The 113,781-nt window shown below is 61.2% G+C and carries 102 protein-coding genes, 6 pseudogenes and 1 riboswitch (1 of these 109 cut by a window edge); of the genes and pseudogenes, 52 read left to right on the top strand and 56 right to left on the bottom strand.

Going from position 1 to position 113,781, the window contains the following annotated elements; genetic code table 11:
• Nucleotides 1-143: 143 nt before the first annotated feature.
• The gene (locus AC07Y0_RS25305) at nt 144-323 is read right to left on the bottom strand and encodes a GGDEF domain-containing protein (RefSeq protein ID WP_498680548.1); all 180 of its coding nucleotides are present in this window, start codon (nt 321-323) and stop codon (nt 144-146) included.
• A 14-nt stretch (nt 324-337) separates the two neighbouring features.
• Nucleotides 338-601 (bottom strand): annotated as a pseudogene (locus AC07Y0_RS25300) (integrase core domain-containing protein); the annotation flags it as partial.
• Between AC07Y0_RS25300 and AC07Y0_RS25295 the strand changes: the two are divergent.
• Nucleotides 598-900: pseudogene (locus AC07Y0_RS25295) on the top strand (integrase core domain-containing protein); the annotation flags it as partial. The pseudogenes AC07Y0_RS25300 and AC07Y0_RS25295 sit on opposite strands and share 4 nt — an antisense overlap.
• 185 nt (nt 901-1,085) lie before the next feature.
• On the opposite strand, the gene AC07Y0_RS25290 reads toward AC07Y0_RS25295, so the two are convergent.
• Complete coding sequence (locus AC07Y0_RS25290; protein ID WP_498680512.1) at nt 1,086-1,883, bottom strand: DeoR/GlpR family DNA-binding transcription regulator; 798 nt, start codon at nt 1,881-1,883, stop codon at nt 1,086-1,088.
• A 491-nt stretch (nt 1,884-2,374) separates the two neighbouring features.
• On the opposite strand from AC07Y0_RS25290, the gene AC07Y0_RS25285 reads away from it, so the two are divergent.
• The 6 genes from AC07Y0_RS25285 (at nt 2,375) to AC07Y0_RS25260 (ending at nt 9,521) form a co-directional block, all read left to right on the top strand.
• Nucleotides 2,375-2,887 carry a TRAP transporter small permease subunit gene (locus AC07Y0_RS25285; protein ID WP_498680511.1) on the top strand — a complete coding sequence of 171 codons (513 nt, stop codon included), beginning with the start codon at nt 2,375-2,377 and terminating at the stop codon, nt 2,885-2,887.
• Nucleotides 2,884-4,221 (top strand): TRAP transporter large permease, encoded by a 1,338-nt coding sequence (locus tag AC07Y0_RS25280; protein WP_498680510.1) that lies wholly within the window; start codon nt 2,884-2,886, stop codon nt 4,219-4,221. Before AC07Y0_RS25285 ends, AC07Y0_RS25280 begins: the two co-directional genes overlap by 4 nt.
• Nucleotides 4,222-4,269: 48 nt before the next feature.
• Nucleotides 4,270-5,364, top strand: a complete 1,095-nt coding sequence (locus tag AC07Y0_RS25275; protein ID WP_498680509.1) for a twin-arginine translocation signal domain-containing protein — start codon at nt 4,270-4,272, stop codon at nt 5,362-5,364.
• 127 nt (nt 5,365-5,491) lie between these two features.
• Nucleotides 5,492-6,904, top strand: coding sequence for an NAD(P)/FAD-dependent oxidoreductase (locus AC07Y0_RS25270; protein ID WP_498680508.1), 1,413 nt, complete (start codon nt 5,492-5,494; stop codon nt 6,902-6,904).
• Complete coding sequence (locus tag AC07Y0_RS25265) at nt 6,901-8,133, top strand: FAD-dependent oxidoreductase (RefSeq protein ID WP_498680507.1); 1,233 nt, start codon at nt 6,901-6,903, stop codon at nt 8,131-8,133. Before AC07Y0_RS25270 ends, AC07Y0_RS25265 begins: the two co-directional genes overlap by 4 nt.
• Complete coding sequence (locus AC07Y0_RS25260) at nt 8,133-9,521, top strand: FGGY family carbohydrate kinase (protein ID WP_498680506.1); 1,389 nt, start codon at nt 8,133-8,135, stop codon at nt 9,519-9,521. The genes AC07Y0_RS25265 and AC07Y0_RS25260 overlap by 1 nt, the downstream gene beginning before the upstream one ends.
• Before the next feature lie 958 nt (nt 9,522-10,479).
• On the opposite strand, the gene AC07Y0_RS25255 is transcribed toward AC07Y0_RS25260, so the two are convergent.
• The 3 genes from AC07Y0_RS25255 to traA are packed head-to-tail and all read right to left on the bottom strand — an operon-like array spanning nt 10,480 to nt 15,519.
• Complete coding sequence (locus tag AC07Y0_RS25255) at nt 10,480-11,643, bottom strand: conjugal transfer protein TraB (protein ID WP_498680505.1); 1,164 nt, start codon at nt 11,641-11,643, stop codon at nt 10,480-10,482.
• Nucleotides 11,633-12,199, bottom strand: a complete 567-nt coding sequence (traF, locus tag AC07Y0_RS25250) for a conjugative transfer signal peptidase TraF (protein ID WP_498680504.1) — start codon at nt 12,197-12,199, stop codon at nt 11,633-11,635. Before traF ends, AC07Y0_RS25255 begins: the two co-directional genes overlap by 11 nt.
• Nucleotides 12,196-15,519: a Ti-type conjugative transfer relaxase TraA gene (gene traA / locus AC07Y0_RS25245; RefSeq protein WP_498680503.1), complete on the bottom strand. Its 3,324-nt coding sequence runs from the start codon at nt 15,517-15,519 to the stop codon at nt 12,196-12,198. The genes traF and traA overlap by 4 nt, the downstream gene beginning before the upstream one ends.
• 248 nt (nt 15,520-15,767) lie before the next feature.
• Between traA and traC the strand changes: the two genes are divergently transcribed.
• From traC to AC07Y0_RS25225, 4 genes are all read left to right on the top strand, one after another.
• A complete protein-coding gene (traC, locus tag AC07Y0_RS25240) occupies nt 15,768-16,064 on the top strand; it encodes a conjugal transfer protein TraC (protein WP_498680502.1) in 297 nt (98 codons plus the stop codon).
• Nucleotides 16,065-16,068: 4 nt separating this feature from the next.
• Nucleotides 16,069-16,284, top strand: coding sequence for a type IV conjugative transfer system coupling protein TraD (gene traD, locus AC07Y0_RS25235; RefSeq protein WP_498680501.1), 216 nt, complete (start codon nt 16,069-16,071; stop codon nt 16,282-16,284).
• Nucleotides 16,271-18,163: a Ti-type conjugative transfer system protein TraG gene (gene traG, locus AC07Y0_RS25230; protein WP_498680500.1), complete on the top strand. Its 1,893-nt coding sequence runs from the start codon at nt 16,271-16,273 to the stop codon at nt 18,161-18,163. Before traD ends, traG begins: the two co-directional genes overlap by 14 nt.
• A gap of 112 nt (nt 18,164-18,275) precedes the next feature.
• Nucleotides 18,276-18,602: a hypothetical protein gene (locus AC07Y0_RS25225; protein WP_498680499.1), complete on the top strand. Its 327-nt coding sequence runs from the start codon at nt 18,276-18,278 to the stop codon at nt 18,600-18,602.
• Nucleotides 18,603-18,700: 98 nt separating this feature from the next.
• Here AC07Y0_RS25225 and AC07Y0_RS25220 read toward each other — a convergent pair whose 3' ends face one another.
• Together AC07Y0_RS25220 and AC07Y0_RS25215 are read right to left on the bottom strand one after the other, a co-directional pair.
• Complete coding sequence (locus AC07Y0_RS25220) at nt 18,701-18,997, bottom strand: helix-turn-helix transcriptional regulator (protein WP_028737638.1); 297 nt, start codon at nt 18,995-18,997, stop codon at nt 18,701-18,703.
• Nucleotides 18,998-19,014: 17 nt separating this feature from the next.
• Nucleotides 19,015-20,337, bottom strand: coding sequence for a type II toxin-antitoxin system HipA family toxin (locus AC07Y0_RS25215; RefSeq protein WP_498680498.1), 1,323 nt, complete (start codon nt 20,335-20,337; stop codon nt 19,015-19,017).
• Nucleotides 20,338-20,413: 76 nt separating this feature from the next.
• On the opposite strand from AC07Y0_RS25215, the pseudogene AC07Y0_RS25210 reads away from it, so the two are divergent.
• Both AC07Y0_RS25210 and AC07Y0_RS25205 read left to right on the top strand, forming a co-directional pair.
• Nucleotides 20,414-20,718: pseudogene (locus tag AC07Y0_RS25210) on the top strand (thermonuclease family protein); the annotation flags it as partial.
• 216 nt (nt 20,719-20,934) lie between these two features.
• Nucleotides 20,935-21,168, top strand: a pseudogene (locus AC07Y0_RS25205) (WGR domain-containing protein); the annotation flags it as partial.
• Between the two features lie 27 nt (nt 21,169-21,195).
• On the opposite strand, the pseudogene AC07Y0_RS25200 reads toward AC07Y0_RS25205, so the two are convergent.
• The 4 genes and pseudogenes from AC07Y0_RS25200 to AC07Y0_RS25185 all read right to left on the bottom strand — a co-directional run bounded on the left by AC07Y0_RS25200 (nt 21,196) and on the right by AC07Y0_RS25185 (nt 22,931).
• Nucleotides 21,196-21,610: pseudogene (locus AC07Y0_RS25200) on the bottom strand (hypothetical protein).
• Complete coding sequence (locus tag AC07Y0_RS25195) at nt 21,607-21,873, bottom strand: type II toxin-antitoxin system prevent-host-death family antitoxin (protein ID WP_498680497.1); 267 nt, start codon at nt 21,871-21,873, stop codon at nt 21,607-21,609. The pseudogene AC07Y0_RS25200 and the gene AC07Y0_RS25195 overlap by 4 nt, the downstream one beginning before the upstream one ends.
• Before the next feature lie 261 nt (nt 21,874-22,134).
• Entirely contained in the window at nt 22,135-22,305 is a 171-nt protein-coding gene (locus AC07Y0_RS25190; RefSeq protein WP_498680496.1) for a hypothetical protein, read from the bottom strand.
• Between the two features lie 317 nt (nt 22,306-22,622).
• Nucleotides 22,623-22,931, bottom strand: a complete 309-nt coding sequence (locus AC07Y0_RS25185; RefSeq protein ID WP_028737634.1) for a DUF736 domain-containing protein — start codon at nt 22,929-22,931, stop codon at nt 22,623-22,625.
• Nucleotides 22,932-23,431: 500 nt separating this feature from the next.
• Between AC07Y0_RS25185 and AC07Y0_RS25180 the strand changes: the two genes are divergently transcribed.
• Complete coding sequence (locus AC07Y0_RS25180; RefSeq protein ID WP_498680495.1) at nt 23,432-23,605, top strand: hypothetical protein; 174 nt, start codon at nt 23,432-23,434, stop codon at nt 23,603-23,605.
• A 10-nt stretch (nt 23,606-23,615) separates the two neighbouring features.
• Here AC07Y0_RS25180 and AC07Y0_RS25175 read toward each other — a convergent pair whose 3' ends face one another.
• The 5 genes from AC07Y0_RS25175 to AC07Y0_RS25155 all read right to left on the bottom strand — a co-directional run bounded on the left by AC07Y0_RS25175 (nt 23,616) and on the right by AC07Y0_RS25155 (nt 28,737).
• Nucleotides 23,616-24,542 carry an ArdC family protein gene (locus AC07Y0_RS25175; protein WP_498680494.1) on the bottom strand — a complete coding sequence of 309 codons (927 nt, stop codon included), beginning with the start codon at nt 24,540-24,542 and terminating at the stop codon, nt 23,616-23,618.
• A gap of 275 nt (nt 24,543-24,817) precedes the next feature.
• The gene (locus tag AC07Y0_RS25170; RefSeq protein ID WP_498680493.1) at nt 24,818-25,405 is read right to left on the bottom strand and encodes a hypothetical protein; all 588 of its coding nucleotides are present in this window, start codon (nt 25,403-25,405) and stop codon (nt 24,818-24,820) included.
• Nucleotides 25,406-25,796: 391 nt separating this feature from the next.
• The gene (locus tag AC07Y0_RS25165; RefSeq protein ID WP_028737631.1) at nt 25,797-26,096 is read right to left on the bottom strand and encodes a hypothetical protein; all 300 of its coding nucleotides are present in this window, start codon (nt 26,094-26,096) and stop codon (nt 25,797-25,799) included.
• Complete coding sequence (locus AC07Y0_RS25160; protein ID WP_498680492.1) at nt 26,093-26,986, bottom strand: DUF7007 domain-containing protein; 894 nt, start codon at nt 26,984-26,986, stop codon at nt 26,093-26,095. Before AC07Y0_RS25160 ends, AC07Y0_RS25165 begins: the two co-directional genes overlap by 4 nt.
• Nucleotides 26,983-28,737, bottom strand: coding sequence for a ParB N-terminal domain-containing protein (locus tag AC07Y0_RS25155; RefSeq protein ID WP_498680491.1), 1,755 nt, complete (start codon nt 28,735-28,737; stop codon nt 26,983-26,985). The genes AC07Y0_RS25160 and AC07Y0_RS25155 overlap by 4 nt, the downstream gene beginning before the upstream one ends.
• A 533-nt stretch (nt 28,738-29,270) precedes the next feature.
• Here AC07Y0_RS25155 and AC07Y0_RS25150 point away from each other — a divergent pair.
• Nucleotides 29,271-29,513 (top strand): hypothetical protein, encoded by a 243-nt coding sequence (locus AC07Y0_RS25150; RefSeq protein ID WP_498680490.1) that lies wholly within the window; start codon nt 29,271-29,273, stop codon nt 29,511-29,513.
• A 168-nt stretch (nt 29,514-29,681) separates the two neighbouring features.
• On the opposite strand, the gene AC07Y0_RS25145 is transcribed toward AC07Y0_RS25150, so the two are convergent.
• The 3 genes from AC07Y0_RS25145 to AC07Y0_RS25135 form a co-directional block, all read right to left on the bottom strand.
• Nucleotides 29,682-34,769 carry a helicase-like domain-containing protein gene (locus tag AC07Y0_RS25145; protein ID WP_498680489.1) on the bottom strand — a complete coding sequence of 1,696 codons (5,088 nt, stop codon included), beginning with the start codon at nt 34,767-34,769 and terminating at the stop codon, nt 29,682-29,684.
• 90 nt (nt 34,770-34,859) lie between these two features.
• A complete protein-coding gene (locus tag AC07Y0_RS25140) occupies nt 34,860-35,465 on the bottom strand; it encodes a DUF1419 domain-containing protein (RefSeq protein WP_028737627.1) in 606 nt (201 codons plus the stop codon).
• Between the two features lie 65 nt (nt 35,466-35,530).
• The gene (locus AC07Y0_RS25135; protein ID WP_498680488.1) at nt 35,531-36,568 is read right to left on the bottom strand and encodes a DUF3991 and toprim domain-containing protein; all 1,038 of its coding nucleotides are present in this window, start codon (nt 36,566-36,568) and stop codon (nt 35,531-35,533) included.
• A 210-nt stretch (nt 36,569-36,778) separates the two neighbouring features.
• On the opposite strand from AC07Y0_RS25135, the gene AC07Y0_RS25130 reads away from it, so the two are divergent.
• A complete protein-coding gene (locus tag AC07Y0_RS25130; RefSeq protein ID WP_498680554.1) occupies nt 36,779-37,372 on the top strand; it encodes a hypothetical protein in 594 nt (197 codons plus the stop codon).
• A 328-nt stretch (nt 37,373-37,700) separates the two neighbouring features.
• On the opposite strand, the pseudogene mog reads toward AC07Y0_RS25130, so the two are convergent.
• From mog to AC07Y0_RS25075, 11 genes and pseudogenes are all read right to left on the bottom strand, one after another.
• Nucleotides 37,701-38,220 (bottom strand): annotated as a pseudogene (gene mog, locus AC07Y0_RS25125) (molybdopterin adenylyltransferase).
• Between the two features lie 2 nt (nt 38,221-38,222).
• Complete coding sequence (gene moaA / locus AC07Y0_RS25120) at nt 38,223-39,260, bottom strand: GTP 3',8-cyclase MoaA (protein ID WP_498680547.1); 1,038 nt, start codon at nt 39,258-39,260, stop codon at nt 38,223-38,225.
• Nucleotides 39,250-39,798, bottom strand: coding sequence for a DUF2478 domain-containing protein (locus AC07Y0_RS25115; protein ID WP_498680487.1), 549 nt, complete (start codon nt 39,796-39,798; stop codon nt 39,250-39,252). The genes moaA and AC07Y0_RS25115 overlap by 11 nt, the downstream gene beginning before the upstream one ends.
• Complete coding sequence (locus AC07Y0_RS25110; protein ID WP_498680546.1) at nt 39,795-41,024, bottom strand: molybdopterin molybdotransferase MoeA; 1,230 nt, start codon at nt 41,022-41,024, stop codon at nt 39,795-39,797. Before AC07Y0_RS25110 ends, AC07Y0_RS25115 begins: the two co-directional genes overlap by 4 nt.
• Nucleotides 41,025-41,067: 43 nt before the next feature.
• Entirely contained in the window at nt 41,068-41,739 is a 672-nt protein-coding gene (can, locus tag AC07Y0_RS25105; protein ID WP_498680486.1) for a carbonate dehydratase, read from the bottom strand.
• A gap of 104 nt (nt 41,740-41,843) precedes the next feature.
• On the bottom strand, nt 41,844-42,761 hold the full coding sequence (locus AC07Y0_RS25100; protein WP_498680485.1) for a peptidylprolyl isomerase: 918 nt from the start codon (nt 42,759-42,761) through the stop codon (nt 41,844-41,846).
• Nucleotides 42,762-42,765: 4 nt separating this feature from the next.
• Nucleotides 42,766-43,482, bottom strand: a complete 717-nt coding sequence (gene narI, locus AC07Y0_RS25095; RefSeq protein WP_498680484.1) for a respiratory nitrate reductase subunit gamma — start codon at nt 43,480-43,482, stop codon at nt 42,766-42,768.
• A gap of 11 nt (nt 43,483-43,493) precedes the next feature.
• Nucleotides 43,494-44,207 carry a nitrate reductase molybdenum cofactor assembly chaperone gene (gene narJ, locus AC07Y0_RS25090; RefSeq protein ID WP_498680483.1) on the bottom strand — a complete coding sequence of 238 codons (714 nt, stop codon included), beginning with the start codon at nt 44,205-44,207 and terminating at the stop codon, nt 43,494-43,496.
• Nucleotides 44,207-45,745, bottom strand: coding sequence for a nitrate reductase subunit beta (gene narH / locus AC07Y0_RS25085; protein WP_498680482.1), 1,539 nt, complete (start codon nt 45,743-45,745; stop codon nt 44,207-44,209). The genes narJ and narH overlap by 1 nt, the downstream gene beginning before the upstream one ends.
• Nucleotides 45,742-49,500: a nitrate reductase subunit alpha gene (locus tag AC07Y0_RS25080; protein WP_498680481.1), complete on the bottom strand. Its 3,759-nt coding sequence runs from the start codon at nt 49,498-49,500 to the stop codon at nt 45,742-45,744. The genes narH and AC07Y0_RS25080 overlap by 4 nt, the downstream gene beginning before the upstream one ends.
• Before the next feature lie 17 nt (nt 49,501-49,517).
• On the bottom strand, nt 49,518-52,262 hold the full coding sequence (locus AC07Y0_RS25075; RefSeq protein ID WP_498680480.1) for a nitrate/nitrite transporter: 2,745 nt from the start codon (nt 52,260-52,262) through the stop codon (nt 49,518-49,520).
• Between the two features lie 234 nt (nt 52,263-52,496).
• On the opposite strand from AC07Y0_RS25075, the gene AC07Y0_RS25070 reads away from it, so the two are divergent.
• On the top strand, nt 52,497-53,231 hold the full coding sequence (locus AC07Y0_RS25070) for a cyclic nucleotide-binding domain-containing protein (RefSeq protein WP_498680479.1): 735 nt from the start codon (nt 52,497-52,499) through the stop codon (nt 53,229-53,231).
• Nucleotides 53,232-53,837: 606 nt separating this feature from the next.
• Here the strand turns inward: AC07Y0_RS25070 and AC07Y0_RS25065 are convergent.
• The 3 genes from AC07Y0_RS25065 to AC07Y0_RS25055 form a co-directional block, all read right to left on the bottom strand.
• A complete protein-coding gene (locus AC07Y0_RS25065; protein WP_498680478.1) occupies nt 53,838-57,185 on the bottom strand; it encodes an EAL domain-containing protein in 3,348 nt (1,115 codons plus the stop codon).
• Between the two features lie 234 nt (nt 57,186-57,419).
• Entirely contained in the window at nt 57,420-59,753 is a 2,334-nt protein-coding gene (locus AC07Y0_RS25060) for a methyl-accepting chemotaxis protein (RefSeq protein WP_498680477.1), read from the bottom strand.
• 771 nt (nt 59,754-60,524) lie between these two features.
• Nucleotides 60,525-60,932, bottom strand: a complete 408-nt coding sequence (locus AC07Y0_RS25055; RefSeq protein ID WP_498680476.1) for a hypothetical protein — start codon at nt 60,930-60,932, stop codon at nt 60,525-60,527.
• Between the two features lie 378 nt (nt 60,933-61,310).
• Here AC07Y0_RS25055 and AC07Y0_RS25050 point away from each other — a divergent pair, with 378 nt between their 5' ends.
• From AC07Y0_RS25050 to AC07Y0_RS25020, 7 genes are all read left to right on the top strand, one after another.
• A complete protein-coding gene (locus AC07Y0_RS25050; protein WP_498680475.1) occupies nt 61,311-63,599 on the top strand; it encodes a TonB-dependent receptor family protein in 2,289 nt (762 codons plus the stop codon).
• A gap of 170 nt (nt 63,600-63,769) precedes the next feature.
• A complete protein-coding gene (locus AC07Y0_RS25045) occupies nt 63,770-64,243 on the top strand; it encodes a hemerythrin domain-containing protein (RefSeq protein ID WP_498680474.1) in 474 nt (157 codons plus the stop codon).
• A gap of 102 nt (nt 64,244-64,345) precedes the next feature.
• The gene (locus AC07Y0_RS25040) at nt 64,346-65,389 is read left to right on the top strand and encodes an ABC transporter substrate-binding protein (protein ID WP_498680473.1); all 1,044 of its coding nucleotides are present in this window, start codon (nt 64,346-64,348) and stop codon (nt 65,387-65,389) included.
• An 11-nt stretch (nt 65,390-65,400) separates the two neighbouring features.
• Entirely contained in the window at nt 65,401-66,207 is an 807-nt protein-coding gene (locus AC07Y0_RS25035) for an ABC transporter permease (protein WP_498680472.1), read from the top strand.
• Between the two features lie 2 nt (nt 66,208-66,209).
• Nucleotides 66,210-66,953, top strand: a complete 744-nt coding sequence (locus AC07Y0_RS25030) for an ABC transporter ATP-binding protein (RefSeq protein ID WP_498680471.1) — start codon at nt 66,210-66,212, stop codon at nt 66,951-66,953.
• Nucleotides 66,950-68,170 carry an NnrS family protein gene (locus AC07Y0_RS25025; RefSeq protein WP_498680470.1) on the top strand — a complete coding sequence of 407 codons (1,221 nt, stop codon included), beginning with the start codon at nt 66,950-66,952 and terminating at the stop codon, nt 68,168-68,170. Before AC07Y0_RS25030 ends, AC07Y0_RS25025 begins: the two co-directional genes overlap by 4 nt.
• A gap of 2 nt (nt 68,171-68,172) precedes the next feature.
• Nucleotides 68,173-69,375 carry an NnrS family protein gene (locus AC07Y0_RS25020; protein WP_498680469.1) on the top strand — a complete coding sequence of 401 codons (1,203 nt, stop codon included), beginning with the start codon at nt 68,173-68,175 and terminating at the stop codon, nt 69,373-69,375.
• A gap of 10 nt (nt 69,376-69,385) precedes the next feature.
• On the opposite strand, the gene AC07Y0_RS25015 is transcribed toward AC07Y0_RS25020, so the two are convergent.
• The 4 genes from AC07Y0_RS25015 to AC07Y0_RS25000 form a co-directional block, all read right to left on the bottom strand.
• The gene (locus AC07Y0_RS25015; RefSeq protein WP_498680468.1) at nt 69,386-69,811 is read right to left on the bottom strand and encodes a hypothetical protein; all 426 of its coding nucleotides are present in this window, start codon (nt 69,809-69,811) and stop codon (nt 69,386-69,388) included.
• 29 nt (nt 69,812-69,840) lie between these two features.
• Entirely contained in the window at nt 69,841-70,014 is a 174-nt protein-coding gene (locus tag AC07Y0_RS25010; RefSeq protein ID WP_498680467.1) for a hypothetical protein, read from the bottom strand.
• A gap of 316 nt (nt 70,015-70,330) precedes the next feature.
• Nucleotides 70,331-70,726: a radical SAM protein gene (locus AC07Y0_RS25005; RefSeq protein ID WP_498680545.1), complete on the bottom strand. Its 396-nt coding sequence runs from the start codon at nt 70,724-70,726 to the stop codon at nt 70,331-70,333.
• 14 nt (nt 70,727-70,740) lie between these two features.
• The gene (locus tag AC07Y0_RS25000) at nt 70,741-71,061 is read right to left on the bottom strand and encodes a radical SAM protein (RefSeq protein WP_498680466.1); all 321 of its coding nucleotides are present in this window, start codon (nt 71,059-71,061) and stop codon (nt 70,741-70,743) included.
• A 583-nt stretch (nt 71,062-71,644) separates the two neighbouring features.
• Here AC07Y0_RS25000 and ric point away from each other — a divergent pair.
• Complete coding sequence (ric, locus tag AC07Y0_RS24995; protein ID WP_498680465.1) at nt 71,645-72,301, top strand: iron-sulfur cluster repair di-iron protein; 657 nt, start codon at nt 71,645-71,647, stop codon at nt 72,299-72,301.
• A 339-nt stretch (nt 72,302-72,640) separates the two neighbouring features.
• Here the strand turns inward: ric and AC07Y0_RS24990 are convergent, their stop codons facing one another.
• Nucleotides 72,641-72,892, bottom strand: a complete 252-nt coding sequence (locus AC07Y0_RS24990) for a helix-turn-helix domain-containing protein (RefSeq protein WP_349816304.1) — start codon at nt 72,890-72,892, stop codon at nt 72,641-72,643.
• On the opposite strand from AC07Y0_RS24990, the gene AC07Y0_RS24985 reads away from it, so the two are divergent.
• On the top strand, nt 72,875-73,051 hold the full coding sequence (locus tag AC07Y0_RS24985; RefSeq protein ID WP_498680553.1) for a hypothetical protein: 177 nt from the start codon (nt 72,875-72,877) through the stop codon (nt 73,049-73,051). The genes AC07Y0_RS24990 and AC07Y0_RS24985 overlap by 18 nt on opposite strands.
• A gap of 133 nt (nt 73,052-73,184) precedes the next feature.
• On the opposite strand, the gene AC07Y0_RS24980 is transcribed toward AC07Y0_RS24985, so the two are convergent.
• The gene (locus tag AC07Y0_RS24980) at nt 73,185-73,463 is read right to left on the bottom strand and encodes a hypothetical protein (protein ID WP_498680552.1); all 279 of its coding nucleotides are present in this window, start codon (nt 73,461-73,463) and stop codon (nt 73,185-73,187) included.
• A 74-nt stretch (nt 73,464-73,537) separates the two neighbouring features.
• Nucleotides 73,538-73,667: riboswitch (cobalamin riboswitch) on the top strand.
• A gap of 83 nt (nt 73,668-73,750) precedes the next feature.
• On the opposite strand from AC07Y0_RS24980, the gene cobT reads away from it, so the two are divergent.
• The gene (gene cobT / locus AC07Y0_RS24975; RefSeq protein ID WP_498680464.1) at nt 73,751-74,812 is read left to right on the top strand and encodes a nicotinate-nucleotide--dimethylbenzimidazole phosphoribosyltransferase; all 1,062 of its coding nucleotides are present in this window, start codon (nt 73,751-73,753) and stop codon (nt 74,810-74,812) included.
• 162 nt (nt 74,813-74,974) lie between these two features.
• Here cobT and AC07Y0_RS24970 read toward each other — a convergent pair whose 3' ends face one another.
• Nucleotides 74,975-76,141, bottom strand: a complete 1,167-nt coding sequence (locus tag AC07Y0_RS24970) for a cytochrome P450 (protein WP_498680463.1) — start codon at nt 76,139-76,141, stop codon at nt 74,975-74,977.
• 173 nt (nt 76,142-76,314) lie between these two features.
• Here AC07Y0_RS24970 and AC07Y0_RS24965 point away from each other — a divergent pair, with 173 nt between their 5' ends.
• Entirely contained in the window at nt 76,315-77,016 is a 702-nt protein-coding gene (locus AC07Y0_RS24965) for an MOSC domain-containing protein (RefSeq protein WP_498680544.1), read from the top strand.
• Between the two features lie 132 nt (nt 77,017-77,148).
• Here AC07Y0_RS24965 and AC07Y0_RS24960 read toward each other — a convergent pair whose 3' ends face one another.
• From AC07Y0_RS24960 to metB, 4 genes are all read right to left on the bottom strand, one after another.
• Complete coding sequence (locus AC07Y0_RS24960) at nt 77,149-77,592, bottom strand: CBS domain-containing protein (protein WP_454748957.1); 444 nt, start codon at nt 77,590-77,592, stop codon at nt 77,149-77,151.
• Nucleotides 77,593-77,661: 69 nt separating this feature from the next.
• Nucleotides 77,662-77,952 carry a hypothetical protein gene (locus AC07Y0_RS24955; protein ID WP_154721056.1) on the bottom strand — a complete coding sequence of 97 codons (291 nt, stop codon included), beginning with the start codon at nt 77,950-77,952 and terminating at the stop codon, nt 77,662-77,664.
• Nucleotides 77,953-78,185: 233 nt separating this feature from the next.
• Nucleotides 78,186-78,857: a 5-formyltetrahydrofolate cyclo-ligase gene (locus tag AC07Y0_RS24950; protein WP_454748955.1), complete on the bottom strand. Its 672-nt coding sequence runs from the start codon at nt 78,855-78,857 to the stop codon at nt 78,186-78,188.
• On the bottom strand, nt 78,857-80,044 hold the full coding sequence (gene metB, locus AC07Y0_RS24945) for a cystathionine gamma-synthase (RefSeq protein WP_498680462.1): 1,188 nt from the start codon (nt 80,042-80,044) through the stop codon (nt 78,857-78,859). The genes AC07Y0_RS24950 and metB overlap by 1 nt, the downstream gene beginning before the upstream one ends.
• A gap of 118 nt (nt 80,045-80,162) precedes the next feature.
• Here metB and AC07Y0_RS24940 point away from each other — a divergent pair, with 118 nt between their 5' ends.
• On the top strand, nt 80,163-81,002 hold the full coding sequence (locus AC07Y0_RS24940) for a LysR family transcriptional regulator (protein ID WP_498680461.1): 840 nt from the start codon (nt 80,163-80,165) through the stop codon (nt 81,000-81,002).
• Here the strand turns inward: AC07Y0_RS24940 and AC07Y0_RS24935 are convergent.
• Both AC07Y0_RS24935 and AC07Y0_RS24930 read right to left on the bottom strand, forming a co-directional pair.
• Nucleotides 80,999-81,346 (bottom strand): DUF488 domain-containing protein, encoded by a 348-nt coding sequence (locus AC07Y0_RS24935; RefSeq protein WP_498680460.1) that lies wholly within the window; start codon nt 81,344-81,346, stop codon nt 80,999-81,001. The genes AC07Y0_RS24940 and AC07Y0_RS24935 overlap by 4 nt on opposite strands.
• Nucleotides 81,347-81,349: 3 nt before the next feature.
• Entirely contained in the window at nt 81,350-81,940 is a 591-nt protein-coding gene (locus tag AC07Y0_RS24930; protein WP_498680459.1) for a carbonic anhydrase, read from the bottom strand.
• Nucleotides 81,941-82,182: 242 nt separating this feature from the next.
• Between AC07Y0_RS24930 and AC07Y0_RS24925 the strand changes: the two genes are divergently transcribed.
• The 7 genes from AC07Y0_RS24925 to AC07Y0_RS24895 are packed head-to-tail and all read left to right on the top strand — an operon-like array spanning nt 82,183 to nt 87,097.
• The gene (locus AC07Y0_RS24925) at nt 82,183-82,647 is read left to right on the top strand and encodes an RrF2 family transcriptional regulator (RefSeq protein WP_498680458.1); all 465 of its coding nucleotides are present in this window, start codon (nt 82,183-82,185) and stop codon (nt 82,645-82,647) included.
• Nucleotides 82,641-84,299, top strand: a complete 1,659-nt coding sequence (ccoN, locus tag AC07Y0_RS24920) for a cytochrome-c oxidase, cbb3-type subunit I (protein WP_498680457.1) — start codon at nt 82,641-82,643, stop codon at nt 84,297-84,299. Before AC07Y0_RS24925 ends, ccoN begins: the two co-directional genes overlap by 7 nt.
• Nucleotides 84,300-84,301: 2 nt before the next feature.
• The gene (gene ccoO / locus AC07Y0_RS24915; protein ID WP_498680456.1) at nt 84,302-85,036 is read left to right on the top strand and encodes a cytochrome-c oxidase, cbb3-type subunit II; all 735 of its coding nucleotides are present in this window, start codon (nt 84,302-84,304) and stop codon (nt 85,034-85,036) included.
• 1 nt (nt 85,037) lies between these two features.
• The gene (locus AC07Y0_RS24910; protein WP_498680454.1) at nt 85,038-85,208 is read left to right on the top strand and encodes a cbb3-type cytochrome c oxidase subunit 3; all 171 of its coding nucleotides are present in this window, start codon (nt 85,038-85,040) and stop codon (nt 85,206-85,208) included.
• A 2-nt stretch (nt 85,209-85,210) separates the two neighbouring features.
• Nucleotides 85,211-86,089, top strand: a complete 879-nt coding sequence (ccoP, locus tag AC07Y0_RS24905; protein WP_498680453.1) for a cytochrome-c oxidase, cbb3-type subunit III — start codon at nt 85,211-85,213, stop codon at nt 86,087-86,089.
• Nucleotides 86,086-86,295: a hypothetical protein gene (locus AC07Y0_RS24900; RefSeq protein ID WP_498680452.1), complete on the top strand. Its 210-nt coding sequence runs from the start codon at nt 86,086-86,088 to the stop codon at nt 86,293-86,295. Before ccoP ends, AC07Y0_RS24900 begins: the two co-directional genes overlap by 4 nt.
• Nucleotides 86,296-86,311: 16 nt before the next feature.
• Nucleotides 86,312-87,097 (top strand): DUF2189 domain-containing protein, encoded by a 786-nt coding sequence (locus AC07Y0_RS24895; RefSeq protein WP_498680451.1) that lies wholly within the window; start codon nt 86,312-86,314, stop codon nt 87,095-87,097.
• Nucleotides 87,098-87,134: 37 nt separating this feature from the next.
• Here the strand turns inward: AC07Y0_RS24895 and AC07Y0_RS24890 are convergent, their stop codons facing one another.
• The 4 genes from AC07Y0_RS24890 to AC07Y0_RS24875 all read right to left on the bottom strand — a co-directional run bounded on the left by AC07Y0_RS24890 (nt 87,135) and on the right by AC07Y0_RS24875 (nt 91,344).
• A complete protein-coding gene (locus AC07Y0_RS24890) occupies nt 87,135-88,508 on the bottom strand; it encodes an ATP-binding protein (protein WP_498680450.1) in 1,374 nt (457 codons plus the stop codon).
• Nucleotides 88,505-89,167: a response regulator gene (locus AC07Y0_RS24885; RefSeq protein WP_498680449.1), complete on the bottom strand. Its 663-nt coding sequence runs from the start codon at nt 89,165-89,167 to the stop codon at nt 88,505-88,507. Before AC07Y0_RS24885 ends, AC07Y0_RS24890 begins: the two co-directional genes overlap by 4 nt.
• A gap of 123 nt (nt 89,168-89,290) precedes the next feature.
• Complete coding sequence (locus AC07Y0_RS24880; RefSeq protein ID WP_498680448.1) at nt 89,291-89,764, bottom strand: hypothetical protein; 474 nt, start codon at nt 89,762-89,764, stop codon at nt 89,291-89,293.
• A gap of 317 nt (nt 89,765-90,081) precedes the next feature.
• Nucleotides 90,082-91,344 carry a GGDEF domain-containing protein gene (locus AC07Y0_RS24875; RefSeq protein WP_498680447.1) on the bottom strand — a complete coding sequence of 421 codons (1,263 nt, stop codon included), beginning with the start codon at nt 91,342-91,344 and terminating at the stop codon, nt 90,082-90,084.
• Nucleotides 91,345-92,183: 839 nt separating this feature from the next.
• Between AC07Y0_RS24875 and AC07Y0_RS24870 the strand changes: the two genes are divergently transcribed.
• From AC07Y0_RS24870 to AC07Y0_RS24840, 7 genes are all read left to right on the top strand, one after another.
• Nucleotides 92,184-92,741: a TetR/AcrR family transcriptional regulator gene (locus tag AC07Y0_RS24870; protein WP_498680446.1), complete on the top strand. Its 558-nt coding sequence runs from the start codon at nt 92,184-92,186 to the stop codon at nt 92,739-92,741.
• The gene (locus AC07Y0_RS24865; protein WP_498680445.1) at nt 92,738-93,124 is read left to right on the top strand and encodes a TetR family transcriptional regulator C-terminal domain-containing protein; all 387 of its coding nucleotides are present in this window, start codon (nt 92,738-92,740) and stop codon (nt 93,122-93,124) included. Before AC07Y0_RS24870 ends, AC07Y0_RS24865 begins: the two co-directional genes overlap by 4 nt.
• Entirely contained in the window at nt 93,121-94,314 is a 1,194-nt protein-coding gene (locus AC07Y0_RS24860; protein WP_498680444.1) for an efflux RND transporter periplasmic adaptor subunit, read from the top strand. Before AC07Y0_RS24865 ends, AC07Y0_RS24860 begins: the two co-directional genes overlap by 4 nt.
• Entirely contained in the window at nt 94,311-95,513 is a 1,203-nt protein-coding gene (locus tag AC07Y0_RS24855; protein ID WP_498680443.1) for an ABC transporter permease, read from the top strand. The genes AC07Y0_RS24860 and AC07Y0_RS24855 overlap by 4 nt, the downstream gene beginning before the upstream one ends.
• A gap of 1 nt (nt 95,514) precedes the next feature.
• Complete coding sequence (locus AC07Y0_RS24850) at nt 95,515-96,225, top strand: ABC transporter ATP-binding protein (protein ID WP_498680442.1); 711 nt, start codon at nt 95,515-95,517, stop codon at nt 96,223-96,225.
• A complete protein-coding gene (locus tag AC07Y0_RS24845; RefSeq protein ID WP_498680441.1) occupies nt 96,212-97,270 on the top strand; it encodes an alpha/beta hydrolase in 1,059 nt (352 codons plus the stop codon). The genes AC07Y0_RS24850 and AC07Y0_RS24845 overlap by 14 nt, the downstream gene beginning before the upstream one ends.
• 194 nt (nt 97,271-97,464) lie before the next feature.
• Nucleotides 97,465-98,877, top strand: a complete 1,413-nt coding sequence (locus AC07Y0_RS24840) for an efflux transporter outer membrane subunit (protein ID WP_498680440.1) — start codon at nt 97,465-97,467, stop codon at nt 98,875-98,877.
• An 88-nt stretch (nt 98,878-98,965) separates the two neighbouring features.
• On the opposite strand, the gene AC07Y0_RS24835 is transcribed toward AC07Y0_RS24840, so the two are convergent.
• The 5 genes from AC07Y0_RS24835 to AC07Y0_RS24815 form a co-directional block, all read right to left on the bottom strand.
• Nucleotides 98,966-99,238: a hypothetical protein gene (locus AC07Y0_RS24835; RefSeq protein WP_498680439.1), complete on the bottom strand. Its 273-nt coding sequence runs from the start codon at nt 99,236-99,238 to the stop codon at nt 98,966-98,968.
• The gene (locus AC07Y0_RS24830; protein ID WP_498680543.1) at nt 99,235-99,492 is read right to left on the bottom strand and encodes a permuted SH3 domain-containing protein; all 258 of its coding nucleotides are present in this window, start codon (nt 99,490-99,492) and stop codon (nt 99,235-99,237) included. Before AC07Y0_RS24830 ends, AC07Y0_RS24835 begins: the two co-directional genes overlap by 4 nt.
• Before the next feature lie 550 nt (nt 99,493-100,042).
• Nucleotides 100,043-100,582, bottom strand: coding sequence for a hypothetical protein (locus tag AC07Y0_RS24825; protein ID WP_498680438.1), 540 nt, complete (start codon nt 100,580-100,582; stop codon nt 100,043-100,045).
• 39 nt (nt 100,583-100,621) lie between these two features.
• On the bottom strand, nt 100,622-100,990 hold the full coding sequence (locus AC07Y0_RS24820; protein ID WP_498680437.1) for a hypothetical protein: 369 nt from the start codon (nt 100,988-100,990) through the stop codon (nt 100,622-100,624).
• 265 nt (nt 100,991-101,255) lie between these two features.
• Nucleotides 101,256-101,612: a hypothetical protein gene (locus AC07Y0_RS24815; protein WP_498680436.1), complete on the bottom strand. Its 357-nt coding sequence runs from the start codon at nt 101,610-101,612 to the stop codon at nt 101,256-101,258.
• Between the two features lie 183 nt (nt 101,613-101,795).
• Between AC07Y0_RS24815 and AC07Y0_RS24810 the strand changes: the two genes are divergently transcribed.
• The 9 genes from AC07Y0_RS24810 to AC07Y0_RS24770 all read left to right on the top strand — a co-directional run.
• Complete coding sequence (locus AC07Y0_RS24810; RefSeq protein ID WP_498680435.1) at nt 101,796-102,407, top strand: TetR/AcrR family transcriptional regulator; 612 nt, start codon at nt 101,796-101,798, stop codon at nt 102,405-102,407.
• 14 nt (nt 102,408-102,421) lie between these two features.
• The gene (locus tag AC07Y0_RS24805) at nt 102,422-103,852 is read left to right on the top strand and encodes an MBL fold metallo-hydrolase RNA specificity domain-containing protein (RefSeq protein ID WP_498680434.1); all 1,431 of its coding nucleotides are present in this window, start codon (nt 102,422-102,424) and stop codon (nt 103,850-103,852) included.
• Nucleotides 103,849-104,631, top strand: coding sequence for an LOG family protein (locus tag AC07Y0_RS24800; protein ID WP_498680433.1), 783 nt, complete (start codon nt 103,849-103,851; stop codon nt 104,629-104,631). The genes AC07Y0_RS24805 and AC07Y0_RS24800 overlap by 4 nt, the downstream gene beginning before the upstream one ends.
• 57 nt (nt 104,632-104,688) lie before the next feature.
• Nucleotides 104,689-105,723 (top strand): HlyD family secretion protein, encoded by a 1,035-nt coding sequence (locus AC07Y0_RS24795; protein ID WP_498680432.1) that lies wholly within the window; start codon nt 104,689-104,691, stop codon nt 105,721-105,723.
• A complete protein-coding gene (rbbA, locus tag AC07Y0_RS24790; protein WP_498680431.1) occupies nt 105,720-108,482 on the top strand; it encodes a ribosome-associated ATPase/putative transporter RbbA in 2,763 nt (920 codons plus the stop codon). Before AC07Y0_RS24795 ends, rbbA begins: the two co-directional genes overlap by 4 nt.
• Nucleotide 108,483: 1 nt before the next feature.
• Entirely contained in the window at nt 108,484-109,608 is a 1,125-nt protein-coding gene (locus AC07Y0_RS24785) for an ABC transporter permease (RefSeq protein ID WP_498680430.1), read from the top strand.
• Nucleotides 109,609-110,046: 438 nt separating this feature from the next.
• Complete coding sequence (gene arcD / locus AC07Y0_RS24780) at nt 110,047-111,516, top strand: arginine-ornithine antiporter (protein ID WP_498680429.1); 1,470 nt, start codon at nt 110,047-110,049, stop codon at nt 111,514-111,516.
• A 26-nt stretch (nt 111,517-111,542) separates the two neighbouring features.
• Complete coding sequence (locus AC07Y0_RS24775) at nt 111,543-112,775, top strand: arginine deiminase (RefSeq protein WP_498680542.1); 1,233 nt, start codon at nt 111,543-111,545, stop codon at nt 112,773-112,775.
• 18 nt (nt 112,776-112,793) lie between these two features.
• Nucleotides 112,794-113,781, top strand: partial view of an ornithine carbamoyltransferase gene (locus tag AC07Y0_RS24770; protein WP_498680428.1) — the 5' portion only. 14 nt of this gene lie beyond the right edge of the window; the window shows 988 of its 1,002 coding nt (coding positions 1-988); its start codon is at nt 112,794-112,796; the stop codon falls past the right edge of the window.

The raw sequence follows: 113,781 nt of genomic DNA, 5'->3' as shown, positions 1-113,781 counted from the left end.
CGCACAATCCCCCACACGGTCCCGGTCACACAGCTGGCAATCCGCTCCCGCTGATCTGGCCGGGCCTGGAACAGCACTCAACATAGGCTGAGCCCCCGCGGCAACTTCTTCGATTCCTGTTGACGCCAGAAGCGTGGAGCTATTTATCCACAACCGCGGATGCTGCCAACAGAATTCCAGATCACAACCTGATTGCGGCCCGAGTTTTTCGCTTCGTAAAGGACGTTGTCTGCAAACTTGATCATGTGTTGGGGAGCAAGACCACCGTCGCTGATATCTGCCACCCCAATACTTATGGTCACGGAGAATGGCCTGCTGCCGATTTGCGGACACGAGGTTAAGCTAATCCCACCTTGGTTTCAAAGTCATTGGGGCTGAGATAGCCCAGTGTCGAGTGGCGGCGCTTCGGATTGTAGAAGCGCTCGATGTAATCGAAGATATCCGCTCTGGCGTCGTTCCTCGTGCGATAAAGCTTCCGTGCTGTTCTCTCCGTTTTGAGCGATGAGAAGAAGCTCTCCATCGCGGCATTGTCCCAGACATTTCCAGAGCGGCTCATCGAGCAGGTGATGCCGTGATCGGTCATGAGACGTTGAAACTGCTCAATACGTGTCGATTAGATATTCCGAGCGCTTGGCGGAAGCTGGCATAGAGCCTTCTGTCGGAAGCGTCGGCGACAGTTATGACAACGCCCTCGCCGAGACAATCAACGGTCTCTACAAGGCCGAGGTCATCCATCGGCGCGGACCATGGAGGAGCTTCGAGACGGTGGAATTCGCCACCCTGGAATGGGTCGACTGGTTCAACCACCGACGACTTCTGGAGCCCATCTGGAATACACCGCCAGCCGAAGCTGAAGAACGCTATTACACCATGCTGGACGAAGCAGCCATGGCCGCATAACTTAAACGAAATGGCCTCCGGCAAACCCGGGGCGGTTCACCGTCTTCTGGCTTCTTTAAGGCGGGGCGCCCGAGTCCTGCACATGGGCATCGAACATTCAGTTGCCACGAGCCATGTAGACGCCCTCGGGCTACTCACGGTGCCATCTGAACCACGTTGCCACGCCCGCTCACGCGTCGTCAAAGTCAGCCGCTGACGATTCGTACATTGGCTGCCGTCAGGGCCCGCGTCATCGCCTCTGAAGGTTGTGAATCCGTGACGACGGTGTCAACGCGCGCTAACGGGGCGACTTCGAAGACTGCCCGACGGTCGAACTTTGAGTGATCGGCGAGCACCGTGACGGACTCGGCGCGCACAATCATTGCCTTCGCCATTTCGGCCTCTTGAAGGTCGAAATCCATGACGCTCACCGAATCGAGCGCCCCGACGGTAATAACCGCATGACGGGCCCGGAACTTACCCACCTGTTCGAGCGCAAGGGGGCCGAGACTTTCCCCGGCGTCTGAACTGTAGGCTCCCCCGATCAGATAGAGGGTGTGGCTCTGATTGACCGCCAGGGTGGCGGCGATGCGGGGCGAATTGGTCACGACGACGAGGCTGTTCAGGCTCACCAGGGCTTCTGCGAGCGCCACGGTCGTGCTGCCGGTATCGATGAAAAGGGAATCGCCTGGGTGGAAGAGACGACAGGCGGCGCGCGCAAGCCTGCGCTTCTCTTCGGCGTTCTGTGCAAGACGGTGCGCAAACGGGCCTTCCTTCTCCACAGAGACAGAGACGGCCGGCGTTATCACTGACCGGGCGCCGCCATGAAATTTTCGCAGTCTCCCAGCGCCGTCGAGTTGCGTGAGGTCTCGGCGGATTGTCTCTTGCGAGACGCGCAGAGCCGCAGCCAACGCGTCCACCGTCATCTCACCGGTGCGACGGACAAGGGCGATGATCTTTTCCCGGCGTTCTGACGGCTGCACTTCGGAATTTCCTCTGATCATGCGACCACGATTCTGTCGCGCCCGTCTTGTGGACGATTTTAGCACAGATTGCACGCGGCGACCGAACAGTCAAACAAACCATCGAAGTGATGACCGAAATAGCAAACATGCTTCCTCGAAAACTGACCGTTCGGGCGATTATTGAAAGTTTGGTCTTTATTTCGAGAAAAAACCGGCTAAGCTATCTGGGTGCGAGACACCGAAAAGGGCCGCATCCACGCCACTGGGGCGCAAAGGGGAACGAGATGACCATTTCAGAGATGCACGGCAGCCGGCCCTAGAGGTCGGAGGTGATATTTGAGGCTTGGGCGGCGCATCTTCTTGCCGCCTGCCGCGGAGGCCTGCCTTCCGTTTGAACGTTTTGCTGACATGTAAGAACGCGGAGTCGCGCGCTGGCTCCGTCAGATGAACTTTGCGCGCTTTAATCGCCTGTGACGGAGCAGAAGTTTGATCATCCATCTTAATGAACCGCCTCTTGCCGGAGGATTGCCATGCATCCGCTGATTATCGGCTATGTTCGCATTACTGACCGGATTTCGGACTATGTCGGCTATCTCGCCGCCTCGCTCATCTTCATGATGGGAGGCACGCTGATCTTCGATGCGATCACGCGCAATCTCATCAGGATGCCCGTGCACTGGGCGGTGGAACTGACCCAGTTCACGCTCGCCGCCTATTATTTCATGGGGGGGCCGCTTACGCTCAAGAACGACGCCCATGTTCGTATGGACCTTTGGTACTCCACCCGTTCCCACAAGGGCAGGGCACGGATCGACCTGGTCACGTCGGTCTGTCTGATCTTCTATCTCGGTGTTTTGCTGGCGGGCGGTATCTCGAGCCTGATCTATGCAATCGAAACCAATGAAAAGCGCTTTTCGATCTGGAACCCCTCGGTGATTCCTATCAAGGCCCTGATGGTTGTGTGCATCGTGCTGATGCTGATGCAGGCGTTTTCCCTTGTCTTCAAGCACATTGCCACGATCCGTGGAAAGGAGCTGGCATGAGCTATGAGATGATCGCGCTGCTGATGTTCGCGTCAATGGTGCTGCTGCTCGTCACGGGTCAGCGCGTCTTTGGTGCCATTGGCTTCGTCGCAGCAGGCGCCGCATTGCTGCTGTATGGGCAAGGTGCTGTCGAATTGCCGTTCAACCAGGTGTTCAAGCTGTTCAACTGGTACGCCATGCTGACCCTGCCCATGTTTATCTACATGGGCTACATCCTGTCGGAATCGGGGATAGCCGAAGACCTGTACAAGATGTTGCATGTCTGGTTCGGGCGCGTGCGCGGCGGTCTTGCCATCGGCACGATCTTCCTGATGGTCATCATCTCGGCGATGAACGGTCTTTCCGTTGCCGGCATGGCCATCGGCGCCACCATCGCGCTGCCGGAAATGCTGCGCCGCGGCTATGACAAGGTACTGATATCCGGCGTCGTACAGGGCGGCTCCTCGCTCGGCATTCTCATCCCACCGTCGGTGGTCATGGTGCTTTACGGCATGATCGCCCGCCAGCCGGTTTCCAAGCTGTGGTTCGCCGGCCTCGTTCCCGGCCTGCTGATGGCGGTTCTCTTCGTGATCTATATCGTGATCCGCGCAAGACTGAATCCGAAGCTTGCACCGACGGTTCCGGAAGAAGAGCTGAACATGCCGCTTCGCGAGAAGCTGGCGCTCGCAAGGGCTGGCATCATTCCCTTCGCCATCTTCTTCTTCATGACTGGCCTCTTCGTCTTCGGCTATACCAGCCTGGTCGAGAGCTCGGCCGTTGGCGCGACATCGGCGACGCTAGCCGCCATCCTGAAGGGGCGCTTCACTTGGACGCTGGTGCGCGAAACCTCGATGAAGACGCTCGCGGTTTCCTGCATGTTCATGTGGCTGATCCTTGCCGCACTTGCTTTCGGTGCCGTTTTCGACGGGCTCGGCGCGGTCAAGGCCATCGAAACCCTGTTCATCAAGCAGTGGGACCTCGACCCCTGGACCATCATCATAATGATGCAGATCAGTTTCATCGTCATGGGCATGTTCCTCGACGACACCGCGATGCTTGTCATCGTAGCGCCGCTCTACATCCCTTTGGTGAAGGCGCTGGATCTCGGCTTCGACAACCAGCTCATCTGGTATGGCGTGCTTTACACCATCACCTGCCAGATCGCCTACATCACGCCACCCTTCGGCTACAACCTCTTCCTGATGCGCTCGCTGGCGCCCAAGGAAATCACCCTCATCGACATCTACAAATCCATCTGGCCCTTTGCGGCGATCATGGCGTTGACCATCGCGCTGGTCATGATTTTTCCGGAACTGGCCCTCTGGCTGCCCGAGCAGATGAAGGTGAAAGGCTGAGCCTAAGGGGTCAGCCACCCATAACGATAACCTCAAGAGGAGAATGACATGACAGACGACACCAAGAAGCAGAGTCCATCGGAAAAGATCCTCGCGACACGTCGCAATTTCCTGACCAAGGCCGGCATCGGAGCAGGTGCAGCCGTCGCCGGTTCGACGCTTGCCGCGCCCTATGTCAACGCACAGAGCGGCCCGATCAAGTGGCGTCTCCAGACCTATTCCGGCGCCCCGCTCGGGGCACACGTCATCAAGCCGCAGATCGAGGCCTTCAATAAGGCCGCCAATGGCGAGATGGAGATCGAGCTCTATTACGCCGACCAGCTCGTGCCTACCTCCGATCTCTTTCGTGCGCTGCAGGCCGGCACCATCGACGCCGTGCAATCGGACGAAGCGACGATGGCATCGCCGGTCGATATTGCCGTCTTCGGCGGCTACTTCCCCTTCTCCACGCGCTACAGCCTCGATGTGCCGGTCCTGTTCAAGTATTACGGCCTGAAGGAAATCTGGGAAGAAGCCTATGGCGAAGTCAAGGACGTCACCTGGCTTTCGGCCGGCGCCTGGGACCCGCTTCACATCTTCACCGTAGACAAGCCGATCAAGAGCTTGGCCGACATGCAGGGCCTGCGCGTGTTCGGCGTTCCGACCGCCGGCAAGTTCCTATCGCGTTACGGCCTCGTACCCGTCACCATCCCGTGGGACAACGTCGAAGTCGCTCTTCAAACGGGCGAACTCGACGGCGTCGCCTGGTGCGGCTTTACCGAGGCCTATGAAGTCGGCTGGGCGGACGTCTGCAAATACGCGCTGACCAACTCCGTCACAGGTGCATGGTTCGGTTCCTATTTCGCCAACTCCGCAAGCTGGCAAAAGGTGCCGCCGCATCTGCAGGAACTCTTTCTTATCACCATCGACCAATCTCACTACTATCGGGACGTGTGGTATTGGGGCGGCGAAGCCAAGCTGCGTGTCGAGGGCGAGAAGATGGAGCTCACCTCGCTGCCGAAGGAAGAATGGGCTCAGGTCGTCAAGGATGCCGAAGGCTTCTGGGACGAGATTGCGTCTTCCAGCCCGCGTGCCGGCAAGGTGGTGGACGCCTTCAAGAAATACGCCGCTACGATGGAGAAGGCGGGCTATCCGTACCGCTGAGCGGTCGAAACGCCTCGTGTAAGGCCTTCCAGGGGCAGGACGAAAACCGGCGGCGCGGCTTGCGCGCCGCCACGATACGAATTTCCCCGGCATCACCACCGGAAGACACGCATGAAAGGGAGCGGGCATGCTCCAGGCGAGCGCACCAGCGAAACCGCTGGTAATTTTCGACGTGGCTATCATCGGCGCCGGTGTGGTGGGCTGTGCGGTCGCGCGGCGCTTTGCGGCTGCGGGTGCTCGTGTTGTTCTGATCGAAAAAGGCGCCGATATCCTCTCAGGCGCCTCCAAGGCCAACAGCGCCATCCTGCACACCGGCTTTGACGCGCCACCGGGCAGTCTGGAACTGGAACTGGTCAAGGCCGGGCGCCAAGAATATCTGGAAATCCGCGAGAGCCTCAGTCTCAGGATCGTAGAGACCGGTGCGTTGGTCTGTGCCTGGAACCCGCTGGAAGCCGACAAGCTCGAGGCGATCGAGGAAACCGGCCGCGCCAACGGCATTTCCGAACTCAGGCTGCTGACGGGGAGCGCCGCACGCTCGACCATGCCCGGTCTTTCTGAAAGCCTTGTCGCGGCCATCGAGGTGCCGGGCGAGCATGTGATCGACCCGTGGACAGCGCCACTTGCCTACCTCACGCAGGCGGTCGCAATGGGTGCAGAATTCCTCAGGAACACCGAACTACTGAAGGGCACGTTCGAGGGCGAATGGACGCTCGAAACGTCTTCGGGTGAGGTGCGCGCCCGGTCCGTCGTCAACACCGCCGGCCTTTACGGTGATGCGGTGGACGAAAGGCTAGGATTTGTTCCCGAATTCACCATTCATCCGCGCAAGGGCCAGTTCGTGGTGCTGGACAAAGCGGCCTTCCGGCATGTCCCGCGCATCGTGCTGCCCGTGCCGACCGAAATCACCAAGGGCATCGTCGTCTGCCCCACCGCGTTTGGCAACGTCATCATCGGACCCACTGCGGAAGAACAGGACGACCGGGTCCGCGCCACCGTCGAGGCCGAAACGCTGAAGGCGCTTCTGGCGCGCGGAGCGGAAATCGTACCTGCGCTGGCCGACATTCCAGTCACCGCCGTTTACGCCGGACTGAGGCCTGCGACTGAACAGAAGGCCTACCGCGTTGCCTGCCGACCGGAAGCCCACGCGATCACGCTCGGCGGCATCCGCTCCACAGGCCTTTCTGCCGCACTCGGCCTCGCCCGCCATGCGGTCGAGCTTCACGCCACCTTCGGGCAAACGCTGACGCCACCAGCTTCCGCCCCCTCCATCGTTATGCCAAACCTCACAGAAACCGAAGAGCGCGACTGGCAGCGTCCGCATCACGGCGAAATCGTCTGCCATTGCGAACTGGTGACGCGCCGGGAGGTGGAAGCGACTTTCGCCAGCCCCGTGCCGCCGGGAGATTTCGGAGGCCTGAGACGGCGTACCCGCGCCGGAATGGGTCGCTGCCAGGGCTTTTACTGCAATGCCCATCTCGCCGCCCTGACCGCCGGCAAGCTGGCGACGCCGCTTGCCGTCGATGAAGGAGAGGCGAAATGAGTAGTGCTTTCGACGCGGATGTTATCATCGTCGGCGGCGGCCCTGCCGGTGTTGCGGCTGCACTTGAACTGAAGAAGCGCGGCGTCGGCCAAGTGATGCTGCTGGACAGGGAAAACACGCTTGGCGGAGCGACCCGCCATTGTAGCCACTCACCCTTCGGCATGCGCGAGTTCGGCCGCGTCTATTTCGGCGCCGCCTATGGCGGGCGCCTGCAACGAGAAATGCAGGCGGCGGACGTCGATATCCGCCCGCAGCATTCCGTCGTTTCGCTCGGCGAAGATGCAAGTCTCATTGTCACCTCACCGCGCGGGGTCGAAGTGCTGAAGGCCAGGCGCGTAATGCTAGCAACCGGCGCACGCGAAATGCCGCGCTCCGCCCGGCTGGTTTCCGGCGACAGGCCCGCCACCGGTATCGTCACCACCGGCGCGCTGCAGTCCTATGTCGCCTTTCACCATCTGATGCCGTTCCGGCGGCCGCTGATCGTGGGCTCGGAACTCGTCTCCTTCTCCGCCGTGCTGACCTGTCTGACCCATGGCGCGCGGCCGGTGGCGATGATCGAGCCGGAGAGCCGGGTACTGGCGCGTAAATCCTTCACGCTGTTTCCGGCGCTCGCCGGCATTCCCTTCCATGCCGGCGCGGAGATCGTTGACATCAAGGGAGCAGGCCGCGTCGAGGGCGCGACCGTCCGGCTGGCGGATGGTTCCACTCGCAGCTTTTCCTGCGACGGCGTGCTTTTCACCGGGCGCTTCACGCCAGAGGCGGCGCTTCTCATGCAGTCCCCGCTCGGCGTTGCCCCCGGAAGCAGCGGCCCCGCCATAGACCAGACGGGGCGGATGGCGAACCCGCTCTATTTCGCCGGCGGCAATGTGCTGCGCGCCATCGAGACCGGCGGTTGGGCCTTTCGGGAAGGGCAGGCGGTCGGCGCAGCACTTGCCGCCGATCTCGCCCGCGATCCGGCCGAAGCAGAGCCCATGCCCGTCACCTTTGATGCGCCCCTGAAGCTCGTGGTTCCGAACCTGCTGAGGCGGGGAGAAAGCGCGCCCGCCTTCCGCGATTTCCAGCTTCGTTTTCTGCGTCCCGTTAGCGGCCGGCTTGCGCTCGAACTCGATGGTCGCGAGACCTGGAGCAGGGCGGGAGTGTGGCTGCCGGAGCGCCGCATTCTGGTTCCGGTTCCTGCAGGGGCCGCCGAAGCGGGGCGTGTCCATTTCGGTTTCAGGGAGCAAGGCTGATGCGTGTCGCCGCCATCGATCAGGGTACGACCTCTACCCGCTGCCTCGTCGTCGAAGATGGTGGGCGCTTCCATGTCGCGGCAAACCGCCGCCATGGGCAGCATCATCCGGCTGCCGGCTGTGTGGAGCATGATCCAGAGGAGTTGCTCGCCAACATTTTGGCGGTGCTTGCCGCCGCTGGAACCGTCGATGCCATCGCTATCGCTAACCAGGGCGAAAGCTGCCTTGCCTGGGACGCAGAGACAGGCAAAGCCCTTTCGCCTGTCATCGTCTGGCAGGATGCGCGCACTGCCGACGCGCTTGCGGCCCTTGGCCCCCAGGCTGAGGAGCGATCGAAAGCGGTATGCGGCCTGCCGCTCGATCCTTATTTTTCGGCGAGCAAGCTCGCCTGGCTGCTGCGCAACATACCCTCCGTCGCCTCGGCCCATGCCGCGGGTCGGTTGAGGCTCGGCACCACGGATGCCTTCTTCCTCGACAGGCTCGCCGGTACCTTCCGCACGGACCTCGCCACTGCGTCCCGCACCGGTTTGCTTGATCTTACCGTCGGCAATTGGAGCGCCGAAATGTGCGCGTTGCATGGCGTGCCGATCGAATGCCTGCCCGAGATTGCCGCCGTCGATGCGGGTTTCGGCGAGATCGGAGGAGTGCCCGTGCGGGTCTCGATTGTCGACCAGCAGGCCGCTCTGTACGGCCACGGCTGCCGCAAACCGGGCGACTGCAAGGTTACTTTCGGAACCGGTGCCTTCCTGCTGGCCGTGACGGACGGACTGACGTCCGGCACCGGCGGCCTGATTCCGACCGTTGGTTGGCAGAAGAAGAGCGAACACCCCGTCTACGCCATCGAGGGCGGCGTCTACGATGCGGGGTCGGCGCTGGAATGGGCGAAGCGCATCGGTCTCTACACAGATGTATCCGAACTAGACGGGTTTGAAGGCTCTTCGGCATTGTCTCGAGGTCTTGTCTTTGTGCCAGCCCTTTCGGGGCTCGCAGCGCCGTGGTGGGACCGGCAGGCCGCGCCCCTTTTCATCGGTATGAATCATGCGACAGATCGGCGCGATCTTGTCCGTGCCATTCTGGAAGGTATCGCAATGCTGACGGTTGGCTTGATCAAGTCCGCGGGCAAGGCTGCTGGGACAGCAGCGATTTCAATTGATGGCGGTCTGTCGCAAAGCGGGTCGTTTGTCCGGTTTCTCGCAGCGGCCAGTGGGCGGACCATCTCAGTTCCTTCCACCCACGAACTCACTGCGTTGGGCCTGGCCGAACTGGCCGGCATCGACGGTTCCGCGATACGTATGGAGGCTCGGTTGGTTTCTCCGGCCGAACCAATATCCGAAGCTGATCATGATCGTTTTGCTGAGGCGGTGCGAAGGGCGCGGGATTGGCATTAGCCGGAACGAGGATGTGCCATCGCGGCAGCCTGCGAGGCCTGGTGCCGAGGGAGCTTCCGCGACGATTACTTCAGCCATCTCCAAAGCTGTATGGTTTATGATGGGTGTATTGCACCTTCCCTCTCCAAACCAGGAAAAGGAGCGAAGCATCGAGCGATCGCAGGTCTCTGACACCGTGAAAGATCTTATTCTTGCAGCAGGCCGATCATGGCGTGCCTGTTACGGAGACCTGCTGGAAGGTGGATCGGTCAGTCGGCCTATTTCGATCGGGGCAAGCGTGGGCTGGCCTGTCTGCGGTTGATCTCTGACCGCAAGCGCTCGCCCTCTTTCAACCTTGAGTAACTTCAAAAAAGAACCGCCCCCGAGAAGGAGGCGGCGACTGGGGAAATCAGCAGATCCCTTTGGGGAAATGAGAGTATTGCATAGACCGACCGCAGAATACATCCGCATGGCTTCACTGTTTCGTTACAAGCATGATCTAGAATGCAGGAACCATATGCAGCACGATGTCTCCTGCTGAAAGGCGCGATAATGCTGTCGTTGAGCGAGAGCCCGTCCCTATGTAGGACGTTGGCCCCGATCTGGTCGCTGAACCGGCGCTTGCGATAGCGTGCCAGGCACGAGCAAGAGGCCGCCCGCCGCTGGTGCGGCGAAAAGGACGGAAAGGTCACGGGGCATCGGTGAACTGAGTCGGGCGTTGGCTCGATCCCGAACGCGAGGCGATGGATCCGTGAGGCCACGTAGCTCATCAGCACCACGGCTGTTCCTGCGCGCCCCGCGATTAAGAGGTCGATTTCGCACTTCCTAGCGAGCCTGGAGTGAACCCCTCGGGCTGGACCACGGGACAGGGAAGACCCGACGGCGGCGCGTGACGACATCATTGAATCGCACGATCGCTTGCACGACCGGGGCGGTGAGGGAAGGGCTGTCCCTCCTATCGTCCTGCGCGCCGGGGCTGTCAGGTATTAAAAGCAAGGACGAGGGGCTTGCCGAACAGACGCGCCCAGGCGGTGGCGGAGGCCCGCTGGATGGAGACGATGGATGTGCCACCCGTCCACCAGCCGTTGCCGACAGCGACGATCATGTCTGGATCTCGCAGCATGGAGTGCAGGACCGGCCAGACAAGAAGCACTTCGTAGCAGATGAGCGGTGCAAGCTTGCGGCCGCCCAGATCGACGACGGGGTTTGAAAAGAGGTTCGCCCGCACGCCACCGGTCTTGCCCATCCATGACAGCCATGGCTGCCACATAGAGCCGGGGACAGGCATGCGCTCGAAATAGACGATGCGGCCGCCGAGGCGGGAAACCGCGACGAGCACATTGTCATAGCCCTCAGCATTGATGACGACCGCGCCCGCGAGCATGGTCAAGGGCTGATCCTCGAGAGCTGTCGTCCACAACCGCTCGACCGTCGGCGTCCAGCTGCCGATTGCGCTTTCCGGCAGCACGACCGTCCCCACGCCGCCCGCTCCGCGTTCACGTGCGATCGCAATCAGAACCCGCTGCCGGGCAAGACCCGCGTCTCGTCCAATTGAGGCGCCGAATTCGAGATCGACACCCTGCCAGTCTTCTGGCACTTTAGGCATTGTCCAGACTGCGGCGGACCAGAGCCAGAATCCAGCAAGCACAATAACGACTGCCGGCCTGATGGGGCTTGTGAGCCCCATCAGGCCGGCAGTCGTTGCGACAAGCCCCCACCACCCCCATTCCGGAAAAACCACGCCTGCGGCCGTGATCGGATGCGCCCATCCGGCGATGCCAAACGGCGGAATTGCCATGAACAGGCACGCAAGCAGATAGCGAAGGGGCCGCCGTCCTTGGCTTGGTGTCCAGAGCAGGGTGTGAACCGTGACGAAGCTCCCCGACGCCACAAGCCAGAGCAGCAAGCCGGGCCACAGATCCGACTGATAGAAGGCGGCGACCCCTTGCGGCAGCCCCCGCGACGCCGCCAGAAAATAGGCGGCCGACACGAGCGCCGCGGTCCTCCTGCTTTCAGCGAGCGACCAGAGGACCGGAAAGGCGAGCGCGACGGGAAAAAGCAGGACAAGACCGCTCCATGCGATCCAGCCGGCGATGGCGGACAAGGCCGGCAGCACCAGTGTTCGGATGAGTTCACGGCGCATGGGTCAGAACCTCCTGCGCCAGTCCGAGAATTCCAGAAGCGGGCAGGGGACCGAAATAGCGGGAATCGTAGGAGCTCCTGAAGCCGGAATGGAGAAGCACAGAGCCGTCCGGGACCACGCCACCGGAATAGGCCGACAAGGGGCGTCCCTTTGCATCGGCCTTCGCGATGGTCGAATGGGCGATGACGACGCCATCGACGCGAATGTCTTGTCCGACTTCGACCCTCTGCCCGGCCGTCGCAATGACCGTCTTGATCAGCGGCGCGACACCGCCGGCGCACAAGCCGGCCCGCAGGTAGGATCTCCGACGCGCGATACGGATTTCAGGGGTGTCGGGCGGGCAGATGAAGACGAGGTCGCCCACCGCAACCGGCCGGTCGAGCGGCTCGATCCGCCAGAGCCCGAGCGGCGCGCTGGGCGTCATGTTGATCCTGTAACCACCGAGGTAGCCCACCGCGCAGAATGTGCCAGGCGCAGCCGCAGCAAAGAGCAGGATGGCGAGAACGCTCTTGCCCTCGGTTCGAACGGGACTGCCCGTGCGCGCGCGCTTCGTCATTGCAGTGAAAGCCCCAAACTCTTGGTCTGCCTGAGAGACTCGGCCTGCTCGAGGGCAGTTGCCGCGCGCTGGTGCGCGGCAAGCCTCTGAACCGCACGCATGGCATCCCAGGCCTGTTGCACTTGCGCCTTCTGGCCCGCGCCCATACCCAAGGTCAGTCTCTGGAACGTCTCGCCATCGGCGTCTCCGGCTGTGATCGTCAGGAAGGTCCGCTCGCCGAACCGTTTGCAAACCGCCTTGGCGAAATGGTCGAGCTCGGCCTTGATGTCTCTGTCGGCCAGGGTGAAGGCCAGCGCTGAAGGCAGATCGTTTCGGCCAATCGCATTGCGCACGCGTTCGAGTACTTCGCCGGCGCGGGCCGAGAGCGCCGGAATGTCGATCGACAGCGTCTGGCGCCGGGCAATCTCTTCTCCCCGATAGAGCCGCTCGGCGCGCTCTCTCAGGCGCAGAAAATTCTCAAGGCTTGCGACGAGGATGGGTGCGTTCTTCAAGGCGCGTTGGCGATCCTGTCTATCCGCGCGGTTGACGATGAGACCAGCCTTGCCCTTCAGCCTGCCAAATTGCTCGGGCTCCGTGGCAAGCCTCGCCAGCGTCGATCTGGTGAGAGGCTCATTCGTCAGCAACGCATCGACATTGATCGCCTTGAAGGCGGCCTCCGGCGCTGCATAGACAAGATGGAAGCGGGTCGAGACATCCTCCCACTGCCGTTTCAGGACGGTGTCGGCTTCGAGCTTGTCGGCGACCACCTGTTCAAGCGTCCTGGCAAATGTCGTGATGCCGGCAACCATCGGCTTTGCCTCCTTGGCGAGGTCGTGGATCGAATGCTGGAGCGGGTTGGTTTTCGTGAGGGGGAGGAGGCCGAGCCTGGCGCCGACAGCGGCCAGGCGGCTTGCCAGATCAACGAGTTTCTGTTTTTGCCGGACCGTCCATTCCAGCCGGTCGCGCATCAGCGTACGCGCCACATGAACGAGATGCAGGCCGCGCGCTTCGGCAAAGCGCAAGGCCTGGGCGTAGAGTGCGCCCCTCTCGTAATCGAGCGTCGTTTCCTTGGCGTTCCGGCGCGACAGGATGGGGACGAGGCCGCCGGCCTTGGCAAAGGAGCGGCGGCCGTAGTAGACGGCGAGATCCTCGCGGTGGCGGGTCATGGCGACATAGGCCAGATGGCGGTCGAGCGAGAGCGAGGCGAGCACCTTTACCCGATCGACCGTCGCGCCCTGGGCCTTGTGGATCGTGGTTGCGTAGCCGTGATCGAGATTGCCATAGAAGCGGCTCTCGACCACGACCTGCCGGCGATGTTCGCCCATCCCGATCTCGGCGGTGATGCGGTTTGGTGCAGCTTCCACCACCCTGCCCAGCATGCCGTTCTTCACGCCAAGCGAGCCTTCGTTTTTCAGGAAGACGATCTGGTCGCCGGCGGCAAACCGGCGATCGCCATCCTCCGTATTGAAGACAGATCCCTCGCCGACCATGCCGCGCTCGACGAGTTTCGCGCGCGCCATCTCATTCAGCATCACCACATCGCGTCTGAGATGCGCGAGGATCAGCGAGGTTTTGGCCGGATCATAATCGCGGTTCCAGTCGGCGATGAGTTGGCTCACCGCCTGGTCCTTCAACTCGGCACCGAACAGCCTCCCATGGGAGCGATAGGTCTCCACCGCCTTGCCGACCCTGCCACGCGCCAGATCAAGCGAGGCGTCGCGCATCCACTGCGCGCGCTGGCGGTAGATCGTTTCGAGCTCGGCATAGCCGATCCGCTCAGTGATGGCGCGAAACGGCGCACCCGCCTCGATCGGCTGCAGCTGTTCGGGATCGCCGACCAGAACCAGCTTGGCGCCGGACCGGGTGACGGTGTCGACGATCAGCCCCATCTGCCCGGACGAGACCATGCCGGCCTCGTCCAGCACGAAAATGGTCCTGTCGTCGAGCTGGTTTTGGCCCTTGCTCCAGGCCAGCTCCCAGGAAGACAGCGTGCGCGAGGCAATGCCTGCTTCGCTTGAAAGGCCTTCGGCGGCTTTGCCGGCCAGTGCCCCACCGACCACGCGGTATCCGGCGGTTTCCCAGGCCTCGCGCGCTGCCTTCATCATTGTGGTCTTGCCGGCCCCCGCACGGCCGATCACCGCGGCGATCCGCTCAGGCCCTGAGACATGAGCGATAGCCGTTCTCTGCTCCTCAGACAGGCGGGCATGGCGATCCAAAGACTGTTCCAGCACCGCGTCCCGGACGCCATGCGAGGACTGACGGCCAAGCCAGAGCGACTGCGATCCCACCCGGGCCTCAAGGCGGATGAGCGCCCGGGTCGTGTACTTCGCCGGCGCCTGGTTCCCGGTGACAAAGTCGATCCGTTCACGCGTTAGACGCAGTGTCTCGGGACTTTGCAGGATGCTTACCATCAGGTTCTGGAAGAGGACCGCATCATCGATATAGCGATGCAAGACCCTGGCCACATCCTGGGTTTCGAACACACTCTTTTCCCGGGAGATTAGGTCGAGCACGATTTCCGGACGGCGCGCGATGCGGCGCGCATTCTGCGCCCGGCGCTCTTCCTGGAGGTCACGCCTTTCCAGCGAGCGAGCCTCGGCGCTCTGCGTCATCTTGCGCTCGACCGCCTTTGTCCCGACACCGAGATGGACGGTGGGCGTGAGCTCGATGCCCTGTTTCTCGAACGAGCGGCCATCGACACGGATGTCGAGACCGGCAAGCGTCAGATGCCGGTTCTGGCAGGCGAACCAGCCCTCGCGAAAGACGTTGAAATCGTCCGAGCCGCCGGCCCAGAGCGCGTAGACAATCCGGCCCGCATCATTGCGAAGCGGCTGGCCGTCCTCTCCGGCTAAGGCGACCTTCTTCTGCCCGAACCCGTCCACCGTCAGCGGCCGCAAGGTCATCATCAGATGCACATGCGGATTGCCCGGATTGTCATGGATCACCCAGTCGGCCACCATGCCCTTCGCTGTGATATGGCGCTCGACGAAATCCCTGACCAGGGCGATGTTCTGTTCACGCGAGAGCTCGAGCGGCAATGCCATGGTGACGTCCTTGGCGAGCTGCGCATCAGACCGCTTCTCGAAGGCCTCGACCCTGTTCCAGAAGGCTTCCGATGCCCGGGCGACAGAGCGGTCGGCGATCATGGCCCGCAGCCATTGCGGGGCATCGACCGGCAGCGCGAACTCCTCGTGCGCCAAACCCTGCTTGGCGCGGTAATCAACCGTCCGGCCTTCCCGCTCATAATCCATCTTCGCGCAATGCCGGTAGGCTGCCGACATGACGGCACTGCGGCCGGAACCCCGGGCGACGATGCTGACGGAGAAATGCGGAACGGCCACGACAGAACTCCTTCCCCGGTTGGAAACAAAACCCGTCGGTTCGACGAGCCGCGGCCCCGCCAGACGCTTCGGCAACACGTCGCGATAGCGACGTATAATTGCGCCCTTGGATCCGCTCCTTTGGAACGGCGGGATCATGCGCAACGGCGCTCACTTCGCCAACTCGCAGATTTGCGAGTAGATCGGCATGCCGATCTGCGGGACTGTCGTGACATCCAAGGCGAACCGTCAGACAAGGACCCGACCAGATGAAAAAGCCATCCTTCAAGCTTCGCGAAGAAATCGCGAGACTCCAGGAACAGCTGAAACATGCCGAAACGCGTGACGCCGAGCGCATCGGCCGGATCGCCCTGAAATCCGGACTGGGAGAGATCGCGCTCGACGAGGCGGAGCTTCAAGCCGCTTTCGAAGACGTGGCCAGGCGGTTTCGGGCAAGCCCACGCCCCTCGAGCGGTGAACCGAGAGGCGGAGAGGTCGGCGGCGCCAGTTCGAAAGACAAGACGGTCGCAACTGGCGCGCCTGCGAGCGGCCCTGGCGAGGCTTGAACGCATGGCCCGAACCATCTCATCCGACGCCCGCAGACAAGATACCCGCGAGAAGATCGCGCTCGGCGGACTGATCGTCAAAGCCGGCCTGCGCTTTGAAAAACGCGCGGTCCTGCTCGGCGCCCTGGTCGAGCTCAGCCACCTCCTGAAATCCGACGAGCACGAAAGGACCCGTCTGACGATGATCGGTGTGAAGGCGTTCGGCGATGAAGGCGAGTAGGATCGCACTCGTCATCGCACCGTTTGTGCTGATGGTGCTCATCACCATGGGCCTGGGCGGGATCGAACAATGGCTTGTCAGCTTCGGCAAGACGGAGGCTGCACGTCGCCTGCTCGGTCGCGCAGGGGTCACCTTACCTTACATCCTTGCCGCCGGCAGCGGCACCGCCTTCCTGTTTGCCGGCGCCGGGTCGGGCCAAATCAGGTGGGTTGGTTGGGGTGTCGTCACAGGGGCGGTCGCCGTCATATCGATCGCAGCCATGCGCGCCACATTGCATCTCATCGGCTCTTCGGCATCGGCGCCGACGGCAAGCGCCGTTTCTACCCAAATCGATTGGGCAAGCTTGATCGGCGCAGCAGCGGTCCTGATGGCGGGGTGCTTTGCCCTGCGTGTCGCCATCATCGGCAATGCGGCATTCGTTAAGGCGGAGCCGAAGCGCATCCGCGGCCGGCGGGCGCTGCATGGAGAAGCCGAATGGATGTCGATGCAAGAGGCGGCCGGGCTTTTTCCGGCATCGGGCGGGATCGTCATTGGCGAGCGCTATCGTGTCGACCGGGATGACGCGGCGGCGCAATCCTTTCGCAGCGATCGGGCGCAGACATGGGGGCTTGGCGGCCGCTCGCCGCTGCTCTGCTTTGACGGGTCGTTCGGTTCCTCCCACGGGATCGTCTTTGCCGGCTCCGGCGGGTTCAAGACGACCTCGGTGACGATCCCCACCGCGCTCAAATGGGGCGGGACGCTCGTCGTGCTCGATCCATCGAATGAAGTCGCCCCGATGGTTTCCGGCCATCGCGGACAAGCCGACAGGGCGATCCATATCCTCGATCCGAAGCAACCGCAGTCCGGCTTCAATGCTCTCGACTGGATCGGCAGTTGCGGCGGAACGAAGGAAGAAGACATTGCCGCCGTTGCCTCATGGATCATGAGTGACAGCGGGCGTGCGACCGGCGTGCGCGACGACTTCTTTCGAGCATCTGCTTTGCAACTGCTCACGGCGATGATCGCCGATGTCTGCCTGTCGGGCCAAACGACAGAGGAAAACCAGACTTTGCGGCAGGTCCGCACCAATCTCTCCGAGCCAGAGAAGCAGTTGCGCCGGCGGCTTCAGGACATCTACGCGAATTCGGGCTCCGAGTTCGTCCAGCAGAATGTTGCCACTTTCGTCAACATGACACCCGAGACCTTCAGCGGCGTCTATGCCAATGTGATCAAGGAAACGCACTGGCTGTCCTATCCGAACTATGCGGCGCTGGTTTCCGGGTCGAGCTTCAAAACGCAAGCGCTGGCGAGCGGCAATACCGACGTGTTCATCAATATTGATCTCAAGACCCTCGAAACCCATTCGGGTCTGGCGCGGGTCATCATCGGTTCGCTACTCAACGCGATCTACAATCGCGACGGCGCTGTCGAAGCCCGCGCGCTGTTTCTCCTCGATGAGGTCGCGCGCCTCGGCTATATGCGGGTCCTGGAGACCGCCCGCGACGCCGGTCGCAAATACGGCATCACGCTCACCATGATCTATCAGTCGATCGGGCAGATGCGCGAAACCTATGGCGGCCGCGACGCCGCAAGCAAATGGTTCGAGAGCGCAAGCTGGATCTCGTTCGCCGCGATCAACGACCCCGAGACTGCCGATTACATCTCGCGCCGCTGCGGGACGACCACGGTGGAGATCGACCAGATCAGCCGCAGTTCCCAGCCGAGGGGATCGTCCAGAACACGCTCGAAGCAGCTTGCAGCGAGGCCTCTGATCCAGCCTTACGAGGTCTTGCGCATGCGTACCGACGAACAGATCGTGTTTACCGCCGGCAATCCGCCGCTGCGCTGCGGCCGCGCCATCTGGTTCAGACGTGAGGACATGAAGGCCTGTGTCGGTTGAACCGGTTCCAAAAGCCCGCCTCGCGTCTGGATAGGGTAAATTCGAGGAGCTCCGATTAATCCGGATCGAAGGGATCGGCAATTATGCTGCCCGCCAGTGCGGGAGAACAGGGTTGCACCGCGAAGACGGTGTCCGTCCACGCCGTGGTGGGCGCTTCCAGCCACGAGCGACCCGCCGGTTCTCAAAATCGAGGGCCGGCGGCACCGGTGCTGCGCGCTTCGGCAAGGCCAACCCGCTGCAGTTGGTCTTGATGCTGATTATTGCCCTTGCCGGGTACGCGACGGTGGGTCGAGCCGGTCCCGTCGACCGGCACGTTGCGTTTGTTTCCACGCAGGCTGCAGATCAGCTTTCGGCATCCCTTGCTGTGAAAGGGGCACCGGAAAGCCAACCGCTCAGATCGGAAAAGCAATTCACGTTCTTCGAACGCAGGGATGCCTGATTGAGATTTCATCTCCCGGCGGGCGACAAGGCTAAAAATCAACGGGTAGTGCTGGAACCAACCAATTCGCCAAAGGGCTCGCGGAGCTTTAACAATGATTAGTTTGTCCGGTCCGCCTGGGCATTCTTGGGGACAAAACCAACCCCGAACCCGAATAGCCGACCAATCTTCTCTAAAGTTTCCAGGGTGGGATTGGCCGTTCCCGCTTCCAGTTCCGCAACTTGGCGCCTGGAGAGCCCAAGCGTTTTGGCGAACTCCTCCTGGGTCATGCCGAAACCTTTTCGGATATCTGAAACGGCTCCAGGCAGCCTTAAGTCACCCGTTCGAGCACGCTCCGCCAGTGTTCGCCGGTTTTCGAGGATCTCGTCTTTCGTCGGTTTCTTCCAGCGAGCCATTCAGCTGTCCTCCGGCATCAGGAGCGCGCCGCCAGAACGCTATCCGCGATTTCGGTGCAGCGTCCCATTGCACGCTCCAGAATTTCGCGAGGCGCGCCCATGTCTTTCGCTTTGTCCGGCACCTGCTGCAGGCGTTCGGCGAACTCACAAAGTGCGGCCGCAAGAGCCTTCCGCTCAACAGGACCAGGCATCAGTTCGGCGCAAATGCTCGTCCAATCGGGAAGATGATCGCGACCACCGTCACGCATCATCGCCCATCGGGTGGAGCGGACGATCCCCTCTTTAGCCAATCGCATGGGTGCGAAATCAAAGAGCGGAGATAGACGGATCGTGCCGTCCTGGTGCTTGCTGAGAGCCGAATTTCGGCCGTGATTGTCGGGATTGCCCAGTGCCAGATTGGCGATGTCGCGCTTCAGGTATTCGGCTATGTCCGAGAAGGGATCGGCCGAATATTGGCGCAGAACGTCGATATAGGCTTCATGGGTGCCGACATGGCCGAAATCGGCAACGCCGATCGCGGATACGAGGCTTTCCTGGCCCAGGCGGATAGTTCCGTCGCCTTCTCTCTTCTTCCGGTCGAAACGGGGAATGATCAGGACGCCTTCGGCATAGGTCGACGGTTCGCTGACATTCAGACCGATCTCTTGAGCGATCCGCGAATAGAGGGCTTCGCCTTCGAGGATCAGGCGGTCCACAGGCTCGTTGCTGCGTACCAGCTTGACGATGACGTGGCGCACGGCCTCATCATCGGTGACGAAGCTGTCGGGATAATAGAGCCCGTCATTCGCCTGCGTCATGGAGACCTTCGGCCATTCGCCTTGCAGACCGCTGGAGCCGGAGGCAAGCATTCCAAAGCGGTCAGCGACTTCCATGAAGCGATCCGACCGCTCGAGGATTTCCGCTTCCGTCACCCCTTGGCGCTCAACACCCCGCAGCCGTTCCGTTTCGGCCTCTGCTGCTTCCTTGATGCGGATATTGCCAATGCCGCCCGCCGCCGATCGCAGAAGCAACGGGAGATCGGAAGCGCGCGAGCCTTCCGCAAGGCCGAGGTGATCGGCAAGCTTTCGTCTTGCATGTCCCTGGGGCATGAGATCCAGGAGGAACGGCGGCCAGCTGCGGCTATATCGATTTTCGAGATCAACGGGATATCGGACCGACAAGGCGCGATGGTCGCGGACCGTCTTTCGGGCCGCAAACTCCGCTGATGCCACAGTGACGAAATAATCGAGATCGTAGTCGACGATCGACGCGCCCTGGAATCCGGCCGCGTCGTCCTTGATTTCCAGTGTCGCGGCGTGATGCCACTCACCGTCAAAATGGGTTTGGAGTGTCAGGTGCATTAATGGACCCCTTTGATGGATCATTTAATGCATGTTTTCAAATTATTCAACCCATCATAATGGGTTGAATGATAGCGATTGTGTGGTGGACGGTGATACCTTCTGGTCCCGGGGGCAGAAGATCCAGATTGCCGGCACTGACACGCCGGAGCTGAGCCCGCTCCGGTGCGAGGCGGAACGGGTCAAGGGGGGAGGCGGCGAATGCCCGGCTTCTGGCCCTTCCGAACGCCGGGAGCTTCTCGCTTTCGACGGGCCTGCGCGATGAAGACGGATATGGACGAAAGCTTCGAACCGTCTTGCGAGAAGGACACTCCCTCGGCGAGGTGCTGATTGCGGGAAGGGCTGGCGAGGCGATGGGACGGCGCACGGCGCGGCTGGTGCTGGCGATCTTCCTCAAGCCATTATACCACTCCGCCTGGCCCGGAGACGTCCGCAGACAAGGCCCGGCTGGAACGCGACCGAGCGCCGGCAATGCCCTCGTCATGCCGTACTCCGCATTGCGTCCGGCCCATTCCATCACGAACATGAATCGACGGCGTGCAACCGATTCATAAGTGTCGTTGGACGTGATGGGCGCGATGAACGATTCTTGTCCACATGATCTGCCAGACCTATCATCTCTACATCGAGCGCAAGGATCCGACGAAGAACATGGCCCGCTTCTACGCCATGGAGATTTCGGAAACCCTGTTCGGGGACGCGTGCCTCACACGACGATGGGGAAGGATCGGAACATCCGGGCAGTGCATGGAACATCACTTCAAGACTGAAGGTGACGCAGTGAAGCTCTTTCTGGATATTACGCGACAGAAGAAGGCCCGCGGCTACCGCTGCTGGTGGCCGCGTTGCGAGACGGCGCTATCTCGAACGGCTGACCTCGGCAGAAGACCTCCGGCGGGCGATGAACTCCTTCAGGAGCGGCAGGAAGAATGCCTTGCTGAAGCGGCCGATCGGCGGTTCAGGTTCAAGGTAGAATGACCGGCCGATAATGTCGCTATTGAACTCGTCGAGAATGATCCAGAGACGCAAGTCGACATCGAGGCCGGCGCGGCGTTTTTCAATAGCTGGTATTTCCACTGCGAACCGGTTTGGCTCCGGCTGCTTCGTCGTGATGGGAAAGAATAATACGAGATCCCCGTCCGCTCGCGCTATCCGGACGCCGACTGCCACCGGTCGGTTCTTGCGCCCTCCGTTTCCCAGTGTCCGCTTCGCGACTCCATAGATAGGGTTAACGGATGACCGCTGCTGCCTGGATTTCATCATATCCGCTCATCGGCTTGTCTCGTCACTGTCGGCATAAGCGTCTACAGCGCCTTCAAAATCGGCAAGCAATGCGTCGGACATGGTCTCAATCGTGCCGACAGCGCGCATATCGGACTGGCGCATCAGGCGCTCGTAGTCCTCGATATTCAGCAGAACCAGCCGCGGCTTGTTGCGTTGAGTAATGGTAACCGGACGGCGCAAGGCCTCGGCGATGATGTCGCCGGACTTCCGGGAGAGGTCACTTGTCGTGTAGGAACCCGTCCTGTTCGTCATTTGCTCTTGTCCTTGCTGAAACCATAGTGGACCTGACATATAGCATCACCGTCAACAATTACAGCATATACAGCATTGCTGTAAACGCTGAATATGACGTACCCTATGTACGGACAGGATGCGTGGAATCCTGCTGCCAAGAGACCGTGCTGCACCACTCCCGTTGGCGATAACCACTATAGATTAGAAGCCGGTGCATCGCAGCGCGGCCTGACGCCACTGCTCGTTGGCGGCCTCTCCGCCGCGAATGATCTACCGCCCTTAGAAGGGCGGCTCGGCGTCAATGCGACCGTCCTGTTCCGCGATTGCCACGGCCCGCTCCGCCTCCGCCAGTTCGGGCTCACATTCGATCTGGCGGCACTCGGCGCCATCAATGGCATTGCGCAGTTCGGCCCGCAGTTCCTCGATCTGGATTTCGATTGCATAGATCATCTTCGTCTCCTTGACGTTTGTGAAAGATGACCCGCGGTTCCGAGCTGGGGGATGGCGGGGTCAGGGATCGCCATAGCGACCGGCATAGCCGGGGAGTGGGGGAGCCGATTTCCAGGGCAGCCAAAGGCTGCGGGAGGAAATTGGGGGAACCGCTCATCCTTGAGGACGGCATTCCGCTTGGTACTATCGCTCATTCTGAGCAGCTTCCCCGCTCTCCGCATGGCACCAGAAAAGCCAGTCCTGGCTCGACGCCGGGACTGGCTTGGCTTTCTCGGGCGGAGAAGAGGCCCCGCCGGTGGCGGAGCCTCACGGAACCTTTAGTCCCGGTTGGGGCGGGACCAGATCAGCTGGTAGCCGTCTTCGCCTTCCACCTCGGCAAGCGTTGCGTAGATCGGAGCCGGGAAGCTCGGGTCGTCGAGCTTGACCGAGAGATAGTCGCGGCCCTGCTCGGATGTCTTCTGCCAGGCGGCGCCGAGTTCGACATTGCCGGCATAGATGCGGAAGTGCGGGCCCTTGTCGGAGGCGCTCTCGACGCGGGCGATGCGGGCCTTGACGTTGAGGGCGAGGGTGCGGATCGAGCCGTTGAAGCCGTTTTCGGTGGAGGTGAAGGTGCCGATGGTTGCCATTGTCCTATTCCTTTTCTGGTGTATCGGGCCGCGCCCATCGCGGCCTCGATGGCTGTCGCAAAGACCGGGGACGATCGGACCGCACCCAGCCGGAGTCCCCATCGCGCTCGCGCATTGGGGTGACGATTGGGCCGCAATGAAATGGAGGACGGCAAGTCGCAGATTTGTTAGTGGGAGAGGAGGAGACCGCAGGTCTCCGGGGTAAGAAATCTAAAAGACTGCCGTTGCGGGAGGACGATCGAGGCAAAGCCGGTCTCCGGTCAGACATGCCTCATCGAGCCCGCAGATGGGGTGCCGGAGACTTGGACGGGAAGGAATAAGGCAAGGGCGGTTCAGACACTCTCGCCTGGGCACGAACGGCATCTGGCGCCGCCATGCCGACAAGACCCTCGTCTGCACGTAGATCGGTCGGGGACAGTGCCTTCCGGCTCATGGCTCGCCGCTTGCCCCACATGCCCGGTGCGATATCGTTGCGCTGCGAATCGCTGTCTGGAGGATCAATGCGTCAGCAGAACAAGCCGTTCATCATTGAGCGCAAACCGTCCCGCAAAACCAAGCCCGATGCCGAGAAACCATCGATCTGGGGGAGGCTCGACGCCGACATCGCGCAAGGCCTGAAGGACCAAAAGGATGCGGACCGGTCGGCCGCCACCGGTAGTGACGACCGCGCCTGATCGGGGGTGCTCACGCCGCCTCGGCGACTTGCTCCCCTTCGGGCTGCAATGCGTGCAGGAAGCTGACGGCACGCTGCGCGTGGGCTGCGGCCTGGAATATGGCCCGTTTGTCGCCGGCAAGCACCGTCAACCACGATTGCAGGTAGGATGCATGGTCCTGCCGCGGTTCCAACTCGGGCGCGATGCCGAGATCGGCGCATAAAAAGCAGCTTCCAAGTTCCGCGACGAGCTCTTCCCGTGCGCGCTCCGTCCGGTCCTTGGCATAGCGAGAAAGGTCGCGCCCGACGCGGGAGGGCGCCGCGGTCCAGTGCGTGGCCTCATGGCTGAGGACCGCCACATATCCGGCAGCATCGCGAAACGCCTCAAACGGCGGCATCTGGATATAGTCCATGGCAGGCGAGTAGTATGCCTGGTGGCCACCGTGCCGGATGACCGCGCCAGTATTGCGAAAGAAGCGATCGGCCTTTTCGATCCGCTCGACCGGATCGGGGACCTGAACCGGTGGAGCGTAAGAGCTGTCGGGCAATCCCTCGATCTGCTCGATGTTGAAGACGGTATACGCCTTCAAGAAAGGGATCTCCCGATCGACCTCATTGCCGTTTTCGTCGGCTTGCGCCTTGGTAAACCGACTGGCGAAGACAACCGTCGAGCCCGTTTCACCCTTCCGGACAGCCCCTCCCAGTTCGAGCGCCTGCTTGAAGGTCATCCACATCGGCGAGGCAAAGCCCCGCGCCATGCCTTCCGACCACAGGAGCAGCACATTCATGCCTGAATAGGGCAAGCCGTTGTGCCGCAAAGGGCGAGAGATCCGGCCCGGCGTGTTGGCGGCGCACCATGGTTTCATCCAGGGGCGCACGCCCTGTTCGAGATCCTCCACAATCCGCTCTGTTATCCGCATGTAAATGTCTTCGCGATTGGTACCCTTATTCCTGCTCATGGCCTCTTTCTCCGTTTCCAGGACCGCGCCTGTCGCGGTCCGTCGCGGAGGTCCGAAGTCAGGGGCCGATCGAGGCCCAAGCACCGGAACGGCCGCAACAGCGTGGAGGACGGCAAAGCCGTTGCTTGGGCTTCAGGCTCCTGTAGGACCACCGACCGGGACGGGCCGCGCCCGGCGCATCCGCAGCTGTTGACATCGACAGGAAAAAGGCCGGCGCCCGTTGGCGCCAGCCGCAAAAAGGAGAGAATTGGCGGGGCGTGACCCCGCCAGCGCGGTTATCCGAACGCCGCCATCTGCGCTTCGGCCGCCTTTCGATCGAGGGATGCACCTGGATTCTCGATCGGGCGATCAAAGGGCTTCCAGGTCTCGCCGACGACATGTTCGTAGGCGGCGACGGCCCCCTCGGCCGCCATGCGCAGCGCGTGGGACTGGACGCCCATGTCGGCCGCAAACTCGCGCTTGCGCTGGGCGGCGCTGTCATAGCCGACCGGACCATCGAGATCCTCGTCACGGGCGTCGTTCGACGCCTTGGCCGTTGCGTCGCGCGCTTCGGTCACGGCGCGGGAGTAGAACTGTCCGGCGCCGTGCGCCGATCCGACGAAAGCCCCGACGATCCGTTGCAGGTGGATCTGCATCGCCTTCTCGCCCAAGCCTTCCGAAAGGCTGTCGGCGGTCTCGACGATCAGCCGCTCATGCAGGCTGCGGATGCCATCGCTGTCGACGACTGCCGTGCCGAAGCTTTCGGCGATCTTGAGCGCCTGGACGGCGTCGGGGCAGGAGAGGCGGACCATTTCGAGGGTGGTGCCGCGGCGAGATTGCGACGACCTGGCGTTGGAGCGGTTGGGAGTAGAGGGCTTGGCCATGTCTGTTCCTTCCTTGGCTGACGAAGCGGTTCCGGCCCGTGCCGGTCTGCCCTTCGATGCGGGCATTCAAGAACCGGTCAGGGACGGGCGGCTTCACAGGTCCGGCACGGCTGAGCCAGCAGGGCAGGCTTGGCGGACAAGCAGGTCTCGACCTGCGCAGGCCGCAAGCCTGCCCTCGCGCAGAGAGGCTGGGCCGGCCACCCCGCGGCGCGCAAGCGGCCTTGAACCGACCGGCCGCCGGTTCAGACCGCAGCGAACACGAAGGGCAGTCCGGCATGGGTCCGATGTCAATCCCGAGCCAAGAGAGAGATGAGCACATGGCCAAGCCGGCTACGCCAACGACATTGAAGCCGGGCAAGAATATCGCCAGCTCCTTTCACCTCGAGTCTGCCTATTTCGCCGGATGCTGCACACGCTCATGGTCGCGACGCTGGAAGTCGCCGATGACCTGCAATTGCATCGCCAGCCTGCGGGCGATTGCATCGAGTTCGCTCCACCGTTCAAAGGCAAGGCGGTCGACAAGCTCCTGATAGTGGAGACGGTGGCCGGACCGGCGCCGCGCCCTCACCGTTGTCGCCTGTCTTCCCACGCGCGCCGCTATCTGCCGGGTCAGACAGTCGAGATGCCGCTGGGTCTCGCGCCGAACGCCGATTGCTTTCGCCAGTGGTTGCGAGGCGAGGACGTCGATCATGACCCATGCTCCCGGCTTCCCCAGCCGATGAAGGCGGAACGCCCATCATATTCAGCGTGGCGAGCGAGATCGATGACGAAGCCGAACCGGCCACGCCCGGCATACTCGTCGCTTGCCACTAGAAAGCGGCGTTCCTCTCCACCATGGATACAGCCCCCGCCAACGATCGCCACGACCTCGGTCATGCCAGCGTGTTGTTCCGATCGGATTGCGGACGTGACGACGAAGTCGGCCGCATGACGTTGATCGAACGCCCGGCGATCCTTGGCCCAGCTTTCACCCTCGGCCAGCGAGCAACCTCGGATCTTCTCCCAGACGTCGGGCCAGGTATTGCGGAAGATTTTTTCTGCCATCGACCGCTCGTAGGTGGTGAACAGGTCCGGAAAGCTGATCGCGACGATCGCCCACTCGCTGTCCTCTTCGTACCAGGGCGTGTCCTTCCGCAGCAGAGGATGGACCCTGGCATTGCGATCTGCCGAGAGGTGGAAACCACCATGCCCTGACGTCAGGTGGGCAACGACGCCCTCTGCATACACGACCGCCATCTGCGATCCGCCCCAGGGGGTGTTCGCCGAAATGCGGGTCTGCACGCGGTTGAGGCTGGCGAGATCGCATTTATGACCAGCAGTCTCGGCGACACGAGCTCGGAACTCAGTTTCATCAGCCACTCGACCATCATGCCCGATGAAGTCAGCGCGCGTCAGCTCTGCCAGCGGCCGACGAACGGCGACGGCGCTCGCAAGAAATGCGAAGCCGCTGGGTGAGGTGACCATGGCGAGGACCAGGTCGCCAATGCGGGCGACGAGCATACCCTCCGCGCTGGTGGCAAACTCCACCCCCGAACGATAGGGGGTGGATGCTGCTGTATTCGACCGGAGGGCGGCGGTCATGCGGCAGCCCTCTCATCGAACCCCTCGTCAAGCTCAGCGTCATCGGGGCGGTCTGCATCCAGCATGCCGCCCTGATTCGTAGCGTTGTCGAACTCCCCATCCTGGTCCTCAGCGGGATCATCAGCATGACCGCCGTCGTCGCGCGACCCGGCGCCGATAACGTCCGTGGCAGCACCCGCCCGGATCCATTCGAGTAGCTCGTCCGCCGGGGGCGCGAAGCGGCCCGACGGATGGACAAAGTGCTTAGTTGCGAAATGCTCGACGAGCGCTGCGCGGGTTTCGCGGACCTTCGGGCGCGGCTGGACCGATGCCTCAGCGCAAGAGGCTTCCAGTGCCTGCCGCGACAGGCACAAGAGGAAGTCTTCCGAACCCATGTTCGGCAGAAACTCGTCGGCGCCGATCGCCTCGCCGGCGATGCGCGAGACCATGCCACTGTTCGACATGCCTCGCCGGCACGACAGCACATCGATCAGCACCGAGCGGGCGGCGACCCGAAGCGTGTCCTGATCGAAGGCGAGCTTGCCATGCTCGTCAAACAATCCGACCGCATGGCGCGAGAAGCGCTTGCCGCCGTAGAATGTCCCGTCCGCGCCGGAGTCGACGCGGACATTCTGGCCTGCGAAGGCCAGGACCATCAGCGCCATCAGCATGTCATCCTCGATCGGCGCGCGACCGAGTGCATCGTGCAGAGCATCGGTCCTGAAGTCGCCAATCATGTCATGACCCTTCTGGGTCACATCGGGCCGGGCCTTGGAGATAGTGATCGTGTCGCCATCATCACTACCGGCTGCGGATCCATTGCCGCCAGCGCCTTTCGACTCCGTAGCCTCCGGCATGCGGTAATGAACGGTCTGGACCTTGCCATCGCGATCGAGGTAGAGCGCCGTATGGTCGGACTTGGACGGCTTGCCGTACACCTGGGTTGCTTTCTTCGGCAGGTCCAGCTGGCCCCAGCTGTTGACCTCGACGATCGCGCCGCGCTTCGGAAGGTTGCCCGTCATCCATTCATGCTGGGCGCCGAGAAAGCCTTCGACATTGGTGGTGTAGCGGCCGTCCTCGTCGGCCGGTGCGAAGAGATCCTCCACCCATTCGATCCCATAGGCTTGAGCCAGATCGTCGCCGAAGCTCGCGTCCTTGGCATACATGCGCTTCTTCGTGAGCGCATTCGCGATCTGCCACCAGGCGGCGGTGTCACCCTTCTTCGGGCGGTTAGCTTTCCAGACCTCTTTCTGGTCGACCTGGCCGGCGGCCGCGATGATCCGCAGTTGCTGCTCGGACGGCATGTCGCCCAAAGCCATCTGCTCGAGCATGGCCGGCAGGACATTGGCGAGGAGGCGCAGCTTGCGGATCTGGCGGACAGGAAGGGCGAGAGCGACGGCGATCGCTTCCTCGGTCCAACCGAGAGCAACGAGACGTTCGATGCCGCGCCACTGATCGACCGGGTTGAGTGCCTCGCGAACCGAGTTTTCGATCATCGAGCGCATCGCGCCGTTGTCGTTGGCGGCGTCGGCCACGAGGATTTCGATTTCTTCCAGGCCGGCGGCGATAGCGAGGCGGACGCGGCGATGGCCGGCGTCGATGATGTAGCCGTTGCCACCATCGATTTCCGGCGCGACCACCGGCGGCTGGACGATACCGACCGCCTTGATCGTGGCGAGCATCAGCGCGTCAGCCTGCGGTGACGACTTCGACTGGCGCATCCGGTCGGGATTTTCCTTCAGAGCGCGCGGGTCAACCTTCATGATCTGCATGGGATTTGTCCTTGTCTAGAGAGTTGCGGACCGGCGCCTTGCCAGCCCTTCCTGTCTTCATTTTTCTCGAAGACACCTCCCGGACCGCCGAACGGACGGACGGACGCAACTGCGACCGAGCATCCCTGCTGCGTAGGACAAGCGGGGCTAACAGCCCTGCGAAGAACGAATGGCCGGGATCGCGCAGGTGGCGGTTGAGCGCACGCGCCGGCAGGAGGACCGATCGGCGACCGGTTCTTTCCCTCCTCCTTCTTTTCCGTTTCTCCATTAGAAGAGCGGTCCGCGTACGCCGAGGCGCGAACGACATGCAAAACCTCGACCGGAAACAGAAACGCAAAAGGGCGCTCGACCCGCGAGGGGAGCGCCCTTTAAGATCCCGGACGACATCGAAAACCACAGCGATTGCGGCGGCAGGACATTATTTGAACGGGAAGTGATGCCCAGATATTGTTGATGGCGGGAAAATTCAAGTCGCGACCGTGAACACCCGCTGATAAACGTCTCCGCCGTCCAAGAGTGCCAGTCGAGGAAAGATGAGTACAGATCCTACAACCCGGAGGGCCATCGCACAACGCGCCATCGATCGCGCGAAGTCCCGTGGTACGCCAATCGACGAGGACCCAATCTTTATGGCTCTGCTGGATCCTTGGATCAGTGGCGACATCGACATGCGTACGATACGCGAGCGCTATCTCGACAGTCTTTCTCTCAAGGAAGAACAGCACCGTGGTCGTCAGCCTGGCCAGGATGAGATATCTTTGGATGATGATGTGTAAGAAAAAAGGGCCGACGGAGTAAACCGCGGCCCATAAAGTGTGGAGATCTTTGACCTCCAGAGGGGAACAGCTACTGCGGCGGAACTGGGAGGAGACCGCCATATGCATCAGCTGCAGACTTTATGCCTGATTTTTGGCCAATCGGAAAACAATTATTGTGCAATGCAGCTATGCGGCGGCGATGGTCTCGCTGTCCAGATCTGCTGCCAGTTGAGTTTCAATTGCTCGCAACTCCAGCCGTTTTCCTTTCAGGTCATTTGCGAACGCAAAAGCGCCACCCTCTCGCGAACGGTAGGAGGCCAGCCGCCGCTCGGCCTCTTCGAGACGCCGGCGATATTGACGCCGCTCCTCCTCGAAGCCTTCAAGTCCATGCTCCAGCCGTGAGATGGCCCCGAGCGGCGTCACCGTGATCGCCAGATCGATCTCATACTCTGCGCCAGTGCGTTGGAGCAGCGTCTCGTAGCGATAGCCGTCGCCCTTGTCGAACCGCTCACCTTCATAGATGAGATCGAAGCCGCCGATCGTCGCCAGATGCACCTCGCCCTCCTGCTGCAGCTGCAGAAGCGTGAGGATTTCCTTCATCAGCGCCCGACCGGCCTCCTTGCGCTCGGCATGTTCTTTACCGAGCACCGTCATGGTGAAGGCATCGCCGGTGGTCGACTGTAGCCGCGCGATGTCCTGGCCGATTTCGTCAATCCGCCGGATCGAGACCTCTATCTCGCGCTCTGCATCTCGCATCTGCCGGCGGACGGCGTATTGATCGTCCTCGTGGGCGGCCCGCAGCCGTTCGAGCCGTGCGATATCGGCCTCCAAGCCTGCCTTCTGCATCAACCGTTCATCGCCGGAAGCGATCGCCTTGGCCATCGCGAACTGGTTGGCAGCCCCCTCGCCAACGTCGTCGAGCCGCCGGATCGAGGTATCTCCCGACAGGGCCGCGGCAATGAACCGGGCTTTGCGCTCATTGTTCTGCCACATGCTGGCATCCAACGAGCCTTCCGTCGCATAGGCGAAGATATCGACCTCGTCGTGCTGGTTGCCCTGGCGGACGATGCGACCCTCGCGTTGCTCGATCTGCGACGGCAGCCATGGCACATCGAGGTGATGGAGCGCCTTCAGCCGAAGCTGGGCGTTGACGCCCGTGCTCATAGTTTCCGACGAGCCGATCAGGAAACGAACCTTGCCGGCCCTGACATCGCCGAACAGTCGCTGCTTGGCTTCGGTCTTCTTGTAGTCCTGCATGAAGGCGATTTGCGATGCCGGCACACCGAGCCGGATCAGCTCGTCGCGGATAAAACGATAGGCCGAGAAGCCGCGGGACTTTTCGACATTGATCGTGCCGAGATCGGAAAAGATCATCTGCGCCGCACCCGGCAGGTCGAATGTCTTCCCATCAGGGCGTCGATAGATCGCCTCGCCGGTATCCTTCCAGATCCCGTAGGCATTGCGGACGAGCAGATTGAGCTTGTTATTCTCCTCGTTGTCAGCCGCCGGCATGACGAAGCGCAGGTCGATCGCCGCATGGCGCCCATCAGTGATGACGGACAGCAGTATGTCGTCGCCGGGTTTGGCGGGACCCTCGCGCTGCTCGATCGCCTTGATCCTGCTGCCGAGGGTCTGCTGATAGGTCTTGAACAATGCCGTCGGCTTGGCAGTCATGATCTGCCGCCGGCCGGTCGAGATGTTGGGCACCTTCACGTATTGCCGCAGGTCATCCGGCATCACCACATCGGCAAACGAGCGGAACATGGCGATCAGCTCCGGCACGTTGACGAAGGAGGCAAAGCGGCTGACCGGCTTGTATCTTCCCGATGGCTGGATTTCAAGTTCGGTGGTCGTGTCGCCGAAGCATGCTGCCCAGGCGTCGAACTCGTGCAGTCCGCGCTCAGAAAGTGCCGCATGACCGAGCAGGCGCTGGATGGAGAACATCTCGCCCAATGTGTTCGTGATCGGCGTACCGGAAGCGAGAACCAGCGCGCGGCCTGGGTTCCGCGTCTCGATGTAGCGGGACTTCACATAGAGATCCCAGGCCCGCTGTGAGCCGTTCGGATCGATGCCCTTCAGCGTCGACATATTGGTGGCGAAAGACAGCTTGCGGAATTCCTGCGCCTCGTCGACGACGATCTGGTCGACACCAATCTCCGAGATGGTGAGAAGATCATCCTTGCGGGTGGCGAGACCTTCGAGCCGCTCCTGCAGTCCTTCCTTCAACCGCTCGAGCCGCTTGCGCGAAACGCGGTCCTCTCTGTCGGCCTTGGTCAGCAGATCCTCATAGAGCTGCAACTCGTCCTGGATCATTTGGCTCTCGAAGGCGGAGGGCACGGCGATAAATCGGAAAGCCGAATGCGTGATGATGATCGCATCCCACGTTGCAGTCGCCGCACGCGACAGAAACCGGGCGCGCTTGTCCTTGGTGAAGTTGGTCTCGTCAGCGACAAGAATGCGGGCATTCGGATAGAGGCCTAAAAACTCGCGAGCCGCCTGTGCCAGGCAATGGCCGGGTACGACCAGCATCGCCTTGGCGATCAGGCCAAGCCGGCGCTGCTCCATGATGGCTGCCGCCATGGTCATCGTCTTGCCGGCGCCTACGGCGTGAGCGAGATAGGTCGAGCCATCGGCGATGATCCGCCAGATCCCGCGTTTCTGATGCCCATAAAGAACAAAGGCGCCAGAGGCGCCGGGGAGTTTTAGATGCGAACCGTCGAATTTTCGCGGCGCGATATTATTGAAACGGTCGTTGTAGTCGCGGGCCAGCCGGTCGGTGCGATCCGGATCGGTCCATACCCAGTCCTGAAACGCCTGCTTGATCCTCTGCAGCTTGTCGCGCGCGGCTTCGGTATCGACGACGTTGAGCACACGCCGCTCGCCATCGGCATCCTTGAAGACGTCGAAGATCTGAGGAACCCGGCTGTTGAGCGCATCGGCGAGCAGGTCGCCGGCGTGGCGGCGGCTGGTGCCCCATTCGGACGTGCCAGCGGCGCTGTAGCCGAGCTGGCGTGCATCCACCGTCCAGGATCCGAGCTCCGGCATATGATGGATGCGGATTTCCGCCTCCATCTTTTGCCTGACGAAGGCAATCACATCGGCGGCCGGGATCCACGGCGCGCCGAGCCGGGCGGTGATATCCGAGGGCCGCAGATCGGCCGGCTGCACATCAGCCAAGGCGCGGACATTACGCTCATATGATGGGTCGAGCTCTGCGGCGGCCTGCGCGGCTGCGAGCTTCGTACGGACAGCCCCCGAGAGATATCCGTCGGCTGTCTTCCACGATCCGTCAGCAGGATCACGGAAAATGGCCTCGCCCAGCTCGTCGACCGCCGCCGCAGCATCGCTATGCAGCAGCTCCGCGATATGGTCAATGTCGACATGGCCGCGCTCATTCAGCACGACGGCAAGCGCATCCGCAGGTGAGGTAATCGTCGGTAAGGCCGGCGGAGCAATCACCCGTTCCGAAAAAATCGGGCCGGCCTTCGCCGTGTCGGTCTCGAGATCGTAGTCCTCTATCGAGGCGACCAGCCAGCAATCGGGATCGTCGCGGAACGGTGCGAGGTTCGGCTGGCGATGGGTTTCCTTGGCCTCGCCGGTCTCGATATCCTCTTGAACAGAGACAACTGTGTGATTGATCGGACCAAAGTCCCGCACGAAGCTCGACCAAGCGATGCGCAAGCGGACTTGAAGGTCGCGCCAGGGCCGGTCGGTCTCCTGGGCTTTCAAGACCTCACGCACGGTATCGCGGATCGGGACGAGCTTGGTGATGATCCGGACATGCTTTTCTGGCGTCCCATGGCCCGAGCGGCCCTTGCGCACGGTCATCGGCACGGCCGATCCGTCCAGCATCTGCATTAGACCCTTTGACCGATCGAGGAAGAAGCTGCCCTCGCGGACGGAGTCACCCTTCGGCTGCAGGTCGACGATCTCGCCGAGCTCGTCTTCCAGATCGATATCGATGGGCGTCGGCTCGCCGTCGTAGAGATCGGCCGGCAATAGATCGATTGCAGCGACGAGTGCGGCGTCGAGATCCTCGTCATCGCTGGGCCGGCATGTATAGGTCTCGCCGAACGGTCCCGAGGTCAGCGCGTGGGTGCCGAGAACGAAGTCCGGATGCTGGCCAAACCAGCTGTTAATGCGGATCGCACCTTCGCCGTCACTCTCAGGCCTGATCTCATCGACATCCAGCCACAGCTGGTCGCCCTCCGCCTCGCCAGCCTTGCGCTTGCGGAAGAACAGGATGTCGACAACGACATCCGTGCCGGCGTCACGGCGAAAGCTGCCTTCGGGGAGCCGGATTGCCGCGATCAGGTCGGCGGATTTGGCGATATGCTCCCGTGCCGTCGTATCGGCCTTGTCCATGGTGCCATGCGAGGTGACGAAGGCGGCGAGCGCGCCGGGCTTCAGCAGATCGATCGATCGGGCGATAAAGTAGTCGTGCAAACGAAGGCCAAGCGACCGGTAGGCGCGGTCCGAGCGGACGGTGCGATCGGAAAAGGGCGGATTGCCGATAGCGAGATCGTAGATCGGAGCCAGATCGGTCCGAGCGAAGTCGCCATTGACGATCCGCGCCTTCGGCTGAAGCAGGCCAACGATGCGGGCGGTAACCGGATCGAGCTCGATGCCGGTCACATAGGCGGCGTCGCGATAGGGCTCCGGCATCAGGGCCGGGAACAGCCCCGTGCCGATGCCAGGTTCCAGCACCCGGCCGCCTTGCCAGCCGAGCTTCTGGATCCCGGCCCAGATTGCCCTGATGATGAACTCCGGCGTGAAATGTGCATATTGGGTGCAGCGGGCAAGCGACGCATATTCGCTCTCGCAAACCGAGGTCTCAAGCGAAGAACCAATATCGTCCCAGCCCTGGCGGAAATCGACCTCGCCCGGCCGACGGAACATACCGTTGGCCAGTTCGCCGGCGCCGAAGCCGGTGAAGCAGATCAGTTGCGCCTGTTCCTTTGCCGTCGCCGGCCGGTCTTGCCTGGCGATACTATCGGCGACAAGGATAGCCGCGACATTGGCGCTGGCGCGGTCCTTCCAGGAGGCGGCCAGCCCGCGGTCGCCGTCAAGGTAGAAGTTTGCCCGATGCCTCACGCGACGGTCAGGCGTTTCAGCGACGGGGAGGGCGGGTGCTGGCGCCGGCGGCACGGGATCCGGATCGTCGTCATTGGCGGCATCAGGCGAGAACCCGCCGAACGCTGTCACGCCAAGCCCGAGGCCGGAGGACAGCACGCTCGAGCCGAACATGTCAAGCGTGAAGGGATCGTTGCTCATGGGAAAGCTCCTTGAAAATGAGGGCGTGCGCCATCGCTCGGCCACGGAGAAGGCCGCTTTCGGCGCGGAATTTGCGAATGATGATCTGCCTCAGGCGGCCAGGGCTGAGGGGAGGTGGCGCAGATGCACCGGCAGCTTGGCAGCGATTTCGTCGTCGGACAGGGTGTCGAGCAGTTTCAGGAAAGTGCCTTCCTGGCCACCGTAGAGCATCACCGTGCGATGGCCCTGCATCGGCGTCGGCCAACGGGTACCGGCATAGCCGCGATAGTCGTCGGTTGTCGTGCTCCAGATATGCTCAAGCCGTTCTTCGCGGCTCATGGCCCGGACCGGACGCGTTTCGCGGTCAACGATCGCGGTCCGCATTGCCTCCACAGAGTTCGGGTCCGAGAGGTCGCAGTAGGTGTGAAAATAACGGACGGCTTCATCGATCCGGATCGCGTAGAACACCGAAGTCACTGAACCGGTCATGAACTCACGCATCGCAAAGATCTGCCCGCGCATCCAGAGCGGCGGCAGAATGTCGAGCATGGTGGAGTAGGAGGTTTCGTCGATCTCGAACCATTCGCCGGCATAGACGGCAGACTGGTCACCTTCAAAGCGGTCGGGGCGCTTGGCGTGCCTGTCGAACATCCGGAACATGTCGGCGCGCTTGGCCACGCCCTGGAAAATTTTGCGGGGAAGGGCTATCGAGGTCATCAGCTTGATCCTTTCGGGGGTTTGGACCGGAGGCAGCACAAGTCGTTTCGACCTCGCCATTCTCTTCAGTCCTTCATGACCCCTTTCGCGCTGCCGGCCTCGTGTCCGGCCGGGTCAAGGGCCGGCGCATGCCGGGCGGAGCCTCCCTTGATGCGGCCGGCGCGCATGCGGCAGGCCTCGTTGTTCCTCTCGGTCTTCCTTTCCCGTTTTTCCCGTTCCCTGTTTTGGAGAACCTCGTTCCAATCCTCCGCCGGCGGACGTAGCCTCTGCCAGTCACAGCCGTACGCCTCGGCAAGCGCACGCAATCGTTCTGCATAGACGTCGCCCTGGGGATTGGCATCCGTGGCCGCGACCAGTGTCAGTCCCGGCCGCACAGCAAGTTCGGCAAGCGCCGCATTTGTCGCCGGAGACCACCCACCGCCAGTGCTGAGATAGAGAGTTTGCTCGCGCGGACCTTCGAGTGCCGCAAGGCTCATCGCGTCGATCGCGGCCTCGGTGACGCAGAGACGAGAGGCATCGCTCGGTCCCAAGCGGAAAAGAACCTTCGAGCCCCCGGTGGCAAAGCCACGCCAGTCGGGGCCACGCTCCTCCCAGCCGACGACCCTACCCTCGCTATCGACATGGGCTGCCCACATACTGCCGATGGGTCCTTCCCGCAGCACATCCTCTCGAATGGCCTGCCGGGCGATGGCGGTCGGGATCCAGCGCGCCCAACGCAGATAGCGCCAGGCACCGGATCCGGGCGAAGGCGAGCGCCGGCTGCGCCAAAGGTCGCCAATGTCTTTCACCGGCACTGAAGGCCACGAGGACCTCCATTCCGGCCGGGACAATTTAAACCCGACAAGTGACGCGACCGCTTCCGCTGCGTGCGGGAATGGGATCCTATCCAGGAACATGACAAGGCTGAAGATATCGCCCTTCTCGTCGCTGAGCGGATCGAACCAGCCGCATCCGTCATGCGTGACAATGACGATGTTGCCGCCACGCCGGTATTTGACGGCGCGTCGCGCGCTTTCCTTCAAATCGATTTCGTAACCGGCCTGCTCCAGCACTGCCTCGCAACTTACCTTTGCGCGCAGCGCCTCTAACTCTTCTCGTTTCATATTTTCTTCGGCCGCTAGGCGGCCGTCCCTTCTTCCTTCCCGCAATTTGCGGGCCACCTTCCCCCGCCGCGAAGAGCGGAGGGTGCAAGGGCGCAGCATGCAACTGACAAAAGTTGCAGCATACTGCTGCGGCGAAGCTTCCCTTGCGGCCGACAGGTCGCCAGCGGCAGGGACATGCGGGTCTCAATGAGACCCGCGCGGGAAATATTCATGCACGATCTCAAGATCGTCTTCGTCATCGAGTTCGTCGGACGGAAGGACGCCGAATTCGTTGCCGGATTTGAACAGGGTGACGGGAACCATGAGGATGCGGGAAAGCGAAAATGCGTGGCTTTGGGCGAGTGCAAGATCCTGTGCCATGTGAGAAACCTCCGTCCGGAGCGGGCCGATCCCGCTCGATGGCTCCTCAAAGGACCAGGACAGGTCGCGATCACCGCGCAGGCGAAGACAAGCGGCGGCAGCTTGCTAGCCGACCCCGATAGTGGGTTGATCGACGCAGATCCGGGCCTGGTCCAGGACGCCATCCATAAAGAGCGGAATTGGTTTGCTTCGGCGGCGATTGGATATTCGGTACAGATCGTTCACGGAAGACAGCTCAGCATCTGTTGCCGAGCATCTGCTTCGCCAGTGCATCGATCAGCGGCGACCCGGCTCTTCCTGATCGGACAAAACCTTGAGGATGTCGAAGTCCATCTCGGCACGCGGTTCTATACGGGCGATTTCACTGGCGACCTTGTCCCAGTGCCAATACCCATGGAAGTCGCCTGCGGAACGCCCGTCGTTGCGCCTCATAGTAAGCTCTGACCGGATCTCGACCAGCCAGCAGCTTCGCATCAGCCTGCCACCTGCGCCGTTTCGCCCGGCGGTGTCCGAGTCGTCGGTGAAGAAATCGGAGCATGAGTATTCTCGCTTAACTCGCTTGGCGGAAAATTTAGTACTCAACCCTAAGATATGAAAGATGGATAAATATTACTTATTATTTTCAAATGCTTAATAAAGATCGCATAAGATAGCTTATGGAACCACCGCGCCCCGCAAAATTGAGATGGCCTGTTGCTGCGGCGCTGTTTCCCGGCCACCATCGACAATTGGGGGCCTGCATCCAACCACACCGCATAAGGCCACAAATGCCCTATCGCGCCGGACGGTGAGCCTTGATGATATTCCGATCGGTCTCGATCCTCCCCGCACCGATCAGATCGAGGCAGTAAGGCGCAGCTGAGAATATTGTATCGAGGCACACACGGATCGACGCCGGATTGCCCGGCAGATTGATGATAGGCGAATGCCCTCTTGTTCCGGCCGTCTGCCGCGACAGGATGGCAGTCGGCGTCTGCTCCAGACTGACGCGACGCAGCAGTTCGCCGAAACCCGGTAGCTCCTTCACCAGCACGGCCCGCATGGCTTCCGGGGTTTCGTCACGCGCTGCCGGGCCCGTGCCTCCCGTTGTCAAATCAAGTCGAAGCGATGCTGGTCGCAGAGATCGATCCGTTCATCGCGAAAGGAGACAAACCCATCGGGGATGTCCGCTTCGTTAGCTTGTAGGGTGACGTTATCGCGCGCGCCAGCCATGTCTCGATCAAGGGACCCGACAGATCCTCACATTCTCCGCGGCTGGCGCGATCCGATACGGTAACGATGGCAATCTGCATTTCTAGCCTCCTAGAACAGACATATGGCGCGCGATACCGCTGACGGCCTGACGCGAAATTTCGAACGAATGTCCCTTCGGCTTGCGACCAAGCGCATCCCGGATCAGGCTACCAACGTTTGCCTCCGGATCCTCGCCGCGCAACGCCTGGCGAAGCCCGACCGTGCCCTCGCTCCCCATGCAGGTGAAGAGACCGCCGGTACAGCTTACCCGCACCCGATCGCAGTTTGCACAGAAATCACAAGATAGCGGCGTGATGAAGCCGAGCCGCCCGCCGGTCTCGGCAACGCGAACATAGCGGGCCGGACCTCCGGTCCGGTCATCGATCGGAACAAGCGTCCACCGCCCGGCAAGCGACCGGCGCAGATGATCAAGGGGAAGGAAGCTCTGGCTGCGATCATGCCCCGTCTGCCCAAGCGGCATCTCCTCGATCAACGTGAGGTCCATGCCTCGCCCATGCGCGAAGCCAATGAGATCGTCCACTTCGCTTTCGAAGTCGCCCCGCATGGCAACCGCGTTGAGTTTGACCTTGAGACCGGCGGAAAGCGCCGCGTCGATGCCCTTCAGAACCGAATCCAGCCGGCCCCACCGTGTTATCCGCGCATATCTGCCGGCGTCGAGACTGTCGAGCGAGACGTTCACACGGCGCACACCTGTTGCGAACAGGGCTTCGGAATAACGCGAGAGCAGCGTCCCGTTGGTGGTCAGCGTCACCTCTTCGAGCTCGCCGCCGTCGAGATGCGGCGCGAGCAGACTGAACAGCTGAAGGATATTCTTGCGCACCAGCGGCTCTCCGCCGGTCAGCCGGATCTTGCGCACGCCCCCACGGATGAAGACTCGAGCCAGCCGGTACAGCTCCTCCAGGGACAGGACATCCTGGCGCGGCAGGAATGTCATGTGTTCGGCCATGCAGTAGGTGCAGCGGAGATCGCAGCGATCCGTCACGGAAAGCCGAAGGTAGGTGACCTGCCGGCCGAACTGATCGACCAGGGGAGAGTGTGGTGCTCCCGTGCCGGTCGCGATATGCCGTTCATGCCGCATCGCGAAGTCTCCCGGCCGCCGCAACCGCCCGACGGACCCAGTCGACGACCAGGCCCCGGTCGGGTGGAAGGAGGAGCCCGAGATCTCCCGCAAACCGCTCCCAGGCCTCGACATAGCTTTCCCGCACCGCGATCAGCACCGGAATGTCCCGCGCGCAAGCCTCCTCCATCACAGCACGAAAGCCCTGCCCCTCGGCCTCCCCTTTGCCGAAGCGGTTGAGGATCAAAAGATCCGGATCGTTCTCCAGACCGGACAGGAGGCGCCCAGCCACGTGGGCCAGGGCCTGCGGATCGAGCCGGCAACCGCGCGCACCCGGACCGAGCGCCTGCGATATCTGGTGCCGCTCACCGCTGGCCAGATCCTCCAGCTCAATCCGGCCGCAGCACGCGCCGTCGTCAGTGCGTTCCCACTGAAGGAAGCCGGCGACAACCAGCCCTTCGGCCCGCAACAGCTCGGCCACCGCCTCGAAGATATCGTCGACCGGCCGGTCCTTTTCGACCCGAATGGCGGCCTGGAGCGGTATCGCTAAATCGGTCATATGCTCCTCCATGCGAATTTGCGCCTGCAAAAGGGGAACCAGGAAACGGGCGTACCGCAGGCGCCTTCGGTTGACGACGCATCGAGAACGGCGACGCCGTCGGCCTGGGAAAGCGGCATCAGCGAGGCGGAGCTGCCGTGCCCGAGGCGCTCGACGATCGGGCGGCCGGAAGCATCATGCGCGACGATGCGCACCGGCAGATATTCCGCGCGACCTGCCTTCCGCTTCCAGCCGAAACCGGCCACCGCTTTCTCGACTGACATTTCCGCTCCCGAAAAGCCCAGCATCGCGGCGATCTGCCGGGCGACAAAGAGCTGGAATCCCGTATAGGCCGACAGCGGATTGCCGGGCAGCCCGGTCAGCAAGGCATCGCCGAGTCGACCGAAAAAGACAGGCTTTCCGGGCTTCAGGGCCACCCGGCAGGCTTCCACGGACCCGCCGGCCGCGTAAAGGGCCGGTCGAACGAAGTCCCGGCCTCCAACCGAAGCTGCGCCCGAGGTGAGGATCATGTCATATTGCGTCGCGTTCGCGCGCAGCAGTCCGGTCATGGCGCCGAGATCGTCGGCACAGATACCGAGATCCGTGACCTCCGCACCGAGCCCTTCGCACAATGCAAGCAGCATGGGCCGATTTGTGTCATGGATGCTTGCGCTGCCCTTGCCCCCATCGACGAGTTCATCGCCGGTGGACAGCACTGCGATCCGCGGTCGACGTCTTACCTGGACCGAAGCATGGCCATTGCCCGCGAGAAGCCCGATATGGCGTGCCTCGATTATCGTGCCGCGGCTTGCAAGAAGGGCGCCGGCGCCGATGTCCTCGCCCGCGCGACGTATGTTCTCGCCCATCGCCGGGCGGCTAAAAATCAGGACGTGTTCGCCCTGATCGTCGCAGTTTTCCTGCATCACCACGGCATCACAGATAGCGGGAACCGGCGCGCCGGTGAAGATACGCAAGGCCGCGCCGACAACAGCTCCGGCCAGCCCCAGGGCAGAGCCGGCCGTCATCGTGCCAGCGACCGGCAATCGCCAAGGCCCCGTTCCCGGAATATCCTGAAGTCGCAGTGCGAAGCCGTCCATGGCGGAATTGTCGAAAGCCGGCATGGCCTGTGGCGCGTGCAGATCTGCCGCAAGTATCCGGCCTCGGGCGAACCGGAGGACGACTTCTTGCGCCCCGGTGATCGGCCTTGCCATGCCGACCGCGACTTCGATAGCCCTCTCCACCGACATCAGGTTTGAGCCGGACGGCTGAACGTCACAGTTGCGGGCGGCTCTATGATTGACAGGCATGAGGCACCTTTCCATCTCGCGCAAAGCGCGGCGCGTTCGCCTCGTCGCATCGAAACGCAGCGACACTTCTGTCGCAATCGCATTTAAGGTCGCGGAGCAGACCATCCTTCAGGCCATAGATCCAGCCGTGGATCGTGAGCGGACGCCCCCGCCTCCAGGCTGATTGCAGGATCGGTGTCTGCGACAGACTGGCCACCTGCGAGGCGACCGTCAGTTCGCAGAGCCGATTCAGCTTCTCTTCCGTCTCGTCAATCCCCGCTAGCTCCGCGCAGTTCGCTTCCGCCACGTCGCGGATCGGCTGCAGCCAGTGATCGATGATGCCGTGCCGCTGCCCATCCATGGCGGCGCGGATCCCGCCGCAGCCATAGTGCCCGCAGACGATGATGTGCTTGACCTCGAGGGTCTCCACGGCAAATTCCACCACCGACAGCAGATTGAGATCGGCCCGGTGGACGAGGTTGGCGACATTGCGATGGACGAAGACCTCGCCCGGCTCGAGCCCAGTGATGACATTGGCGGGAACCCGGCTGTCGGAGCAGCCGATCCACAAATACTCCGGCCGCTGCAGGGCCGACAGCCTGTCGAAATAGTGTGGGTCCTCGGCGCATTTCGCCGATGCCCAGCGGACATTGTGTTCGAAGAGATCAGATAGCATGGGTGTACTCCAGGCCCGACGTCCCTTGCGGGCGGTACGGCAAGGAGAAACACTCGGGACATGCCCGTTTCGCCTTGCCGTTCCTTTCCGTCATCGCCGTTGCGTCACTGCATCAACGGTCCGTCGGCACCGAGCACATCGATCCCGGTGATGGTGGCATCGGCGGCCAGGATGGCGATGAACTGCGATACGGCTTTCGACCAGGTAGAGGCTTCGAGCCAGCCGGCGATCCGGTCCTGCACGAAGTCGAACGGCAGTTGTTCACCATCGATCCGCCGTTCCAGCCGGATGATGTGGAAGCCGAACCGGCTTTCGACCGGTGCGGAGGTAATCTGGCCCTCCTCCATCCGGGCAAGGCAACGCTCGAACTCCGCAACCGTGCTGCCATGGGTCAACTGGCCGAGATTGCCGCCCTGCGTGGCCGAGGGACAGGCCGAATGGGTTCGCGCCATCGTTGCAAACTCGCTCGGGTGCCCGACGAGGACAGCCGCCAGCCGTTCCGCGTCGTTACGGGCCGCATCCCGCGCGCGCTGGTCCGCAGGATCGGCGGCGATCAGGATATGGCTCGCCTCGAAGATCGGCTCGCTGCGGAACTTCGCCCGGTTGTTCTCGTAGAAACGCAGGCACTCCTCCGCCGTGGCCGATGGAATCGTAACCTTTCTCTCGATCAAAATTCGGATGGCTGCGTCCTCGTCGGTTTCATGACGCCCATCCGCCGTTTCCTCTCGCACAGGCGCAAGGTTCAGTTCGACCGCCCGTTGCAGAAGGAGTTCACGCACGACCAGCGCCCTTGCCGCCGCCAGAAGTGCCGCCCCCGGGTTTTCGGCCGGATGGTTCTGCGCCTCGGCGAGGATCTCGCTTTCGGCGATTTCCACGCCGTTGACTGACACAGCGTCGAGTACCGGGCGGGCCTTGGGCGGAATGCGGGTATCCGGTTCCTGGTAGGTCGAATAGCTGTCCTTCTTCCCGGATACTTCGGAAGCGGTCGAACCCTTGTCCGCATTGTTGAAGAGCGTGACCATGGGCTTACTCCGCCGGAGCGCGATTGACGGAACTGCCGTTCCGCTGCCGCACGACCTGATAGCCCGGACGCCAGAGATAGCGCACCGGCGCGCTCAGCATGTGAACCAGCCGGGTGAACGGGAAGAGCAGGAAGATCGTCAGGCCGAGGAAGAGGTGCAGCTTGAACACCAGCGCCGCGTCGGCGACGTAGGAGGCTGCGTCCGGGTTGAAGGTGAAGATACCCTGGGCCCAGTTCATAAACTTCACCATTTCATGGCCGTCGAGATGGGCAAGCGAGGTCGGGATGGTCGAGAGCCCAAGGAAGAGCTGGACCCAAAGCAGGATGATGATCAGCGTATCGGTCGTGCTCGATGATGCCCTCACGCGCGGATCGAATAGCCGGCGATGGACGAGAAGCGTCGCGCCGACGATCGCCATGGTACCGGCAATGCCACCGGCAACCACCGCCAGCGTCTGCTTGGCGCTGTGGCTGATGCCGAGGGTGTCGAAGATCACGATCGGCGTCAGCAGGCCGACTAAGTGGCCTGCGAAGATGAACAGCACGCCGAGATGGAAGAGCACCGAGCCCCAGATTAGCTGTCTGCGACGCAAGAGCTGGCTCGACCCCGAGCGCCATGTATAGGGCTCGCGGTCATAGCGGATGATCGAGCCGAGGATCAGCACCACGAGCGCGATGTATGGGTAGATGCCGAATAAGAGTGAATTGAAAAAGTCAGACATGTCCTGCCCTCCTAAACCGGTATCGTGTTCAAGGGATCGTTCGGCTTGCGCGCCGCGGCCCTCATCTGTGTGCGCAGCCGGTCAGGGCCGCAGCTGTTGTCACCCGCATTGCCGCCGAAAGTGACGACCTCGTCCTCCCAGATGCGGTCCATCGCTTCGAGGTCGTTCGGATCGTCCTCGGCGCCGTCCAGGAGCTCCTTCAGGAGCTTCAGGTCCGGCTTGGCTTTCGATATGAGGCCGAGAGCAGCAAAGGCGTTGGAATAGACCGATTCCCGTTTCCGCAGCCGCTCGCCGATCGCCGCCGTGATATGGCCGGTCTGGGCGAGGAGGTCATCGACCTCTTCCGTTGTCAGGGTAGCAAGGAATTCGAGGAACAGCGGCAGATAGTCCGGCAATTCCTTTGCGTCGATTTCGAAGCCCTGGTCCTCGTACATGGCCTTCAGGTCGACCATGGCCTGCCCACGGTCGCGGCTTTCGCCATGCACGTGCTCGAACAAGTTCAGCGAGAGCGACCGGCTACGGTCGAACAGGTACACGTAGCGCTCCTGAGCGTCGTAGAGGTCCTGTCCGGCGAGATCGTCGATCAGGCGGCCAAGCAGCAGCCTAACCTCCCGGGAGATCGCGTCATCGGCGTCAAGCGCCGTCTTGAGCTCCGGCGCCCCCGCGATGAGTTCCTCGGTCGGATAGCTGAGCAACAGCGATATAGCCTTCAGTGCCTTGTGCATCAGACATGCTCCTTGAAGAGATCGGTCGGGGTCTGGACCACCTTGCGGCGCTTGGCACCGAAGAGGTCGCTGTCCGACGTGCCGCCCGAGCAGCCATTGCCGAAGGAGAAGCCACAGGAGCCACGAACGTCATAGGCGTCCTCGGTCACCTCGCGATGCGTGGTCGGAATGACGAAGCGGTCCTCGTAGTTGGCGATCGCCATGATGTGATACATTTCCTCGATCATCTCGGCACTCATGCCAACCTTGGCGGCGATCGACGTGTCGATGACGCCATCGATCGTCTTCGAGCGCATGTAGGCGCGCATGGCGAGCATGCGCTCCAGTGCCGAGATCACGGGGGCTTCCTTGCCGGCCGTCAGCAGGTTGGCGAGATAGCGAACCGGGATGCGCAGCGACCGCACATCCGGCAGCGGGCCGTCCATGCCGAGTTTGCCCGACTGGGCCGCCGACTGCAGCGGCGAAAGCGGCGGGATGTACCAGACCATCGGCAGCGTGCGGTATTCCGGGTGGAGCGGGAAAGCGATCTTCCAGTCCATCGCCATCTTGTAGACCGGCGACCGTTTCGCCGCTTCCAGCCAGGCATCCGGAATGCCATCCTTGCGCGCCTGCTCGATGACGGCAGGATCGTTGGGATCGAGGAAGATTTTGAGCTGTTCCTCGTATAGGTCCTGCTCATTCGCCGTGGATGCGGCCTCCGAGATCCGGTCGGCATCGTAAAGGATGACGCCGAGATAGCGGATGCGCCCGACGCAGGTTTCCGAGCAAACGGTCGGATGGCCGGCCTCGATGCGAGGATAGCAGAAGATGCACTTCTCGGATTTTCCCGAGCTCCAGTTGTAGTAGATCTTCTTGTAGGGACAGCCGGAGACGCACATGCGCCAGCCCCGGCATTTTTCCTGGTCGATCAGGACGATGCCGTCATCCTCGCGCTTGTAGATCGCCCCCGACGGGCAGGCCGCCGCACAGGTCGGGTTGAGGCAGTGCTCGCACAGCCTCGGCAGGTACATCATGAAGGTGTTCTCGAATTGGCCGTAGATCTCCTTCTGGATGCCCTCGAAATTGTAGTCCTTCGAGCGCTTCTCGAACTCGCCGCCGAGGATCTCCTCCCAGTTCGGACCCCATTCGATCTTTTCCATCCGCTCGCCGGTGATCATCGAGCGAGGCCGTGCCGTCGGCATGGCGCGGCTTTCGCCGGCTGTCTGCAGGTGGCCATAGTCGAAGTCGAAGGGCTCGTAATAGTCGTCGATCTCCGGCAGGTCCGGATTGGCGAAAATCTTGGCGAGGATGCGCCACTTGGCGCCCATCTTCGGCTCGATCTTGCCGCTCGACTTCCTCACCCAGCCGCCGTTCCACTTCTTCTGGTTTTCCCATTCCTTGGGGAAACCGATGCCGGGCTTGGTCTCGACATTGTTGAACCAGGCGTATTCAACGCCTTCGCGGTTGGTCCAGACATTCTTGCAGGTGACCGAGCAGGTATGACACCCGATGCACTTGTCGAGGTTGAGGACCATGCCGATTTGCGCGCGGATCTTCATTCTGCCGGCTCCTTGTTGTATGGGGTGCTTTCGGTGTGCGGCCCTTCCTGCCAGTCCACCTTGTCGAGTTTGCGGACCACGACGAACTCGTCCCGGTTGGAGCCGACCGCGCCGTAGTAGTTGAAACCGTAAGCCTGATGGGCGTAGCCGCCGATCATGTGGGTCGGCTTGGTGATCACCCGCGTGACCGAGTTGTGGATGCCGCCACGCTGGCCGGTGATCGGCGAACCGGGCGTGTTCACGATCTTTTCCTGGGCGTGATACATGAAGATCGTTCCGTCCTTCATGCGCTGGGAAACAACTGCGCGGGCGACGATGGCGCCGTTGGCGTTGTAGACCTCAAGCCAGTCATTGTCGGCAATGCCGGCCTTCTTGGCGTCCGGCTCGGAAATCCAGACCACCGGGCCGCCGCGATTGAGCGTCAGCATCATCAGGTTGTCGCTATAGGTGGAGTGGATGCCCCACTTCTGGTGCGGTGTGATGAAATTCAGTACCAGGTGCGGCTTGCCGTCCGACTTCGCCTCGATCGCCGGATTGACGGTCTTGGTGTCGATCGGCGGTCGATAGACGCAGAAACCTTCACCGAAGGCCCGCATCCACAGGTGATCCTGATAGAGCTGCTGGCGGCCGGTCAGGGTGCGCCACGGGATCAACTCGTGGACGTTGGTATAGCCGGCATTGTAGCAAACCGTGTCCGATTCAATGCCCGACCAGGTTGGGGAGGAGATGATTTTGCGCGGCTGGGCGACCACGTCACGGAAGCGGATCTTCTCGTCCTCCTTGGGGATGGCGAGATGGGTGTGGTCGCGACCGGTGAACTTGGAGAGCGCTGCCCAGGCCTTGACCGCCACCTCGCCGTTGGTTTCCGGGGCAAGCGACAGGATGACCTCGGTCGCGTCGATGTCGGTCTCAATCCGCGGCCGGCCCTTGGTGACGCCCTCCTCCTGCACCACGCCGTTCAGGCGGGCGAGCAGGTCGACTTCGTGCTCGGTGTTCCAGGCGATGCCCTTGCCGCCATTGCCGAGCGTGTCGAGCAGCGTGCCGACCGAGGTGAACTTCTTGTAGAGGTTGGGATAGTCGCGCTCGACCACCGCGACCGACGGCATCGTCCGGCCGGGAATGGGCTCGATCTCGCCCTTCTTCCAGTCCTTGACGTCGAACGGCTGGGCGAGTTCGCCCGCCGTATCGTGCAGCGTCGGCACGAGGACGATGTCCTTCTCCACGCCGAGGACTTCCGGCGCCACTTCGGAAAACGCCCTGGCAATGCCCTTGAAGATGTCCCAGTCGCTGCGCGCGTCCCAAGCCGGATCCGCGGCACTTGACAACGGATGGATGAAGGGATGCATGTCGGACGTGTTGAGGTCGTTCTTCTCGTACCAGGTGGCCGTCGGAAGCACGATGTCGGAATAGACGCAGGTGGTCGACATGCGGAAGTCGAGCGTGACCAGCAGGTCGAGCTTTCCTTCCGGCGCTTCTTCGTGCCAGACGGCTTCCTTGGTGATCTGGCGACCTTCCTCGCCGAGATCCTTGCCGAGCAAGCCGTGCTTGGTGCCGAGCAGGTGCTTGAGGAAGTACTCATGCCCCTTGCCGGACGAGCCGAGCAGGTTGGAACGCCAGACGAACAGGTTGCGCGGCCAGTTGGCCTTGTCGTCGGGGTCCTCGCAGGACATGGACAGCGTGCCGGCCTTCAACTGCTCGGCGACATAGTCCTTGGCCTCCTTGCCTGCTGCGGCTGCATCCCTCGACACCTTCAGCGGATTGGTCTTGAGCTGCGGCGCCGACGGCAACCAGCCCATGCGCTCGGCACGGATGTTGTAGTCAATCAGTGTCGCGTCCCAAGGCCCTTCCGGCGCGGTCGGCGACAGGATCTCGTCCACCTTCAGCGTCTCATAGCGCCACTGGTCGGTATGGGCATAGAAGAATGAGGTGCCGTTCATATGGCGCGGCGGCCGGTGCCAGTCGAGCGCGAAGGCGAGCGCTGTCCAACCCGTCTGCGGGCGGAGCTTCTCCTGCCCCACATAGTGGCTCCAGCCACCTCCGGACTTGCCGACGCAACCGCACATCACCAGCATGTTGATGATGCCGCGATAGTTCATGTCCATGTGGTACCAGTGGTTCAGACCGGCACCAAGGATGACCATGGAACGACCATTGGTCTTTTCGGCATTGCTGGCGAATTCGCGGGCGACTGCGATGATCTGGTCGCGCGGAACGCCGGTGATCTTCTCGGCCCAGGCCGGCGTGTAGGGTAGGTTTTCCTGGTAGGACTTGGCCGAGTTCGGATCGTCGAGCCCGCGATCGAGGCCGTAATTGGCGACGAACAGGTCGAACACGGTGGCGACAAGAGCCTCGCCGTCGGCCAGCTTCACCTTGCGGGCCGGCACCTTGCGCACCAGAACGCTGGCATGATCCGTGCCTTCAAAGTAGTCGTGCTCGCGATTGCCGAAATATGGGAAGCCGACATTGGCGATCGTGTCGTGCTCGCCGTCGAGGATAAAGCTCATGGCGAGATCGACGTCGGCGCCCTTGCCGTCCTTCGCCTCGAGATTCCACTTGCCCTGCTCGCCCCAGCGATAGCCGATCGAACCACCGGGCGAGACGAACTGCTTCGTCTTGGCATCGACGGCGACCGTCTTCCATTCCGGATTGTTCGTCTCGTCGAGCCCGCCGGTGAAGTCCGAGGCGCGGACGAAGCGATCAGCGATGTAATGGCCATCCTTGCCGACCAGTTTGACCAGCATCGGCATGTCGGTATAGCGACGACAGTAGTCCTCGAAATAGTCGGCCTGGCGGTCGAGATGGAACTCGCGCAGGATGACGTGGCCCATGGCCATGGCGAGTGCCGCGTCGGTGCCCTGCTTCGGATGCAGCCAGAGATCGGAGAATTTCGCGGCTTCCGAATAATCGGGCGAGATGACGACCGACTTGGCACCCTTGTAACGCGCCTCGGTGTAGAAATGAGCATCGGGCGTGCGAGTCTGCGGAACGTTGGAGCCCCACAGGATCAGGAAGCCGGAATTGTACCAGTCGGCCGATTCCGGAACGTCGGTCTGCTCGCCCCAGGTCATCGGCGAGGCCGGCGGCAGATCGCAGTACCAGTCGTAGAACGACAGACAGACCCCACCGAGCAGCGAGAGGTAACGCGAACCGGCCGCATAGGAGACCATCGACATGGCCGGAATCGGCGAGAAACCGACCACACGGTCCGGGCCATAGGTCTTGACAGTGTAGGCGTTCGCCGCCGCGATGATCTCGTTGACCTCGTCCCAGGTGGCGCGCACGAAGCCGCCGAGGCCGCGCATCTTCATGTAGTCGGCACGTTTTTCCGGGTTCTCCTGGATCGCCGCCCAGGCGCCGACCGGGGTCTTGATCGTGCGTTCCTTGCGCCACAGCTTGAGCAGGCGCGAGCGGATCAGCGGATATTTCACCCGGTTGGCCGAGTACATGTACCAGCTGTAGCTAGCGCCACGCGCACAGCCGCGCGGTTCATGGTTGGGAAGGTCCGGCCGGGTGCGGGGATAGTCGGTCTGTTGGGTTTCCCAGGTGACGATCCCACCCTTGACATAAATTTTCCACGAGCAGGAACCCGTGCAGTTCACGCCGTGCGTCGAGCGCACGATCTTGTCGTGCTGCCAGCGCTTGCGATAGGCGTCTTCCCAGTCCCGGTTCTCGGTCGTGGTGACGCCGTGGCCGTCCGAGAAGGTATCGGCATTCTTGCGCGCCAGAAAGTTCAGGCGATCGAGGAGATGGCTCATGATGTTGTCCTCCGAATTCAGGCTGTGGCTGCGGCCGGGCTGGCCCGACCTCGCTCGACGTCATGGAGCAGTCCGCCCTTGCGGGTGTAGACGGCCCAGGTGATCGCCAGGCAGGTGACGTAGAAGATCAGGAAGGCCCAGAGTGCCGCGTCCGGTCCGCCGGTCATGGCGATCGAAGTGCCGTAACCCTTGGGGATGAAGAAGGCACCGAAGGCAGCGATCGCCGATGTGAAGCCGGTGATGGCAGCCGATTCCTTCTCGGCCTGCAGGCGGCGTTGTTCCGGGGTTGCCTGCGGCATCAGCCGCCCCATTTCCTTGCCCATGATCGCCGGGATCATCTGGAAGGTGGAGGCATTGCCGACGCCGGTGGCGAAGAACAGCAGCAGGAAGGAGGCGAAGAAACCCCAGAAGGCATTCGGCTGTTCCTTGATGCCGATGAACCAAAGCACGCCGAAGACGCCGATCATCATCAGGACAAACGCCCAGAAAGTGACCCGTGCCCCGCCGTACTTGTCGGCCAGCCAGCCGGTGCCGGAGCGTGATAGCGCACCGACCAGCGGACCGAGGAAGGCGAACTGCAGCACATTGACGTCCGGGAACAGCGTCTTGGTCAAAAGCGGGAAGCCTGCGGAATAGCCGATGAAGGAACCGAAGGTGCCCGTGTAGAGCCAGCACATGATCCAGTTGTGCTTGCGCTGGAAGATAACGGCCTGCTCCGAAAAGGACGCCTTGGCCGAGGCGATGTCGTTCATGCCGAACCAGTTGCCAAGCGCCGCAAGGATGATGAAGGGCACGAAGAAGAAGCCGGCATTCTGCAGCCAGAGGGGAGCCTCGCCCGTCGCGGACTTGACCATGGCAGGGTCACCGCCAAGACTGCCGAAGATGCCGGCGGTGATGGCAAGCGGCACGACGAACTGCACGACGCTGACGCCGAGGTTGCCGAGACCGGCATTGAGTGCCAGCGCATTGCCCTTCTCCGCCTTCGGGAAGAAGAAGGAGATGTTCGACATCGAGGAGGCAAAGTTGCCGCCGCCGAAACCGCACAGCAGCGCGAGCAGCAGCAGGATCGCATAGGGCGTGTCGGGATTCTGCACCGCATAGCCGATGCCGAGCGCCGGGATGATCAGCGACCAGGTGGTGAGCGTCGTCCACAGGCGCCCGCCGAAGACCGGCACCATAAAGGAGTAGAAGATCCTGAGCGTCGCGCCCGACAGGCCCGGCAGTGCCGCCAGCCAGAACAACTGGTCGGTGGTGAAGGTGAAGCCGACCAGCGGCAGCTTGGCGACGACGACCGACCAGACCTGCCAGATGGCGAAGGATAGAAGTAGCGCCGGGATCGAGAGCCAGAGATTGCGGCGAGCGATCTTGCGGCCCTTTGCCGCCCAGAAAACCGGGTCTTGTGGGCGCCAGTCGGTGAGGATAGCGGCGCCTTGCTTCACAGCCTTGCGGCTGCGCTTTTCCATGCCCTGCAGTTCCGGGAAAGCCGGAAGTTCGCCCAGTTTCTCGCCGGCGGCCTCCTGCTCCATCTGACGAACGGCGAAATGCATCCAGGTGAGCGAGCCGAGCGCGATCAGGAACAGCAGCATGAAACAGCTGGTCCACAGGCCGGTCAGGTCGAGCAACAGTCCGAAGACGATCGGCAGGATGAAGCCGCCAAGACCGCCGATCATGCCGACCAGACCGCCGACGGAGCCGACATTGCCGGGGTAGTAGACCGGAATGTGTTTGAACACCGCGGCCTTGCCGAGCGCCATGAAGAAGCCGAGGATGAAGATCGTGACGGTGAACCCGACCACACCCATCTCCGCATGGAAGGCGATCGGGCCGTTCACGCCCTGAACGACGTAGTCGGTCGGCGGATAGGAAAGAATGAAGGTCGCGACGACCGACACCAAGAAGGTCCAGTACATGACGCGGCGCGCGCCGTAGACGTCGGAGAGATGGCCACCATAGGCGCGGAACAGGCTGGCGGGGACCGAGAAGAAGGCGGCGATCATGCCGGCGGCGCGGATGTCCACGCCATAGACCTTGATCAGGTATTGCGGCAGCCAGAGCGCCAGGGCCACGAAGGCGCCGAAGACGAAGAAATAGTAGAGCGAGAAGCGCCAGACCTGGACATTCTTCAGCGGCTCAAGCTCCATCCAGGTGCTCTTCGGCTTTTCGCCGGTGCGGCGCCGCTCAACGAGAACCGGATCATCCTTGGTGGTGAACCAGAAGATGATCGCCATGACCACGAGGGCACCGGCCCAGACCTGGGCAACGGTGTGCCAGCCGAAGGCGACGAGCACCAGGGGTGCGAGGAACTTGGTGACGGCCGAACCGACATTACCGGCGCCGAAGATGCCAAGCGCGGTGCCCTGTTTTTCGGGCGGATACCAGCGCGACACATAGGCCACGCCGACAGCAAACGATCCGCCAGCGATGCCGACGCCAAGCGCTGCGATCAGCATCTGCGGATAGGTCGTGGCGTAGGTCAGGAAGAAGGTTGCCACGGCTGCCGCCAGCATGGTGGCAACGAAAACCACCCGACCCCCGTACCTGTCTGTCCAGATGCCGAGCACGACCCGGATGAGCGAGCCGGTGAGGATCGGTGTGCCGACCAGCAGGCCGAACTGGGTTTCCGAGAGGCTCAGATCCTGGCGGATCTGGATGCCTATGATTGCGAAGATCGTCCATACGGCGAAACAGACGGTGAAGGCGACGGTACTCATCGCTAAAGCTGTCTTCTGCCCCTGCGGATTGCCATCCAATGCGTTTGGCATAACCATGCTCCTGGTTCGGATTACACGTATTTGCAAACAATAAGAGACCAGTCGCGGATTGTTTTTATTGATCTGGGTCAACAGCATTGCTGTTTTACGATGTTTTCCTCATTTGTCTTTGGAAGTATTTCATCCTTACTTATTTCGCGCCTCGTTTTTACTTATGTTGACTGTCCATTTGACATTTTTCGTCTCATGGAATGATATCCGCGGCAACGAGGCAGGATCCACGCAATGCGCGCCGAAGATATCGAAAAGCTGAAATGCCTGAACGTTTTCAGGGGGGTGAAGGAAAACACTTTCCAACGGGCAATAGCCCCCAGCTTCCTGCAATCATTCCCTGCCGGGACGATACTCCTCGAGGAGAATAGGCCAGCAGATTTCCTTTACATCGTCCTCGAAGGACTCGTGCAAATGTCGTCGTCTGCAACTGGTGACGAGACGGTAATTGAAATCCTGGGGCCTGTAAATCTGTTCATACTTGCCGCCGTCCTTAACAACGATGTCTGTCTTCAATCCGCCAGAACTCTCACGCCTGCCCGCATCCTGATGATCCCGGCAACGCTCATTCGCGAACTGCTCGGCGAGGATCACGATTTCATGAAGGCGGTGGTGTTCGAACTGGCCAGCGCCTACCGGCGCACGGTGAAGGAACTGAAGAATCAGAAACTGCGCAGTGGCACGGAACGGCTGGCCAACTGGCTGCTCAGGGAAGAGCGCGGCCAGGGTGGAGAAGGATGCCTGACCATCCCATTCGAAAAGCGGGTCCTGGCCGCCTATCTCGGCATGACCGCGGAAAACCTGTCGCGCGGATTTTCGGCGTTGTCGGCTTACGGTGTGAATATCAAGGGGCTGCAGGTCGACATTGCCGATACCGGCAAGCTCACCGACTATGCCAGGCCCTCGCCCTTGATCGATGACGGCGAGCCACATTTTCCTGGGACATCGAGAAGCCTTGTGGACGGCTGAACCAGTGGGTTGCCGCCACGCCACCGGGTCCGGTGACGGCAAGGGTTAGTTTCGGATACCGGCCGCGGCCCGCCACAAGACAGCCGCGATGCACGCCCAGACGGCTGCCCGCAGCAGTCTCGCCCTGAGAGGGCGCATCTTATGGAGGCCGCCGCCTGCAACATGCACGCCGAAGGCAGCCAGTATCAGACCAGTCGCCGCAGCGATCGCAATGGGCAGCCAGACCGTCAAGCGGCGGCTGTGCAGAAGCCTAAAGCCGACCAGGACATAGAAAAATGCCCGCAACAAAATTGAACCGCAACAGAAAGGAACGGAACTGCGGACGGGCACTCGTGCAGTCTCGCCGCCGAACAGTGCCGTACCTCTCGAAAAGATCGTCAACGGCCCTCAGCCTTCGTCCGCCTTGCCAAATCGTGCTCACGTCTTTCCCCTTCCTGGTCTTCCAGCCGACGACGGTCCAGAAAGAAAAGCAGTGGTTGCTCATCTGGTGGCGCCCGATGCATTCGGTGGAAAGCCCCGAACTACTGCGTGCTTCCGCTTCCAGGCGACTTCAAGGCGCACGACAAGGAGACTGCGCTTCCCGCTCGAACTGCGCCCAAGCGAGTTTCAAGCTAAACAGTCATTGACGCAGCTACTTCTGTCGACTCGCATATCCATACCGGGCTTAACGCGCGGCCCTCGGTCGACAGGGGCAAAGGGTCTCGCGAGATTTGCACTGGGCTGGACCGGACCGGCAGAGCTAGCGCGGATCGCGACATAGTCGTCTAGTTCGCTTCCCTGCAACGGCCGTCCGAACAGATAGCCCTGCGCGTAATCGCAACCGTGGGCGTGCAGGTAGGAGAGTTGGCGCTCGTTCTCCACACCTTCGGCCACCACTTGCAGATCGAGGCTGTGTGCGAGTCCAATGATCGCGCGCGAGATGGCAGCACTATCCTGGCTGGTTTCGATATCGCCGATAAAGGACCGGTCAATCTTCAGCCGGTGCACCGGAAAGCGCTTGAGATGGATGAGTGAGGCATAGCCGGTGCCAAAATCATCTAGCGCAATCCTGACGCCGAGCTGGACAAGTTGGTTGAGTGTCGGGGCGATCGTATCCACGGCTCCATCGAGGAGGACATTCTCGGTGATTTCCAGTTCAAGGCTGGATGGCGCGACCCGGAACCGCTTTAGCATCGCAGCGACCAGCGGCACAAAGCCGACCTGCTTCAACTGTGCGGCCGCCACGTTTACGCCGATTGTGCCAAAGGCGAAGCCCGCCTTCTCCATGGCCTGGACCGAGGAGAGTGCCGTTTCCAGCATGAAGGTACCGAGCGGCACGATCGAACCAGTCTCTTCCGATACGGGGATGAACTCCCCAGGCGAAACCGGCCGGCCGTTGAGATTCCAGCGCGCAAGGGCCTCGAAGCCGACATGCCTGCCGTCGGCGAGCGAGACTTGCGGCTGAAGCGCAATGGCCAGCCGCCCGGCCGAAAGATCGCTCCGCAGCGCGACGGCCAGCCTTTCGCGCCGCTCCAGGGTCGAGCGTATGGTCTTGTCGAAGATGCGCCAGCCGCCACGGTTGGTGCCCTTCGCCTCATAGAGGGCGATGTCGGCGTTCTTCATCAGTTCATTGGGCGTATTGGCCTGATCGGGAAACAGGCTGACACCAAAACTGCAATTGGGAATAATGCTGTGCGATCCGATGGATACGGGCCCCGAAACGGTCTTGCGCACCCGGCTCATAAGCCGCTCGAGCGCCGCGTGACTGGCGATCCTCGGCAGGATGATGGCGAATTCATCTCCGCCGAGGCGGATGATTATGTCGCCTACGCGCAGCGCCATGCTGAACCGGGCGGCCACCGCCCTGAGTAGGGCATCTCCGGCGTCGTGGCCGAGCGTATCGTTTATCGACTTGAACTTGTCCAGGTCGGCAACCACCAGCGCGCCCATGTAACCACCGCGGCGGGCGCGGGCGCAGGCGCGCTGCAGGCTGTCCGTAAGCACCGAGCGATTGTAGAGACCAGTAAGCGAATCGCGCTCTGCCTGTTCCTTGATGGTGAGTTCCGCCCGCTTCAGCTCGGTGATGTCGGTGCGCACTCCCACCGTGTTGCCGGACTCCGAACGCCGCTCACGCACCTGCAGCCAGCGGTCGTCGCGCAGGTGCTGGACTAACGGGCCGGCGGGCCGACGGAATTTGGCGAGGCGGGCAGCAAGATAGCTGGCGATGCCCTCCTCCATATCGTTCGAAAGCACGAACTGCCCACGCTCCAAGGCTAGTCTCATCAGGTCCTCGAACCGAGCGCCCGGAACAATATCCTGCGCGATCGTGTCGTGGAGTTCTCGATAGGCCCTGTTGCTGAGGATCAGACGCTCCTCTCGGTCGAAGGCAGCGACGCCGTCTGGAATGGTTTCGATGATGTCGCGGAGCAGAGTCTCTACGTGTTCGCGGCGTGCGTTCTCCGCGCTCAGGTGCGCTTCGGCCAGCTTGCGTTTGGTGATGTCGTAGCGGATGGAGACATAGCCGTCCATGCGACCAGCTTCGTTAAAATAGGGGACGATGGTTGTATCGACCCAGTACAGCGTACCATCCTTGGCGCGATTGCAGATCTCGCCGCGCCAGATCCTGCCGTCGGCGATAACGCGCCACATGGCCGTGAAGAACTCCGGCGGATGATGGCCAGAATTGACGATGTTGTGGTAGCGGCCAATTAGCTCATCCCGCCCGTAGCGGCTGATGTGACAGAAGGGTTCGTTGACGTGAGTGATCCGACCCCGGCGGTCGGTGATTGCCACGATCGCATGCTGGTCGAGCGCGGTCTTGTAGGCTTCCAGCAAACCAGTCATTGCATGGATCGGGCGAGTTATCTTTGTGACGACGATGAAGAAGGCCAAAGCACCAAGCGCCGCGGCGACAACCAGCAGGACAGAGCTCGCCACCAGATTCGTGAAGCCGCTCGCGGCGGCCTGGCTGGCATCGTTGCTGGTCGCCAAACCCGTCGCGTCGGAAAGGGCAAGGAGACTGTCTATGGCATGGGTTGCCGCCGCCACCCACTCATCGCCATCAAGGGGATAGGGGCGCCCCTCGGCGCTGGCCTTGTAGACATTCTCTCGCAGTGTACTGAAGTTGCCGAAAAACTCTGCCTTCGCCACCTCAATGGCGCGAAGCACCGCTGAATTGGCGAAGGCGCGGCCGGCATAGACCTCAACCGACACCCACGACTGTTCGAGCCGGCCGCGATATTCGGTGAGCGTGGCGAGGGTTTCGTCGTCGATGCGATCCTGGCGGACGATCATGCTTCCGAGCATCGCCCGTTCGCGGCCGGCATATTCGCTAACGACCCACAGCATCTGGCGCAGATCAAGCATGATCTGGGTGTGGACGAGTGCTGTCGGTGGCACTTCCTGGGCGGTGACGTGCAGGTTTTGCAACGACATGATGAGCGCCGTGACAGTCGGCACCCACCGGTCCACAAGAGCACCATCCCGCGCCGAGCCGGAAAGCGAAAGCTGCAAGTCGACGTCGCGCCGGAGGGAAATGAGAGCGTCTCGGTTCTGGTGCACAGTGGCGATCAGGGCATCTTTGCCGGTGAAATCAGTTACGTCGCGCACCCTTTCCAATGCCAAAACGAGTGCCGCGTCGCCGCGCTGGCGCAGTTCGGCAATCCGCGCAACCTTTTCCGAATCGGCGGCGGCGGGGGCCGCGAGTGCGGTGTTAGTAATGCCACGCTCAATAGCGAGCAACTTGGCGCCGGTCAGAAAGAGACCACCAACTTCGGCATTGCGATGCATGATGTGCGCACTGCGCATGGTGCCCCATGCCGAGAGCAGATTGGCGGAAGCCGCGAAGAGCAAGCTGACCACAAAAATCGCCACGATCGAGAGGAGCAGGACACGGATGGTCAGCGATATACGGCGTTCCCGCGTCGGCAAGACGCCGGATGTCCCATGAATCGTAGAAGCACTTTGGACGTTCACTGTACTTTCCTTCAACGGGCAGAGATTCGTGCTGCAGACTTGATGTGATGCTAGCGCTCACGTGAGCACCGCCACGGAGGAAGGCAGGCGTCATGCCGCCGCCGCCGGACGAAGGAGGCATCCACATCAGTTCATCTTTTTTGATGAGCGATGAGGCAATAGTCGGATGGGAGCGGCAACGTGATGGCCGCCCCCAAACGATTCTTGTCCTCGGCACTCCCGCCAAACGAGCCGTCAGGCGGCCAAAGCCGATCTTGCGTTGGGCACTTGTGCTGCGGCAGGCCGTGTCACTGTGGACCCTTGTCCGAAGTGGAACCGGGCTAGCAGGCTGTTGAGGGCTCCTGCTTCCAGGGCGAGGCTGTGACTGGCGGCGGACGACTGCTCGACCATAGCCGCGTTCTGCTGGGCGCTCTGGTCCATTTGGTTAACTGCCTCGTTGATCTCGCCTAGGCCGACAGACTGTTCACGAGCCGCCTCGACGATGGCCACCACATGTCGGTTCACCTCCTGCACCTCGCTCACGATCAACCGCAGGGCGTTGCCGGTCTCGCCGACAAGCGAGACCCCCGACTGCACCTGCCCGGCAGAGCTCGTGATCAGGGCCTTGATTTCCTGTGCGGCATTTGCAGAGCGCTGGGCCAGTTCCCGCACCTCCTGCGCAACCACTGCAAATCCCTTGCCCGCATCGCCGGCGCGAGCCGCTTCGACCCCGGCGTTAAGGGCCAGAAGGTTTGTCTGGAAGGCAATATTGTCGATGACCGCGATGATGTTGGTGATCGCGTGCGATGAAGCCTCGATGGCACCCATAGCGGCCACAGCTTGTTCGACTATGACGCCAGAGCGCTCCGCCTGCTCACGGGTGCGAGACACGAGCATGCCAGCCTCTCCTGCCCTGCGGCTGGTGTCGCGGACAGCGGTCGTGATCTGTTCGATAGCGGCCGCTGTTTCCTCGACCGAGGCGGCCTGCATTTCCGTGCGTCTGGCCAAATCGTCCGCCGCGGCACGGATCTGTTCTGAACCGGCATAAATGGCCGAGGCATTGTCGCCAACTGATCGCAATGCATCTTCCAGCTTGGCCGCGGACTCATTGAAGTCGAGGCGAAGCCTGTCGAGGTCATCGGCGAATAGCGTATTGATACGATAACCGACATTACCTTTCGCCAACTCGCCCAGAGCCGTAGCAAGCGCGTCCGTTGCTTCCTTCAGCTTCTGCGCCTCGGCTGCCCTTTGAGCTTCCCTTTCACGCCGCTCCTGTTCGTTCAGTTCGCGACTGTCCAGGGCTTCGGCCTCCAGCCGTCGATTGTTTATCGCGGCGTCGCGGAACACCTCGACGGCGCGGGCCATCTGCCCGACCTCGTCTCCACGTTCCACCGAGGGAATGGACACCTCCAGATCACCGTCGGCCAGGCGCGACATCGTCGCCGTCAGGGATTGGATCGGGTTTGCCACCCTATATGCAACAACCCAGAAAGCGAATCCGCCCAGAACAAGCGTCAGCACGAGCACGGCGGCACTGATCATGACGCTGTCTCGACCGTCATTCTCGATCAGATGGGTGTAGTTCGCAGTGGCTTCGCCGATCGCGTCGGAGAGATGCAATAGACTGTCGATGCCCTTCGTGGCCGCGGCAAACCATTGATCCGCGCTGAGGGGATAGATCTCATGACCGGTACCGGCGGCATAGACCCGTTCCCGTACCTCTTCGAAACTGCCGAAATAACTAGCCTCTGCTCCACGGATTGCCGCTAGAACCAACGGATTGGCAAACTCGCGCTTCTCATAGGCCTTAATCTGCGCCCATGCCTGTTCCACCCGGCCGTGATATTCGGATAGCGTCGACAGCGTCCCGGAATCGAACTTGGCGTCGCGTGCAATCATGCCGCCAATCATTGCCCGCTCGCGTCCTGCGTATTCGCTGATCACCCACATGGCCTGCCTCAGATCCAGCATGATCAGTGTACGGGCCAACGCTGATGACGGCACGACCTGAGCTGAGGTGCGCAATTCCTGCGAGCTCATGATCAATGCCGTGACCGTCGGCACCCATTTGGCCGAAACGGACGCATCTCGCGCCGATGATTCCGATGCAAGCTGTGCATCGACTGCTAGGCGCAGCGACTGAAGGCCTTGGTGATCCCCCGTCACCTTGGCGATGAGGGCTTCCTTTGCTGGGAAATCGGAGGCCGAGCGGACTTCGTCCAATGCTGCGTCGAGTGCAGTTTGGCTGCGCTCGCGTAATCTCTGGATATCCGCCAGCACCTGAGGATCCGCCTTTGCCGGCGCAGCCAAGGCAGCGTTGGTCAAGCCCCGCTCCGCCGCGAGCGCTCCTGCACTCTCGAGGAAGAGGCTTCCCACACTGTTATTGGCACGCATCGTCTGGGCCGTGCGCATGCTGTTCAGCGCTGTGCTCATGCTGACAAGAGCGAAGCCGAGCAGGCCGAGAATGAATGCGGCGACGACCAGAAGTAGCGTCGTGCGAATGCCCCGCGAAGTTCTTCGAGAATTGCGGCGGCCGTTGTCTTGAAACTGCGTGCCCGATGGTCGGCGCGGGTTTAGAATAATACTCATAGGAATACCTCCCAGTATTCAGGATCTGTAGATGAAGAGATTTTCGGCGGGGTTATCGAATAGGTGCGCCGCCATGCTCTGGCGTGCAGAGGCCCGCGAGGAACTACGCGGCCACAGCGGCCGGCGGGGCGCCAGTCGAAACGATTCCGTATCTGTCGTAGGATGATCCCGTTGCAGCTTCCGATAGGTCGGAGAACGCAAAGGCCGCCAGATATTGGCATTCGCAAAAATTGACATGCTTGGGCAGTTTTTCCACATGCGCCTCCCCGCATACGGCATGGCGATGTCATGCCGCCAAAGCAGAATTAAGTAAGCCAAATCATGTACAACCGACGGAAGTCGGAGGAGCAAAACTGAACTATTCTATAAAGACACCCTACATATCCATGGTTAAATGAGACTTAACGAGAATATTCAATATGCATTTTTTTTGGGCACATGCCTCCTTTTCAGACCCAATATTTTGCTGAAACATTTGCCTCACGGGGCAGAAACACTAGGTCGCTAGCAGTAACGCATCTTTCTGGCTGCGGATCGGCGAAATCCAGTAGCCGAAGATGGGGCCGAATTCGGCAATCGGGACCGCATGTCGCACACGCCATTCGTCAGTTCAGTCTTTCCGGCAGTGTTCCGGCCGCTAATATGATCTGCGCTATTCTGGAAACCTTCGTCCGCGCCAATAGGATTGAGAACCTGTCGGCTTGATTGGACAAGCCCCCACGGCGCCCAATTGACAGCAGTCCGACTATTTTCGACACTCAAGGGAAGATCTTAAAGACCTGATTTCAATACGTTGATCGCGTCGGCATTATTGCAGAACGCTTCGTAGTCCTGGGCAATTGCGCCGTTTCTAATGCTGCCGCGACAAGTCGACTTCTGGCGGCAATCTGCGCAGGCCACCTTCATCCGATTCAACATACTTTGCTCTCCGGACTGAGACGGCGGAAATTCCATACCGAGTGCCCTCATGACCGCTGCGAGCTCGTCGGCCGCATCTGGGCCGCGGCTCATGACTTCAATGAAGTGCTTGGCGGAAAGCTCGCAGCTAGCGGCAATCGCGTCGATCTCCTCGGCGCGCAGACGCGACAACTCATGTCGAGTCTGCGCGCCATCCTGGTATCGCTTCCAACGGGAGACAATCGAGCCAAAAGCGGCATTTAGAGTAGAGTTGTCGAACATGGTTCACCTCCTGCCTCGATGAATACTATGGAAAAGTGTAAGCTACTTTGTGTCGGAGCAAACAGAATGTGCCTTTTCCTCCAGTCGATCGGGGATCGGCGAACCTCCCGTCACACACCTCCAAGGTCTCGTCGGCATCACGCACAGCAGCGCTGTTTGCTCCAACGCAAAGAACGAAGGCACTGGATCGGCTATCGGCGGGCCATGATTTTACCTGCTCCGTTGGCCCGTCGATGCTTTAGTCTGTTCCGCTTCCTCTACCCCCTCTGTCGGCGGTCCCCGGCGACAGGGTACGAGAGGCCGGGTCTCGTCTGAGCCGCCATCATCCTGTTGCTGGAACGACCTTGCCGCCAAGCACCTTGGGGGAAAGGAACAGATATGTCTCGGACACGGGAATTTCTACAGCGCGGCTTCGCACACGCACCGCGATCGACTAATCGCAACGGCCATCCGCATGGCATCTCGCTCGCCCTTCTCATGGCAATGGCCGCCCTCGGCGGCGGCATGGCCCTTGCCCAATCGGCGGCGCCAGGCGCCGGGACAGTGCTCGACCCGATCGTCGTCGAGGGCGGCTGGGACACGTCGCTCGGCTATATCGGCGACCGCCTGAAACATTTGCCCGGCGGGGTGGCGCTGATCTCCGAAGACGCCTATGCCGGCAACGTCTCGCCGACCGCATCTGACGCGCTTGCCGGCGTACCGGGCGTGATCGTCCAGGATTTCTTCGGCGGCCATGACCAACCGCGCATCCAGATCCGCGGCTCGGGCCTGCAGCAGAACCCGGTCGAGCGCGGCATTCTGATGCTGCGCGACGGCCTGCCGATCAATCGCGCCGACGGTTCCTACATCGCCAGCTTTGCCGACCCGTCGAACGCCCAGGCGATCGAGGTCTATCGCGGCTATCTGGCGAACCGTCTCGGGGCACCCGTCATCGGTGGCGCCATCAACTTCATGTCGCCCACCGCAGCGACCGCGCCCGGCACCGAGATCACGGTGAGCGGCGGCAGCTTCGGCCAGGTCGGCACCTCCGGTCGCACCGGCTACGACGGCGAACGCTTCGATGCGTCGCTGCATTTCGATATCTCCCGGCGCGACGGTTTTCGCGACTACAACAGTTCCGAACGCGTCTCGGTCGGCGGCAATATCGAAGCCGAATTGTCGGACACGCTCACCACGCGGCTGTTCTTCGGCTACACCGATCTCGGCTTCGACGTTGCCGGCCCGCTCAACAAGGACGCCCTGGAAAACGACCCGTCGCAGGTGTCGAGCGGCCCTGTCGTCACCCCGTCGGGCGTCATCAATCCCGGCCCCAATGTCGGTCGCGACAAGCCGCGACGCGACGCCAGCCAGTATCTGATCGGTTCACGCTCGACCATCGATCTCGGCGAGCACCAGATCGACATAGGTCTCGGCTATACCTATACCGATGATACCTTCCGCTTCCCGATCTCCTCGGGCATCCGTGAAACGGTCGGCGGCGATGCGACGGCGCTTTTGCGCTACGCCTACCAGCCCGACGCCGACAGTCTGCTGCCGCTGTTCGAGGCGAGCGTCCAACATGCCTTCGGCTCGGCCGAGCGGCACTACTATCTCAACGAATCCGGCCAGCGCGGGCCCCTGTTCGGCGAGAACGACCTGGACGCGACAACGTTCTCGCTCCATTCGGCCTTCAATATTCCGCTCGCCAATACCTGGACCATCTCGCCCGGCCTGTCCTTCGCCCACGCCACCCGCACCAGCGACGACACCTATTCGGCAGCAACCCGCCCAACCATCGCTTACAATCCAGCCAACCCGACCGTACGTCTGCCGGACGGCGCGGTGCCAGCGGTCAGCACCGACTACGATTATAGCTACAATGCCTGGAGCCCCAGCCTCGGTATAACCTTCGAGCCGGAGCCCGAGCAGGTGTTGTTCGCCGCCGTCAGCCGCAGCTTCGAGCCGCCGACCCATGACGACCTGCTCGCCACCGTCAACGGTACGCCGAACAGCAGCCCGGGGCGCCCGGCGCCGGGCATTCCGGGGCTCGCCACCACCGCCTTCTCGACACCGGATCTCAAGGCCCAGACGGCCACCACCGTCGAGTTCGGCTGGCGCGGAAGCCATGGCGACCTTGGTTGGGACGTGACGACCTACTATTCCTGGATCGACAATGAACTGCTCAGCCTGCGCGATGCGACCGGCGCCTCCCTCGGCGCGATTAATGCCGATGAGACGACCCACTTCGGCATCGAACTCGGCCTGAATGCGGAAATCCTCGACCGGCTCACAGGACGCCTCGCCTACACCTACCAGGACTTCCGCTTCCGCGATGACCCATTGCGCGGCAACAACCGGCTGGCGGGAGCACCGCGTCATGTGATCAATACCAGCCTTTCCTACCAGGCCACCGAGGACTGGTCGCTCGGCGCCAGCCTGAACTGGGTGCCGGACGAGACGCCGGTCGACAACATGAACACGCTTTGGGCCGATCCCTATGCCATGGTCGATCTGAAGACCGAATACCGGATCAACAACGATGTGTCGCTGTTCGGCGAGATCACCAATCTGTTCGATGAGAAGTATGCCTCTTCGACCCTGATCATCGATCAGGCCAACGCCGACCAGGCTGCCTTCCTGCCCGGCGACGGCCGCGGCTTCTATGTCGGCATCAAGAGCCGCTTCTGACGAGCCACTCTGCGACGCGCCGCAAAACCCGGCGCGTCGCCCCAATCCTTGCGTCACGACAAAGAAAAGAGCCGTGACATGGTGGATGTTTTGAGTGCAGTCAGGTGTAGGCCGCGCCTCGAACCGGTGGAGCGGGTCAAATCTCTGGCATGCTCCAAGGGGAAACAACCATGTCCATGACCATCGAACTGGATGCCGCAGGACTCGTGGAGCTCGAGCGCAATCACGCCGCGTTGCTGCGCCTTTGCCTGACCCTCGAGGAGATTTCCGATTCCATTCCCTTCGATATCGAAAGCGCGGTGTGCCTTCACGTTGCGGAAGGCCTCGGTCCGCTGCTGACGCGGGCGCACAGGCTGGAGGAGCGGATCCTCTTTCCCGACTTCGACAAGAATGCCGGCTCATGTTTTGCCGCGATGATGATCGAGCGGCTGAAGGCCGAGCATCGCTGTGACGGGCTGGCCTGCGAGGAAATGGTCGAGACGCTGAAGACGATGGCCGAGGGGCGATGCCCGCTGCCACCGGAAACCGTCCGCTACATGCTGCGGGGATTCCTCGAAGGCCTGCGCCGGCACGTGTCTTCCGAGAGGCTGATGATCGAGACGCTGCTTGCCGCCAAGGCGGAGGGGCGGGAAGTCTTCGCCTGAATCGCAACAGGCCGCCGAGGTTGTTTGTCCTGGCACAAAGAAGAGCGATGCGGCACGCCCTATTACATGACTAATCTAATCATGTTTATGCGAGACGCCCCGATGAATCCGAACAGCAGTCATGCACGCGAAACCGCAGGGGCCGACATCAACACGGCGGCGTCGCCGATCATGTTTTCGCGTCGCGCGGTCTGCGCCGGTCTGGCAGGCACTCTCTCCCTGCCCTGGATCCGACGCGCCGAGGCGGCCGCCCTCGGCGAACTCATCCTCTACGGCCCGCCGGCCGGGCCCTCGATTACGCTCGCCTATGCCGTCGGCGCCGGCCTGTTGCGCGGGGTTGCAGACAAGGCTTCGTTCAAGGTCTGGCGCACACCGGACGAAATGCGCGCCGGCCTGACGTCAGGCACGATGCAGGCCGTGGTCATGCCCGTCACGGCGGCGGCCAATCTGCACACCCGCGGGCTCGGCGTGAAGCTTGCCAATGTCATGACCGACGGCCTTCTCTACGTCATCTCAACCGACGCAGCGGTCACCCGGATCGCCGATCTTAAAGGCCGCCGGATCACGGTCCCCTTCCCCAACGACACGCCGGAACTCGTCTTCGACGCCGTTCTGGCGCATCAAGGACTCGGCACTGCCGATGTCGAGGTGGACAGGGCCGGCACGCCGATCGAAGCGATCCAGATGCTGCTTGCCGGGCGCATCGACATCGCGCTGGTGCCGGAACCGGCGGCAAGCGCCGCCATGGTCAAGGCGGCAACCTCGGGAAAGACCGTCTATCGTGCCATCGACATGCAGATCGAATGGGGCAAGGTGACCGGGCTCGGGCCCTCCATGCCGCAGGCCGGCCTCGCGTTCAGCCAATCCTTCCTCGCCGAACATGCGGACAGGGCCGCCCCGCTGCTGGCGGCCCTCGAGAAAGCGACGGCCGCCGTGATCGCCAATCCGGCGGACGCCGCCAGCCATGCTGCCTCCGCGCTGGAACTGCCCTGGCCGGTGATCGAGAAGGCAATCCCCCATTCCAATCTGGTGGCCACGCCGGCCAAGGCCGCGCGGCCCGCCATAGACGCCCTGCTGACCGCGATCGCCAAGGTCAACCCGCAGATGATCGGCGGCAGGATGCCGGACGAGACACTTTACCTTTAGGAACGCCGATGATGCCGATTGCCGATCGCGCCGGCCGGGCCGGACGATTCCTCTGGTCTGCCTGGGCAGGCCTTGCGGGACTGTCGGTCTTTGCCGCCGCCTGGCAGCTCGGTCATGAAGCCTATGGCAGCTTCATTCTGCCATCGCCGGCGGAGACCCTCGCCAGCCTGGCCGGATTGCTCAAGGACGAGGCGAACTGGGCGCTGGTCGGCGCAACCGCCGGGCGCGCACTGCTCGGCTTTTCCGCTGCCGCCGGGATCGGAACGCTGGTCGGCGTCCTGGCCGGCTATCATCCGGCGCTGATGCGGCTCGCGCGGCCGCAGGTCACGCTGCTCCTCGGCGTGCCGCCGATCGCCTGGATCGTCCTCCTGATGATCTGGTTCGGCAATGGCGCCGGCACGGTCGTCGCGACAGCCGCAATTGCCTGTCTGCCGATCGCCTTCATCGGCGCGGCCGAGGGCGTTGCCACCCGCGACCGCGGCCTCGACGAGATGGCCCGCGCCGCCGGCGCGGGGCCTTTTACCCGCCTTTTCCGCGTCGCTCTGCGGCAGATGCTCCACGCGCTGTTTCCCGTCCTGGTAATGGCGCTCGGCACCGCCTTCAAGGCGGCCGTCATGGCGGAGCTGCTGGCCAATGCCGGTGGCGTCGGCGAGGCGCTGGCCGTTGCCCGCGCCAATCTCGACGTCGCCGCGGCGCTCGCGTGGATCCTGCTGTCGGTCGCCGCACTGATCGGCGTGGAATACGGACTGCTCCAGCCCCTGCGCGCGGAATTCGAAACCTGGCGCGAGGCGGCAAGGCCCTGGGGTGTCAAGAGATGACGATGCTCAAGCTCGACCGCGTCGGTCACGCCTTTCTCGGGCGCACGGTGCTGGACGGCATCGATCTCGAGATCGCGGCCGGAGAACTGGTGGCCCTGGTCGGACCCTCCGGCTCGGGCAAGAGCACGCTCGCCCATATCGCCGCGGGCCTCGTCGACCCCCGCCTCGGCCGGGTTACACGCGCCTATCGCGAGCACGCGGTCATCTTCCAGGAGCCGCGGCTGATGCCCTGGGCCACGGCTGCCGACAATATCGCCCTTGGGCTCAGCCGGCACCGGCTCTCGTGTGCCGAGCGGCGCAAAAGGGTCGAAGCCGTTGCCGCCCGTGTCGCTCTCGAACCGGCCGATCTGTCGAAATATCCGGCGCAGCTCTCCGGTGGCATGCGCCAGCGCACAGCGATCGCCCGCGCACTCGCGGCGGAGCCGGATTTCCTGTTCTTCGACGAACCCTTCACCGCCCTCGATGTGGCCCTGAAACGCCGCATGCAGGACATCGTCATCGATACGGTGGCCGCCTCCGGACGCTGTGGCCTGTTCATCACACACGACCTTGCCGAGGCGGTGCGCATCGCCCACCGCATCCTCGTCCTTGACCGCCACGGACACGGCATTCTCGGCAGCCGTACGGTGCCCCTTGTACCGGGGGTACGCAACGACGCCATGATCTTCGAGACCGTGCAAGCCATGCTTGGGAACGACCCGCTGTTTGCCCATGTCAACGACTGCGACGAGCGGAGCGTGGCATGATCGCGGTCCGTATCGCTCCCCCCGTTGCCCGAAACCGTCTCTTCGACGCCATGACCGGCGAGGGGCTTCGGCTGTTCTTCCCCCTGGCCGCCCTGCATGCCGCGCTCTGGCCGCTGCTTTGGGTCTTCCTCTGGAGCTTCGGCCTGCCGCTTGTGAGCGCCACGGCGCCGGGGCAATGGCATGCGCAGGAGATGATAATCGGTTCCTTCGGTGCCGCACTCATCGGCTTCCTCACCTCCGCCCTGCCCGAGTGGACCGACACGCCACGGCTGAGCGGCCGTCCGCTGCCGGTCCTGGCGGGGCTTTGGGGGCTGGCGCGCTTTGCCGGCCTCGTCGGCTTCGAGCCGCTGATCCTCGTGGCGGCTCTGGCCGACCAGGCCTGGCTGCTCTTCTTGCTGGCCTATGTGCTGTTCCTGTCCTGGCGCCTCCGGACGACCGGCCTGCTCGGCTTTGCCGCCCTGCTGGCGGCGCTGGCGCTTTCCGCCGGCGGTCTGCGGCTCGCCATGCTGCAGGGCGATTTCGACGTCGGTGAGAGGGCGATCCGGTTCGGGGCCATCGCCTTTCTCGGCCTTCTCGGCCTCGCCATCGCGCGCATCACCGTGCCGGTGACCAATCTGGTACTCGATCCGAGCGAGGCGACCTCGCCCTACCGCCCCCATCCAGGTCGCATCAACCTGGCGCCTGCTCTCGTCGGCCTCCTGCTGGTCGCCGAGGCAACGGGTCAATCCGATGCCTTGCGCGGCTATCTGATGATCGCCGCCGGCGCGGCCTTCCTCGATCGGGTCGCCGAAGGATTTGTCGGGCGGGAGGCATTCAGGGCCGAACTCGCGGGGCTCTGGCTGTCAAGCGCCCTTGCCGGCGCCGGGCTCGTGCTCGGCGGGCTGTCCCTGACCGGGCTGCCCCTGCCCTTCGTCGGCGCCCTACATCTCATGCTGATGAGTGGCCTTGGCATCGGCGTGCTCGCCGTGCTGTCGATCGCCGGCCTTCTCCACACGGGCCAGCCGCTCGTCTTCGCTCCGTCGACCCGCATCGCCATGCTCCTGATGCTGGGGGCTGTGCTCCTGCGTATCGCACCGGAATTCCTGCCCGGGCTCCCGCTCCCGGGCGGCCCGCATGGCCTTTCCGCGGTTTTCTGGGGTCTGTCCCTGGCGCTCTGGCTGAAGACCTATCTCCCCCTGCTCTGGTCGAGCGCAACCCTTGCTTCCGAAAGCTGCTGAGAATGTCCCATCGTGCCGCCAATCGTTTACCCTCAGTGATCGCCCATTTCTTCTCGGGTGGTTTCCGCCCCTTCTTCATCGCCGCGGCCCTGCATGCCGCGCTGATGATCGCGCTCTGGGTGCCGTGGTTCCTCGGTTTCATCCACGTGCCCACGGCGCTGTCGCCGGTCGCCTGGCACCAGCACGAGCTGCTGTTCGGTTTCGTGCCTGCCGTCATTGCCGGCTTCCTGCTCACCGCCGTGCCCAACTGGACCGGCCGAAAGGCATTTTCCGGCTGGCCGCTCGGGCTGCTGTTCGGGCTGTGGCTTGCGGGGCGCCTGGCGATCGCCAGCTCGGAGACGATCGGTCGTTATACCGCCTTGACCGTGGCCGGCGCCTTCCTTCCGGTGCTGGCAGGTCTGATCCTGAGAGAACTCGCCGCCGCCCGCAACAGCCGCAACTACAAGGTCGTCGCCGTCATCGGCGTACTTTTTGCCGCGCAGTTGGCCTTCTTCCACGAATTCGATCGCTACGGGCGCATCGATATGGCCGACCGGATGGCGATCGCCACGATCATTTTCCTGATCGCGCTCATCGGTGGCCGGATCATCCCGAGCTTTACCGGAAACTGGCTGCGCCAGAACAATCCGGGCCCGATCCCGCCGGGCTTCGAACGCTTCGACCTCGCCGTCATGGTGCTGTCCGGGCTGGCGCTTGCCGCCTGGCCCGTTTCCTCAGCCGTCCCTGTCCTTGCTCCTCTCGCCGGCCTGGCCTTGCTTGGCGCGGGGATCGCCCAATTCGTCCGGCAGCTCCGCTGGAGGCCGGAACGCACGCTGGCCGAGCCGCTGGTGACGATCCTGCACGTCGCCTTCTTCTTCGTTCCGCTGGGCTTCCTGCTGAGCGGCGCTGCCCTTCTGCTGGACGATGCGGGCCTGCGCACCGCCGGCATCCATGCCTGGACCTCGGGGGCGATCGGTGCCATGACGCTTGCCGTGATGACCCGGGCAACACGCGGCCATTCGGGTCAGGCGCTGCGCTCGCCCGCCACGACCACCTTCGGCATCTATGTCCCGATCGCGCTCGCCGCCGCGCTTCGCATCGGCGCAGCCCTCGCCCCGGAATTCACCATGATCCTTCTGCCGCTCGCAGGGCTCCTGTGGATCCTTGCCTTCCTCGGCTTCGTGGTCTTCTACGGCCCGCTTGTTGTGTGCAGGAAGATTGCGTAAGCCCAGCCGCCTAGGTCTGAGTTCTCATGAGGTTGTTCACTTCGGCGAAGGCCGTTCGGCCGTTGAGTGCCAAGTGTGGTCTTGATCGGTTGAACCCGTCAAGCCATCTGATGAGGTCGGCGTCGCGTGCTCGGACGACGGGTGCGAGCGGCCATAGGCCCATTCGCCCCGTTGGAAACAGACCGCAGAATTCGACGACGGCATCCTTCGAATGGCAGATGAAGGTGATGTCGCCCCAGTCGGCGACATCACTCAGGACGTCGACGAAACGAGCGCAGGTTGCCGCCGTGGCGCTATCGTCAGGCAGGCAATCAATGACCGCCCTGAGCGAAACGCCATGTTCCTCGGCCAGATGCTCCAGAATCCCGTCAGGCTTTGCCAGGATCGCATTCCTTATGGTTTCCGTCGCATCCGTTGTGTGTTGTGTCAGGTTCATGTCGAATCCTCTCCTTGTTGGGACGAGCGTCAGGCCGCTGCGCTTTCTGGCAGCACCCTTGCTTCGATGAAGTTGTGAAGTGCGGTGATAAGATTGGCGTAGCAGAAGCGTCCGGCGACGGTGAGATCGATCACCGGTCCCGATAGGGTCAGCAGCCCGGCGGAGGACCACCGCTCCAGTAATGGGCGCAGCTTCAGGCTCAACGCCTGCCCTGCCGTTTGATCAAGGGCCGGCAGGTCGTGCCTGCCTATCTCAGGTCCCCAATGACCAAATCACTCAGGGGGCGCAGGCTATCCGTCGAGGCAAGCATGCCGATAGGCTTTTGACCCGCCAGGACCGCTTCCGAAAACTCCGATAACTCCCCCGTAAGTCCGAAACTCAGATTGCCCAGCGTTCCACCAGCACCCGCGCCTTAAGCCAGGCAATCCGCCCCCTCCTTGATCATCCGGTTGTAGCGATTGCGCTCCAACGGCGTTCGTGCCCAGTGATTGTTGCTGACCTGCCGCCATGATCGCTCGTTCAGGAAATCGCTGCCGATGCGGTAATATCGTCCGAGGTCGGCAAGGCTGGGCGCGGTTGCAAGCTGCCACCCTGGATCGCGGTGAAGAGCGGCGTGCCGGGAATGAGGTTGAGACCATAGAGATCGATTCCGTCCGGCGCGATGGCTGCTGCGGTAGCGAGGTCACGTTGCCAGACATCGAGCGGCTGGCCGGGCAGGCCATACATTAGGTCGATCACAATCGCCGCGCCGTTATACCGCTTCAGCCGCTCAAGGAAGGTGATCGCTTCCTCCCGGCTCGCGCACCGCCCCTGACGGCGGCGAACCTCGGTGTCGAAGCTTTGTACGCCAATGGAGAAGCGGTTCGCCCCCGCCTCCAGGCACGCAACAACCTTCTCGTCGTCGAGATGACTTATCCGGCCCTCGACCGTTATCTCGCAGTCGGCAGCAACAGCAGATGGCGACGCAGGGTCAGCAACAGTCCTGACAATTCGGCCGCAGTCAGCGCACTCGGGGTGCCTCCACCGAGATAGATCGCCGTGATCTCCTCGCTCTTCGCCGCGGCATACTCCGCTTCGCGCTCGATGTCGCGGATCAGGAGCTCCACATATTCGCCCGCTGCACGTGATGTATAAGCATTGCGAAAGAAGCCGCAGAACAGACAGTGATTGGCACAGAAGGGTATGTGGACATAGGCGAGCCTGCCGCTTCGAGATTGCCTGCAACAGGATTTGCGAACATCTCCTGCCAACGTGACGACACCTTATCTGCTTCCACCCGCTTCCTGCCACGAAACGGCATTGCCGCCCTTCTCGCTGTGAATGCCCTCGACAGCGTGTCATCGGAGATGTGGGCAAAATACGGTGCGAAGTCTATTGCCATGAACCGATAGGCCCAGCTTGGCTGCCAGGAGGATAAGTGCATAAGTGCCTGTTGTGTTTATCGGCTCAATAAGTTGACTACTGCTCAAGATCAAACATGAATCATTTATCAACTCCCATCTCCTTATAGTCATTCTAATAAATGGATTTCGCCATCCCTGCGCGGCCGTCCAGTAGAATGATCATCAACGGTTCCCCGTAACAGGTGAACTAGCTAAACCGGCTGCCCCGCCTTTCACGGCTTCCACCAAAGGGAGATAGTCGTCGAAGGGATTTCCCGGGCAACGAATGTCGCGCTCGCGCACTGACCGTCGTCGATCCACACACTGCTGGTGCCGTCTGGTCGTTGCGACGTGTTTGCGACAGCGCAACGACCAGACGGGGAAACGCCTGCAAGCTCACCGATATGATCGAGCCTGAAGGCTCGATAGGTCCATGAATGAAGGAACGGCCATGACGGATATCGATTTCAGCCAGCCAGTCGGAAAGGTCGCAACGACCGTGCCAGGAGCAGCCGACCTGTTCCGTCGCCACGGGATTAGCTTCTGCTGCGGCGGCTCTGAACGGATCGACAAGGCCGCGGAAAAAGCCGGCCTTTCGCCAGACGTGCTACTGACGGAGTTGCAGACGCTAATGCTTGCCAGCCACCGGGAGGCTCCGGAGAGAACGGCGGAACTGATCGACCACCTGCGCAGCCGCTACCACGAAACACACCGCAGTGAACTGGCATGGCTGATTCCACTCGCACAGAAAGTCGAGCGTGTGCATAGCGCCCATCCTCAAGCCCCTGTCGGCCTCGCCAATCTCCTGGAGTGCATCCAGGCCGATCTCGAAGGCCACATGAGCCGGGAGGAGGCCATTCTATTCCCGTTGATGGAGCAGAACGACGAGGTCGTACTGGCCCACCCGATCGCGCAGATGCGCCATGAGCACGACGTGGAGGCACGGCATCTGGCCGCACTCGAACATGTCACCGGTGGCTTCACTTTGCCGGATGGTGCTTGCAACTCGTGGCGTGCCCTCTACACCAGCGCGAAGAAGTTTTCGGAAGACCTCGTTGAGCATATGCATCTGGAGAACAACGTGCTTTTCCCTCGCTTCGCCGGCTGACGCCGACCACGTCGTTCAAAGGAGAAAAACCGTGACGAGCAACGGCGAATACAAGCCCTCCGTCGGGGGGGCTGTTACGAACCGGGATGGACAGTCTGCGTCCATCTACTGGACGTATCCCCGATTGCCGAGCGAACGACCCGGACTGTAACTGGATGTGTGACGCCTACGAATGCATGGCAGCGTGCTGCGACAATGACATTGTCGGCTATGTTATGGACCGCTTTTCTACCATAGGTGACGCGCGACACGAAGGCCGCACCAAGGGTAACCACGGGCAAGCCTCCGCGTCAGGCTGATCTGTCGAATTGCGCCGACCAATTGTGTCCGTCACATGACCTAGATCGCCATCGCCCTCCCAGTGCACCGGTCGACACCATCGGCAATGAGGGAAAGCGCTTGCCAGTTTTTGACGCAAAGGCGGCGATTCGTATCAAGGGAAATAGCCCTCTGCTGGACTAACTGACTGAAGACGCGAGAGACTGTCTCACCTCTCAAGCCGAGCCAATCGCCGATCTCGGTCCGCGTGAGCGGGAGACTCAGCGTCCCGCATGAAACTGGGTCAACACCGAATTGCAGGGCGAGATCCATAAGGACCGTGGCGATTCTTTGAACGGCCGTCTTGCCGCACAAGAGCGCGACATGCCGGTGGGAACGATCAAGGTTTTCGACGAGAGATTCGTGAATCATGCGGGCGTGCTTGCGAAGGTTGAGCACCTCGTACCGGCATTCTATGCGCACTTCGGCTAAGCTAGGCCTACTGGGATGGACGAAGATACGGCCGGGACCATAGACGTCAACGACCTGCGCAATGCCGTTGGCCGTAAGCCGGCTATGCACAATGCATCCCTCGTGGATATGATAGACTGGTCCATCGGCGCGATCAGAAGCCGTGAGGATCGTGCCGATTGGGAAGATTTCCAATGCTGTCGCGGTTTTCCGCCGATTGTCCTCGATTGGCCGGGATACCACACGGCGTTCTGGGGATACCATCGAGTTCATCGTCGAAGACCTTCAGTGACAGCAAAGCCGCATTTGTTCCCAGGAAGCTGGAAACACCAGTCGGGCGAGTGGCGCCGATCTTCAAACATAGGAAGTGGACACGACGCCCGCTTCTTTGAGCCAGCGCAAGCACTCCCGAGTTTTCGCCGGAAAAGGTCATCTGCCGCCTGATTGAAGTCGCCTTTCAGATTGTCGGTCGGGAGTGCATGCCTTACGGAACCTGTTGCAACTAACGGAACCCGGTGAAATTCCGGGACGGTCCCGCCGCTGTAACCAGATACGTGTGTGAGGAGGCATTGGCCGCCACTGTCCGCTTGCCGGATGGGAAGGTGCCTGCACCCGGTCAAGCTGGAAGTCAGAAGACGCGTTGCCACATCCTGAAACCGCCCGATGGCAAAGGGCGGGGCGATTGCTCATGCGAGCTTCGGTGTCACGTGGAGGACCCGTATGTCTGACCTAAGCAGCCTTTCGACAAGGCAACAATCCCTTGCACCCATAAAAGACCTCTCAGCCCTGCGCCGAATACTGCAGGACCTGCCGCCCGGAAACGAACACGCAGCTGGCGCGGCCGCGGCGCGAGAGGAGATATTGACCAAGCCACCGGGAAGTCTCGGCAGGCTCGAAGAGGTCGTCGCGTGGCTGGCCTGCTGGCAAGGACGCTATCCCCCGGTCATGGATGATCCGCAAGTGTGCGTATTCGCGGGCAATCACGGCGTGGCGGAAACCGGTGTGTCGGCCTATCCTCCGATAGTCACCGAGCAGATGGTGCAGAACTTCGAGCGCGGCGGAGCGGCTATCAATCAGTTGAGTGCCGAGCTGGGCGCCAAGGTGACCGTCGTGCCGCTCGATCTGGCTCGCCCCGTCAACAACTTCCTAAATGCCCCTGCCATGACCGAGGGCGAGTTCCTCGATGCATTCCAGTCCGGGATGCATGCGGTTCGACCGGGCGCCAGCGTGCTTTGCCCCGGCGAGATGGGCATCGGCAACACGACTGCTGCCTCGGCCATATGCTTCGCCCTTCTGGGCGGCGACCCGGCGAACTGGTGCGGGCGAGGATCCGGGATCTCGATCGGAACGGTAGAGCGCAAGGTCGAAGTCGTCTCTAAGGCCGTTAGACTGCATGGAAACGCCATAAGCGATGGGCTCGACGCCTTGCGCTTCCTGGGCGGACGCGAAATCGCCGCGATGGCCGGATCGATTGTCGCGGCGCGCCTGCTTGCCATACCCGTCATGCTCGATGGTTTCATCTGCTCGGCAGCCGCCCTCGCGCTTCACTGCAGCGGACCAGGAAGCCTGGCGCACTGCATGGTCGGTCACAGCTCGATGGAGCCCGGGCATCGGCGGCTTCTCGCCCATCTCGGATTGCGGCCGCTTCTCGATCTTGATTTGCGATTGGGCGAAGGAACCGGGGCAGTCTTGGCCACTCTCTTGGCAAGAGCGGCGCTGAGATGCCACCTCGGCATGGCTACATTCACCGAAGCCGGCGTGCATAACGGCATCGAGCGGTAACAGAACCCCTGCGGGACGCGAGAGCAATCGGGTAGCCGTCTCGCGTCCCCGTTTCGGATCAGCGGTGCCGAGGTTCGGGGCCAGCACTTCCGAGAACCCGAGGTGCGCTCGGCGTCATGGCTCCCCCTCCGACGATTCCTATCTGCTCTTCCCCACATACCCTTATCGGTCGATCTGCAGGGAGACCGAGGCGAAGCCGCTTGCGGGATAGACCGCACGCAATGGCTCCGTGCCCGTCAGGAGCGAAAACGGCCTGATCCTGCTCAGCAGTTCATCGATCATCACTCTCAACTGCATTCTCGCCAGGGCAGCACCCGGACAAATGTGGATGCCCGCGCCGTAAAGCAGGTTTGGCCCCTGGTCGCGCATGGGGCAATACCGGTCAGCAGCCTCGAAGGCCCGGGCGTCGCGATTGGCCGAAGTCCAGATCACCGTTATCCGTTCGCCGGCTTCGATCCGACTCCCACCGATCATCACGGGCCGCAGTGCCGTTCGCCGATTCGAAACCAACGGCCCGTGCAAGCGCAGGATTTCCTCGATTGCCGGTGAAAGGCCCGATCGGTCGAGGCGCAGCCCGGTCTGGATCTCGGGGGTCTCGGCAAGAAAATGCACGATGATGCCGACGCAGGCCGCAATCGTACCCAGTTCCCCCACCGTCCAGTTGCGCAGGATGCTGACGATTTCGCCGTGATCGAGCCGCTTGCCGTCTACCGTCTGGCGGACGAGGCTGGTGGTGATGTCGTCCGGCGCGGCGTCGCCGGCCTCTTCTCGCCATTTGAGCTGGGAGCGGATATGCCCGTCGAATTCGAGGGCGATGGCTGCCATGGCATCGGTATCGCGCGCAAGCGTGGCTTGGCGATTCTTGCGCACCCATTGAAGCAATGGCTCATGCAGCGACGCGGGCCAGCCGAGAAAACCGCACTGGATTCCGACGGCATACGGCTCGGCGAGACAGGTCATCGCTTCGAAGGAGGGGGCAGTCCCGAGCGCCTCGAGAAGATCGCCGGCGACCCGTCGACATTCAGGCTCGAAGGTTTCGACCCGTTCCCGGGTGAAATAGGGATCGATCATCCGTCGATAGACTGTATGTTGTGGAGGATCCATGCCGTTGGGCACCGATGGGTGCCGTGAAACGACATTGCTGAACGTTTCGTGATCGGTGAGCACCTGCAGAATATCGGCATGGCGGAAAAGGGACCAACCAAGATAGTCGCTGTAGGCGACCGGACAGGTTTCGCGCATGTGATCATACGCACGGATCTGGTCGATCTGGACCTCAGCGCTGCGGGGATCCCAGTCAGGGCAGCGCTCGCCCGAAGATGCGTCCACGACCGATTTCTTTCCATTTGCCGATATCATATGCTTTGGTTTCCCTTCCACGGATCAGCAGCTACAATGCGGCAGTTGAGAGCGGGGTCTTTGTCTCCACGCAAAGAACTCAAATCCCCGTTTCTGCAAAACCGACTGTCAGATTGACCGGAGAGACGGAATTGCCCAGCCAGATAAGACAGTTTGCGATCGCTGAAGTTAGAATAGGTCGAGCGAAGCCCTTTGGACCGGGAACAGCACGGTCGGCGATTGACAAACACCCGGTCACGGTTCCACTTCTGGCAACAGCACTGGGTCTAGTGGGTGACGAACAGGCGGATCTTCGCCACCACGGCGGCGCCGACAAGGCAATCCATGCCTATAGCGCGGCGCACTATCCCCAATGGGTGCGGGACCTTCCGGATGCCGCGGATCAATTCCGAACCGGCGGCTTCGGAGAAAACCTGGTGGTCGACGGCGCGACCGAGGCCGACCTATGTCTGGGAGATCGGTGGCGAGTTGGACAAGCACTGCTGGAAGTCTCCCAAGGCAGGCAGCCCTGCTGGAAGCTGAATATCCGCTTTGCGGTGCGCGACATGGCGCGTCGGGTGCAGGCAACCGGCCGCTCCGGTTGGTATTTCCGCGTGATAGAACCGGGCCAGATCAAAGCGCACGACCATGCTTCACTTGAGGAACGTTCCGCGCCCGACTGGCCTCTGACGCGGGTCAACGATTTATTCTACAAGGACAAGCTCAATCGCCCGGCCCTGGCCGCCTTCGCGGCCCTTTCCGGCCTCCCGGATAGCTGGCGCAATCTGGCAGAGCGCCGTCTGCAAAACGGTGAGGTGGAAGACTGGGGTTCCCGCCTGAATGGGCCGAAGGAAGCGATCTCCTGAACTCGAGAGACATGTTCCGAGAGGCGCATCGGTCTAGCGGTCACGGGCGAAGGAAGCTTACAGCGCAGGTGGCGCGAGTACCGTCGATGAAGCGGGGTGACGTGCGGGACCACCGTTTCCGCGGAACTGGCCCTATTGGTAACCAACACCCATCACGTAGTCCTGAAGCAATTTTTCCTCATGTTCAACGTCCTCAAGGAGAGACTGAAGCACGTCTCGCGCATTGGCCACGCCTATCGGCGCCAAGCGGTCATCCACGATCGGGACGTTCTTCAGACCACGCTTCCTGATCGCAAACCATACATCACTCAGAACGTCGTTCGATCGGCAAGACACGATCTCCGTCGACATCACCCTTGAGGCCGGCATCGAGCAACTGCATCCCGTGCAATGGCTGATGCGGTTGACAATGTCTGTCTTTGTAATGACGCCGATCGCCTTTCCGCCGTCATCGCAGACGACAACGAGATTGCAGCCAGGACTGCTCAGCAATTTTGCCGCGTCCATCAGCAATGCGTCTTCGGCCACGGTGGCGAGCCGTTCCCGCGCCACTCCAAGTATGTCCTCTACTCTCAAGACACCCTCCTTTCCGATAGCTTCCGCTTCTCCCTCAGGAAGCTCACGATATGGCCGGTTTATCCTTCCCTATCCCCGGGCGAAGCGCATCAGCAGATCGACCTGGAGGAAAAGAAGGATGAATGCAGTGTTCAGGCTCCAGGCCACGGTGAGCCACCTGACCATGGTGGCCCAGAAGGGAGACGCGTTGTCCGCGCAGCGCCAGATGGCGACGAGAATCCCCGGCGTATAGAGCGCAAAGGCAAGGATAACGGCTTGCTGAACCCAGATTTGGTCCAGGTACAGGGCAATCACATGCAGCATCGCGAGTTCGGCGCTGACGAAAACACCATAGATCCAGAAGACGGCGGCCAGGGACATCTCTCCCCGCCAGGCTCTAAGCTCGGGAACGAGATGGCGTTCAATGAAGAGTTCGCTGGCGGGTCCCAATCTCGGCATCTCTCTTGCTCAAACCTTATCTCGCCGAACCAGTGGTTCGGATGTTGTTGTCTGGCCCGGGCGACTTGATGACCATCGACCGGACCGGCGATCCGCCCCATCAGGCGTCTTACTTGTCACGCGCCCGGCTGGTATGGCCCGATCAGTAACGACCGCTAGCGGCGCGCTGTTCCGGCCTCTGTCACGACCAGATCCATCGGGATGTCATGCTTTTGCGGGTGAATTGTCGAAAGCTTCGCCGCACTATAGCTGACGCCGATGACCTTGGGCCTGGCCTGCATGGCAGCAAGCGTCCTGTCGAAGAAGCCGCCGCCATAGCCGAGCCTGTAACATCCATGATCGAAGCCAACGACCGGCGCGATCACCACATCCGGAATGCAGGATCGCTTTTCAGCCGGAAAGGGTATCCCCCAGACCCCTCGCGTCAGTGGCTGCCCGGCCTGCCACAAATGGAATTCCAAAGGCAGTCCTTTTTCCACCACGACGGGTAAAGCGGTACGGCCACCCCGTCTCATGACCTCCTGCATCAACGAACGAAGGTCAGGCTCCCCACGGAACGGCCAATAGGCGCTGACGACACGACCCTCGACATCTCCGATCTCGGCCAGGACACGGGCGGCGATCGCTTCTCCGGCTGCAGTGCGAACCTCGACGGGAACGGCAAGACGCTCCGCGATCAAGCGCTGACGCTCGCTCGTGCGCCAGCGCTTGATATTCGCCCAGGCCGTCATGTCCCGTGGATCGGCCAAGCCCGCGTAAACGGGGTCGATCTCGTGCAGAAAGCAGGCCGGTGAGGCGAAGGAGCGTGGATCATCGTCGTCGATCATTATGCGACCTCTGACAGGCTCTCTGCCGCCTGCAGGCCGACCTCGAGGCCCGCCAGAAGGTCATCGATGTGTTCCAGGCCGACCGAGAGCCGCAGGAGCCCGTCGCTGATGCCGGCGTTTGCCCGCGCCTCCGGCCCCATGTCGGCATGGGTCATGGTCGCCGGATGGGCGACCAGGCTCTCGACGCCGCCCAGAGATTCGGCCAGCGTAAAACCGCGCACCACGCCTACGAAGCGCTGCACGGCGGGGATCCCGCCGACAAGCTCGAAGCTCATCATCGCGCCGAAACCCGTCTGCTGACGGCTGGCGAGCACATGGTCCGGGTGATCGGCAAGTCCCGGATAGTGCACTCGGGCGACCGCGCGATGGCCTCGCAGCCGTTCTGCGACCGCCATGGCGTTGCGTTCCTGACCCGCCATTCGCGCAAAGAGGGTTCGAAGGCCCCGCAGCGTCAACCAGGAATCAAACGGTGACGCGATCGCACCGGTGACATTGGCCCAATGCTTGAGCTTCTTCGCCTCCTCCGGGTCGGCGGCGATGACGGCACCAGCAATCACGTCGGAATGGCCGTTGAGGAATTTCGTCGTCGAATGCAGCACATAATCGGCGCCGAGTGACAAGGGTTGCTGCAAGGCGGGAGACAGGAAGGTGTTGTCGACAGCCACCCGGGCGCCTGCATTTCTCGCGAGCGTCGACAGCGCCGCGATATCGACAACCCGCAAGAGGGGGTTGCTGGGTGTCTCGATCAGCACCAGTGCCGGGTGGTCGCGGAGTTGCTGCCCGAAGACCTCCATGTCGGACTGGTTGACCAGCGCGAGCCGGATCTGGCCAAGCTCGGCCCGTGCCTTGAGGAGCCGCATCGTTCCGCCATAGCAGTCGTGCGGAGCGACAACCAGGCTGCCGACCGGGAGACGGCCAATGAGAAGATCAAGCGCCGCCATGCCGCTCGGTGTCATCACTGCACCCGCGCCACCTTCCAGTCTGGCGATCGCCTCCGCCACGAGGTCACGGGTGGGATTGCCGACCCGGCCATAATCGTAAGCGCGGGGCGCATCGAAACCGGCAAACTCGTAGGTGCTGGAAAGGTAGAGTGGCGGCGCGACCGCGCCAAAGGCGGTATCGCTGGCAACGCCATATGCCGCAGCGACGGTTTCCGGATGGAACTCAGCCGGCGTGCGCTCGGACATTCTTGCTGCTCCTCATGTTGCAGTCTCAAAAATGGCCGGATTGATTACCCGTGACAAATGAATTCTATTGCTGTTTATGCGCAATTTTATTGCGGTTATTTTCGCTGGACGGAAAAGCTTGGACCACGCGATCGCTCGAACATTCCTGGAAGTGGTGAAAGCCGGCAGCTTCGTCGGCGCCGCGGAGGCACTCAACATTTCGCAGACGGCGGTGAGTGCGCGCATCCGCGTCCTGGAGGAACAACTGGAGCGTCCCGTATTCGTGCGCAACAAGGCCGGTGCCAGGTTAACCCCGGCCGGCGAGAAATTCCTTCCCTTCGCCTCGAGCCTGGTTCGGGTCTGGGAAACGGCTCGCAATGTCGTGGCGCTTCCGCCCGGCCGATCCGTGCTGGTGAGCCTGGGCGCAGAACTCAGCCTGTGGAGCCCCCTGCTCTCCCGGTGGCTGCTCTGGATGCACCGCGAATGCCCGGAGATTGCGGTGCGCACCACGATCGACACCGGCGAACATCTGCTGGCGCTGATGCAGGAAGGCGGGCTCGACGCCGCCGTCATCTACGGCGCCCAGCGACGGCCTGGACTGGTCGCCGAACTTCTGTTCGAAGAGCGCCTGGTGCTCGCCCGAACGCCGGGGCAAACGGGCGCCAATGAAATCATCGGGATTGACTGGGGCGCCGATTTCGCCGCGAGCCTACGCACTGCCTATCCTGAAAGCGCAAGTCCGGCGGTCTCGATCGGCTATGGCCCCCTCGCCCTCGACTACGTCCTTGCAGTCGGCGGCGCCGGATACTTCCGGGAGGGCTTCATCCGGCCTTACCTGGAGGATGGCCGCTTGCAGATCGTGCCCAACAGCCCAACCTTCGCTTACCCCGCCTATCTGGTCTTGTCCGAGAAGACGGATCCGGCCCTTGTTCTGCGCCTGCGGGAAAGCTTGCGCGCGGCCGCAGCTGGATCACGTTAGGACGGATCGGACAACAGCTCGGCAAGAACGACAGCCTGGTTGAGCTTCCGGTCTCGCGCGCCGTAGAGCAAGGTGACGGTTCTGGTTGCGCTCCGTTCTCTCAGGTCGTTGACGGCCGCGTTGCCTTTCAGCTCCAGAAGGTAGCGCTCCCTGAACTGCGCCCATCGCTCTGGCTTGTGGGCGAACCATCGGCGCAGTTCCGTCGACGGAGCGACATCCTTCATCCATTCATCCAATCTGGCCTGCTCTTTCGTACAGCCGCGCGGCCAGACGCGATCGACGAGAATGCGGTCGCCATCGTCCGCTTGGGGATCGTCATAGATACGCTTGATCCGCACAGGCATTGTCTAGCCTCCCTGGCTTACCGTGCAACCGAGGTTCGAAAGTAACCCGTCCTGCAGGCCGTAGATCCAGCCGTGAATGGACACCTCCTTGCCCGAGGCCCAGGCCGCCTGCAAAGTCGGGGTTCGGGCAAGGCGCTCCACCTGTGCGGCAACCGATGCCTCGCAGAGACGATCGAGTTCCGGCTCGCTCCAGCATTCGCGGCACTCAAACCGACTGCGCGCCAATTCACGGATTGGTTGCAGCCAATGGTCTATCAGCCCGAAGGACCGACCGCTGACCGCAGCCCGAATACCGCCGCAGCCATAGTGCCCGCACACGATGATGTGCTTCACGCCCAGCTGGTGCACCGCATATTCGACCACGGAAAGCATGTTGAGATCAGTCGGGTGAACGAGGTTGGCAACGTTGCGATGCACGAACACTTCCCCCGGCTCCAGCCCCGCGATCACATTGGCCGGCACACGGCTGTCGGAGCAGCCGATCCAAAGATATTCGGGCTCCTGCAAGGTTGCCAGGCGCTCGAAATAGTCTGCTTTTTCGGCCTTGCGCTCGCTGGACCAGGCCTTGTTCCGGGTGAAAAGCTCCTCGATCATGGCTATCTCCGCTTCCTGGGGTTCTGCAGGCCTCTCGATCAATAGTTGGCTGTTGTCAACTCAACGGTCTGTCACAGCACCGGCAATGAGCCCTCGCCGGACGCCTTCTCCCGGCAATTTGGCCCTCGGTGAGGGCCTGCGACATTTTTGCATCTTCACGCACTGCAATCGTCGGCGCAAAGTGGTATTCAGAATACCTCTTTGATAGAGGCCAGTCCCATTTGCAAGGATTCCGCATGCGAATGACGCTTCACACCGACTATGCGTTGCGAATGCTGATCTACCTGGCAACGCGACCGGACGGGGTTTGCACGGTCAGCGACGTCGCTGAGGCTTATCAGTTGCCTCGCAATCACCTTCTCAAGGTGGCCCAGACCTTGCGTGACCTCGGCTTCGTCGAAACGACCCGCGGCCGGGCGGGCGGTATCCGATTGGCGAAGTCACCAGAGGCGATTGGCGTGGGCGCACTGGTCCGCGCGACCGAGGAGGAGTTCTCGCTCGCCGAATGCATGCAGGCTCAAGGTCGGCCCTGCGCCATTTCGCCGGCCTGCCATCTCAAGGGCATGCTGCACGAGGCACTCGCTGCCTTCCTGGCGGTCCTCGACAAATACACGCTCGCCGACCTCGTGAAGAACCGCGCCGTCCTCGGCTCGTTTCTCGGGATCGGCGCTACCGCCAAGCTGGAAGAAGGGACACAACCATGGTGACAGGATTGACCCTGGCCGAGCGTCAGCTAGCGCTCGTTGTATTGGGCGTACTGGCGGTGGCCGGGCTTGCGATGGCGGTTGCCGGCCGCGGCGATCCGCTGGCCGTACACGGCTACATCGTGTTTTTCTTCAGCCTGGGGCTCGGCTTTTTCGTGCTTTCGGCCGTCTTTGCACCGGAACCGCCGGAAAGTCGCCATTCCGAATACTATGACGACCCGACGCGCGTCGGTATCATCCTGGCGCTCGCATGGGCTGTCGTCGGCATGTTTGTCGGGGTGTGGGTGGCATCATTGCTGGCCTGGCCGGAACTGACCTTCGTGGACTCGGCCTGGGCAAGCTTCGGACGGCTCCGGCCGGTCCACACCAGTGGAGTGATCTTCGGCTTCGGCGGCAATGCACTGATCGCTACGTCGTTCCATGTTCTCCAGCGCACCTGTCGCGCCCGGCTTCCGGATCAGTTCAGTCCATGGTTCGTGCTGATCGGCTACAACCTCTTCTGCCTCGTCGCCGCCACCGGCTACCTGATGGGCATGACGCAGTCCAAGGAGTATGCCGAGCCGGAATGGTATGCCGACATCTGGCTGGTGGTCGTGTGGGTGGTCTATTTCGTAACCTACATCCGCACGCTCCAGCGGCGCAAGGAGCCGCATATATACGTCGCCAACTGGTACTATCTGGCCTTCATTCTCGTTGTTGCCGTGCTTCACATCGTCAACAACCTTGCCATGCCCGTTACACTGGGTCACGCCAAGAGCTACTCGCTGTTTGCCGGCGTTCAGGATGCCATGACGCAGTGGTGGTATGGCCACAATGCCGTCGCCTTCTTCCTGACGGCAGGTTTCCTCGGCATGATGTACTACTACCTGCCAAAGCGCGCCGAGCGGCCGATCTTTTCCTATCGCCTCTCCATCATCAGCTTCTGGGGCATCACATTCATGTACATGTGGGCCGGTGCGCACCACCTGCACTACACTGCCCTGCCACAATGGGTGCAGACACTCGGAATGACCTTCTCCATCGTGTTGCTGGTTCCCTCCTGGGCATCAGCCGGGAATGCGCTCGCCACCCTCAACGGCGCCTGGCACCGGGTGCGCGACGACGCGACACTGCGCTTCATGATGGTCGCCGCCGTGTTCTACGGGCTTTCCACCTTCGAGGGCTCGTTCATGGCGATCCGTGCCGTCAACTCCCTCTCCCACTATACCGACTGGACCGTCGGCCACGTCCATGCCGGAGCCCTCGGCTGGGTCGCCATGATCACCTTCGGCTCGTTCTACGCCCTGGTGCCGTGGATGTGGAAACAGGAGCGCATGTATTCGCCCAAGCTCGTCGAGCTGCACTTCTGGCTCGCACTGGCCGGGACCGTCGTCTATGTCTTCGCCATGTGGAATTCCGGCGTCATCCAGGGTCTCATGTGGCGCACCTATAACGACAGCGGAACACTCGCCTATTCGTTCATCGACAGCCTGGTCGCCATGCACCCCTACTACATCGCCCGCGCTTTCGGAGGTCTGCTTTTCCTCACAGGCGCGGTCGTCTGCTCCTTCAATGTCGCCATGACAATCCGCATGGCCCGCAAGGCGCGCAAGGCAGAAATCGGTGACGATGTGCCTCTCGCTGGCCGGGCCGGCGCGGTTCAGGCAGGAGAGTGACCATGAAGGAATTCTTCCATCGCAAGATCGAACGCAATGCCATCGGCTTCGTGCTGGCGATCATCGGCGTGGCATCCATCGGCGGCTTCGTCGAGATCGCGCCTCTGTTCACAATCCACGAGACAGTCGAGGACGCGCCCGACATGCGTCTCTATACGCCGCTGGAGCTGGCCGGTCGCAATCTCTACATCCGCGAGGGTTGCTACGCCTGCCATTCGCAGATGATCCGCACGCTCCGCGACGAGGTCGAGCGCTACGGCCCGTTCTCGCTCGCGGTGGAATCGAAATACGACCACCCGATGCTGTGGGGCTCCAAACGTACGGGACCCGACCTCGCTCGCCTCGGCGGCAAGTATTCCGACGCCTGGCATGTCGCCCATCTCGTCAATCCGCGTGACGTCGTGCCGGAATCGGTCATGCCGCGCTATGGATGGCTGAAGAAGAATGCGCTCCGGATCGACGATCTTGGCGAGCACCTCGCGGCGCAACGCGCCGTCGGCGTCCCCTATACGGACGTGATGATCGAAAACGCAACCGCTGACGCCCGAGGCCAGGCGGCACCGGACAGCCCCGAATCATCCGGCGTCACGGAGCGTTATGGCGAGGCAACCAATGTGCGCGCCTTCGACGGAAATCAGGGTGCGCTGACCGAGATGGACGCGCTGGTTGCCTATCTGCAGGTCGTCGGCCAGCTGACGCAAGCTGCTCGACAGGAAACCCCAGCGAAGGAGGACTGACGTGGAGATCGACCACAACAGTGTCGTCGCCATTGCCAAGAGCTGGGGGCTGTTCTACCTCGTCGCAATGGCGCTCGGCGTCGTGATCTATGCGCTCTGGCCCGGTAACCGAAAGCGCTTCGACCGCGCAAAGACAAGCATTCTCGACAAAGATGATCGGCCGGGAGATTGAGCATGGCCCAGGAAAGACACGATCCCGCCACAGGACGCAGCACCACCGGACACGAGTGGAACGGCATCGAGGAGCTTGAAACGCCGATCCCGCGGGTGGTGCTATTCTTCCTTGCCGTCACCACGCTGATTGCGATCGGCTACTGGATCCTCATGCCGGCCTGGCCCATTGGCGTGACCTATACCAAAGGCCTGCTGGGCATCGACCAGCGCATCATCGTGACGAAACAGGTCGAGGAGGCGGCGGCCGCCCGGGCTTCCTGGACCGACCGCATTGCCGAGACGAGCCTCGATGAAATCGCCGCCGATCCGGACCTGATGCAGCATGTCCGCGAGGCGGGCCGCACGCTCTTCATAGACAATTGCGCTGCCTGTCACGGCACGCGAGGCACCGGTGGCCCCAGATTCCCGAACCTTGCAGCCAAGGCCTGGCTTTGGGGCGGAGAGCCCGAAACGATCCTCGAGACGATCCGCGTCGGCATCAACTCCACCCATGCGGAGACGCGTGTCTCGCAGATGATGGCCTTCGGCCGGGACGGGACACTCGAGCGCGAGCAGGTCCGCTCCGTCGCGGCTTATGTCCGCTCTCTTTCCGACCTGCCGATGAGCGCCGACCACGAGGCCCTGATCGAAGCCGGCAAGGAGATCTTTTCGGCCAATTGCGCGGCCTGCCACGGCGAGGACGCAACCGGCAGCACGGATATGGGCGCACCGAACCTCACCGACGAAACCTGGATCTATGGCAGCGACGCGCAGACCGTCTTCGCCACCATCTATTCCGGGCGACAAGGCCTGATGCCGAACTGGGAAGGACGACTCTCACAGGTCGATATGAAACTGCTGGCACTTTATGTCGGCACGCTCGGAGAGGACGCCAAGTGAGTACCACGATGGAAAAGACCGACTTGCAGAAACCCCTCAACTGGCGGGTCGTGTCATGGCTGCTTGCCGGCATGGGCCTGCTCGCCGTCATCGGGGCGAATGTCCATCTCGTTAGCGTCGCGACGGGCAGCCAACCCGAATGCGTGGATCATTTGAAGGCGGAAGGCCGCGACGGCACCTATCGTGCCGCGGCACCGTCCTGCTGAGAGGAGCAAGGTCACAATGAGCACGACCGAGAAATCCGGCGCCCCAGGCATGCCTCTTGCCGAACAGCGTCGACGTCACCTGCCCGCCAGCACGGCCTTCGGCTGGCTCTTAGCCGGTTGGCGCGACCTATGGCACAATCCGCTGCCGAGCCTGCTCTACGGGCTTGCCGTCTTCCTGCTCTCGCTCGCCATCATCTGGGGCCTCTTTCGCATTCAGCTCGACTATATCCTGTTTCCGGCACTCGCCGGCTTCATGGTGGTGGGCCCGCTGGTCGCCATCGGTCTCTATCGCAAGAGCCGGGACATAGAAGATGGGGTCCGGCCGAGCCTCTCGCGCATGATCCTAGTGAAGGCTGCATCCGGTCCACAGGTCTGGTACACCGGTGCGATCCTCTGCCTGCTGATGCTGGTCTGGATGCGTGCAGCGGTGATCATCTATGCGCTTTTTATGGGTTTGAGACCATTTCCAGGGCTGGACCGCATCGTGGCAATCCTCTTCACCACGACCGAGGGCTGGGGCATGATCATCGTCGGCACAGCGGTCGGCGGGCTCTTCGCCGCCTTCTCCTTCGCCGTCAGCACGTTTGCCATCCCGATGCTTCTTGCGGAAAAAACGGACGCCTTCACGGCCATGGGTACCAGTATCTCGCTCGTCTTCCGCAACCTGCGGGTCATGCTGGCCTGGGGTGCGATCGTGCTTGCACTGACCGTCATCGGCATCGTGACGGGGTTCCTCGGCCTCATCGTCATCTTCCCGCTGCTCGGCCACGGCACCTGGCACAGCTACAGGACGATCCGATGACCGGCGGGGGACGGATCACTCCGGGGTAATGCTCGGATCAAGGATTTGGGTCAGGGCTATTGTGACCGCTTACACCGCGCGCCTTCCACGATGGCAGGGAAACGTCGACGATCAGGCCCGGCCCTTCGGCGCGCTCCGAGAGCGCAAGGCTTCCGTGATGGCTTTCGACGATCGCCGCGACGATCGACAATCCCAGCCCGCTTCCGGAGGTGCCGCTGCCGCCGGCCCGGACGAAGCGATTCAGCACCCGTGCGCGCAGCTCCGGTGGAATGCCAGGCCCCGAATCCTCGACGCGCAGGAGCAAATTCCCCTCGCCCCTTGCGAGGCGAACAGTCACCCAGGCCCCCTCGGGGATGTAACGCAACGCGTTGTCGACGAGGTTGCGCAACATCGCCGCGAGGAGATCGGCATTGCCGCCGACCCTTGCATCGAGGCCCGGCTCCACCTCCAGCCCCAGATCGATATTGCGCGCGACCGCCTGCGGCGCCATGAGTGCAATCGTCTCGCGTGCGAGCTCCGCCATATCGACCGGCTGGGCCTCTTCTTCTATGGCGTCATGCTCGACCCTTGCCAGCGCCAGGAGTTGTTCGACGATGCGGGTGCCACGCTCGACGCCGATAAGGACATCCGAGATCGCCTGATCGCGTTCCGCCGTATCCTTGGCGTGACTTGCCACCTGCGCATGCGCGCGTATCGCCGCAAGCGGCGTGCGCAGTTCATGCGCGGCGTCCGCGGCAAAGCGGCGGTCCCGTTCGCGGGCAAGCGCGATCCGCTCGAAGAGGCTGTTGAGCGCGGCCACCAGCGGCAGAACCTCGGTCGGCGCAGATTGCGGACTGAGTGGCGAAAGATCTGCCGGCGACCGCTGCTTCACGCCAGCCGTCAGTCGCTCAAGAGGTCCAAGCCCCCATCTCACCAGACCCCAGATGAGGGCGGCGAGCAGCGGTGCGGCAATCCATACAGGATGGAGCATATGGGCAGCGACGCGCGCGGCAAAACTCGTGCGCACCTCCTGTCGGACAGCCACCTCGACCCGGGTGCCGGCACCGTTCGACGCGCCATAGACGCGCCAGCCCTCGCCCCCGTCGATGACATCGCTATATCCGGCCCGCCATTCCGCCACCGAAGGATTGCCCCCCCCTGAGCTTCCGTTTACCGCGGCCGGGGTGAAGATGCGGTAGGAAAGACGCTGATCCGGCTGGCGTTCCCGCAACAGGTCGGCAAGCAGCGCATCCGCCGGCAGTTGTCCCACGAGCCCGAGTATTATCTCGGCAGATTGCTGCAGGTGTTCGTCGGTCACCTCGTCAATCAGGCTTCGCGTATCGAAATAGGTAAAATAGGCTGTCGCGAGCCAGGCCGTAACCATGCTTCCGCAGAGCGACAGGACGAGTCGGCGGCGCAGCGAACCGGTCATGGCTGAGCCGGTACGATGTAACCCACACCGCGCAGGGTTCGGATGACATCCGGAAATAGCTTGCGGCGCAGGTTGTGCACATGGACTTCGACGGCATTGCTGTCGATTTCCTCACCCCAGCCATAGAGTTGTTCCTCCAACTGGCTTCGGCTCAGCACCCGTCCGGCGTGCATCATCAAGCCCTGCAGCACGGCGAATTCACGGTTCGAAAGGGTAACAGGCGCTCCGTCCAGCGTTACGCTATGGGCGGCAGGATCAAGGGTGACACGACCATGGTGGAGGACCGGTATGGCTCCACCCCTGGAACGACGCAGCAGCGCCCGCAGCCGAGCCTGCAATTCCTCCAGATCGAACGGCTTGATCATGTAATCGTCGCTTCCTGCATCGAGACCCGATACGCGCTCGGCGATCGTGTCACGTGCGGTCAGCACCAGAACCGGCGTCTTGTCTCCCGCGGCACGCCTGTGCTTCAAGAGGCTGATCCCGTCCATGCCGGGCAGTCCGAGGTCCAGCACGACCGCATCATAGGTCGTGGTGGCAAGCGCGGAATCGGCATCTTCGCCATCACGCACCCAATCCACCGCAAAGCCCGACTGGCCAAGTCCCGCAACCAGGCCACGACCCAACAATGTGTCGTCCTCGACCAGCAAAAGTCTCATGTCACCCGCCCATCGATATTCTTGGGAACTCAGCGGATGCCCGCCCGACGAAGTTCGGCGGGCAGGCCTTGTCGCAGTCTGGCATCTCCGGTCAGCGGGAACAATCCCGTGCTCACTGCCGATCTATTCGATCGGCTGCCAGTTGGCGTGTTCGAAATGCGCGCCGTAGGCATTCAGCGCTTCCACGACCAGAACCGCACCCCGGCGCGGATCAGCCTCGCCCTCGAGTTCCGATACCCCATCGAGCATGTGGCCCAGCACGATGTGGAACTGCTCGTCCACCTCCGGCGTCAGCTTGCAGTTTTCCACCATGAAGTCGACCTGCGCCTGGATTTCCCCTGCAAGCGCCTTGTAGTCCGCCGAGGGCAGCGTGCCGTCGTGGATCGAGGAAAGCCGCGGGGCGAGCGCGCTGCGGATGGCGTTCATGCCTTTCAGCATGTTTTCATCGCCTTGCCATTTCGCCTGGCCATTGAGCCTCAGTTCGATTGCGGCACCCTGGTGCCCTTCATGGCTTGTCGTCTCTGCCCAGGAGACACCGGTCGAGAGACCAAGACCGAGGACGAGAACAGGCAAAATCAGGCTTCTACGGATGTACATTTTCGTCATTCCCTTTCAAGACGAGAGGAGTTTCTCTTCGCCAGCTGGGATTAGCCTCCCCAGCTTATGGCTCGCTTAAGTGCCGAAAGAAAATTGAACAGCAAGATCGACGATACGCCCTCGACGCAGGAGCGTAGACCACAATTGATGCCTCACCCGCTTTGGGCAATCCAAACGCCCAACCGATCGTAACTGCCTGGCGATGACCGCACAGGAGTCTCAGGCTTGTGAGCGTGGTTGCAGCTCTCCTTCGGTCGGTCCATAAGACGCGAAACGTGCCAACAGTGCCACTGCATACTCAATTTGAATTTCGGCAATCACGCCGTGTGGCTAATCGAAGGCGGGGGCTGAGTATACTGATTCGCAGACACAGTCCTATTCCGGCCTGCTTCTTTTGCTCTATATAGGGCATCATCGGCAAGCCGAATGCAGCTCGCTGGTGTGACCGTTTCAGGATCCCGGGTTTTCAGACCAATTGAGACGGTAACAAGAACGCGCTCGCTGGCATCCGTTTCGATCGACAAGGACTCAACAATTGTGCGGATGCGTTCCGCCATCGCCATTGCCCCCGCCCCACTCGTATCGGGTAGGATCGCTGCGAACTCTTCGCCTCCATAACGAGCGATCGTATCGCCGGGTCGCATAGCGTTGGCTACGGCACCCGCCACCAATTTCAAAACATGATCACCTGCCTGATGACCATAGGTATCGTTGACGGATTTGAAGAAATCGATATCGATTAACAGTAGCGAGACCGGCGTTTTGTCACGGTCTGCTGATAAGCACACTGCGGACAAACGTTCATCGAATGCCGCGCGGTTCAACACACCGGTCAATCCATCATGTGTCGAACGCCGATCTAGTTCTTGATATAACTCCTGCAACTTCTTCGTGGAAGTGTTCAACACCTCGCCAAGCCGCCCCAGCTCGTCGTCCTTGTTGCGCAGAATGACCCTGTAAGAGAGGTTCTTTCGTCCGATATTATCGGCAGCAACGGTCAATCTTCCTATGGATTCAAGTACCGAGCGGGACAAAACAATAATAACTGCAGTTAGCACCAGAAAGCCAAGCAAGGCATAACTTAATATATGATAGAATGCTTTGCCCGCAATTGCCCTTCCAGCGTTTATACGCCATTGTAGTTCCAAAATAGACAGTTGACGAAACTGAGCGACTAACGCGTTGACGTTTGCGATGTCAGTATGCGCCAAGGAATAGGCGTCAATCGCGTTCCGTGTGCCGGCATCTTGCCGGAACAGAGCGTCGAGGGAAGCACGGGATTGGCGCCAAGCAGCAACTAGTTCGTCAGCCAGTCTGTCAGCGGACGGCGTAGCGGGATGGTCCTTTGCTTGTGCGTCGAAAAATATCCTGAAGTTCTCGGAAACTTCAGCTATAGTCGGCTCTGGCTTCTCGACCCCCCAGGTATCAAGGCCGAGCGCGTGTGTAGTCGCAATAGCTTCGATCTGATAAAGCAAATCCTGAGCGACAAAGATCGGCGACATCCTCGCCGTAATCGCTGTTATGCTGCTTTCATAGGATTGAACCAAGGTGCGTCCTGAGACGATCGCGATAACACCCATCAGAACCAAGCCGGATATGGCGAAGGCAAATGAAAACCGAAACCGTGTCTTGATTGAGAAATGAAATGGCGAGCTTATCGCCGGCCACACTTTCCCGAACGACGAAGCTCCAAAAGAACTCGAAGCTACGCGGCACCGAGCCTTATGGATGGCAAATACAAAGCTAGGGATTCTCGTCAATTCGCTCTCGCCGGCTGTTTTTCATCAGGCAAAGCTATAACGATGAGATCCTAAAATTCGCTTTGCATGATTGAATGATATCTAATGGATGAGCGCGGTGGATATGCAACCGGGAGCACCAGAGGCTCACTGGATGGCCAGCTTGTCGCCGGCATCGGCGTTAGATTGGCTACCGCCCTACACTGTCCGACGCGTTCTCGAGGCAATTTCGCCTTTAAAGGCTCCACATTGTCGGGACGAACTGCTTTGGAAGCCGATTCGTGCCGTGTTGCCATTCAATTCTGCATGATTATCAGTTGCCAGCAGCGTCTTCTTCATATGCAGCCCCCTTTCTGACACGTCCAATGTCCCGCACCTCCACGACCGCCGTGACGAAGAGGAAACCTACGGGCCGGGCCGTAATGGCAGACCTGCAGGCTCAAGGTTCGATACGTCGACTGAGCACGTGAGCATGCAGTGCCTCCGCGCATTCTGGACCCAGATCGGCGCTTCGAAGCGGTCGGATTGGATATTGTTGCAACAATCGGCATTCGCGGGCCTCCGTCCCCTTGAAAAAAGGCGGCAACCAGATTAGATAGTAATTACTCACTATCTTTCGGAGTCTCATGATGATCTCGCGATCAGCCTATCTTTCAGCAGAGGAGCGACGGGAGGCCACGGTGGAAACCGTCCTCGATCTCGCTGCGGAACAGAATCCCACAGACATTACAACTGGGGCAATTGCAAAGCGCATGGGTGTGACGCAAGGGGCCCTGTTTCGGCACTTCCCTTCCAAAGACGCCATTCTCCAAGCCGTTATGGAGTGGGTTTCGGAGCGTTTACTTACACGCATAGATCGGGCGATTTCCACGAAAACCTCCCCGCTCGATGCCCTCGAAGCTGCATTCATGGCGCATATCGAATTCATATCGGAACATCCGGGCGTCCCTCGGATGCTGTTCGGAGAGTTGCAGCGCGCCGAACAGACCATGGCCAAACGAATGGCACAGACATTGATCCAGTGCTACGGCGAACGCCTCGGCCGTCTCATTGCGGAGGGCAAAGAAAGCGGTGAGCTCACGCCCTCTTTGGAAGAGAAAACTGCTGTCACACTGTTTGTCGGCATGACCCAAGGCTTGGTCATGCAATCCCTCCTCGCCGGCGACGTGAAACGCATCCGCACGAGCGCGCCGGCCGTTTTTGCGCTTTATCGGCGTTCCATCGAGGTGGCAAAATGATCCACAGTTCGCCGTCCGACCCATCACCGATGAAATCCCTCGAAGCCATGTTTATGGCTGATGTCGCCTATGTCGCGGGCCATCCTAACATTCCCCGCATCTTGCTCGGTACACTGGCGACCAAGGAGAAGTCCGCGCTAAAGCTGATGCTCGAGGCCTTTGTTCGGCGATACGAGCGGCGTATCTCCTGTTTGATCGAAGAGGCGCAACAATGCGGCGAAGTCCGAGCCACAGTGGACAAGGAAGGTGCTGCCCGCCTGTTTATTGCAGCAATCCAGCACTTGGTCTTCAGGGCGCTGGTCGCGGATGAATTAAGCAAGATTCGCGAGGCAGCTCCTGCTGCTTTCACATCATATCGCCGATGCCTGGAGGCAATTCAATGAAACTTCCTTCTTTACAACGCCGCAGCTTGATGCTGATCGCGATTGTGATCCCGATTGTCGCCCTGTTCGGCTACGTGGTCCTGCGATCGGGGCCACTGGCGCCAGTCACTGTGATGACTGCTAGCGTCGAAGCCCGGTCCATATCGCCCGCATTGTTTGGTATCGGCACTGTTGAAGCCCGCTTCTCCTACAAGATTGGCCCGACCATCGCCGGCCGCGTCGGCAAAGTATATGTCGATGTGGGCGACAGGGTGCGCGCTGGTCAGGTTCTGGCGGAACTAAACCCTGTAGATCTCGATGATCGCATTGCAGCCTTAGATGCGGCGACTCGCCACGCCGAAGAGTCAATAAAAGCAGCCAAAGCTGAGTTGGAAGATGCCTTGGTGCGCAAAGATTACGCCGATGCGCAGGCCAAACGCTATGACCAACTTTGGAAGAATCACACTGTCAGCGAAATGGCCGTGGAAACTAAACGACAAGACAGTGAGGTAGCACTTGCCGCAGTCTCTGCCGCACAGTCAAATCTCGCGGCCGCACAACAGAACCTGCAACGCAATCGCGCCGATCGTGACGGCCTAATCAAGCAGCGGGAGGACTTAGTACTGCACGCGCCGGTCGACGGGGTGATTGCTGCACGCAACGCGGAACCTGGGACAACCGTAGTCGCCGGTGAGGCGATCATAGAGATGATCGACCCCAAAGAACTCTGGATCAATGCCCGGTTCGATCAGATAGCATCAACTGGCCTGCGCACAGGGCTTTCCGCTCGCATCTCGCTCCGGTCGCATGGCGACATATCTGCTCCAGGACAAGTGTCGCGCGTGGAGGTCCTCGCAGATTCCCTGACTGAAGAGAATTTGGCGAAGGTGGGATTCGACGCTCTGCCCGAGCCTCTTCCTCCGATCGGAGAGCTGGCCGAAGTAACGATTGCACTGCCAGGGCTTTCCGCAACGCCCACGATCCCGAATGCCGCTATCCAAAGTGTTGCTGGAAAGACAGGGGTTTGGAAAGTCGAAGAGGGAAAAGCCCGCTTCACCGCCGTTGAATTAGGGGCTTCGGACCTGGACGGGATCGTCCAAGTTACAAAAGGCCTCCAGACTGGTGATGAAATTGTGGTTCATAGCGCATCCCGACTGACAGGCACGAGTCGTATTCAGATCACGGACAATCCTGCGGAGCTTATCAAATGATTAGCCTAGCAGGACGCGATATCCTCCATTCATGGGGCAAATTTGTCTTCACCGGCGTCGGGCTCGGACTGTTGATCGGTGTCACTTTCACCATGGCGGGCGTCTATCGGGGCATGGTCGATGACGGCAAGGTGCTCCTCGACAACAGCGGCGCCGACATGTGGGTCGTCCAGCAGAATACGCTGGGGCCATATGCAGAATCCTCAAGCATCAATGATGATATCTACCGGATGATCCTGACGACTCCCGGCGTCGAACAAGTTGCGAATGTAACCTATCTGACAATGCAGGTCCGAAAAGGAAACACTGACGTTCGGGCGATGGTGGTCGGTATCGCGCCGGGTAATGTCGTGACACCCGGCTGGCCGCCATTTCTTGCTGCCGGGCGTCAGATCACGCGCGGCCATTATGAAGCCGTGGCCGATGCCGCAACCGGCTTTGCGCTCGGAGACACCATCGTTATCCGGCGAAATCACTACACCGTCGTTGGCCTCACCCGACGCGCAGTATCGTCGAGCGGCGATCCAATGGTCTTCATTCCGCTGAAGGACGGGCAGGAAGCGCAGTTCGTCAAGGACAACGATTCCATTGTTCGACAGCGTCGTCGCACCGGCGAGAACCCCGAATTCAACCGGCCGGGAGTTCCTGGTCTGTTGGATGCCGTCATCGCCTCACAAAACAGTAATCCTTATGTGAACGCTGTTCTGGTGCGTATCAAGCCCGGTTACGAACCGGAGCGCATCGCATCCGACATCGCCAAGTGGAAACGACTGACGGTCTATACGCGCTCGCAGATGGAGGAAATTCTGATCGGCAAGCTGATTGCGACCTCTGCCAAACAAATAGGCATGTTCCTCGCCATCCTGGCCATCGTTAGTGCAGCCATCGTCGCGTTCATCATCTACACGCTCACGATGGACAAGATACGTGAGATTGCCGTGCTGAAACTGATCGGCACACGCAATCGCACCATCGCCTCCATGATCTTGCAACAGGCGATTGTGCTCGGGCTAATCGGATTTGTCGTCGGCAAGATCACGGCAACCTTTGCGGCGCCACTGTTCCCGAAGTTCGTTCTGCTTCTGACCGAAGATACGATGACTGGGCTTGTTGCAGTTGTGATCATATGCGCGCTGGCGAGCGTGGTGGCTATCCGTGTGGCGCTCAAAATCGACCCCGCTGAAGCGATTGGAGGTTGAGATGGCTAGTGGTGGAATTCTCATCGAAGGGCTCAGGAAGCGGTATGGTAATGGCGATACCGCAGTCGATGCTCTCAAAGACATCAATATGCGGGTCGCCCCAGGCGAAGTGGTCGGTCTTATCGGCCCATCGGGCTCAGGCAAGAGCACGTTGCTTAAGGCGTTGGGGGCGGTTATTGATCCCAGCGCAGGACACATGACCCTCGGCGATGGGGTGATCTATCACGATGGCTGGAAGATCCCTGACCTTCGCGCTTTGCGGCGCGACAAGATCGGATTCGTCTTCCAGGCACCGTACCTCATACCGTTTCTCGATGTGACCGATAACGTAGCATTGCTGCCAATGCTGGCGGGCGTCCCCAACAGCGAATCGCGCCAGCGCGCGCGTGATCTCCTAAAAGCTCTTGATGTCGAACATCGCGCCGCTGCCATGCCTTCCCAGCTTTCCGGCGGCGAGCAGCAACGCGTTGCAATCGCGCGCGGGCTCATCAACCGCCCGCCGGTTATCCTGGCCGACGAACCGACCGCACCGCTCGACAGCGTGCGTGCCCTGAACGTCATCCGCATCCTGAACGACATGGCCGTCAGGTTCGGAACTGCAATCATCGTCGTTACCCATGATGAGAAGATTATTCCGACCTTCAAGCGCATCTACCACATCAGAGATGGCGTGACTCACGAAGAGGCGGGAGAGGGTCGTGGTTTTGATTAATTTCGGTGCAATCATGACGAAACAGGAAGGCGTGTACGTTGTTTCCACGCTGCGATCGTGGTTTTTGCTGTTCGTTGTAGCAGGATTGGGTGGGTGTGCCGCGCGGCCCGGTGTGGATGCTTTAGTTGTTAGGCAAAGTCCTATTGGATCGTATCAGACCGTCACAGTGGTCACAGCGACTGATCGTCAGCGCGACATCACCGGCGTGGGATATACCGCCAGGCGGTCAGCAACACTGCAATTCGAGCGCTTCACGGTTGCAGCTCCAGAAAAACCGAATGATCGAAGAAACGATAGCCGTGAGCTAATGCCAATTAGGCCAAAAAAATACGTAGTAACAAGACGCGAACCGGTTGCTACCAAGGGCATGAACGCAAACAAGAATACGCTGATATATGTGCATGGATACAACTATACGTTCCAGGAGTCGCTTTTTCAATTATCGAGCGTTGTCGCAGACGGAAGACTGACGGAGGTGCCGATCCTTTTCAGTTGGCCATCTGACGGCACCGTTACGGGATATATTGCAGATAAAGACGCCGCCACATTTGCCCGTGACGATCTTGTTCAATTGCTTGAGACTTTGAAGAAACAGAACCCAGAGGGTAATGTTACCCTATTTGGTCACAGTATGGGGGCATGGATTGTTGTCGAGGCGCTACGTCAACTTAAGCTCTCAAACCGGGATGATGTATTACGTCATGTGGACCAAGTGGTCTTGGCAGCACCGGATATCGACGTTGATCTCTTCAAGCAGCAGATCAATACAATTGGACGCTTGAACAAGCCCATCCTCGTGCTCAGCGCTACAGATGATCGTGCACTCACCATTTCAAGTCGTATTGGCGGCGCAAGAGCCCGAATAGGGATGGTGAACCAAAATGATCCTGCGGTCCAGGAGTTGATTACTGACGGCGCAATCAAGATTGTTGATTTATCGGCATTGCCAGCTCCCGACAGAACAAATCACAATCGCTTCATTCGATTGGTAAATGTTCTTTCCGATACAGAAAGAAAAAGTAGATTTCTATTAGCGCTTAGGTAGCGTTACGTTCTTGCATGAAATTTTCCCAATCTAGAGTTGATCGATATATCGCTGGAAGCATGTTTTGTCTTTTTCAAAACATATTAATCGCTACCCACTGATCACGGCTTAGGATATATGCATGAGGCGTACAGAAAGTGGTCGTGAAACCTAAACGTTACTTCGACGCCCCGAATACAAACTAGGATTTTACGATGGTATCCATTCGCGTAGCAACCCCCCTCGCCCTGCTCTTTTTGTCAGGCTGCGTGACCGGTCCCGATCACACGTCACCGCAGATGCCCCTTCCGGATAAATTTGCGGAAGGCGGAAAGAAGAGCAATGGCGAAGTCGCCATGGCCGCCTGGTGGACCGCCTTCAACGACCGACGCCTTAACGGGCTTGTGGAACAGGGCATTAACCAAAATCTCGACGTCCTGCAAGCGCTTGAGCGCATCGCCGCTGCCGAGGCGAATGTCGTCGTTGCCGGAGCCGGCGGTTTGCCCTCGTCGAACCTGTCGGGCGACGAATCCCTCACAAAAACGGGCGGCACCGGCGACTACGTCACCCGCACCACCGATACGACATCGACAGCGAGTGGCGGCCTGGGCGTATCCTGGCTGCTGGATCTGTTCGGTCAATACCGGCGCGCCAAGGAAGGGGCCACGGCTTCACTCGGTGCGGCCTATGCCAGCGCCGACGTTGCCAAGTTAACTTATCTCTCGGACCTTGTCACCTCCTACATCAATGCGCGCTACTACCAGGAACGCATTGCCATCGCCCGCAAGAACCTGGCTTCGCGGCGCGAGACGCTGGATCTGACCAAATTACAGTTGGAGGGAGGTGACGCATCGCGTCTCGACGTCGTGCAGTCGGAAGGTCTCGTCAATTCGACGCTCGCTGACCTGCCGGGCCTCGAAACGAGCTTTCGTCAGTCGGCACACCACATCGCAACCCTACTGGGCCTGCCGGCTTCCGCGCTCATTGCCGACCTGCAGAAGGGAGCCCCCCAACCGATCGCGCGGCGTAGCGTCAATGCCGGTGTTCCAGCCGACCTCATACGCAACCGCCCGGACATCCGCAAGGCAGAACGCGAGCTCGCAGCCGCCGTTGCCGAAATTGGCGTCGCCGAGGCACAGCTCTATCCGTCGATCACGCTGGGCGGCTCGATTTCTCCGTCCTGGATCTCGACGAAATCGCTGGCCGGCAGCGTCACCTCCTGGTCCTTCGGCCCGAGCCTGACCCTGCCGATCCTCGACGGCGGGCGCCTGAAGGCCAATGTCGACATCGCCGAATCCTCCGCGCGTGGCGCCTATCTCGCTTGGAAGGCGGCCGTGCTGAATGCGGTTGAGGAGGTCGAGAACGCACTCGCCGCGGTCAATCGAGACAGCCAGACGGTCAGCGCCCTGACAGCGACTGTCCACTCCTATGAGGAAGCGTTGGCGCTCTCGACGGCAAGCTACAAGGAGGGCGCGTCCTCGATACTTGACGTGCTCGACGCGCAGCGTTCGGTCTCGACTGCGCAGGCAAGCCTTGCCCAGGCCGTCCAGCGGATGGCAGCAGATTACGTTGCGCTCAACGTCGCCATCGGCGGCGGTTATGCCTTCGAGAAGAATGCCGGTCTTTAACAACAACAGACGTTGAAACGCAAGAAGCCCGGCGATCAGAGATGATCCACGAGTTTCCTGCCGATCGGAGTGAACCCTCGGTATTGATTCACAGCCACGCAGAAGCATGGCGTGCAACATCGCCGTTACCGCCATCGAGCCCTTCGACGAATTGGAGCGCATCCCAAAGCGGACGGCAAATCGCGGTTTCCACATCCTGCGTCGTTGCGCCACGATAGGCCATGGATATTTCCGCCTCGATCGGACGAAAACCGGGAAATGTCTCCCGCTTCAAGGCCGGAAAAGAAAACAAGCCAGCGGCGATGAAAAGCAAAAGCAACAGGTTCGAGGCTGTCGGATGCGCTGTAAACCAGCGGATCATGACTGCACCTCAATCGGCAAAAGATTGGCGTCGGGAATTGCCGGTGTGACGTCATCAAGTACCAGACGGTCACCCGCTGCCAGACCTTCGGCAATCACGGCAAGTCCATCCTGCCTGAAAGCTTCGGTGACCGGGCGTAATTCGAGTTGATCATCAGAATTGGCGAGATAGACCTGATCGCCGTGCAGCGCAGTTTCCGGCATAACCAGCGAGCCGCGAATTATCTGGCCAGTCAAGGTGACCTCGACGAGCATGTTGGGCAACAGTGGCGTACGTAAAGGCGGATTGGATCACCATAAGGATCCTCTACTGTAACCACGACGGGGACCGTCCGTGCCCTTGCATCAAGTGCACCCTCTACGCGGGTCACAGTTGCAGGCCAGGTTTGCGTTGGGTCGGACACCAACCGCACCTCAGCTGCTATGCGGCTGGACGGGCCGTTGCGAATTGCCGCTAGGGTATCCTCGACCGGCTCTGTCCGTGAAGAAGTCGCCGAAAGACGTCAAAGGGCAATTGCGCCACGACTTCAACCCGGGCCACGCCGTCCGCCTTCACCAGCGTCTGGCCGACATTGACATATTGGAACCGCTCTGCAGTCACCGAAGTTATCCGCACATCATAGGGGGTCATGATGGAAGTATGGTCCAGGTCCCGCTGATTGCGGACCAGGGCAGCTTTGGTGCGGGCGGCCTGCGCCGCCAGCGCGGCGCGGAGCGATCAGAGCCAGTGTGTTTTTCAACTCGACGACATTGCGCTGTGCAAGAAGGGTAGCACGCTCGGCCTCATCAACGCGGGTCTGCCCCATCACGCCTTTGTTAGAAGGTCGCGGTTGCGCACAAGTTCGCCTTCCGACAGAGCCAGCCGCGCTTCTTCCAGAGCCAGGATACGGCGAGTGTTTTCTGCTTCGGCATCGATCTGCGCCGCCTCGGCTTCAAAGGCGGCCAGATCTGCCTCCGCCTGAACTATCGCCAACCGATAATCGGCCGGATCGATTTCAAGCACCTTGGTACCGCCGGCGATCAGTTTTCCACTTTCCAGGTCAGAGTGACGCCAGATGACCTGACCCTTTACCTCAGAAACCGGGGCCCAGGTTTCCGCCGCGTACGCGTTACCCCAGCCACGCGCCACCTGTGCGATATCCACAGGCTCAAGTAAAGAGGTGCGCACTGCACGCCCAACAATCGGCTCATCGGAGCGTGCCGGTCCTTCGGCCCCGCTGATGAAGATGGCGGCAACTACGATCCCCAGCACAATGGGTAGCAGAAACAAAATACGGAACTGCGGCGCAAGATCGGCTTCCTCTTCATCAAGGTCTTGGACACCAAGGGTACAACGGAACAGCAACCGTGAGATACACAGACAAGCGAAATAGAGTGTTCCGCTTCATCGTTTTGCGGTGCTTGCCCAGGCCGCGAGGCTCCAGAAGCCGAAGCGCACTATCAGCGCACCCAAGGTCCGCGTCTCCCACTCCTGGCCAGCGGCAATAATTGCAAGAAACAGCGCAAACAGTCCGCCCAACGCCAGGGCCAGTATGATAGCAAGCTTCTTGCCCACATGGTGACCGAGAAAGATGCCAATACCGGCTGCAATATAGACCGGCCCTGACAGGAAATTGAACCAGAGCACCAAGGGCACGAATTGCCCAGCCGCCACGCGGGCCGCGTCTGGACCAAAAAGCACCATGCCGCCTGACCAGAGTGTCAACAAGCCAAAGGCAACGGCCAGCACCCCCAATAACCGATTACGTATCATTCACGGTTCCTCCCTTTTTATGTCCATCGTAGCAGTCCATAGGTTTCTGGCGCGCCAGCACCAGACCTTGGCGGAACGGCCGCCCCTCCCCGAGCGCTTCCAAGGTCTCTCGACCCCAGATACCTTGACCCGTTCCGCTACGGGACCAAAGCGAACCACTGCTCAGGATCGAGATACGGCACTGCAGGTATCCGCAACGGACGGCGATAAGGATTGTGGTCGCGATCCGAGTACCCACCAACCTTGCGCCAGGCCTCGTCGGCGGTCATTGCTGCACGCGCAGAATTTGACCTTCAGAGTTGCGGTAGCTGCCATCTTCGAGCGCCTCGAAACTGGTGCAGGTTTTACCGCGCTTTGGTCCATCAACCATGGTCATGCACAGGCCATCTTCGGCATAGGCCCAAGTGCCAGAGCCGGAAATGAAGCCGGCTTTCATGTTGACACTGCCATCAACATTGTAGCGTAGGCGCGCTGTCATGCCGAGACGCACTGTTGTCAGATCCTTGCCAATGATCTGCTGGGCGATCTGCTCTCTCGATAGAGTTGCAGCAAAGGCCGATTGGCTGATCAGGACGCTAGCTGCGAAAACGGCGGGACGAAGAAATCTAGGAGTGTGACGCATGACGTGTGCCCTTGTTGCGAGGAGTGCGATTCTTCTAAAATGTAATAGATTACTCACTTTGTAAAGCGCTCCGAATGCAATAAATTATGCATTAATATCAATATCATTTCAGTTTCAGAGAAGACATTTACACCTTACAAAGCGCGTGTTACAAAGTGATCAATCACTTTTTTTGAGGTTCTAATGATTTTACACACCAAGCACCTGTCTGCCGAGGACCGGCGTAGTGAGGCTGTCGAGGCGGTGATCGACCTTGCCGCCATCACCAATCCCGAAGAAATCACCACTTCGGCCATAGCTGCACGTATGAAGCTGACCCAAAGTGCACTGTTTCGGCATTTTTCGACCAAAGATGCAATCTGGCTAGGGGTGATGGAGTGGGTATCCGACCGGCTCTTGTCGCGGATCGACAAGCTGGCGGGAGCGGAGCCTGATCCGCTGTTGGCACTCGAGGCGATGTTCCTGGGGCACATTGAGTTCGTGGCCGACCACCCTGGTGTGCCGCGCATGATGATGGGTCAATTGCAGCGCGCCGGGATGAATCCGGCCAAGCAGATGGCGCAGACCTTGATGCAGAACTATGCCACGCGGTTGCGCCGCCTCCTCGCGGCGGCCCGCGGCAATGGCGCCCTGCCTTCGGACCTCGATGAAGCAGCCGCAGCAACGCTGTTTCTCGGCATGATCCAAGGTCTGGTAGTGCAATCATTGATGCATGGTGACAGCGCGCGGATGCGCGCGGATGCGCCAAGGGTCTTTGCAATCTATCGCGCGGGCCTGTTGCAGAGTCGGGCCTGAATGGAGGAAGGCGAATGAAGTTGACCGTTCTTGGGGCGGCGCGCGAAGTGACCGGCTCGTGCTATCTGGTCGAAACCAGCTCAGTGCGGTTCCTGGTTGATTGCGGAATGTTGCAGGGCGGGCGTGAGGCGGACTCGCGCAACCGCCAGCCTTTTGCTTTCGATCCGGCAACCCTGGATTTCGTACTCCTGACCCATGCACATATCGACCACAGCGGGATGTTGCCAAAACTCACGAAAGACGGGTTCCGCGGACCGATCCTCACCACCGCAGCCACCGCCAATCTGCTGGAGGTGATGTTGCGCGACAGCGCCCATATCCAGGAGGCCGACGCGGCACGAGCAGCACGCGGGCAGCACAGTAGGACTCGGGCGCGGCTTGCCCCGACCGCCCCAATTTACGTAATGCACGATGCAGAAGCCTGCCTGAAGCAAGTGCGCCCGATACCCTATGATAAAAAGATTTTTCCACACCCCGATTTGGCATGCACGTTCCGCGATGCCGGGCATATTCTCGGATCCGCCATTCTCGAACTCTGGATCAAGGAAGCGGGAAAATCCACGAAGTTGGTCTTCAGCGGCGATCTGGGTCAACCCGGGCGGGCGATCTTGCGCGACCCGACGCCGATTGCCGATGCCGACATCCTGGTAATGGAATCAACCTATGGGGACCGCATGCATCGCGATCAGACCGCGACGCTCGACGAAATGGTCACGATCATCACTGAAACTCGCAGGCGTGGCGGCAATATCATCATGCCTGCCTTTGCGGTCGGCCGCACCCAGGAGGTTCTCTATCACCTGCATTGCTTGGCGCGGCAGGGAAGATTGCACGACCTGAACATATTTGTCGATTCGCCGATGGCCGATCGCGCTACGCAGATCACCGCAGAGCATCTGGATCTGTTCGACAAACAGGCCCACGCGTTGGTAAATTGGCACAATGCCGGTGTGGGTCTACCCAAACTGCATTTTACCGCGAGCGCCGAGGAATCGAAGGCCCTCAACCAGATCCGGTCGGGTGCGATCATCATTTCAGCCAGTGGCATGTGCAATGCCGGTCGCATCCGACATCATTTGCGCTGGAATCTGCCTCGCCGGGAATGCGCGGTGGTGATCACTGGCTTTCAGGCGCAGGGAACACTTGGGCGGCGTCTCGTGGATGGTGCGCGGAAGGTGCGCATCTCTGGCGAGGACATCGCGGTGCGCGCCTCGGTGCATACCCTAAACGGCTTCTCCGCCCATGCCGATCAGCCAGCGCTACTAGGCTGGGCTACAGGGTTTCAAAAACCGCCCGCACAGGTTTACATTACCCATGGTGAGACTACTGCCGCCGAAGCGCTTGCCAAACGCCTACGTGCGGAACTGGGTTGGAATGTCACAGTTCCCGCAGTTGGCATGATACAGGAATGGGCGCCCGCCGAATTAGACGAGGCTCGGCAATGAGCGGGCCATCAGATCGGGTCACGCTCATTTCAGAGATCCTAGCCAGCCCATCGTACCGGCTGGCCGAGGAAGATGCCGATTTGCTGGGCGCCGACGACCTGCGCCCCCTGCGCCTGCAGCTTGAGCTGCTCAAGCCCGAACGCGTCCTGCGCCGAAACGGCATCCGTTCGACCGTGGTGGTGTTCGGCAGCGCTCGCATCGCCCAATGCGAAACCACGCCAGACACGGCACGGGCCCGCCGTCAGGCGCGCTATCTTGATGAGGCGCGGCGCTTTGCGGCATTGGTCTCACGGCGCTTTCAGCAGGAAGGGCGGTGCGATTTTGTCGTCGTCACAGGCGGCGGCCCCGGCATCATGGAGGCGGCAAATCGTGGCGCATGGGAGGTCGGCGGTCGCTCTATCGGACTGAACATTACTCTGCCACACGAACAAGCGCCCAATCCATTTATCACCCCCGAACTAGCGTTCCGGTTTCGCTATTTCGCGATCCGCAAGATGCATTTTGCAGTGAGGGCCAAGGGAATGGTTGCCTTTCCCGGCGGATTTGGCACGCTCGATGAGTTATTCGAGCTATTGACCCTGGTACAGACGGGAAAGATGACGCCGATCCCAATCGTGCTGGTCGGGGCCTCTTTCTGGCGACAGGCAATCAATTTTGACTTCCTGATCGAGGAAGGCATGATTGCTGCGGCTGACGCGGCGCTATTTACGCTTGTCGAAACCGCTGAAGAGGCAGTCGCTGCCTTGCAGGACTTCTACCATGGCAGCCCCCCGGACTAATAGGCCCACTGCATTGGAAATGATCCGCCCCATTCGGGCGACTAGGAGAGAAGACCGATGTCACGCAAGATTTCCATAGCTATTGTCCTCGGCGTATTGGTCGGCCTGCTGGGGTTCGGTGCTTGGACGGTGCTGCTCAAGCCTTCGGGCTTACCGCCCGAGGGTTTCGCACGTGGCAACGGCCGGATTGAGGCGGATCTTGTCGACATATCGCCGCGGTTAGCCGGACGAGTGGCAGAAATCACAGTGCATGAAGGCGATCTGGTTGCCGCAGGTGATGTATTGGTGGTGATGGATACTGCCGAGTTGCGCGCGCAGCTAGCCCGCGCGGATGCAGCGGTGGCCAGCGCCGAGGCGGCCGTTGGGGTCGCTGCCGCGCATGTTGCTGAGGCCCGCGCTCGGCTGGCGCTCGCACAAAGTCAGCAATCTCGCGCGGAAACGCTAAGCGTTCGCAACGTAGTCTCGCGAGAGGACCTCGATATCCGTCGCACCGAAACGCAGCTGGCCGAGGCGGCGCTGACTGCGGCCGAAGCCACGCAGCGTGCGCAGGAGCGCAGCGTCGAGGCCGAATCCGCCGCACGTGCTGAGATTGCTGCACGTATCGCCGATTCCACCCTTTACGCAGGTGGCCCCGCGCGGGTGCTCTATCGGTTGGCACAAGGCGGCGAGATCGTCGGCAGCGGGGGTAAGGTTCTTACGCTTGTCAGCCTCGAGAATGTCTACATGGAATTCTTCCTGCCCGCCGATGAAGCGCCCCGGTTGCGCGTCGGCGACGATGCACGCATCGTCGCCGACATCATGCCAAATATGTCGATTCCGGCAAAGGTTATCTTCATCTCACCGCAAGCTCAGTTCACGCCCAAGCAGGTCGAGACCCTGACTGAACGCGAGAGCCTGATGTTCCGTGTCCGGGTACGCATCCCGCCCGAGCTGGTGGCGGCGCGGATTGATCAGGTCAAGACCGGTGTGCGCGGTGTGGCCTGGGTGCGTTTAGCACTCGACGACGGAAGCCTTCCAGAATGGCCTGAAGGACTGACGCCGCCGTTGGCCCCTGTTTCGCCAGCGGCCGGCCCGAACCCGGTCCTGCCATGACCGATACACCCGAACCCATCGCCCGCCTTGAGCATGTCCGTCACCGGTTCGGCAAGGTTGCGGCACTGGACGATGTCACACTCTCGCTACCCGCGGGACGGATGATTGGACTGATCGGCCCAGACGGGGTCGGCAAATCGACACTCATGGGCCTGGTGGCGGGGGCCAAACGTTTGCAGGAGGGCACGGTTGTGACCCTGGGCGGCAGCATGGGCGATGCACGTCACCGCGCCTCTGTGGGCGGGCGCATTGCCTATATGCCACAGGGGCTGGGGCGCAACCTCTATCATGACCTGTCGTTGCGCGAGAACCTGGAGTTCTTCGGCAAGCTTTTCGGGCTCAATCGGATCGAGCGAGCCGCGCGCATCGAGCGACTGACCTTCGCGACAGGGCTTCACCCCTTTCTCGACCGACTGGCGGGAAAACTGTCGGGCGGCATGAAGCAGAAGCTGGGACTGTGTTCAGCACTGATCCATGACCCGGATTTCCTGCTGTTGGACGAACCCACGACGGGGGTTGATCCTTTGTCACGCCGCCAGTTCTGGGATCTGATCGACGCGATCCGCAATGATCGACCAGGGATGAGCGTCCTGGTTTCAACAGCATATATGGAAGAAGCGGCGCGTTTCGATCATCTGGTGGCAATGAACGCCGGGCACGTACTGGCTGAGGCTAGTCCACGTGATCTGATGACGCAAACTGCGACCGACTCGGTTGGTGCGGCCTTCGTCGCGCTGTTGCGGGCCAATGCAGAAAAGACGAATCCAGTCGAGGCGGCGGTGGAGGCTCCCACCCCGACTGAGGCGATCGCCACGCCTCAGACGGAGGCCAGCGAAGACCCGGCCATTCGGGCGCGTGGCCTTACCAAACGCTTTGGTGATTTTACGGCGGTGGAGAATGTCAGTTTTGACATCGCGCGCGGCGAAATCTTCGGCTTTCTCGGATCCAACGGCTGCGGCAAGACCACGACGATGAAAATGCTGACCGGCCTTTTGCCGGCCTCCGAGGGTGAGGCCTGGATCTTCGGTCGCCCGGTTGATGCGCAGAATCCACAAGCACGCCGGCGAGTCGGCTTTATGTCGCAGGCGTTTTCACTATATGGCGAACTGAGCGTGCGTGAAAACCTGATGCTGCATGCGCGTCTGTTTCATCTAGGGCGGGTGAGGACGGATCAACGCTTGGCCGACCTGGTGCCGCGTTTCGGACTTGAGCCCTATCTCGACCAGCGCGCCGATGCGCTGCCTCTGGGTCTGCGTCAGCGGCTTTCACTGGCTGTGGCGGTAATCCACGCGCCCGAAATCCTGATTCTGGACGAACCGACCTCAGGCGTTGATCCGCAGGCGCGCGATGACTTCTGGAGGCTGCTGCTGGATTTGTCGCGCCAGGATCGGGTGACGATCTTCATCTCGACCCATTTCATGGACGAGGCGATGCGTTGCGACCGAATCTCGTTGATGCACGCAGGCAAGGTTCTGGTCACCGACCGCCCCAGCGACATCATGCTGGCGCGCGATGCCGCGACGTTGGAGGAGGCCTTCATTGCGTTTATCTCAGCCGAGATACCGCCCGAACCCGCAAGCGCTGCGGCACTGGTTGTCGCATCGGACAATGTCGGCGACACCTCCAGCTTCAGCCTTCGCCGCCTTTTCGCCTATACAACGCGGGAGGCAATGCAGGTCCGGCGAGACCCGGTCCGGCTGGCCTTCGCCTTTCTGGGCAGCGCTCTGCTGCTCTTGATAATGTCCTTCGGCATCTCGCAGGAGGTGCGCAACATCCCCTTTGCCGCCCTTGATCAGGACCGCAGCCCTGAAAGTCGTGCCTATCTCTCAACCTTCGAGGATTCAATCTGGTTCCAGACCCATGCGCCGATCCTCGATCCGGCGGCGATGGAACAACGCCTGACCAGCGGCGAGTTGTCACTCGCACTGCAGATACCGCCCGGTTTTGGGGCCGACCTGCGGCGCGGAAGCAAGGTCGAGGTAGCGGCAATGATCGACGGTGCCGATACCTCGCGCGCGGGCACGGTGGAAAGCTATGTCTCAGGCGCCCATACAACGGCTCTGGGAGATGCAGGGGCTATGCTGGCTCTGGACATGCTGAGCCCCACGACAACGCCGGTTCAACTAACGCCGCGCTTTCGCTACAATCCAACGATGGCGAGTTTGCCCTCGACCGGCCCTTCGATCCCGCCGCTCCTTCTCTTGTTGTTCCCGGCGATCTTGATGGCGGTCAGCGTGGCGCGCGAAAAAGAGATCGGCACAATCACCAACTTCTACGTCACTCCTACCGGGCGGACCGAGTTCCTAATCGGAAAGCAGCTGGTCTACATCGGCATCACGCTGATGAATTTCGCAATTTTAACGGCGCTGGTGGTCCTGGTCCTCGGAGTGCCCTTGCGCGGCGATCCGCTGGTGCTTTTGCTGGCATCCTTTGTCTATGCGGTCGCGGCAACTGGCTTTGGCCTGCTTGTCTCTATGATGTCGGCAACGCAGGTCACGGCGGTCTTTGCCAGCACCGTCCTGTCGGTGATGCCGACGCTGCAGTTTTCCGGGATGATGACACCGGTTTCATCTCTGGAAGGCCCGGCACGGATATTGGGCAGCTTCTGGCCGACAACTTGGTATATGGCCGTCAGCGTCGGCACATATACCAAGGGACTTGGCCTGATCGATCTTAGCGCAGCGCTGATGCGTCTGGCGGTGTTCGGCCCTGTCTTCACCGGTCTTGCGATCCTCACTTTGCGCAAGCAGGAGCGGTGACATGCAGCGAATTGAGAACGTTTTCTGGCTGGTTGGTAAGGAATTGAAAAGCGTGCTGGGTGACCCGGTGATGGTGATCCTCATTCTGTGGTCCTTTGTCGTCGCCGTGATGCTCGAGGCGAGCGGTGCCGGCGACACGGTGAAGAACGCTGCCATCGCCATCGTGGACGAAGACCACTCGCCATTGACGCGACAGATTACAGAGGCGCTGATGCCGCCGTGGTTTCAGACGCCCGTCGCTATGGCCCCCGATCAGGCCGAGGCGGCTTTGGACCGGGGCGAAATCATGTTTGCTCTGGCTTTTCCGCCATATTTCGCCGCCGATACCATTGCGGGAAAGGCGCCGGTCGCCCAGCTTCTCGTCGATGCCACCGCAGTGTCCCAGGCCCAGCTCGGCACCGATTATATCCGCAGCATCGTGCAGGCCGAAGCTCTTGCTTTTGTGTCGGACAGCACCAAGGTGCCGGCGCCGCAGTTACAGCTGGAGCTGCGCCGTGCATTCAACCCTAATGGTAACCCGGTCTGGTTCAAGGCGATGTCCTCGCTCTTGAACCAGTTATCGCTCTTGACCATCGCGCTGACTGGGGCGGCGATGCTGCGCGAGCGCGAACACGGCACTATTGAGCATTTGATGGTGATGCCACTGACTCCAGTCGAGGTGGCGTTGTCGAAGGTCCTGGCTACGATGCTGGTTGTATTGGCCGCTTTCATTGGCTCCCTGTTGGTCGTGGTCCAGGGGTTATTGCAGGTACCGGTTGCGGGATCGGTGCCGCTGCTGGTGGCGGGGGCCGCAGTTTACCTTTGGGCCGCCGCAGCGATCGGGATGCTTCTGGGCACATTGGCGCGCAGCATGGCACAATTCGCGCTACTGGTAATCATGGTCATCATCCCGGTTATCATGCTGTCGGGCGGAATGGGGGCCGTCGAAAGCCAGCCCGATCTGGTGCAGAAGCTGACTTTGGCGCTGCCCTCTCGTCATTTTCTGGCCTTCGCCAAAGCGGTGGCTTTTCGCGGTGCTGGGCTGACCATAGTCTGGCCACAGCTTGCGCTAATGGCGGGATTGGGGATCGCATTCTTCGGGGCAAGCCTTACCCTGTTTCGTCGCTCGATGAGCCTGAGCGGTTGAAAACCTCTTGTCCCAACAAAAAGGAGATCACTCGTGAAGAGTATTCCCACAGGTTTCGCGCTTACGCGAACGTCGGCAGCTTCCAAGCATCGACCCATAAGAAACTGCTGGGCGAACATGAGACCAGCTCTGACAGATGGAGAAGTCCCAATGTCCCTGAAGAAATCGTAACATGACTGATCCGCGGGGACCGGTGGAAGAGCACGATCGCACTCGGTAGTCGCCGCCATCCGATGCTGAAAGACACCGGATCAGGCTTGCTGGGCCTTGATATACATCAAGCCACTCCTGCAACGTGGCAATTAAGAATATATCAGCCAAAGTCAGACGACGGGCTGACGCTGGGACCGCATGATGCTCCATCTTTCATGACGCTTGGTTCTGTCGCGAAAGGCATCGCATACCATCATTAAATTCTTCAACTGAAGGAACGCCGACATGGTTACTGCGAACGTTGCAACTCCCTCTTCCGCGACTGAAAAACGATCCGGCACGCTCGGCCTGTTGCCGCTTGTGGCTCTTGTCGTTGGCTCGATGATTGGCGGTGGCGTATTTAGCCTGCCGCAGAACATGGCCAAGGGGGCTTCTCCGGGGGCCGTCATCATCGGCTGGCTGATCACAGGTATCGGCATGCTTGCATTGGCCTTCGTTTACCAGGGCTTGTCGACCCGCAAGCCGGCGCTCGACGCCGGCCCCTACGCCTATGCCCGCGCAGGCTTCGGCGACTTCATCGGCTTCAATAGCGCTTGGGGATACTGGCTGAGCGCGTGGCTCGGCAACGTGTCCTATGTCGTCCTGATCTTCGGTGCGCTCAGCTATTTTTATCCGGCCTTCGGGGCCGAGGGCAATACTATCCAGGCGATCATCGGCGCGTCGATCGTGCTGTGGGCGACCCATGCGTTGATCCTCATGGGCATCCGCCAGGCCGCGATCTTCAACGTCGTGACGACGATCACCAAGCTGGCACCGATCGCGCTCTTCATTGTCATTGTCATGGTGGCCTTCAATCTGCCGAAGTTCAATATCGATCTATGGGGGGCGGCGACACCCGATCTCGGCAGCGTCATGGCGCAGGTCAAGAGCACCATGCTGGTCACCCTCTGGGTCTTCATCGGCATCGAAGGCGCGAGCGTTGTTTCGGGCCGCGCGGCCAAGCGCTCCGACATCGGCCGTGCCACGATCATCGGCTTTGTCGTGGCGCTCGCCGCCTATCTGCTCGTATCGCTTCTGTCCTTCGGCGTCATGACCCAACCGGAGCTTGCAGCGCTGCCAGCGGCCGCTTCCATGGCGAATGTTCTCGAACAGGTGGTCGGGCCCTGGGGCTCAGTGGTGGTGCGCATCGGGCTTGTCGTCTCCGTCGCCGGGGCATTCCTGAGCTGGACCCTGTTTGCCGCCGAAATTCCATACCGCGCGGCCCGCGAGGGCATCCTGCCTGACGTATTCGCGATCGAAAACAAAAACGGGTCACCGGCCGGAGCGCTGTGGATCACAAATATCCTGGTCCAGCTTTTCCTCATTGTTACCTTTTACGCGAACTCGACCTATCTTGCGCTCTTCTACATCGCATCGGCGGCCATCCTGGTTCCCTATGTACTGTCTGGGGCCTATGCGCTGAAACTGGCCCTTACCGGAGAGGGCTATGATGCCGGCGAGGGGCGGGGTCGCGACATCTTCACCGGGGCGCTGGCCACGATCTATGGCGCCTGGCTGATCTATGCGGCCGGTCCCAATTACCTGTTCATGTGCGCGCTGCTCTATGTCGTCGGCATTCCTGTCTATTGGTGGGCGCGAAACGCTCGGGGCGAGAAGGCCTTCTCTGGCATCGAAGCCCTCATCGGGGCTGGCATCGTAGTTGCGGCAGCTATTGCCGGCTATCTGATGTGGACTGGCGCGATCAGCGCCCTGTAGCCGCCTCGAGCGAGGGAACCAGTACGATGAACGCAACTCCGCAACTTGGCGTGCATTCCGAAACCGGCAAGCTGCGGCAGGTGATCGTCTGCCGCCCCGGGCTCGCCCATCGACGTCTCACCCCCTCCAACTGCCAGGAACTGCTGTTCGACGATGTCTTCTGGGTCAAGCAGGCTCAGAGGGATCACGACGTCTTCTCGGGCCTGATGCGCGACGATGGCGTCGAGGTGCTCGACGTCAACGTGCTCTTGGCCGAAACGCTGGATCTGAGAGGCGGCCGGGCCTGGGTCCTCGACCAACGCGTCAACGCGGATCAGGTCGGCGTGGGCATGATGGAGGAGCTGCGTGCCTGGATGGACGAGCTGACCGGCGCCAAATTGGCCGAATACCTGCTCGGCGGGCTTGCGGCGGATGAACTTCCGTTCAAACCGACCGGCCTATTCGGCAGCTATCTCGGTCATCACGGCCAAATCCTGCCGCCCTTACCCAACGCTCTATTCACCCGCGACAACTCGTGCTGGATCTACGGTGGAGTGACGGTGAACCCGATGTACTGGCCCGCCCGTCGCCCGGAAACGCTGCTCAACACTGCGATCTACAAGTTCCATCCGAAATTTGCCGGAAAGGTCGATATCCATTGGGGGGATCCGACCAAGGAGCATGGGCTGGCGACGTTGGAAGGCGGCGACGTGATGCCGGTGGGCAACCGCACCGTGCTGGTGGGCATGGGAGAACGCTCGTCACCGCAAGGGATAGGGCAACTGGCCGAGGCGCTGTTTGCGAAGGGCGTGGTCGATCGCGTGCTGGCGTTCCGCATTCCGAAGTCGCGCGCGGCCATGCACCTGGACACGGTCTTCACCCTGTGCGGCGGCGACGTGGTGACGACCTTCAAGGAGGTTGCTGACGAACTGGTCTGCTATGACATACGGCCGGGCGAAGGCAAGGCGCCCTTGTCCTTCCGTCACGATCCGCGCCCGATCTTCGACATCGTGGCCGAGGTTCTGGGCTATAAGAAACTTCAAATCGTGCCCACCGGCGGCAATACGGACGAAGAGCGCGCGCGCGAGCAGTGGAACGATGGGAACAACGTGCTTGCGCTGCGTCCCGGCGTGGTGGTCGGATACGACCGCAACGACGATACCAATGCCGCGCTGAAAGCCGTCGGCATCGAGGTCCTGGCTGTTCCAGGGGCCGAGCTTGGTCGCGGTCGCGGCGGCGGACACTGCATGAGCTGCCCAACCATCCGCGATGCGATCTGATCCCAAGGGGTAATCACAATGTCTTTCAATCTGAAAAATCGCAGCTTCCTGACACTTCGCGATTACACACCGCGCGAGATCACGTTCCTGCTGAAGCTCGCCGCTGACCTCAAGACCGCCAAATACGCAGGAACCGAGGTTCCCAAGCTGCAGGGCAAGGATATCGCGCTGATATTCGAAAAGGATTCGACCCGAACTCGCGTCGGTTTTGAGGTGGCTGCCTATGACCAGGGTGCGCGGGTTACCTATCTGGGGCCGACCGGCAGCCATATCGGCCACAAGGAATCGGTGAAGGACACCGCTCGCGTGCTGGGGCGGATCTACGATGCGATCGAGTATCGCGGTTTCGGGCAGGAGATCGTCGAGGAACTGGCCAAATATTCGGGGGTGCCGGTCTATAACGGCCTGACCAATGAGTTCCACCCCACACAGATCCTCGCCGACTTCCTGACGATGCAGGAACATGTCGAAAAGCCGCTGCACCAGGTTTCTTTTGTCTTCATTGGCGATGCCGGCAACAACATGGGCGACAGCCTGCTGATCGGCGGCGCAAAGATTGGCATGGATGTACGGCTTTGCGCGCCGAAGGCGTGCTGGCCCGTGCAGGAGATCCAGGACCACGCCCAGGCCGTTGCCACCGAGACCGGGGCACGGATCATGATTACCGAGGATATCGATGCCGCGGTGAAAGGTGTCGATTTCGTCTATACCGATGTCTGGGTCTCCATGGGTGAGCCGAAGGAGAAATGGGCCGAGCGGATCAAGCTTCTCACGCCCTACCAGGTGAACGCAGCGCTGATGACCAAGACGGGCAATCCGCGCGTGCGCTTCATGCATTGCCTGCCGGCCTTCCACAATACAGAGACGAGCGTCGGCGCGGACATCAAGGCCGAATTCGGCCTCGATGCGATGGAAGTGACCGAGGAGGTTTTCGAAAGCCCTGCATCCATCGTCTTCGATCAGGCCGAGAACCGGCTTCACACGATCAAGGCGGTGCTCGTCGCCA

This window comes from Allorhizobium sp. GW101-3B10, from assembly GCF_059424725.1.
This window is presented reverse-complemented; position numbering and strand designations above follow the sequence as displayed.

Excerpts from the sequence above, each read along its gene's own strand:
- AC07Y0_RS24835 (WP_498680439.1), bottom strand. The coding sequence starts at position 99,238 with ATGATCCGCTGGTTTACAGCGCATCCGACAGCCTCGAACCTGTTGCTT.
- AC07Y0_RS24890 (WP_498680450.1), bottom strand. The coding sequence starts at position 88,508 with ATGACCGGTTCGCTGCGCCGCCGACTCGTCCTGTCGCTCTGCGGAAGC.
- AC07Y0_RS24785 (WP_498680430.1), top strand. The coding sequence starts at position 108,484 with ATGCAGCGAATTGAGAACGTTTTCTGGCTGGTTGGTAAGGAATTGAAA.
- AC07Y0_RS24950 (WP_454748955.1), bottom strand. The coding sequence starts at position 78,857 with ATGATCGACGACGATGATCCACGCTCCTTCGCCTCACCGGCCTGCTTT.
- AC07Y0_RS25050 (WP_498680475.1), top strand. The coding sequence starts at position 61,311 with ATGTCTCGGACACGGGAATTTCTACAGCGCGGCTTCGCACACGCACCG.
- AC07Y0_RS24850 (WP_498680442.1), top strand. The coding sequence starts at position 95,515 with ATGGCTAGTGGTGGAATTCTCATCGAAGGGCTCAGGAAGCGGTATGGT.
- AC07Y0_RS25110 (WP_498680546.1), bottom strand. The coding sequence starts at position 41,024 with ATGTCGGTGGAGAGGGCTATCGAAGTCGCGGTCGGCATGGCAAGGCCG.
- AC07Y0_RS24895 (WP_498680451.1), top strand. The coding sequence starts at position 86,312 with ATGAGCACGACCGAGAAATCCGGCGCCCCAGGCATGCCTCTTGCCGAA.
- metB (WP_498680462.1), bottom strand. The coding sequence starts at position 80,044 with ATGTCCGAGCGCACGCCGGCTGAGTTCCATCCGGAAACCGTCGCTGCG.
- AC07Y0_RS24930 (WP_498680459.1), bottom strand. The coding sequence starts at position 81,940 with ATGATCGAGGAGCTTTTCACCCGGAACAAGGCCTGGTCCAGCGAGCGC.
- AC07Y0_RS24865 (WP_498680445.1), top strand. The coding sequence starts at position 92,738 with ATGATCCACAGTTCGCCGTCCGACCCATCACCGATGAAATCCCTCGAA.
- AC07Y0_RS25275 (WP_498680509.1), top strand. The coding sequence starts at position 4,270 with ATGACAGACGACACCAAGAAGCAGAGTCCATCGGAAAAGATCCTCGCG.
- ccoN (WP_498680457.1), top strand. The coding sequence starts at position 82,641 with ATGGTGACAGGATTGACCCTGGCCGAGCGTCAGCTAGCGCTCGTTGTA.
- AC07Y0_RS25020 (WP_498680469.1), top strand. The coding sequence starts at position 68,173 with ATGTCCCATCGTGCCGCCAATCGTTTACCCTCAGTGATCGCCCATTTC.
- AC07Y0_RS25170 (WP_498680493.1), bottom strand. The coding sequence starts at position 25,405 with ATGGCCAAGCCCTCTACTCCCAACCGCTCCAACGCCAGGTCGTCGCAA.
- AC07Y0_RS25285 (WP_498680511.1), top strand. The coding sequence starts at position 2,375 with ATGCATCCGCTGATTATCGGCTATGTTCGCATTACTGACCGGATTTCG.
- AC07Y0_RS25055 (WP_498680476.1), bottom strand. The coding sequence starts at position 60,932 with ATGTTCGACAACTCTACTCTAAATGCCGCTTTTGGCTCGATTGTCTCC.
- AC07Y0_RS25035 (WP_498680472.1), top strand. The coding sequence starts at position 65,401 with ATGCCGATTGCCGATCGCGCCGGCCGGGCCGGACGATTCCTCTGGTCT.
- narI (WP_498680484.1), bottom strand. The coding sequence starts at position 43,482 with ATGTCTGACTTTTTCAATTCACTCTTATTCGGCATCTACCCATACATC.
- AC07Y0_RS25190 (WP_498680496.1), bottom strand. The coding sequence starts at position 22,305 with ATGATCTATGCAATCGAAATCCAGATCGAGGAACTGCGGGCCGAACTG.
- ccoO (WP_498680456.1), top strand. The coding sequence starts at position 84,302 with ATGAAGGAATTCTTCCATCGCAAGATCGAACGCAATGCCATCGGCTTC.
- AC07Y0_RS24855 (WP_498680443.1), top strand. The coding sequence starts at position 94,311 with ATGATTAGCCTAGCAGGACGCGATATCCTCCATTCATGGGGCAAATTT.
- AC07Y0_RS25015 (WP_498680468.1), bottom strand. The coding sequence starts at position 69,811 with ATGAACCTGACACAACACACAACGGATGCGACGGAAACCATAAGGAAT.
- AC07Y0_RS25255 (WP_498680505.1), bottom strand. The coding sequence starts at position 11,643 with ATGCGCCGTGAACTCATCCGAACACTGGTGCTGCCGGCCTTGTCCGCC.
- AC07Y0_RS24860 (WP_498680444.1), top strand. The coding sequence starts at position 93,121 with ATGAAACTTCCTTCTTTACAACGCCGCAGCTTGATGCTGATCGCGATT.
- AC07Y0_RS25220 (WP_028737638.1), bottom strand. The coding sequence starts at position 18,997 with ATGGCTCGCTGGAAGAAACCGACGAAAGACGAGATCCTCGAAAACCGG.
- AC07Y0_RS25290 (WP_498680512.1), bottom strand. The coding sequence starts at position 1,883 with ATGATCAGAGGAAATTCCGAAGTGCAGCCGTCAGAACGCCGGGAAAAG.
- AC07Y0_RS25215 (WP_498680498.1), bottom strand. The coding sequence starts at position 20,337 with ATGCACCTGACACTCCAAACCCATTTTGACGGTGAGTGGCATCACGCC.
- AC07Y0_RS25270 (WP_498680508.1), top strand. The coding sequence starts at position 5,492 with ATGCTCCAGGCGAGCGCACCAGCGAAACCGCTGGTAATTTTCGACGTG.
- ric (WP_498680465.1), top strand. The coding sequence starts at position 71,645 with ATGACGGATATCGATTTCAGCCAGCCAGTCGGAAAGGTCGCAACGACC.
- ccoP (WP_498680453.1), top strand. The coding sequence starts at position 85,211 with ATGGCCCAGGAAAGACACGATCCCGCCACAGGACGCAGCACCACCGGA.
- cobT (WP_498680464.1), top strand. The coding sequence starts at position 73,751 with ATGTCTGACCTAAGCAGCCTTTCGACAAGGCAACAATCCCTTGCACCC.
- AC07Y0_RS25040 (WP_498680473.1), top strand. The coding sequence starts at position 64,346 with ATGAATCCGAACAGCAGTCATGCACGCGAAACCGCAGGGGCCGACATC.
- AC07Y0_RS24775 (WP_498680542.1), top strand. The coding sequence starts at position 111,543 with ATGAACGCAACTCCGCAACTTGGCGTGCATTCCGAAACCGGCAAGCTG.
- traC (WP_498680502.1), top strand. The coding sequence starts at position 15,768 with ATGAAAAAGCCATCCTTCAAGCTTCGCGAAGAAATCGCGAGACTCCAG.
- AC07Y0_RS25075 (WP_498680480.1), bottom strand. The coding sequence starts at position 52,262 with ATGCCAAACGCATTGGATGGCAATCCGCAGGGGCAGAAGACAGCTTTA.
- AC07Y0_RS25080 (WP_498680481.1), bottom strand. The coding sequence starts at position 49,500 with ATGAGCCATCTCCTCGATCGCCTGAACTTTCTGGCGCGCAAGAATGCC.
- AC07Y0_RS25070 (WP_498680479.1), top strand. The coding sequence starts at position 52,497 with ATGCGCGCCGAAGATATCGAAAAGCTGAAATGCCTGAACGTTTTCAGG.
- AC07Y0_RS25130 (WP_498680554.1), top strand. The coding sequence starts at position 36,779 with ATGCACGATCTCAAGATCGTCTTCGTCATCGAGTTCGTCGGACGGAAG.
- AC07Y0_RS25100 (WP_498680485.1), bottom strand. The coding sequence starts at position 42,761 with ATGGTCACGCTCTTCAACAATGCGGACAAGGGTTCGACCGCTTCCGAA.
- AC07Y0_RS25265 (WP_498680507.1), top strand. The coding sequence starts at position 6,901 with ATGAGTAGTGCTTTCGACGCGGATGTTATCATCGTCGGCGGCGGCCCT.
- AC07Y0_RS25280 (WP_498680510.1), top strand. The coding sequence starts at position 2,884 with ATGAGCTATGAGATGATCGCGCTGCTGATGTTCGCGTCAATGGTGCTG.
- AC07Y0_RS24815 (WP_498680436.1), bottom strand. The coding sequence starts at position 101,612 with ATGCGTCACACTCCTAGATTTCTTCGTCCCGCCGTTTTCGCAGCTAGC.
- traD (WP_498680501.1), top strand. The coding sequence starts at position 16,069 with ATGGCCCGAACCATCTCATCCGACGCCCGCAGACAAGATACCCGCGAG.
- AC07Y0_RS24885 (WP_498680449.1), bottom strand. The coding sequence starts at position 89,167 with ATGAGACTTTTGCTGGTCGAGGACGACACATTGTTGGGTCGTGGCCTG.
- narJ (WP_498680483.1), bottom strand. The coding sequence starts at position 44,207 with ATGCACAAGGCACTGAAGGCTATATCGCTGTTGCTCAGCTATCCGACC.
- narH (WP_498680482.1), bottom strand. The coding sequence starts at position 45,745 with ATGAAGATCCGCGCGCAAATCGGCATGGTCCTCAACCTCGACAAGTGC.
- AC07Y0_RS25165 (WP_028737631.1), bottom strand. The coding sequence starts at position 26,096 with ATGATCGACGTCCTCGCCTCGCAACCACTGGCGAAAGCAATCGGCGTT.
- AC07Y0_RS24800 (WP_498680433.1), top strand. The coding sequence starts at position 103,849 with ATGAGCGGGCCATCAGATCGGGTCACGCTCATTTCAGAGATCCTAGCC.
- AC07Y0_RS25030 (WP_498680471.1), top strand. The coding sequence starts at position 66,210 with ATGCTCAAGCTCGACCGCGTCGGTCACGCCTTTCTCGGGCGCACGGTG.
- AC07Y0_RS24805 (WP_498680434.1), top strand. The coding sequence starts at position 102,422 with ATGAAGTTGACCGTTCTTGGGGCGGCGCGCGAAGTGACCGGCTCGTGC.
- AC07Y0_RS25150 (WP_498680490.1), top strand. The coding sequence starts at position 29,271 with ATGAGTACAGATCCTACAACCCGGAGGGCCATCGCACAACGCGCCATC.
- AC07Y0_RS25260 (WP_498680506.1), top strand. The coding sequence starts at position 8,133 with ATGCGTGTCGCCGCCATCGATCAGGGTACGACCTCTACCCGCTGCCTC.
- traG (WP_498680500.1), top strand. The coding sequence starts at position 16,271 with ATGAAGGCGAGTAGGATCGCACTCGTCATCGCACCGTTTGTGCTGATG.
- AC07Y0_RS25045 (WP_498680474.1), top strand. The coding sequence starts at position 63,770 with ATGTCCATGACCATCGAACTGGATGCCGCAGGACTCGTGGAGCTCGAG.
- AC07Y0_RS25155 (WP_498680491.1), bottom strand. The coding sequence starts at position 28,737 with ATGCAGATCATGAAGGTTGACCCGCGCGCTCTGAAGGAAAATCCCGAC.
- AC07Y0_RS25195 (WP_498680497.1), bottom strand. The coding sequence starts at position 21,873 with ATGACGAACAGGACGGGTTCCTACACGACAAGTGACCTCTCCCGGAAG.
- AC07Y0_RS25025 (WP_498680470.1), top strand. The coding sequence starts at position 66,950 with ATGATCGCGGTCCGTATCGCTCCCCCCGTTGCCCGAAACCGTCTCTTC.
- AC07Y0_RS25115 (WP_498680487.1), bottom strand. The coding sequence starts at position 39,798 with ATGACCGATTTAGCGATACCGCTCCAGGCCGCCATTCGGGTCGAAAAG.
- moaA (WP_498680547.1), bottom strand. The coding sequence starts at position 39,260 with ATGCGGCATGAACGGCATATCGCGACCGGCACGGGAGCACCACACTCT.
- AC07Y0_RS24810 (WP_498680435.1), top strand. The coding sequence starts at position 101,796 with ATGATTTTACACACCAAGCACCTGTCTGCCGAGGACCGGCGTAGTGAG.
- AC07Y0_RS24990 (WP_349816304.1), bottom strand. The coding sequence starts at position 72,892 with ATGGATCTCGCCCTGCAATTCGGTGTTGACCCAGTTTCATGCGGGACG.
- AC07Y0_RS24795 (WP_498680432.1), top strand. The coding sequence starts at position 104,689 with ATGTCACGCAAGATTTCCATAGCTATTGTCCTCGGCGTATTGGTCGGC.
- AC07Y0_RS24925 (WP_498680458.1), top strand. The coding sequence starts at position 82,183 with ATGACGCTTCACACCGACTATGCGTTGCGAATGCTGATCTACCTGGCA.
- AC07Y0_RS24935 (WP_498680460.1), bottom strand. The coding sequence starts at position 81,346 with ATGCCTGTGCGGATCAAGCGTATCTATGACGATCCCCAAGCGGACGAT.
- traF (WP_498680504.1), bottom strand. The coding sequence starts at position 12,199 with ATGACGAAGCGCGCGCGCACGGGCAGTCCCGTTCGAACCGAGGGCAAG.
- AC07Y0_RS25135 (WP_498680488.1), bottom strand. The coding sequence starts at position 36,568 with ATGAAACGAGAAGAGTTAGAGGCGCTGCGCGCAAAGGTAAGTTGCGAG.
- AC07Y0_RS25180 (WP_498680495.1), top strand. The coding sequence starts at position 23,432 with ATGCGTCAGCAGAACAAGCCGTTCATCATTGAGCGCAAACCGTCCCGC.
- AC07Y0_RS24980 (WP_498680552.1), bottom strand. The coding sequence starts at position 73,463 with ATGACCTTTTCCGGCGAAAACTCGGGAGTGCTTGCGCTGGCTCAAAGA.
- AC07Y0_RS24830 (WP_498680543.1), bottom strand. The coding sequence starts at position 99,492 with ATGCTCGTCGAGGTCACCTTGACTGGCCAGATAATTCGCGGCTCGCTG.
- AC07Y0_RS25140 (WP_028737627.1), bottom strand. The coding sequence starts at position 35,465 with ATGACCTCGATAGCCCTTCCCCGCAAAATTTTCCAGGGCGTGGCCAAG.
- AC07Y0_RS25060 (WP_498680477.1), bottom strand. The coding sequence starts at position 59,753 with ATGAGTATTATTCTAAACCCGCGCCGACCATCGGGCACGCAGTTTCAA.
- AC07Y0_RS25185 (WP_028737634.1), bottom strand. The coding sequence starts at position 22,931 with ATGGCAACCATCGGCACCTTCACCTCCACCGAAAACGGCTTCAACGGC.
- AC07Y0_RS24840 (WP_498680440.1), top strand. The coding sequence starts at position 97,465 with ATGGTATCCATTCGCGTAGCAACCCCCCTCGCCCTGCTCTTTTTGTCA.
- rbbA (WP_498680431.1), top strand. The coding sequence starts at position 105,720 with ATGACCGATACACCCGAACCCATCGCCCGCCTTGAGCATGTCCGTCAC.
- AC07Y0_RS24875 (WP_498680447.1), bottom strand. The coding sequence starts at position 91,344 with ATGGGTGTTATCGCGATCGTCTCAGGACGCACCTTGGTTCAATCCTAT.
- AC07Y0_RS25175 (WP_498680494.1), bottom strand. The coding sequence starts at position 24,542 with ATGAGCAGGAATAAGGGTACCAATCGCGAAGACATTTACATGCGGATA.
- AC07Y0_RS24880 (WP_498680448.1), bottom strand. The coding sequence starts at position 89,764 with ATGTACATCCGTAGAAGCCTGATTTTGCCTGTTCTCGTCCTCGGTCTT.
- can (WP_498680486.1), bottom strand. The coding sequence starts at position 41,739 with ATGCTATCTGATCTCTTCGAACACAATGTCCGCTGGGCATCGGCGAAA.
- AC07Y0_RS25145 (WP_498680489.1), bottom strand. The coding sequence starts at position 34,769 with ATGAGCAACGATCCCTTCACGCTTGACATGTTCGGCTCGAGCGTGCTG.
- AC07Y0_RS24820 (WP_498680437.1), bottom strand. The coding sequence starts at position 100,990 with ATGATACGTAATCGGTTATTGGGGGTGCTGGCCGTTGCCTTTGGCTTG.
- AC07Y0_RS25160 (WP_498680492.1), bottom strand. The coding sequence starts at position 26,986 with ATGACCGCCGCCCTCCGGTCGAATACAGCAGCATCCACCCCCTATCGT.
- arcD (WP_498680429.1), top strand. The coding sequence starts at position 110,047 with ATGGTTACTGCGAACGTTGCAACTCCCTCTTCCGCGACTGAAAAACGA.
- AC07Y0_RS24955 (WP_154721056.1), bottom strand. The coding sequence starts at position 77,952 with ATGTCCCTGGCCGCCGTCTTCTGGATCTATGGTGTTTTCGTCAGCGCC.